Source organism: Pseudoclavibacter sp. 13-3 (genome assembly GCF_021168475.1).
Taxonomy (GTDB): domain Bacteria; phylum Actinomycetota; class Actinomycetes; order Actinomycetales; family Microbacteriaceae; genus Pseudoclavibacter_A.
Window position 1 is genome coordinate 1 of record NZ_JAJOZT010000004.1, and the last position, 115,343, is coordinate 115,343.

General features: G+C 66.4%; 104 protein-coding genes, 3 tRNA genes and 1 pseudogene (1 of these 108 running past the window's edge). 36 read left to right on the forward strand and 72 right to left on the reverse strand.

Annotated features, from left to right (window positions below; translation table 11 throughout):
* Positions 1–177 precede the first annotated feature (177 nt).
* The 3 genes and pseudogenes from LRX77_RS07505 to LRX77_RS10610 all read right to left on the reverse strand — a co-directional run.
* Complete coding sequence (locus LRX77_RS07505; RefSeq protein WP_231832296.1) at positions 178–363, reverse strand: hypothetical protein; 186 nt, start codon at positions 361–363, stop codon at positions 178–180.
* A gap of 180 nt (positions 364–543) precedes the next feature.
* Positions 544–647 (reverse strand) — tRNA-Ser (locus LRX77_RS07510).
* A 195-nt stretch (positions 648–842) separates the two neighbouring features.
* A pseudogene (locus tag LRX77_RS10610) lies at positions 843–1,436 on the reverse strand (DUF2971 domain-containing protein); the annotation flags it as partial.
* Positions 1,437–2,018: 582 nt separating this feature from the next.
* On the opposite strand from LRX77_RS10610, the gene LRX77_RS07515 reads away from it, so the two are divergent.
* The 3 genes from LRX77_RS07515 to LRX77_RS07525 are packed head-to-tail and all read left to right on the forward strand — an operon-like array spanning position 2,019 to position 5,247.
* On the forward strand, positions 2,019–3,038 hold the full coding sequence (locus LRX77_RS07515) for an FHA domain-containing protein (protein ID WP_231832297.1): 1,020 nt from the start codon (positions 2,019–2,021) through the stop codon (positions 3,036–3,038).
* Positions 3,035–4,528 carry a serine/threonine-protein kinase gene (locus LRX77_RS07520; RefSeq protein WP_231832298.1) on the forward strand — a complete coding sequence of 498 codons (1,494 nt, stop codon included), beginning with the start codon at positions 3,035–3,037 and terminating at the stop codon, positions 4,526–4,528. The genes LRX77_RS07515 and LRX77_RS07520 overlap by 4 nt, the downstream gene beginning before the upstream one ends.
* Positions 4,525–5,247 carry a hypothetical protein gene (locus LRX77_RS07525; protein ID WP_442961621.1) on the forward strand — a complete coding sequence of 241 codons (723 nt, stop codon included), beginning with the start codon at positions 4,525–4,527 and terminating at the stop codon, positions 5,245–5,247. Before LRX77_RS07520 ends, LRX77_RS07525 begins: the two co-directional genes overlap by 4 nt.
* Positions 5,248–5,463: 216 nt before the next feature.
* Here LRX77_RS07525 and LRX77_RS07530 read toward each other — a convergent pair whose 3' ends face one another.
* The 5 genes from LRX77_RS07530 to ctaE all read right to left on the reverse strand — a co-directional run bounded on the left by LRX77_RS07530 (position 5,464) and on the right by ctaE (position 11,250).
* Positions 5,464–6,861, reverse strand: a complete 1,398-nt coding sequence (locus LRX77_RS07530; RefSeq protein WP_231832300.1) for an MFS transporter — start codon at positions 6,859–6,861, stop codon at positions 5,464–5,466.
* A gap of 228 nt (positions 6,862–7,089) precedes the next feature.
* Entirely contained in the window at positions 7,090–8,688 is a 1,599-nt protein-coding gene (gene qcrB, locus LRX77_RS07535) for a cytochrome bc1 complex cytochrome b subunit (protein WP_231832301.1), read from the reverse strand.
* Positions 8,685–9,746: a cytochrome bc1 complex Rieske iron-sulfur subunit gene (gene qcrA / locus LRX77_RS07540; RefSeq protein WP_231832302.1), complete on the reverse strand. Its 1,062-nt coding sequence runs from the start codon at positions 9,744–9,746 to the stop codon at positions 8,685–8,687. The genes qcrB and qcrA overlap by 4 nt, the downstream gene beginning before the upstream one ends.
* A gap of 14 nt (positions 9,747–9,760) precedes the next feature.
* On the reverse strand, positions 9,761–10,594 hold the full coding sequence (qcrC, locus tag LRX77_RS07545; protein ID WP_231832303.1) for a cytochrome bc1 complex diheme cytochrome c subunit: 834 nt from the start codon (positions 10,592–10,594) through the stop codon (positions 9,761–9,763).
* Positions 10,595–10,611: 17 nt separating this feature from the next.
* Entirely contained in the window at positions 10,612–11,250 is a 639-nt protein-coding gene (gene ctaE / locus LRX77_RS07550) for an aa3-type cytochrome oxidase subunit III (RefSeq protein ID WP_231832304.1), read from the reverse strand.
* A gap of 159 nt (positions 11,251–11,409) precedes the next feature.
* On the opposite strand from ctaE, the gene trpD reads away from it, so the two are divergent.
* Positions 11,410–12,486, forward strand: coding sequence for an anthranilate phosphoribosyltransferase (trpD, locus tag LRX77_RS07555; protein WP_231832305.1), 1,077 nt, complete (start codon positions 11,410–11,412; stop codon positions 12,484–12,486).
* On the opposite strand, the gene LRX77_RS07560 is transcribed toward trpD, so the two are convergent.
* The gene (locus tag LRX77_RS07560; protein WP_231832306.1) at positions 12,471–12,764 is read right to left on the reverse strand and encodes a hypothetical protein; all 294 of its coding nucleotides are present in this window, start codon (positions 12,762–12,764) and stop codon (positions 12,471–12,473) included. The genes trpD and LRX77_RS07560 overlap by 16 nt on opposite strands.
* Before the next feature lie 242 nt (positions 12,765–13,006).
* Entirely contained in the window at positions 13,007–13,792 is a 786-nt protein-coding gene (locus LRX77_RS07565) for an SDR family oxidoreductase (RefSeq protein WP_231832307.1), read from the reverse strand.
* A gap of 156 nt (positions 13,793–13,948) precedes the next feature.
* Here LRX77_RS07565 and LRX77_RS07570 point away from each other — a divergent pair, with 156 nt between their 5' ends.
* A complete protein-coding gene (locus tag LRX77_RS07570; protein WP_331716153.1) occupies positions 13,949–14,254 on the forward strand; it encodes an RNA polymerase-binding protein RbpA in 306 nt (101 codons plus the stop codon).
* Here LRX77_RS07570 and lnt read toward each other — a convergent pair.
* The 13 genes from lnt to LRX77_RS07635 form a co-directional block, all read right to left on the reverse strand.
* A complete protein-coding gene (lnt, locus tag LRX77_RS07575) occupies positions 14,229–15,881 on the reverse strand; it encodes an apolipoprotein N-acyltransferase (protein WP_231832309.1) in 1,653 nt (550 codons plus the stop codon). The genes LRX77_RS07570 and lnt overlap by 26 nt on opposite strands.
* Entirely contained in the window at positions 15,881–18,313 is a 2,433-nt protein-coding gene (locus LRX77_RS07580; protein ID WP_231832310.1) for a DEAD/DEAH box helicase, read from the reverse strand. Before LRX77_RS07580 ends, lnt begins: the two co-directional genes overlap by 1 nt.
* A gap of 60 nt (positions 18,314–18,373) precedes the next feature.
* On the reverse strand, positions 18,374–19,216 hold the full coding sequence (gene tatC, locus LRX77_RS07585) for a twin-arginine translocase subunit TatC (RefSeq protein ID WP_231832311.1): 843 nt from the start codon (positions 19,214–19,216) through the stop codon (positions 18,374–18,376).
* A 12-nt stretch (positions 19,217–19,228) separates the two neighbouring features.
* A complete protein-coding gene (tatA, locus tag LRX77_RS07590) occupies positions 19,229–19,528 on the reverse strand; it encodes a Sec-independent protein translocase subunit TatA (protein WP_231832312.1) in 300 nt (99 codons plus the stop codon).
* 87 nt (positions 19,529–19,615) lie between these two features.
* A complete protein-coding gene (locus tag LRX77_RS07595; RefSeq protein ID WP_231832313.1) occupies positions 19,616–19,936 on the reverse strand; it encodes a hypothetical protein in 321 nt (106 codons plus the stop codon).
* A 10-nt stretch (positions 19,937–19,946) separates the two neighbouring features.
* Positions 19,947–20,957: a helix-turn-helix transcriptional regulator gene (locus tag LRX77_RS07600; RefSeq protein WP_231832314.1), complete on the reverse strand. Its 1,011-nt coding sequence runs from the start codon at positions 20,955–20,957 to the stop codon at positions 19,947–19,949.
* Positions 20,954–22,084 carry a helix-turn-helix transcriptional regulator gene (locus tag LRX77_RS07605; protein WP_231832315.1) on the reverse strand — a complete coding sequence of 377 codons (1,131 nt, stop codon included), beginning with the start codon at positions 22,082–22,084 and terminating at the stop codon, positions 20,954–20,956. The genes LRX77_RS07600 and LRX77_RS07605 overlap by 4 nt, the downstream gene beginning before the upstream one ends.
* 4 nt (positions 22,085–22,088) lie before the next feature.
* Positions 22,089–23,048: a hypothetical protein gene (locus LRX77_RS07610; protein ID WP_231832316.1), complete on the reverse strand. Its 960-nt coding sequence runs from the start codon at positions 23,046–23,048 to the stop codon at positions 22,089–22,091.
* 25 nt (positions 23,049–23,073) lie between these two features.
* Positions 23,074–24,126: a tRNA (adenine-N1)-methyltransferase gene (locus LRX77_RS07615; RefSeq protein ID WP_231832317.1), complete on the reverse strand. Its 1,053-nt coding sequence runs from the start codon at positions 24,124–24,126 to the stop codon at positions 23,074–23,076.
* Entirely contained in the window at positions 24,123–24,797 is a 675-nt protein-coding gene (locus LRX77_RS07620) for an HAD family hydrolase (RefSeq protein WP_231832318.1), read from the reverse strand. Before LRX77_RS07620 ends, LRX77_RS07615 begins: the two co-directional genes overlap by 4 nt.
* Entirely contained in the window at positions 24,794–26,077 is a 1,284-nt protein-coding gene (gene mshC, locus LRX77_RS07625; RefSeq protein WP_231832319.1) for a cysteine--1-D-myo-inosityl 2-amino-2-deoxy-alpha-D-glucopyranoside ligase, read from the reverse strand. Before mshC ends, LRX77_RS07620 begins: the two co-directional genes overlap by 4 nt.
* Before the next feature lie 18 nt (positions 26,078–26,095).
* Positions 26,096–26,926 carry an undecaprenyl-diphosphate phosphatase gene (locus LRX77_RS07630; RefSeq protein WP_231832320.1) on the reverse strand — a complete coding sequence of 277 codons (831 nt, stop codon included), beginning with the start codon at positions 26,924–26,926 and terminating at the stop codon, positions 26,096–26,098.
* A gap of 150 nt (positions 26,927–27,076) precedes the next feature.
* Positions 27,077–28,456, reverse strand: coding sequence for a M20/M25/M40 family metallo-hydrolase (locus LRX77_RS07635; RefSeq protein ID WP_231832321.1), 1,380 nt, complete (start codon positions 28,454–28,456; stop codon positions 27,077–27,079).
* A 208-nt stretch (positions 28,457–28,664) separates the two neighbouring features.
* Here LRX77_RS07635 and LRX77_RS07640 point away from each other — a divergent pair.
* Positions 28,665–28,752: transfer RNA gene (locus tag LRX77_RS07640), tRNA-Leu, on the forward strand.
* 100 nt (positions 28,753–28,852) lie between these two features.
* On the opposite strand, the gene LRX77_RS07645 is transcribed toward LRX77_RS07640, so the two are convergent.
* The 7 genes from LRX77_RS07645 to LRX77_RS07675 form a co-directional block, all read right to left on the reverse strand.
* Entirely contained in the window at positions 28,853–30,139 is a 1,287-nt protein-coding gene (locus LRX77_RS07645; protein ID WP_231832322.1) for an MFS transporter, read from the reverse strand.
* Positions 30,132–30,899 (reverse strand): sulfite exporter TauE/SafE family protein, encoded by a 768-nt coding sequence (locus tag LRX77_RS07650; protein ID WP_231832323.1) that lies wholly within the window; start codon positions 30,897–30,899, stop codon positions 30,132–30,134. The genes LRX77_RS07645 and LRX77_RS07650 overlap by 8 nt, the downstream gene beginning before the upstream one ends.
* A 56-nt stretch (positions 30,900–30,955) precedes the next feature.
* Positions 30,956–32,215 carry a Dyp-type peroxidase gene (locus LRX77_RS07655; protein WP_231832324.1) on the reverse strand — a complete coding sequence of 420 codons (1,260 nt, stop codon included), beginning with the start codon at positions 32,213–32,215 and terminating at the stop codon, positions 30,956–30,958.
* Positions 32,216–32,243: 28 nt separating this feature from the next.
* Entirely contained in the window at positions 32,244–32,978 is a 735-nt protein-coding gene (locus LRX77_RS07660) for a copper chaperone PCu(A)C (RefSeq protein WP_231832532.1), read from the reverse strand.
* 118 nt (positions 32,979–33,096) lie between these two features.
* Entirely contained in the window at positions 33,097–33,729 is a 633-nt protein-coding gene (locus tag LRX77_RS07665; RefSeq protein WP_231832325.1) for a copper resistance CopC family protein, read from the reverse strand.
* Positions 33,730–33,836: 107 nt separating this feature from the next.
* A complete protein-coding gene (locus LRX77_RS07670; RefSeq protein ID WP_231832326.1) occupies positions 33,837–34,493 on the reverse strand; it encodes a hypothetical protein in 657 nt (218 codons plus the stop codon).
* A gap of 110 nt (positions 34,494–34,603) precedes the next feature.
* Entirely contained in the window at positions 34,604–36,139 is a 1,536-nt protein-coding gene (locus LRX77_RS07675; RefSeq protein ID WP_231832327.1) for an acetyl-CoA hydrolase/transferase family protein, read from the reverse strand.
* A 152-nt stretch (positions 36,140–36,291) separates the two neighbouring features.
* Here LRX77_RS07675 and LRX77_RS07680 point away from each other — a divergent pair, with 152 nt between their 5' ends.
* Positions 36,292–36,891, forward strand: coding sequence for a histidine phosphatase family protein (locus LRX77_RS07680; RefSeq protein ID WP_231832328.1), 600 nt, complete (start codon positions 36,292–36,294; stop codon positions 36,889–36,891).
* Positions 36,892–36,967: 76 nt separating this feature from the next.
* On the opposite strand, the gene LRX77_RS07685 is transcribed toward LRX77_RS07680, so the two are convergent.
* Positions 36,968–37,855 carry an alpha/beta fold hydrolase gene (locus LRX77_RS07685; RefSeq protein WP_231832329.1) on the reverse strand — a complete coding sequence of 296 codons (888 nt, stop codon included), beginning with the start codon at positions 37,853–37,855 and terminating at the stop codon, positions 36,968–36,970.
* A 66-nt stretch (positions 37,856–37,921) separates the two neighbouring features.
* Here LRX77_RS07685 and LRX77_RS07690 point away from each other — a divergent pair, with 66 nt between their 5' ends.
* Positions 37,922–38,629, forward strand: a complete 708-nt coding sequence (locus LRX77_RS07690; RefSeq protein WP_231832330.1) for an exonuclease domain-containing protein — start codon at positions 37,922–37,924, stop codon at positions 38,627–38,629.
* A gap of 72 nt (positions 38,630–38,701) precedes the next feature.
* Here LRX77_RS07690 and LRX77_RS07695 read toward each other — a convergent pair whose 3' ends face one another.
* Positions 38,702–38,959: a type B 50S ribosomal protein L31 gene (locus LRX77_RS07695; protein ID WP_158031502.1), complete on the reverse strand. Its 258-nt coding sequence runs from the start codon at positions 38,957–38,959 to the stop codon at positions 38,702–38,704.
* A 63-nt stretch (positions 38,960–39,022) separates the two neighbouring features.
* Entirely contained in the window at positions 39,023–39,811 is a 789-nt protein-coding gene (locus LRX77_RS07700; protein ID WP_231832331.1) for an ABC transporter ATP-binding protein, read from the reverse strand.
* Positions 39,812–39,914: 103 nt separating this feature from the next.
* Between LRX77_RS07700 and serB the strand changes: the two genes are divergently transcribed.
* On the forward strand, positions 39,915–40,559 hold the full coding sequence (serB, locus tag LRX77_RS07705; protein WP_231832332.1) for a phosphoserine phosphatase SerB: 645 nt from the start codon (positions 39,915–39,917) through the stop codon (positions 40,557–40,559).
* A 33-nt stretch (positions 40,560–40,592) separates the two neighbouring features.
* On the opposite strand, the gene fabG is transcribed toward serB, so the two are convergent.
* Positions 40,593–41,309 (reverse strand): 3-oxoacyl-ACP reductase FabG, encoded by a 717-nt coding sequence (gene fabG / locus LRX77_RS07710; protein WP_231832333.1) that lies wholly within the window; start codon positions 41,307–41,309, stop codon positions 40,593–40,595.
* Between the two features lie 232 nt (positions 41,310–41,541).
* Between fabG and LRX77_RS07715 the strand changes: the two genes are divergently transcribed.
* Entirely contained in the window at positions 41,542–42,024 is a 483-nt protein-coding gene (locus tag LRX77_RS07715) for a DUF3099 domain-containing protein (RefSeq protein ID WP_231832334.1), read from the forward strand.
* The gene (locus LRX77_RS07720; protein WP_231832335.1) at positions 42,021–42,947 is read left to right on the forward strand and encodes an SURF1 family cytochrome oxidase biogenesis protein; all 927 of its coding nucleotides are present in this window, start codon (positions 42,021–42,023) and stop codon (positions 42,945–42,947) included. The genes LRX77_RS07715 and LRX77_RS07720 overlap by 4 nt, the downstream gene beginning before the upstream one ends.
* Before the next feature lie 24 nt (positions 42,948–42,971).
* On the opposite strand, the gene LRX77_RS07725 is transcribed toward LRX77_RS07720, so the two are convergent.
* From LRX77_RS07725 to sufB, 6 genes are all read right to left on the reverse strand, one after another.
* A complete protein-coding gene (locus LRX77_RS07725; RefSeq protein WP_231832336.1) occupies positions 42,972–44,567 on the reverse strand; it encodes an ABC-F family ATP-binding cassette domain-containing protein in 1,596 nt (531 codons plus the stop codon).
* A gap of 287 nt (positions 44,568–44,854) precedes the next feature.
* Complete coding sequence (locus LRX77_RS07730) at positions 44,855–45,178, reverse strand: metal-sulfur cluster assembly factor (RefSeq protein ID WP_442961622.1); 324 nt, start codon at positions 45,176–45,178, stop codon at positions 44,855–44,857.
* Positions 45,178–45,945 (reverse strand): Fe-S cluster assembly ATPase SufC, encoded by a 768-nt coding sequence (gene sufC / locus LRX77_RS07735; protein WP_231832337.1) that lies wholly within the window; start codon positions 45,943–45,945, stop codon positions 45,178–45,180. The genes LRX77_RS07730 and sufC overlap by 1 nt, the downstream gene beginning before the upstream one ends.
* Before the next feature lie 41 nt (positions 45,946–45,986).
* Entirely contained in the window at positions 45,987–46,334 is a 348-nt protein-coding gene (locus LRX77_RS07740) for a non-heme iron oxygenase ferredoxin subunit (protein WP_231832338.1), read from the reverse strand.
* Between the two features lie 2 nt (positions 46,335–46,336).
* On the reverse strand, positions 46,337–47,494 hold the full coding sequence (gene sufD / locus LRX77_RS07745; RefSeq protein ID WP_231832339.1) for a Fe-S cluster assembly protein SufD: 1,158 nt from the start codon (positions 47,492–47,494) through the stop codon (positions 46,337–46,339).
* A gap of 15 nt (positions 47,495–47,509) precedes the next feature.
* Positions 47,510–48,928: a Fe-S cluster assembly protein SufB gene (gene sufB / locus LRX77_RS07750; protein ID WP_231832340.1), complete on the reverse strand. Its 1,419-nt coding sequence runs from the start codon at positions 48,926–48,928 to the stop codon at positions 47,510–47,512.
* 162 nt (positions 48,929–49,090) lie between these two features.
* Here sufB and LRX77_RS07755 point away from each other — a divergent pair, with 162 nt between their 5' ends.
* On the forward strand, positions 49,091–50,116 hold the full coding sequence (locus LRX77_RS07755) for a COX15/CtaA family protein (RefSeq protein WP_231832341.1): 1,026 nt from the start codon (positions 49,091–49,093) through the stop codon (positions 50,114–50,116).
* A 69-nt stretch (positions 50,117–50,185) separates the two neighbouring features.
* On the opposite strand, the gene LRX77_RS07760 is transcribed toward LRX77_RS07755, so the two are convergent.
* Entirely contained in the window at positions 50,186–50,539 is a 354-nt protein-coding gene (locus tag LRX77_RS07760) for an MGMT family protein (protein WP_231832342.1), read from the reverse strand.
* 17 nt (positions 50,540–50,556) lie between these two features.
* The gene (locus LRX77_RS07765) at positions 50,557–51,594 is read right to left on the reverse strand and encodes a heme o synthase (RefSeq protein WP_231832343.1); all 1,038 of its coding nucleotides are present in this window, start codon (positions 51,592–51,594) and stop codon (positions 50,557–50,559) included.
* A 245-nt stretch (positions 51,595–51,839) separates the two neighbouring features.
* Here LRX77_RS07765 and tkt point away from each other — a divergent pair, with 245 nt between their 5' ends.
* From tkt to pgl, 6 genes are read left to right on the forward strand one after another with little or no spacing between them, the layout of a single operon-like run.
* Positions 51,840–53,984: a transketolase gene (tkt, locus tag LRX77_RS07770; protein ID WP_231832344.1), complete on the forward strand. Its 2,145-nt coding sequence runs from the start codon at positions 51,840–51,842 to the stop codon at positions 53,982–53,984.
* Position 53,985: 1 nt separating this feature from the next.
* Positions 53,986–55,128, forward strand: a complete 1,143-nt coding sequence (gene tal, locus LRX77_RS07775; protein WP_231832345.1) for a transaldolase — start codon at positions 53,986–53,988, stop codon at positions 55,126–55,128.
* Positions 55,125–56,924, forward strand: a complete 1,800-nt coding sequence (locus LRX77_RS07780) for a glucose-6-phosphate isomerase (protein WP_231832346.1) — start codon at positions 55,125–55,127, stop codon at positions 56,922–56,924. Before tal ends, LRX77_RS07780 begins: the two co-directional genes overlap by 4 nt.
* The gene (zwf, locus tag LRX77_RS07785; RefSeq protein ID WP_231832347.1) at positions 56,921–58,495 is read left to right on the forward strand and encodes a glucose-6-phosphate dehydrogenase; all 1,575 of its coding nucleotides are present in this window, start codon (positions 56,921–56,923) and stop codon (positions 58,493–58,495) included. The genes LRX77_RS07780 and zwf overlap by 4 nt, the downstream gene beginning before the upstream one ends.
* Complete coding sequence (locus LRX77_RS07790) at positions 58,492–59,433, forward strand: glucose-6-phosphate dehydrogenase assembly protein OpcA (protein WP_231832348.1); 942 nt, start codon at positions 58,492–58,494, stop codon at positions 59,431–59,433. Before zwf ends, LRX77_RS07790 begins: the two co-directional genes overlap by 4 nt.
* A gap of 4 nt (positions 59,434–59,437) precedes the next feature.
* On the forward strand, positions 59,438–60,247 hold the full coding sequence (pgl, locus tag LRX77_RS07795; protein WP_231832349.1) for a 6-phosphogluconolactonase: 810 nt from the start codon (positions 59,438–59,440) through the stop codon (positions 60,245–60,247).
* A 32-nt stretch (positions 60,248–60,279) separates the two neighbouring features.
* On the opposite strand, the gene LRX77_RS07800 is transcribed toward pgl, so the two are convergent.
* The 16 genes from LRX77_RS07800 to polA all read right to left on the reverse strand — a co-directional run bounded on the left by LRX77_RS07800 (position 60,280) and on the right by polA (position 81,933).
* A complete protein-coding gene (locus LRX77_RS07800) occupies positions 60,280–61,524 on the reverse strand; it encodes a multidrug effflux MFS transporter (RefSeq protein ID WP_231832350.1) in 1,245 nt (414 codons plus the stop codon).
* A 19-nt stretch (positions 61,525–61,543) separates the two neighbouring features.
* Complete coding sequence (secG, locus tag LRX77_RS07805) at positions 61,544–61,792, reverse strand: preprotein translocase subunit SecG (protein ID WP_158031523.1); 249 nt, start codon at positions 61,790–61,792, stop codon at positions 61,544–61,546.
* A gap of 102 nt (positions 61,793–61,894) precedes the next feature.
* Positions 61,895–62,791: a triose-phosphate isomerase gene (tpiA, locus tag LRX77_RS07810; RefSeq protein WP_269453784.1), complete on the reverse strand. Its 897-nt coding sequence runs from the start codon at positions 62,789–62,791 to the stop codon at positions 61,895–61,897.
* Positions 62,788–64,008: a phosphoglycerate kinase gene (locus LRX77_RS07815; RefSeq protein WP_231832351.1), complete on the reverse strand. Its 1,221-nt coding sequence runs from the start codon at positions 64,006–64,008 to the stop codon at positions 62,788–62,790. The genes tpiA and LRX77_RS07815 overlap by 4 nt, the downstream gene beginning before the upstream one ends.
* 8 nt (positions 64,009–64,016) lie before the next feature.
* Entirely contained in the window at positions 64,017–65,027 is a 1,011-nt protein-coding gene (gap, locus tag LRX77_RS07820; protein ID WP_231832352.1) for a type I glyceraldehyde-3-phosphate dehydrogenase, read from the reverse strand.
* Between the two features lie 247 nt (positions 65,028–65,274).
* Positions 65,275–65,895 carry a superoxide dismutase gene (locus LRX77_RS07825; protein WP_231832353.1) on the reverse strand — a complete coding sequence of 207 codons (621 nt, stop codon included), beginning with the start codon at positions 65,893–65,895 and terminating at the stop codon, positions 65,275–65,277.
* Between the two features lie 178 nt (positions 65,896–66,073).
* Positions 66,074–67,036, reverse strand: a complete 963-nt coding sequence (gene whiA / locus LRX77_RS07830) for a DNA-binding protein WhiA (protein WP_231832354.1) — start codon at positions 67,034–67,036, stop codon at positions 66,074–66,076.
* Positions 67,037–67,042: 6 nt separating this feature from the next.
* Positions 67,043–67,978, reverse strand: coding sequence for an RNase adapter RapZ (gene rapZ / locus LRX77_RS07835; protein ID WP_231832355.1), 936 nt, complete (start codon positions 67,976–67,978; stop codon positions 67,043–67,045).
* Positions 67,956–69,896, reverse strand: coding sequence for an excinuclease ABC subunit UvrC (uvrC, locus tag LRX77_RS07840; RefSeq protein WP_231832356.1), 1,941 nt, complete (start codon positions 69,894–69,896; stop codon positions 67,956–67,958). Before uvrC ends, rapZ begins: the two co-directional genes overlap by 23 nt.
* Before the next feature lie 2 nt (positions 69,897–69,898).
* Positions 69,899–72,964, reverse strand: coding sequence for an excinuclease ABC subunit UvrA (gene uvrA, locus LRX77_RS07845; RefSeq protein ID WP_231832357.1), 3,066 nt, complete (start codon positions 72,962–72,964; stop codon positions 69,899–69,901).
* A 130-nt stretch (positions 72,965–73,094) separates the two neighbouring features.
* Complete coding sequence (gene uvrB / locus LRX77_RS07850) at positions 73,095–75,230, reverse strand: excinuclease ABC subunit UvrB (RefSeq protein WP_231832358.1); 2,136 nt, start codon at positions 75,228–75,230, stop codon at positions 73,095–73,097.
* Positions 75,231–75,287: 57 nt separating this feature from the next.
* Positions 75,288–75,578 (reverse strand): GNAT family N-acetyltransferase, encoded by a 291-nt coding sequence (locus LRX77_RS07855; RefSeq protein ID WP_231832359.1) that lies wholly within the window; start codon positions 75,576–75,578, stop codon positions 75,288–75,290.
* Between the two features lie 136 nt (positions 75,579–75,714).
* Positions 75,715–76,314, reverse strand: coding sequence for a dephospho-CoA kinase (gene coaE / locus LRX77_RS07860; RefSeq protein WP_231832360.1), 600 nt, complete (start codon positions 76,312–76,314; stop codon positions 75,715–75,717).
* A 131-nt stretch (positions 76,315–76,445) separates the two neighbouring features.
* Entirely contained in the window at positions 76,446–77,903 is a 1,458-nt protein-coding gene (gene rpsA, locus LRX77_RS07865; RefSeq protein ID WP_158031534.1) for a 30S ribosomal protein S1, read from the reverse strand.
* Between the two features lie 194 nt (positions 77,904–78,097).
* The gene (locus LRX77_RS07870; protein WP_231832361.1) at positions 78,098–79,105 is read right to left on the reverse strand and encodes a thiamine-phosphate kinase; all 1,008 of its coding nucleotides are present in this window, start codon (positions 79,103–79,105) and stop codon (positions 78,098–78,100) included.
* The gene (polA, locus tag LRX77_RS07875) at positions 79,105–81,933 is read right to left on the reverse strand and encodes a DNA polymerase I (RefSeq protein ID WP_269453809.1); all 2,829 of its coding nucleotides are present in this window, start codon (positions 81,931–81,933) and stop codon (positions 79,105–79,107) included. Before polA ends, LRX77_RS07870 begins: the two co-directional genes overlap by 1 nt.
* Before the next feature lie 146 nt (positions 81,934–82,079).
* On the opposite strand from polA, the gene LRX77_RS07880 reads away from it, so the two are divergent.
* The gene (locus tag LRX77_RS07880; protein WP_231832363.1) at positions 82,080–82,511 is read left to right on the forward strand and encodes a PaaI family thioesterase; all 432 of its coding nucleotides are present in this window, start codon (positions 82,080–82,082) and stop codon (positions 82,509–82,511) included.
* A gap of 94 nt (positions 82,512–82,605) precedes the next feature.
* Here LRX77_RS07880 and LRX77_RS07885 read toward each other — a convergent pair whose 3' ends face one another.
* Entirely contained in the window at positions 82,606–83,274 is a 669-nt protein-coding gene (locus LRX77_RS07885) for an ANTAR domain-containing response regulator (RefSeq protein WP_231832535.1), read from the reverse strand.
* A gap of 103 nt (positions 83,275–83,377) precedes the next feature.
* On the opposite strand from LRX77_RS07885, the gene LRX77_RS07890 reads away from it, so the two are divergent.
* Positions 83,378–83,463 (forward strand) — tRNA-Leu (locus tag LRX77_RS07890).
* Positions 83,464–83,534: 71 nt separating this feature from the next.
* On the opposite strand, the gene LRX77_RS10535 is transcribed toward LRX77_RS07890, so the two are convergent.
* Positions 83,535–84,650 carry a tyrosine-type recombinase/integrase gene (locus tag LRX77_RS10535; RefSeq protein ID WP_231832364.1) on the reverse strand — a complete coding sequence of 372 codons (1,116 nt, stop codon included), beginning with the start codon at positions 84,648–84,650 and terminating at the stop codon, positions 83,535–83,537.
* A 9-nt stretch (positions 84,651–84,659) separates the two neighbouring features.
* Positions 84,660–85,265 carry a hypothetical protein gene (locus LRX77_RS07900; protein WP_231832365.1) on the reverse strand — a complete coding sequence of 202 codons (606 nt, stop codon included), beginning with the start codon at positions 85,263–85,265 and terminating at the stop codon, positions 84,660–84,662.
* A 136-nt stretch (positions 85,266–85,401) separates the two neighbouring features.
* Here LRX77_RS07900 and LRX77_RS07905 point away from each other — a divergent pair, with 136 nt between their 5' ends.
* The 8 genes from LRX77_RS07905 (at position 85,402) to LRX77_RS07940 (ending at position 90,840) form a co-directional block, all read left to right on the forward strand.
* Positions 85,402–85,659, forward strand: coding sequence for a helix-turn-helix transcriptional regulator (locus LRX77_RS07905; protein ID WP_231832366.1), 258 nt, complete (start codon positions 85,402–85,404; stop codon positions 85,657–85,659).
* Positions 85,656–86,279, forward strand: coding sequence for a hypothetical protein (locus tag LRX77_RS07910; protein ID WP_231832367.1), 624 nt, complete (start codon positions 85,656–85,658; stop codon positions 86,277–86,279). The genes LRX77_RS07905 and LRX77_RS07910 overlap by 4 nt, the downstream gene beginning before the upstream one ends.
* Entirely contained in the window at positions 86,269–86,619 is a 351-nt protein-coding gene (locus LRX77_RS07915; RefSeq protein ID WP_231832368.1) for a hypothetical protein, read from the forward strand. Before LRX77_RS07910 ends, LRX77_RS07915 begins: the two co-directional genes overlap by 11 nt.
* An 84-nt stretch (positions 86,620–86,703) precedes the next feature.
* Positions 86,704–87,264, forward strand: a complete 561-nt coding sequence (locus LRX77_RS07920) for a helix-turn-helix domain-containing protein (protein ID WP_231832369.1) — start codon at positions 86,704–86,706, stop codon at positions 87,262–87,264.
* 243 nt (positions 87,265–87,507) lie between these two features.
* Positions 87,508–87,969 carry a hypothetical protein gene (locus LRX77_RS07925; protein ID WP_231832370.1) on the forward strand — a complete coding sequence of 154 codons (462 nt, stop codon included), beginning with the start codon at positions 87,508–87,510 and terminating at the stop codon, positions 87,967–87,969.
* A 285-nt stretch (positions 87,970–88,254) separates the two neighbouring features.
* Positions 88,255–89,004, forward strand: coding sequence for a hypothetical protein (locus LRX77_RS07930; RefSeq protein WP_231832371.1), 750 nt, complete (start codon positions 88,255–88,257; stop codon positions 89,002–89,004).
* A gap of 148 nt (positions 89,005–89,152) precedes the next feature.
* Complete coding sequence (locus LRX77_RS07935; protein WP_231832372.1) at positions 89,153–89,986, forward strand: phage major capsid protein; 834 nt, start codon at positions 89,153–89,155, stop codon at positions 89,984–89,986.
* Positions 89,987–90,060: 74 nt separating this feature from the next.
* Complete coding sequence (locus LRX77_RS07940; RefSeq protein ID WP_231832373.1) at positions 90,061–90,840, forward strand: hypothetical protein; 780 nt, start codon at positions 90,061–90,063, stop codon at positions 90,838–90,840.
* A 179-nt stretch (positions 90,841–91,019) separates the two neighbouring features.
* On the opposite strand, the gene LRX77_RS07945 is transcribed toward LRX77_RS07940, so the two are convergent.
* Together LRX77_RS07945 and LRX77_RS07950 are read right to left on the reverse strand one after the other, a co-directional pair.
* Positions 91,020–91,487, reverse strand: a complete 468-nt coding sequence (locus LRX77_RS07945; RefSeq protein ID WP_231832374.1) for a DUF2510 domain-containing protein — start codon at positions 91,485–91,487, stop codon at positions 91,020–91,022.
* A gap of 53 nt (positions 91,488–91,540) precedes the next feature.
* Positions 91,541–91,747 carry a hypothetical protein gene (locus tag LRX77_RS07950; protein ID WP_231832375.1) on the reverse strand — a complete coding sequence of 69 codons (207 nt, stop codon included), beginning with the start codon at positions 91,745–91,747 and terminating at the stop codon, positions 91,541–91,543.
* Positions 91,748–92,209: 462 nt separating this feature from the next.
* On the opposite strand from LRX77_RS07950, the gene LRX77_RS07955 reads away from it, so the two are divergent.
* Together LRX77_RS07955 and LRX77_RS07960 are read left to right on the forward strand one after the other, a co-directional pair.
* Entirely contained in the window at positions 92,210–92,812 is a 603-nt protein-coding gene (locus tag LRX77_RS07955; protein ID WP_231832376.1) for a hypothetical protein, read from the forward strand.
* A gap of 264 nt (positions 92,813–93,076) precedes the next feature.
* Positions 93,077–94,768 (forward strand): alpha/beta-hydrolase family protein, encoded by a 1,692-nt coding sequence (locus LRX77_RS07960; RefSeq protein ID WP_231832377.1) that lies wholly within the window; start codon positions 93,077–93,079, stop codon positions 94,766–94,768.
* Between the two features lie 21 nt (positions 94,769–94,789).
* Here the strand turns inward: LRX77_RS07960 and LRX77_RS07965 are convergent, their stop codons facing one another.
* The 3 genes from LRX77_RS07965 to LRX77_RS07975 form a co-directional block, all read right to left on the reverse strand.
* Positions 94,790–96,073 carry an SLC13 family permease gene (locus LRX77_RS07965; RefSeq protein WP_231832378.1) on the reverse strand — a complete coding sequence of 428 codons (1,284 nt, stop codon included), beginning with the start codon at positions 96,071–96,073 and terminating at the stop codon, positions 94,790–94,792.
* Positions 96,074–96,245: 172 nt separating this feature from the next.
* Positions 96,246–96,899, reverse strand: a complete 654-nt coding sequence (locus LRX77_RS07970) for a histidine phosphatase family protein (RefSeq protein WP_231832379.1) — start codon at positions 96,897–96,899, stop codon at positions 96,246–96,248.
* A 10-nt stretch (positions 96,900–96,909) separates the two neighbouring features.
* The gene (locus tag LRX77_RS07975; protein WP_231832380.1) at positions 96,910–98,352 is read right to left on the reverse strand and encodes an FAD-binding oxidoreductase; all 1,443 of its coding nucleotides are present in this window, start codon (positions 98,350–98,352) and stop codon (positions 96,910–96,912) included.
* A 119-nt stretch (positions 98,353–98,471) separates the two neighbouring features.
* Here LRX77_RS07975 and LRX77_RS07980 point away from each other — a divergent pair, with 119 nt between their 5' ends.
* The 6 genes from LRX77_RS07980 to mnhG are packed head-to-tail and all read left to right on the forward strand — an operon-like array spanning position 98,472 to position 104,920.
* Entirely contained in the window at positions 98,472–101,492 is a 3,021-nt protein-coding gene (locus LRX77_RS07980; protein WP_231832381.1) for a Na+/H+ antiporter subunit A, read from the forward strand.
* Complete coding sequence (locus LRX77_RS07985) at positions 101,489–102,007, forward strand: Na(+)/H(+) antiporter subunit C (RefSeq protein WP_231832382.1); 519 nt, start codon at positions 101,489–101,491, stop codon at positions 102,005–102,007. The genes LRX77_RS07980 and LRX77_RS07985 overlap by 4 nt, the downstream gene beginning before the upstream one ends.
* Positions 102,004–103,581 (forward strand): Na+/H+ antiporter subunit D, encoded by a 1,578-nt coding sequence (locus LRX77_RS07990; protein ID WP_231832383.1) that lies wholly within the window; start codon positions 102,004–102,006, stop codon positions 103,579–103,581. The genes LRX77_RS07985 and LRX77_RS07990 overlap by 4 nt, the downstream gene beginning before the upstream one ends.
* Complete coding sequence (locus tag LRX77_RS07995; protein ID WP_231832384.1) at positions 103,578–104,237, forward strand: Na+/H+ antiporter subunit E; 660 nt, start codon at positions 103,578–103,580, stop codon at positions 104,235–104,237. Before LRX77_RS07990 ends, LRX77_RS07995 begins: the two co-directional genes overlap by 4 nt.
* A 4-nt stretch (positions 104,238–104,241) precedes the next feature.
* Positions 104,242–104,547, forward strand: coding sequence for a monovalent cation/H+ antiporter complex subunit F (locus tag LRX77_RS08000; protein ID WP_231832385.1), 306 nt, complete (start codon positions 104,242–104,244; stop codon positions 104,545–104,547).
* Positions 104,537–104,920, forward strand: coding sequence for a monovalent cation/H(+) antiporter subunit G (mnhG, locus tag LRX77_RS08005; RefSeq protein WP_231832386.1), 384 nt, complete (start codon positions 104,537–104,539; stop codon positions 104,918–104,920). Before LRX77_RS08000 ends, mnhG begins: the two co-directional genes overlap by 11 nt.
* A 31-nt stretch (positions 104,921–104,951) precedes the next feature.
* On the opposite strand, the gene pyk is transcribed toward mnhG, so the two are convergent.
* The 6 genes from pyk to trpB all read right to left on the reverse strand — a co-directional run.
* Positions 104,952–106,454 carry a pyruvate kinase gene (gene pyk / locus LRX77_RS08010; RefSeq protein WP_231832387.1) on the reverse strand — a complete coding sequence of 501 codons (1,503 nt, stop codon included), beginning with the start codon at positions 106,452–106,454 and terminating at the stop codon, positions 104,952–104,954.
* A gap of 97 nt (positions 106,455–106,551) precedes the next feature.
* Positions 106,552–108,027 carry a glutamate synthase subunit beta gene (locus tag LRX77_RS08015; protein WP_231832388.1) on the reverse strand — a complete coding sequence of 492 codons (1,476 nt, stop codon included), beginning with the start codon at positions 108,025–108,027 and terminating at the stop codon, positions 106,552–106,554.
* Entirely contained in the window at positions 108,020–112,636 is a 4,617-nt protein-coding gene (gene gltB, locus LRX77_RS08020) for a glutamate synthase large subunit (RefSeq protein ID WP_231832389.1), read from the reverse strand. Before gltB ends, LRX77_RS08015 begins: the two co-directional genes overlap by 8 nt.
* Before the next feature lie 201 nt (positions 112,637–112,837).
* The gene (gene lgt, locus LRX77_RS08025; protein ID WP_231832390.1) at positions 112,838–113,788 is read right to left on the reverse strand and encodes a prolipoprotein diacylglyceryl transferase; all 951 of its coding nucleotides are present in this window, start codon (positions 113,786–113,788) and stop codon (positions 112,838–112,840) included.
* A 36-nt stretch (positions 113,789–113,824) separates the two neighbouring features.
* Positions 113,825–114,628 carry a tryptophan synthase subunit alpha gene (gene trpA, locus LRX77_RS08030; RefSeq protein ID WP_231832391.1) on the reverse strand — a complete coding sequence of 268 codons (804 nt, stop codon included), beginning with the start codon at positions 114,626–114,628 and terminating at the stop codon, positions 113,825–113,827.
* A protein-coding gene (trpB, locus tag LRX77_RS08035; protein ID WP_231832392.1) for a tryptophan synthase subunit beta crosses the window boundary here: on the reverse strand, positions 114,628–115,343 show its 3' portion. The gene runs 556 nt beyond the window's last position; the window shows 716 of its 1,272 coding nt (coding positions 557–1,272); the start codon falls outside the window, past its right edge; its stop codon occupies positions 114,628–114,630. The genes trpA and trpB overlap by 1 nt, the downstream gene beginning before the upstream one ends.

Consider the following 115,343-nt stretch of genomic DNA (forward strand, 5'->3'; position numbering starts at 1 on the left):
CCGACTCCACCAGACCCACCGCATCGGCCTTGAACTCATCCGTGTACTTCTTCGGCATGATCAACATCCTTCCGTATGCCCCGAAAGACACACAACCTTGGAGTCAACCAAACCCACAGCAGACCCGACCGTCCGGATCGAAGGGGGAAGTCCACCCGGGCGGCCAGCTCACACAGGTTACTCCGACTCCACCTTCAGCGCAGCGACGCAGTCACGCCAATCTGCGAACGGAACCTGTTCCACACCTGCCCGCAGCAAGGAGTGGCACAGCGCACGGTATTCCTGCAGCCATTCCAGCCGCTGCTCCAGCTCCGCGATCTCTTCATCTGTGTGCGCCAGCTCGGCGACCGGATCAATCATCATGCTGCCAGCATGCGTCATCCGCGCTCGAGGGGTGCTCTTGTCTGCAAGGGGAATCGCGGTAAGCCAGAGTGTGCGGGAGCGAGAGAGCACCGGAGTCTGCTTCCCTTTTGCTTCCCATGCGGAGAGACGGAAACAGCCCCGGTGCCACGCGATCCGCGTGATTCCGGGGCTGTCGGCCTGTGGGCGATACTGGACTCGAACCAGCGACCTCTTCCGTGTGAAGGAAACAGCTACGGAATGTATGGAACTTCGGAAATCCTTAGGTCAACGTGAAACCACTCCCCACGTCCTCCATCGGCAAAGCGTGCTTTGAGAGCTGCAAGTGAACGGTCTGCGTATGGGCCAGGGCCCACCGTAATTGACTTCAGCGCCTCGAAAGGGAACTGCAATCGCACATAGGGAACGAGGTTGGTTGGTCCTCCTCTCAGTAACATCGAGGGCGAAAGATCACCGGTGGCTCGCGCTACGAGGCGTACTTCATGCTCGGACGCAAATGCTTGGTGTTTGACACTAGCCAAGAATGGAACCAAAAAGTCTCCGTCGAAGATCGAGTGTTCCTTATCAGACTCCTCAAGTAGGAGGCTGACAATCTCATCTGCCCCATAGGTGATATCGAGGAATTGCACCTCCAAGCCGACGTGTGCAAGGACAAGGTCCTTCGCTTCGCCACACGTCAATTGGAAAGACTCGAAGGCCTTTTCGCTGTCGTCAATAGCAAACGCAGACTCTAGGATCGTCCGGTCAAAACCCAAACTAAAACCGCCTCCAGGGCCGTATCCTCTCCACATATCTAGGCTGTCAGAAGTCGTCGTGAAAGATGTGACGTAGGCAGTTTCTTCGTGAAGATCGGTGACCTCACCTGATGACGGATATCTCGTATCGAGCGCTTGTCTAAGTAGCTGGCGTCGGCCAATCGGTATCGCGGCTAGTCGAGTGTTCGTCTCTGGCATCGGCTTTCCGTCGGCGCCGATGAGGGAGCGAATCAGCTCCGCAGCGAAGACCAATTCTTGTGCGTCATTCAGATACAGGGGGTTGGATGCCCACAAAGATCGGGATTCGATAATCCCAAGCATTCCCGCGGAGGATGTGTAGTGATAGAGCACCCGCCCAGTCTAGACCGTGAATCTTCACACGGATGCCCACGCTCTACTTCGACGACCAGGGGAGAGGCAACAGAGTTCAGTCCAAGGACGCTGTGGACGACCTTCTAGATGGTTTGCGCCTGCTGGCACAAACTGACACTGTCCGGATAGCAAACGGATAGCAGACCCGCGTATTTTCTTGTATTCTCTCGCTTTTCTACTGAGACTATTGATGCCCGGTATTGCAGGGCAAAGTGCCTCTGTGTTCGCTCTCACTCTGCCCCGATATGACGGCCTTGGATCCCTGACACGGAAGAGGTCAGCAGTTCAAGTCTGCTATCGCCCACCACGGGAATGGCCCGGAATCACGCGAAAGACGCGGGGGTCCGGGTCTTCTTCGTTTTTCGGGCCATCTGCAGTGTCACGCGGGCGGAATGACTTGCTCACGGCGCGCCTCAGCATGACGCGCAGATGCTGCATTCTGAGAGATAATCAGACAGAACGTCTGCGTGCAGTTCGCAGAGACCGACCGCAGGTCGATCGGCTGATGAGACTCGGGGGAGGGATGCGCACATGCTCCGCTATACGCCGGGTGGCAGTCTGCTGATCGCAGAGGCACGCGGTGCCGCGCTCGTTCCGATGTCAGTCTCGTCGCAGGTGGTCGCGCATCTGCTCACCATTCTGCGAGCGCCCAAGCACCTGGGTGCGTCTGACAGCCGTGGCCTCAGATCACCGTCGTTCGCCACCTGGTCGAAGGGGAGTGCTCTCAGCGCATGCGCACTGTTCCTGCTCGCACCCGATGAGCACCACGCCGAGGTCATCTCACGCGGAGGCTACCGCGTCGTCGTCGAGCCCCAGAGCCGCAGGCCGGTCTCAGCGCTGCACCAGCAACCGCATGACGACCGTCACCCGGACACCCCCGCAACCGTGCAGATCGACGACTCGACGCACCTCCGACTTCTGGCGCCGCCGAACACGCCCACAGCGCGTCCCCTTCATCTGCCGCTCAGCTCCGGTGTGGTCTTCGCCGACAGCGCCGAGTGGATGCCGGTCTCGCTGGCGACGCGGATGCCGGACTCAGGGTTCCGAACCACGTGCTCTGAGGCCACGCTCGTGCCGGAGGACTTCGACGATGACGACACGCGCGCGCCCGACAGCGACAACCGCTCAGCGCCGGCTGCCCTCGAGGGGCGCCAGGCTGACGCAGCCGCTGTCTCTCCATCTGCGCCTGACCGATCGGCCGTGCTCGACACCTGCATGCCGCTCGTGCGGCTGCCCGGGGGACGACGAGTGAGGATCGATCATCCAGTCGTCATCGGCCGCCAGCCGCAAGGAGCGCTGTACGGCGGGCAACAGGCGCGAGAGTTGGCCGTGCCGAGCGCGAACAACGACATCTCCCGCAGGCACGTCTGTCTGTACAGCGAAGGCCGGCATCTGCTCTCCGTCGATCTGCACACCACGAATGGCACCTACCTGCTGCGCACCGGCCAGGCACCGACCCGGCTCAGCCCGGGGGAGGCGACGCTGCTGGTCGGCGGTGACCGCCTCGACCTCGGCGACGGCATCGTCCTGGAGTTCGAGGGGCTGCTGTGAACCGCCGCCCGCCTTCGACGCCTCCGGCACTTCCCGGGTTCACGCCCCGTCGACTCATCGGCAGCGGCGGCTTCGCCGATGTGTTCCTCTATGAGCAGCATCTGCCCAGACGCCTGGTCGCGGTCAAGGTGCTGCTGCGCGAGCAGGTGACGCCGGCGTCGGTCGAGGCGTTCAACACCGAGGCCAACATCATGGCCCAGTTCTCTTCGCACCCCTCCATCGTCTCGGTCTATCAGGCCGGCACCTCGTCAGACGGACGCCCCTATCTCGTGATGCAGTACTGCCCGAAGCCGAATCTGCAGCAGCGTCGCAAACGCGGCGACCGCTTCTCTGAGTCAGAGACGCTGACCATCGGCATTCGCATCGCCTCTGCTCTCGAGATCGCGCACCGTTCCGACGTGCTGCATCGCGACGTCAAGCCTGCGAACATCCTCACGACAGAATACGGTCAGCCTGCTCTGACCGACTTCGGCATCGCCGCTGCGGTGGGCAGCGAGGTCGAGGGGCTCAGCGTACCGTGGTCGCCGCCTGAGGCCTTCGGCGATCATGCGCGAACCGGCCCAGCCGGAGACGTCTACTCGCTCGCCGCCACCCTCTACACGCTGCTCGCGAGTCGCACCCCGTACGAGATTCCCGGTGGGCAGAATCGCAACGCCGATCTGATCGACCGCATCAGGCACCGCCCGCTGCCACCGCTGGGCCGCCCGGATGTCTCACCTGCGCTGACGCACACACTCACCCGGGCTCTCGCGAAGAATCCGCAGAGTCGGCCCCGCACCGCCGTGGAGTTCGCCAGAGATCTGCAGCGCGTCCAGATCCATCTGAAGCTGCGAGTCACCGACACCGAGGTTCCCGGCGAAGCGATCGTCGTCGACGAGTCGTCGCAGGATGTCGAACGCACGCGATTCCGGAACGTCTCAGCACCAGCCGTCCCCGGCTCCATTGTTCCCATGCCCATTCAGACGGCGCATCCGGTCGCGCCGTCGGCGCGAAGGCAGACGCCACCCCAGAAGACGCTGCGGCCACAGGTCGGCACGATTCCCGTCGGAGCCGGCGTCCGCAGCCCGACGAAGCCGCGTGGGCCCCGACGCGCTGTCACGCTGGGCGTCTCGATTGTGGCGGGTGCGATCATCGGCGTCTCAGCCGTGGTCGGCATCCGCACGGTCATGCAGGGCACGACGCCGGCTGCCGCGCCCCAGCCGGCAGTGGCCACCGCCACCGCCGCCGGGGCAGCAGTCCCTGCCGTCACCGGGCTTCGCGCCTACGGTGCCGGGACCAGCCGCACGTTCACCTGGAGCAACCCTCAGCCGATGAGCGGAGACACATACCGGTACCGCATGGTCGGTTCCGGAGGAAACAGCCCGCTGACTGCGGTGAACGACCCCCGGGTGACTGTCGAGGCTGTTTCTGCAGGCCCGACCTGCATCGAGGTCACCCTCGTGCGTGACGACCATCAGACCAGCGATCCAGTCCAAGGATGCTCATCATGACCACTCAGTCCGTGCCTGTGCCCGTTCCCGAACTGCAGATCGAGTTCTGCGGAGAATGGCACCCCGTCTCACCGTACCGGCCCTTCACGATCGGCCGAGAGGGAGATCTCGCAGTCGACGACAACCCATTTCTGCACCGACGGCTGCTCGAGATCCATGCGTTCGAAGGCTTGTGGCTGCTGTCGAACATCGGATCGCGCCTGGCCGTCACGGTCTCGGACGCCGACGGTCACCTGCAGTCGTGGCTCGCGCCAGGCGGTCGGCTGCCCTTGGTCTTCGGCCTCACCACGATCGTCTTCAGTGCGGGTGCGACGACGTACGAGCTCTCGGTGCACGTCTCTGTGCCGCTCTTCGCTCAGACGCAGCCGGCGCTGCAGCAGAGCGACGGCACCACCACCATCGGGGCCGTCACGATGACCGACACCCAGCGCCTGCTCATCATCGCGCTGGCCGAGCCCATGCTGCGACGAGACGGTACCGGCATCAGTGAGATCCCGACGAATCATGACGCTGCCCAGCGACTGGGATGGGTCATCACTCGGTTCAATCGAAAGCTGGACAACGTCTGCGACAAATTGGACAGGATCGGAGTTCCAGGCCTCAGGGGCGGGCCACGTTCGTATGCCACGAACCGAAGGGTACGTCTCGTGGAATATGCGATCACCTCGCATCTGGTGTCAAAGGCAGATCTCATCCTGCTCGATCAGCCGCACGAATGACTGCCGTCAGGCAGAAAACGTGACCGCGACTGGCAAGGGGATCCCGCCGCCCCCTCCACGGCAGGAACCCCTCTGCGGACGTCGCATCACTGCTTCTGACCACGTTTATAGACTAGAGGACCCCACTGACATGCCTCAATGGGGATAGTTCACCATGACGTCGGTGAACCGGGACTCGCACGTTCCGATCGGCGCATGTGCCTCATTGCTGCCGTCTCAGTCGGTCAGGGCCTGGCCCATGCGCTCGTCGAGCAGCAGCGCTGAGAGGGCGGCCAGCACGAACGCCACGCCGAAGATGGTGAAGAGCACGCCGGTGCCTCCCCAGGCCGCCGCGAGCACGACCGGAACGACAAGCGGCGCGACGATGGACGCCACGCGGCCGAATCCCGCCGACCAACCAGTGCCGGTGCCGCGCAGCGCGGTCGGGAAGACCTCTGGCGAGATCGCGTAGAGCGCACCCCACGCACCCAGATTGAAGAAGCTCAGCAGACAGCCGCTGATCAGGATGGCGGTCACAGAGCCCGCCGTGCCGAAGAGCACAGCAGAGACGGCGGAACCCACCAAGAACGTCGCCAGCGTCCATCGACGCCCCCAGCGCTCGATCAGCCAGGCCGCAACCGCATACCCCGGCAGCTGGGCCAGCGTGATGATGAGGGTGTACCCGAAGCTCTTCACCAGGTCGTATCCCTGCGCCGCCAGAATCGACGGTATCCAGATGAAGGCCCCATAGTACGAGAAGTTCACGAGAAACCAGACCAGACTCAATGCGATGGTGCTGCGTGCCTGCCCGCCCCGCCAGAGACCGGCGAATCCCGTGGTCGAGGATGCACTCTCGCCTGTGGCGGGGTGCTGCGCGGAGGTCACCTCAGCGGTGGCCTGCCTGACCCGGAACAACACTGGCGAGACCTCGAATCGTCGCACGATTCGCTCGGCCTCGTCATCACGCCCGCGCGTCTCGAGAAACCGGATCGACTCGGGCAGCCCGAACCGGACGAACGCTGCGTAGAGTGCGGGTACCGCACCGATCAGCAGAGCAATGCGCCAGCCCCACTCACCGTGCGGCACGAGCAGGTAGCCGAGCAGTGCAGCCACGAGCCAGCCGATGGCCCAGAAGGCCTCCAGCACGACGATGATGCGGCCGCGGATGCTCGGGGGAGCGAACTCGCTGACGTATGTGCTGGCCACCGGGAGTTCGGCGCCGAGGCCCAAACCGACGAAGAAGCGCATGACCAGGAAGAACGCGAGGACCGGCGCGAACGCGCTGAGCCCAGCACCGAGACCGAAGAGGAGCAGCGTCAGCGAGAACACGGTGCGTCGGCCGAAGCGATCGGCAAGGCGCCCTCCGAGCACCGCCCCCAACGCCATCCCGATGAAGCCGAGCGAGACGATCCAGCTCTGCTCGGTCGGGGAGAGAGACCATTCGCTCTTCAGCACGACGATCACATACGAGATCAGCGCGACGTCGAGCGCATCGAGCGCCCAGCCGATTCCGGATGAGGTGACCAGGTGCGCGTGCGCCCGGGTAAACGAGAGTCGGTCAAGGCGCTGAGTAAGCGTCAGACCGCTGGCAGTAGCCGCAGAGGACGGCACGTCGGAATTGGTTGCGTCTGTCATAGATGACAGTATTGCACAGGTCTGAACAGGTATGTTCCAGTTTTCTCGAGATACCCCACAGGCCGGAGTCGAATCGTCCGCAGAAGCCGGAAGATGCGAGGGGAACCGTGGTCGCGCAGGCCGGCGATGGCTGGCTGAGCGGCGAAACACAACGAGGGCCTCGCCACCATGGCGAGACCCTCGTTACTGCTTCGGAAGGTCGTGGACGACCGCCTCAGACAGTGCACATCAATGATGCTCGTGCTGCGCTGCTGCCAGCTCGTCCGGGGTGACCGGCTTGACCCGGTTCTCGAAGAAGAAGCGGCTGAACCAGGAACGGCGACGATCCTTGTTGTAGATCTTGCCGTCGGAGCGCGGACGCACGGGCACGGGCACGTTCTCTTCGAACGAGACCAGACGCCAGCGCTCGTACTCGTCGAGCGGACGGTGCAGCTCCTGGAACTCCCCGTGGGGGTACCGCACGACGTGGCCGGTCTCGACACCGTGCAGAACCAGATCGCGGTCTTTGCGCTGCAGGGCGAATGCCACGCGACGAGTGATGATGAAGGCGATGATCGGCGAGACGATCAGCGATGCCTGCAGCACATGGGTCACCAGGAACACATTCCAGTGGAAGAACACGCTCATCACGTCTGACGAGGCCGCAGCCCACATGGTCGCGTAGAACGCGATGCCTGCCGCACCGATCGCGGTGCGCGTCGGTGCATTGCGCGGGCGATCGAGGACGTTGTGGTTGCGGTTGTCGCCGGTGATCCACTTCTCGATGAAGGGGTAGGCCACCAGTGCGGCGATGAAGCCGCCGAGCAGCACGACTGGAACCAGGATGTTCCACGAGAAGGTGAAGCCGAAGATCACTGACTCCCAGTGCGGCGGGACCAGTCGCAGTGCGCCGTCAGCCCAGCCGATGTACCAGTCAGGCTGCGTACCTGCAGAGACAGGGGAGGGATCGTAGGGGCCGTAGTTCCAGATCGGGTTGATCGTGAACGTCGCCGCGATGACCGTCAGCAGGCCATAGACGATGAAGAAGAAGCCGCCGGCCTTTGCCGCGTACACGGGGAGCACGGGGTAACCGACGACGTTCGTCTCACGGGCACCTGGATTCGGATAGTGCGTGTGCTTGTGCAGAACCACCATGAGCAGATGCACTGCGATCAGCAGGATGATCAGCGCCGGGATCAGCATGATGTGCAGCATGTACAGGCGATTGATCAGGTCAGTGCCGGGGAACTCGTTGCCGAAGAAGAGGAACGAGAGCCACGTGCCGATGAGAGGGAAGCCCTTCATCAGGCCGTCGATGATGCGCAGGCCGTTCCCTGACAGCAGATCGTCGGGAAGTGAATAGCCGGTGAAACCGGCGCCCATGCCGAGCACCCACAGCAGCACGCCGACGATCCAGTTCAGCTCGCGCGGTTTGCGGAACGCACCTGTGAAGAAGATGCGAGCCATGTGCAGCGTCGCGGCTGCGACGAACATCAGTGCAGACCAGTGGTGCAGCTGGCGCATGAGGAGACCACCGCGGATGTCGAACGAGAGATCCAGAGTGGAGGCGTACGCCGCCGACATGTGGATGCCCTTGAGCGGGACATACGAGCCGTCATAGGTGGTCTCGACCATCGACGCCTGGAAGAACAGGGTCAGGAACGTCCCGGAGATCAGCAGGGCGACGAAACTGTACAGCGCCACCTCACCGAGCATGAACGACCAGTGGTCGGGGAAGATCTTGCGACCGAACTCCTTGACGACCCCCGCGACGCCGAGGCGTTCGTCGAGGTAGTCAGCAGCACGACCCGCCTTGGTCGTGGGTTTTGTCGTCACTGTGGTGGTCACTTTTCAATCTCCCAGAAGCTCGGTCCGACTGGTGCTCGGAAGTCACCCTTCGACACCAGGTAGCCTTCGCTGTCCACCGTGATGGGCAGCTGTGGCAATGGGCGGTTCGCCGGGCCGAAGACGACCTTGGCGCCGTCGGCGATGTCGAACGTCGACTGGTGGCACGGGCAGAGCAGGTGATGCGTGTGCTGTTCGACCAGAGCGACCGGGCAGCCCACGTGCGTGCAGATCTTCGAGTAGGCGAGGATGCCGTGGTAGCCGTCTTCGGCACCCGACTTGATCTCGTTCTCGGGCAGACGGACGAGCAGGACTGCGGCCTTCGCCTTCTCGATGATGCGCTGTGAGTGGTCTTCGATCTCGAGCAGATTCTCGGGGATCACGTGGAACGCCGAGCCGAGCTGGACGTCGGATGCCTTGATGGGTCGGCCGTTCGGGTCGCGAACCAGCTTCAGGCTGTTCTGATCGCCCCAGATGGTGTGACGAAGCTTCTCGGCCGGATTGACCAGCCCCTGGCTGACCGGGGCGAGGTCGCGCAGCATGACGATGCCCGGCAGGGGAGCGACGACCGCAGCACCGATGAGCGAGCGCCGCAGCACCGTGCGACGGCTGATGCCGCTCTCTTTGTCTGCTGTCTGCAGAATCTCGATGGCCTCGGCGCGCGTCTCGTCAGAGGAGCGCAGCGTGTGCCGATCCTCTTCCATCTCGTGCGCGGGCATGAGCTGCTTCGCGAAGTGGACGGCGCCGATGCCGATGGCCAGAAACGCGAAGCCGATCGACAGACCGAGCCACAGGTTGTTCGGATGCACCGTCGACATGTCGTCGGCCTTGATCGGCACGGCGATGTAGACGATGATCGCGATGACGCTCGCAACCGCCGAGGCGATGAACCATGCGGTGACCTGACGCTCAGCGCGCTTGGCGGCCTTGGGATCACGGTCGGTGAGGCGCTCAGGCGAGTGGGGCTCGATGCCCGGGTTCTCGAACCCACGCTCGAGCACCACCGTCGTGCTCTGCGGCTCGTGTTCTGACACAGGAGTCTCTTCCTTGTTCTTTGCCATAGTGTTCTCTCCGCTCAGTCAGCTCGTGCACCAAGCCAGATGGTGAATGCGACGATCGCGCCGATGCCGAAGATCCAGATGAACAGACCTTCGGAGACCGGACCGAGCGATCCCAGGTCGACCCCACCGGGCGACTGGTTCTTCTCGACGTACTTCAGGTACGAGATGATGCCGGCCTTCTCTTCAGGGGAGAGATTGGTGTCGTTGAACACCGGCATGTTCTGCGGACCGGTGATCATCGCTTCGTAGATGTGCGTCTCGGAGACGCCCATCAGCGACGGCGCGTACTTGCCCTCGGTCAGCGCGCCGCCGGCACCGGCGACGTTGTGGCACATGGCGCAGTTGATGCGAAAGAGCTCGGCGCCCGAAGCGACCTTCTCGGAGTCGGTGGTGTCGACCTTCGTCGTAATGTCGCTCGGAATGGCGGGTCCGGAGCCAACCGAGGCGACGTAGGCCGCGAGGGCTTTGATCTGTTCATCGGTGAACTGCGGCGCCTTGACCTGTGCCTGCGGACCCTGCATCTGCATCGGCATGCGACCGGTGCCCACCTGAAAGTCGACCGAGGCGGCGCCGACGCCGACCAGCGACGGCCCGGCGTCTGAGCCCTGGAGATTGAGCCCGTGGCACGTGGCGCAGTTCGCCTGGAAGAGCTTCTGCCCCTCGTCGACCTGCTCCTGTGTGTTGGCCACCTTCTCGATGTCGCTCGAGGTCGAGCTGGCCTGTGCCACAGCAGCGTAGCCTCCACCGGTCACAGCGAGACCGACGGCCAGCAGACCGATCGTGGCGAGCGGTCCGCGGCGCTTGGAGCGGCGACCCACCTTGGACGTGTGGTTCTTGCGAATCTTCATTCCTGCTAACTCCAGTCTCAACCGATGAGCGGAAGGATGTAGACGGCCGTGAACAGAATCAGCCAGACGACATCGACGAAGTGCCAGTAGTACGACACGACGATGGCACTCTGCGCTTCGCGGTGACCGAACTTGCGAGCGGCGTACGTACGGCCGATGATCACCAGGAACGCGATCAGGCCGCCGATGACGTGCAGCGCGTGGAACCCGGTGCCGACGAAGAACGCCGACCAGAAGGTGTCGGTCGACATGGCCACACCCTCGTGATACAGCGTTGCGTACTCGAACACCTGGCCGGTCACGAAGACGGCGCCCAGAGCAAAGCTCAGGAAGAACCACTCGGCGACGCCCCAGTTCTTGATGCCCTTGCCGGTCTTTCGCGGCTGCAGACGCTCCGCTGCGAAGACGCCGAACTGGCAGGTGACTGACGAGAGCACCAGGATCACGGTGTTGACCGCAGCGAAGGGAATGTTCAGGATGGCGATGCCATCCTGCCATTGCCCCGTCGAGGTCGTCCACAAGGTGAAGTAGACGGCGAAGATGGCCGCAAAGAACATGACCTCGCTGGCAAGCCAGACGATGGTACCTACGGCTGTGGCGCTCGGCCTGTTGACACTCGCCTGCGCAGACTTATTCGTTAATGCTGTACTGGACACCTCTCCATTATGGCCTATGAATCACCCATGTCTTGACCAATCGGGGCGGTTCGAGCGAATTCACTCCCTATAGTGGGTGGTCGCACCCGGCGATCTGATGGGATTTCCGTCCGAATCGCTCTTCGTCCGCGGTGATCCTCCGGCGTACAATCTTGTGACATGTCATCTCAAATCTCATGGCCGCAACTGCTCACCAGGCTCATCGACGACGTCGATCTCGAGACGGTGCAGGCCAGATGGGCCATGGACCAGATCATGACTGGGTCGGCCGCCCCCGCTGCGATCGGCGGCTTTCTCATCGCACTGAAGAAGAAGGGGGAGTCTCTCGAAGAGGTCTCTGCCTTCGTCTCGTCGATTCTGGCGCACGCCGTTCCCCTGGACATCTCACGTGAGGCGCTCGACATCGTCGGCACCGGGGGAGACCGCTCCGGCACCGTGAACATCTCGTCCATGGCGGCAATCGTGGTCGCCGGCGCCGGGGTGCCGGTGATCAAACACGGCAACCGTGCGGTGAGCTCTCGCTCCGGTTCTTCCGACTTCTTCGAGGCGCTGGGCGTGAACATCGACGCAACGCCAGAGGCGACCGCAGCGGCCTTCGCGCAGGCGGGCATCGGCTTCGCCTTCGCGCAGCGCTACCATCAGGGCTTCCGTCACGCCGGCCCCGTGCGCAAGGCGCTGGGTGTTCCGACGGTGTTCAACTTCCTCGGTCCACTGTGCAATCCGGCACGTCCGCGCATCAACGCCCTGGGCGTGGCCGACCGCGGTCGGGTCGATCTGGTCGCCGCACTGCTGAGCTCCCGCGGCGACGTCGGTCTCGTCTTTCGTGGCGAAGACGGACTCGACGAGCTGACCACGACCGGCCCCAGCCGCATGTGCCAGGTCGACGGACAGGGCGGCATCACCGAGTTCGCGCTCGATCCCGCGCAGCTCGGCATTAAGCCGGCGCTGCTCGAAGATCTGGTCGGGGGAGACGCCGAGGAGAACGCCGCGATCGGACGCGCCCTGCTCGCGGGCGAAACCGGCTCGGTGCGAGACATCGTGCTGCTCAACGCTGCCGCCGGTCTGGTGGCCGCTGACCTGCTCTTCACCCCCGAGACGGCGAAGATGTCGATGCTCGATCGTTTCGCGGCGAAGCTCGAGGTCGCGACCGAGTCGATCGACTCGGGCGCGGCGGCGGGTGCGCTCGATCGCTGGATCGAGGCCCTGCCCGCAGCAGAGCCTCAGTCGAAGAACTGATCGGGGGCGAAGTACTCGTCAATCTGCGGCGGCCCGTCGGGTCGTGCCTGTTCCGCACTCGCCGTGGGCGTCGACGTGGTTCTTTCTCTGATGCGGATGCGCGGTGGCGGCCCGTCGTGTGACTGACGGAAGACGTCGGGGCCGACAGGGGGCGGCATCTGCACCCAGGGCGACGCCTTGGGTGCAGCGACCGGTGTGAACGTGTGATCGCCGGTCGGATTCATCCGCGGCGGAGGGCACTCGTGTTGGTTCGGAGATGGCGGTCTGGTCTGTCTCATGCGGACCAGTCTGGCGGCTGATCGATCCGCTGCCGCAACGGCTGATGACCACTGTGCACAATTCAGCACAGATCAGCGCACTGTGCAGAAACACATGCCGCCAAGGTTCGCGGCCGAGGAAAGAGCAGCGAGGAGAACAGCCTGGCTCCAGAGATCACTGATATATGACATAACATACATTATCAGATCACTGGAGCGGGGCCTCGAGACCACTGCTCAGCGCGCGAATCGAGCGCCGCGACTCACTCGCCTGTGAAGAACGAGATGTCGCCGACGTACTTGGTGTTGTCGGCCGGGATCGGCTCGAGCACGGCGTCGCGAATCTGCTCGGCGAACTCTTCGACGGTGTACAGCTTTCCGACCTGTTCGGTGCGCTCGTCGAGCACGCCCGGGTTGATCCGGTTCAGCAGCGTCGCGGTGATCGTTCCGACGATCATGTCTCCCGAGACGACGACGAAGCCGATGCCGCGCTTCGCGAGTTCCGGGATGCGCTCTCGCAGCGCATCCTCGCCGGCACGCTTCGACTCGGCGACCGGACGATACTCCGGCAGCGTCGGCGTGGTACGGATGAAATGCGCCTGATGGCTGGTGATGAAGACGACCCGTGAGCCTTCGTGCAGCAGCGGCTCCGCCAGCGTCAGCGCACGCACCTGCGCGTCACGATTCAGCTGCAACGCGTAGTCGTCGGCCATGTTCTTCTCCATGCCGCCCGAGGCGTTGAGAATCAGCACGTCGATGCGCCCCAGCGCCTCACCCACGCGGTCGAACAGCGCCGTGACCGAGGCCTCATCCGTGAGATCGCCCTGGACCACCAGGGCGTCGCCGCCGACGGCACGCACCTTGTCGGCCACCTGCTCGGCACGGCGCACCTTCGACCGGTAGTTGATCACCACGGTCGCACCGAGTGCGCCGAGCAGCTCGGCCGTCGCAGCGCCGATGCCGCGTGACGAACCGGTGATCAGCGCGACTTTGCCCGCCAGTGGCCTCTGCCGATCGCCCGTCGTCTGTTCCGTCGTCTGATCGCTCACGTGCTCACCTTTCGATCGAAGAGCACGTCGCCCGACGTGCTCACAACAGGCAAAACTGTACCAGCCCCCACGACCACGGCGATCACTGCCCCACCGGTGGGAACAAAACCCGCCTCACGACCGTTGTGCTGAACGGCTACAATAGACGGTCGGCGTATCTTCTGCCGGCAGACGAGACGAGGGCATCGAATGGCAACCAAGGCAGCTTCTTCCAAGACGACGGCGAAGACCGCATCGAAGTCGACCGCGAAATCCGCGTCGAAGTCGAAGTCGAAGGCCAAGACCGCCGGAAAGAAGAAGGGCGAGCCCGCCTCTCAGCGCACGCCGTGGGACATGCTCCTCGAGCGCCGCAGCGAGTCGGAGCTCAAAGAGATCCTCGACGAGCGACTCGACTACCTGCACGATCGACGCAAGCGTGCACTCGAGCTCTCGCGCATCAAATCCGACCCGAACGAGCAGTGATCTGCTGACCCAGCCGTCGATCGCGACGGCGCGTCACCACCTCGCCGACGATCATCAGCACGGTCGCGGCGACACTCCCCCATGTGATCACCGGCCCGGCGAAGAAGCCGGGTGCCAGCGAGCCCTGCAGCGGAACGTCCTGCACCATGGTGCCCGGCTCGAAGTCGGGCAGCCGGTCGATGAAAGCTCCATCAGGCGCGATCACGGCACTCGACGAGACCGTCGAGATGTTCACCAGCGAGCGGGCCGCTGCCACCGCGTTGGCTCGCGCGATCGCCATCTGCTGGGCCGACTCGGCGGTCTGCCCGAAGTCCGCGTTGTTCGTCGGCGCCAGGAGCAGCTGCGCTCCCCCGGCCACGGCCGCATGCACCAGGTCTGAGTCGCCGGTCTCGAAGCAGATCAGCACTCCGGCGTTGACTGCGTCATTCGCGGTGTCGCCAGACGGAATCTGGAAGTTGCCGGTTCGCTGCCCGAAGGTGTAGCCGCGCGGAACCAGATCGACCAGATCGGGCGCGATCGGGTGGAACAGCCAGCGGTCGGGCATGTACTCCGCGAACGGCACCGGATGCTTCTTGTCGTAGATCTGCACCGGGCCGCCTGATGTCGTAGTCGGATCGACGCCCGACACCGCGGGTTCTGCGGCTCCGTCGTCTCTCTCGTCAGTCAGACCGGCCGGTGCAGACATGCCCTTCGGCATCCAGAGCACGACGCTGTTGTAGAAGTCGTCGCCGCGCTTGGTGACGCTCCCCAAGACGAGGGGTCGTCCCATCTCGTCGACGAACGCCTCGATCTGCGCGTGCGCCTGACGGTTGCGCAGCACGTCCAGGTCAACGGCGTTCTCCGGCCACACCATCACGTCGAAGTCATCGTGCATGATCTGTCTGGCTGCTGCGAGATGGTTCGCCAGGATCTCGCCGGGCTGCGCATTCGAGAAGAGTCCGGCGTTCGCGTTGCCCTGGACGGCGGCGATGCGAACCGATCCCTGCGCCGGCACGATCGCACCCCACGCCGGCACCAGCATCCCCAGCACCAGCAGCACCACGCCGACGACCAGCGGCCGGCGCACCGGCCGACGCGACAGCATCCACGTCACCGGCAGCGCCGAGACGAAGACCAGCGCAAGGGTCAGCCCGGCCAGCCCGAGCCACGATGAGAGTCCGATCGTCGGAGCGTTCGACTGGCTGTGCGCCGCCTCTCCCCACGCGAACCCGCCGTACGGCATGCGTGAGAACACGGCCTCGCGAGCAGTCCAGACGATCGCCCAGACGAGGGCGATCAGCGCGGGATGCGTCTGCCGCATCAGCCGGCGTCGGGTCAGAAAGCCGCCGATCGCGCAGCCGAGCGCGCAGAACGCCGTCATGGCTGCGCTCAGCGCGATCCAGGGCACGGCGCCGAGGTATTCCGTCAGCCAGATGATGTGGCCCGTCCAGAAGCCGACGCCGAAGAGCGCTCCACTCAGGGCGCCGAACCAGAAGCCCCGGCCGAGCACTGCCCAGGCGATCATCGCCAGAGCCGGAACGGCCAGCGGCCAGATCAGATACGGTGCGAATGCATACTGGTAGACCACGCCGGCGGCCAGGGCGAAGACCAGCCGAACGATCACATCGCCGCGTCGCTGATGCCGCATCACCCGACGCTCGAGTACTCGACGATGCCGCGCAGCAGCAGATCCTTCGCGCTGCGGGCCACGGCCCCGACTCCCTCGGGCTGGGCGGCGCCGATCTGATCGAGCAGGTCGATGACCATCTTCATCAGCCGCACGAAGTCGCCCGCCGGCAGCTCGGCCTCTTCGAGCACGTGGTCGAGCGTCGCGCCGCGACTCCAGCGCAGCACGGCCGTGCAGACCAGAGCGTTCGGCTCGGGGAACCGCGGCAGGTCGTGCCGCTGCTCCTGATCGTCGATCTCGTGCCAGATCGAGACCGTGTCGCTGTAGGCCGTCTGCAGTGCGCCCCGAGGCAGCCACACCTCTTCGTCGCTGCGGTCGCGCCTCGGCTCATACACGAGCGCGGTGACGATGGCGGCGAGCTGATCGGGCTCGAGCCCCTGCCAGACCTCGCGGCGCAGGCACTCGGCGACGACCAGATCGCGTTCTCCGTAGATCTTGTCGAGCAGGCCGGCCTGACCGGTGACAGCGACCTCGGTGAGATCCGCGTCGGCGGTGAGGTAGCCGAAATGCACCAGCACGCGCACGACGCGTTCGAAGGTCAGCGCGATGTTGCTCACCCGGTGCTCGATCTCGCGCTGCAGGTCTTCGGTCTGCCGCTGCAGACGCCACCAGCGCTCGGCCCAGCGGGCCCGATCTTCGATGCCGTCGGTGCGTGCGGCCGGATGCTGGCGCAGCTGCGCCTTCAGATCGCGTGCCCGGGCGATCAGCTCTTCGCGCCGGCTGCCGCTGCGGCGCTCCTTCTTCGAGATGTGCTGGATGCTGCGATCGGTCTCTGAGAGTTCGTGTCGCAGATCGAAGAAGTCGCGCAGCAGCGGGTCGTCCAGCCCGGCGGCGTCTGCATAGCCGCCGAGCGACGAGCGCTGCTCTTTGAGCTTGCGCGCCAGCCCCACGACCGATCGGTCGGCCTGAAACTGTGCGAAGGACGACTCCAGGATCTCTCTCGTCGCGCTGAGCCCGAACTGACCGATCAGGTTCACGGCCATGTTGTACGTGGGGCGGAACGCCGACTTGAGCGGGTAGGTGCGCCGGCTGGCCAGCGAAGCCACCCGTTCGAGGTCGACCCCCGGCTGCCACACGACGACGGAATGCCCCTGGTCGTCGATGCCGCGACGTCCGGCGCGCCCGGTCAGCTGGGTGTACTCCCCCGCCGTGATCGGCACCCGAGCGACCCCGTTGTACTTCTCGAGACTCTCGATGACCACCGTGCGCGCCGGCATGTTGATGCCGAGCGCGAGCGTCTCGGTCGCGAAGACCACTCGCACCAGCCGGCGCTGATAGAGCTCTTCGACGGTCTCTTTGAACGCCGGCAGCAGCCCGGCATGGTGGGCGCCGACGCCGCGCAGCAGAGCGCCCTTCCAGTGCTTGTACCCCAGCACCTCGCGATCCTGGTACGGGATGTCGCGGCAGTGACGGTCGATGATCCGTTTGATCTGATCGCGCTCCTGCTTGGTGGTCAGCGAGATGCCGGCCAGCATGCACTGACGCACTGCGGCGTCGCAGCCGACGCGACTGAAGATGAAGCCGATCATCGGCAGCAGATCGGCCCGCTCCAGTGTCTTGACCAGAGCGGCCCGGTCGACGCGCTGCTGACGATGATGCCCGCCGCGCCGTCGTTCACGGTTCGACCGAGGCCCGTCCAGGCCGGAGAGCCGGTGCAGGTGCCGGTTGAGCTGGCCTGGCCGACCGGGTTCGAACAGGTCGTCGAGATCGCCGCGCACCAGCACGTGCTGGTTGAGCGGCACCGGGCGAAACTCCGAGACGATCACATCGGTGTGCCCGCGCACCTCCTGCAGCCACGCCCCGAACTCTTCGGCGTTCGACACCGTTGCACTCAGCGAGATGAGTCTGACGTGCTCGGGCAGCTGGATGATGACCTCTTCCCAGACCGGCCCGCGCATGCGGTCGGCGAGATAGTGCACTTCGTCCATCACCACGAAGGCGAGCGAGGCCAGCAGATCGCTGCGCTCGTAGATCATGTTGCGCAGCACCTCGGTGGTCATCACGACGATCGGAGCAGTTGCGTTGATGTTGTTATCGCCGGTGAGCAGCCCGACGTTCGCCTCGCCGTAGCGCTCCTGCAGCTCGTGGAACTTCTGGTTGCTCAGCGCTTTGATCGGTGTGGTGTAGAAGATCTTCTCATCAGCCGTCGACTGCATCGTGAGGTAGACGGCGAAGTCGGCCACGATCGTCTTTCCGGCGCCTGTCGGTGCGGCGACGAGCACTCCCCGACCGTGCACGATGCTGCGCGCGGCCTGCACCTGAAAGTCGTCGAGGGCGAATCCGACCGTGCGCTGAAACGCGACGACCTCGTCAGGCAGCGCGGCGTGCTCCGATGCATCTGGCTTCGGGGTGCGGCCAGAGGCATCATTCGGCAGCGGCTTCTCAGGCGTCATCGCTTCTCAATCGTCGTCGCTTCTCAATCGTCGTCATTCGTGCAGAACCTTCGCTCTGGGTCACTTCGTCGTGTCGCCGACCTCGGTCAGATCAGAGCCTCCGGGGATGTCCGGGTCGGGCAGTGCGTCGTCGTCGAGCAGGTCTCGTTCTCGTCTGGCTGCGCGTCGGTCGTGCAGCCAGGAGATGAGGCAGGCGATCAGATAGAGCCCGAGCATGGGGCTCGAGAGCAGGAACATGCTGAGGATGTCAGTGGGCGGAGTGATGAACGCCGCGAAGACGAGGGCGACGACGATCGCCACGCGCCAGCCCTTGATGATCGTCTTCGCGCTCATCACGCCGACGAAGTTCAGCAGCACGAGCAGCAGCGGCAGCACGAACCCGATGCCCATGAACAGCATCAGGTTCATCACGAACCGCAGGTAGGTGTCGGCGCTGATCAGCTGCACGTCGTCGGCCGACGCGAAGCTCGACATGAACGACACCAGGTTCGGAAACGCCCACCAGCCGAACAGACAGCCGGCCAGAAACAGCGGGATCGCCGATCCGACGAAGCCGACCGCGGTGAGCTTCTCTTTGCGCAGCATGCCCGGCGCGAGAAATCTCCACAGTTCGTAGAGCCAGATCGGAGCGGCGATGATGATGCCCAGCACCATCGTGATGTGCATGCGCACGTTCAGCGGACTCGACACGTCCGAGTAGTTGATCTGCGTCTGCCGACCGGTCTTCTGCATCACCAGCAGCAGCGGCTCACGCAGGGCATCGAGCACATACGGCGCCAGGAACCATGCACCGATCGCCGCGACGACGATCGCGATCGCACAGATGATGATGCGCTTCTGCAGCTCCACCAAATGCTGGGCGATCGACATCGTGCCGTCGCGACGCTTCTTCGTCTGAGACACCGCCGGCGCCGGCTAGGCGTTCTTGGGCGCGTCGCCCTCAGCAGGCCGCGCAGGCGCAGACGGCTGGGTGGCCTCCTGCTGAACAGGAGCCTGGACCGGCGGCTGTTCTGACGCCACTGGCGCTGGCTGCTGCGCCTGAACAGGCTGCTGGACCGGAGCGGAATCGGCAGCCTTGTCAGCTTCGAGCCCCTTGACCTCTTTGCGGAAGATGCGCATCGACTGGCCGAGGCTCTTCGCCAGACCGGGCAGCTTCGGCGCGCCGAAGAGCAGCAGGATGACGAGGACGATGATGATGATCTGCCATGGTTTCATTGCGGTCGCTCCAAGAGTGTGGGGAATCGTGAACAGTATAGCGGTGAGTCCGATATTACCGAGTCGTGTCTTGGGTGACTCGGCACGTCAGGAACGGGTGCGACGCAGCCGACGGTACTTCGCCCGGGCCGCACGGGCGGCCATGACGCGGCGTTGCTGCGCCTCTTCGATCTCACTCGTCGTGAGTGACGGCGCCTCGTCTCCGAGGTCGACCTCGGAGGTCTGCCGCAGCCGATGCTCGAGCAGACGAATCTCAGCGGCCAGCGGCTGCAGCGATCTCGAGACCTCGTCGACCGTCGCCATCAGTCGATGTGCCGACCGTCGATACCGGGGCAGGCTGACGGCGACCACGATGACCAGCACGAGCACCGCCAGCATGATCAGGCCCAGCGAGATCCAGAAGAACATGCTCATGATCCTACTCGTCAGTCGACTCCCCAGACCGCACCCGGTCGGCATCCGGCGAGACCGCCAGCCCGCGACGGGCGTGGTCGGCCACAGCCTCGCGCACCGACGACGGAGCCAGGATGCGCACGCGACCGGGCAGCGAACTCACATGTCTGACGAGTGCGGGCACCGACGCGACACTGACCAGGCGGCGCACCGGCCAGCGCACATCGTCTGTCAGACGCTCGCCGAAGGCCATCAGCACACCGGCCGCCTCGACCTGCACTTCGAGCGTGACCATGATCGGCTCGGTCGTTTCGTCGACGCTCGCATCGTGGGCGGAGGCCATGGTCGGCGTCGCGCTCTCGGCTGCTGTCTGAGGCTGGTCGCTGCGCTCGACTGCCGCCATGCGATCGAGGCGGAAGGTGCGTCGACGCGTCGCCCCCGCACTGTCGACGCCGTCCGTTCCCGAGAGGTACCAGGCACCCTGGGTCATGCGAACGCGCTCGACGGTGACCGTGCGGTGCGACCGGCGCCCGGATGCCGAGGTGTAGTCGAACTCGACCGCTCCTCGGTCGGCGCCGCAGGCCCGCAGCAGCGCGATCGTCTCGGCGAAGCGCCCCTCGCTGCGGGTGGTGACCACGCTTCCGCCCAGCCGTGCGGCGAGCCGGTTCGCCGCAGCCCGCCGCTCGTCTGGCAGCAGTGCGGCCAGATAGTTCAGCGCCGCTGAGAGCCCCGCGAGTTCGCGCGTCGAGAAGCGCTGCACGTGGTTCAGGCCGACGGAGTTCGTGATCGTCACCCGATCGTTGCGCTCGAAGTCGTCGTAGTCGATGTCGAACAGGTTGCCCGGGTCATAGGCCGCAGAGTCGCCGGGAACGCCGACCAGCGGCAGCATGCGCACGGTGTCTCGCACCTGGTCGGCGGGCACGCCGAACCAGTCGGCGATCGACTGGACGGTCGCGCCCGGGTTGGCGAGCAGCCAGGGCACCAGGACCAAGGCGAACCCGAGGCGTCGTGTGGCCGCACTCGACTGCTCGCTCATCGCTCGCCCGCCGTGCTGTGATCGGCCAGCAGACGACGCTGCTTCGCCTCGACGCGGGTGCGCAGGCTCTCGGGCGAGATCACGGTCACTTCGTCTCCGTAGCCGGTGATCTCGTCCGCGAGCAGGTCGTAGTCTGTGGTCTGCACGTCGAACGTGGTCTCTGCTGTGGTCGTGCCGCCGACGGGATGCAGACGATCGCCGAGGCGCACCGCAGCCTCACTGCCGGGGCGCACCCGCAGGCGGGCGCTCAGACGCCGCCTCAGCTGCTCGAGATCGTCGATGACCGCCTTTGCCCACTCTTCGCGACTGTGCACTGCGGCGATGACCCGGGCATCGTGCACGCGGGCCCGCTGCAGGTCGTGCTCGTCGACGGAACGGGCGACTCCGCGGATGCGCTGCAGCAGAAACGTGCGCCGCAGCTCGGGGTCGTCCAACCGTGCCGGGCGCTTCGGCAGGCGGTCGAGGTCGACTCCGTGCAGGTGCCACCGGCCGTCGACCAGCACGACCGCCAACGGCAGCACTGTGCGCCGCGTGGTGTCGTCGTGATCCTGCGTGTGGTAGTCGAAGCGCACGATGCCTCCCTCGAGCGCGGCTGCCTGCAACGGCCGCAGATTGGGCTCGTAGACCATGACGTCGAGCAGACCGCTGACCACGAGTTCGGGAGAGGACTCCTGGAGCGAATCGGGCGCCGCCGCGCCGTCGCCGGTGTCTGGGCCTCTCGGCGCGCTCAGGGCGCGAGCTCGCTCTGCGACCCGTCGGCCCTCCGACGCGTCGAGATGTGACAGCAGCAGCGCTGCTGCGGTGAGCAGGCCGAGATCGGCGCCGCTGAGCTCCAAGTCTTCTGGCAGCGCGTACTCCTGCTCGTCGATGTGGTAGCGGGTCAGCTGATTGTCACCGGGCGCCCAGAGGTCGTCAGCGGCGACGACGTCGATGCCGAGGGCGCGCAGTGCCGCCTTGTCGCGCTCGAACCGTCGTTCCAACGCTGACATCGAGACTCCGGCGGCCAGGTCGTCGCTGTAGCCCGAGACGTCGCTGAGAATCTGCCGCTTGGTGAGCCCGAAGCGGGTGTGCTGGAGAGCCAGCACGAGATTGAGCATCCGCTCTTCGGCGGTCACCCGATCGGCCATGGTGTCACTCGGCAGCCGGAGTGCGGGCCAGCACGTCGATCACCAGCAGATCGCCGACCTGCGACTGATAGCTGGTCGGCACGTGCACGATGATCTGAGAGCCGATGGGCACCGAGGTGAGGGCACGTTCCATGAGCCCCAAGAAGGCGTCGTCCGACTCCTCGAGTTTCAGCTGAGTGAGCTGGCCGTCGTCCCAGGTCGACTGCAGCACTTTGGCGCTGCGCGTCTTCGCCGAGGTGTCGAACATGGTCATCTGCAGCTGCACGGTGTCGCCCGTCTGCGCGGTCTCTCCCGAGTCGCCCTTGACCAGCACGGCCGACTCAGGAGCGTCGGCAGAAGAATACTCGTCGCCCAGCACCAGGCCGGGCCGGCCCGTGGTGTCTCGCACCACCTGCGGGAAGCCGCTGACGGGCGCCTGCTCCGCACCGTGGGCACGAGAGGGGAAGCTGTTGCGCACCGTGCCGATCACGACGACGTCGCCGGAGCCGCTGCCGTCTGTCGACGTGGGATCGGCTCCGTCGACGTCGGGCACCACCAGGGTGAAGACGTCGCCCACACGCTGGCCCTTGAGCGCATCGGCGATCGCCCCGTAGACCGGGGAGTTCAGCCCGCGCAGAAACGACACTGAGACGGCCGGAAGGTCAGCCGCCTGACCGAGCGCCTGGCCGGTCTTGAGATTGAACATGCTCACACCGAGCAGCACGGCATCGCCATCGACGTCGACGAAACGACCGTCGCCGGTGCTGCCGATGCTCAGCTGCGTACTGTCGACCTGCAGGTCGGGCTGCGGGTCGATGCTCGAACGCGAGAGGTCGAAGTCCGAGGTGACCACGGCATCCGAGGCATCGCCCGGAGCGACCGCACGATCAGGCTGCGACGAGCATCCCGCGAGCAGTGCACCGACCAGCGCCAGAACCCCCACACCCGCGCCGATGGTCGATCTCATGGCCTTCTGTGAACGCATGTGTATCTCCAATCCGTGTGACAGCCTACTCGGCTGCCCGTTGGTCGCGCTGACGCTGCGCGGTGCGCACCGACTTGCGCAGCTTCTTCTCAGACGTGTTGCGCGCTCCGACCGAGCCCGGCGTCCAGACGGCCAAGTCGTCGGGGTCGAAGGCGTCTTTGGCCGGTCGCCGCGAGATCTCGGGCAGATCGACCCCATCGGCCAGCCGGCGTGCCGACGTGAGAAAACCGGTGTGACCGATCATGCGGTGCTCGGGGCGCACCGCGAGCCCCTCGACATGCCAGTCGCGCTCCATCGTCTCGGTCGCCTGCGGCACCGTGAAGCAGCCGCGGTCGCGAATCGTCTCGGAGACCCGAGAGAGCTGCGTGACCGTCGCCACGTAGACCACGAGCACACCGCCCGGCCGCAGGGCCGTCGCTGCCGCATCGATCGTCTCCCACGGAGCGAGCATGTCGAGCACGACCGCATCGGCCGAGCCCTCGGCGACCACTGCCGGCAGCTCCTGCTGCAGATCGCCGACCGTCACCGTCCAGTTCTCGGGATGACGCCCGAAGTGCCCGCTGACGTTCGCATCCGCGATCTCGGCGAACTCCTCGCGCCGCTCGAATGAGAACAGCCGACCGGTCTCGCCGAGACTGCGCAGCAGCCACATGCTCAGTGCGCCCGACCCGACGCCGGCCTCGACCACACGCGCTCCGGGGTGCACATCGGCCAGCGCCAGAATCTGCACGGCGTCTTTCGGATAGATGATCGCGGCACCGCGCGGCATCGACAGCACCTCGTCACGCAGCAGCGGGCGCAGCGCCAGATACCGCACGCCCTGCGTCGACTCGACCACGCTGCCGTCGGGTGCCCCGATGAGATCGTCGTGGCGAATCGCGCCCTTGTTCGTATGAAATTCTGCGCCACGCTGCAGAATCAGCGTGTGCATGCGCGCCTTCGGGCCGGTCAGCTGCACCTTGTCGCCGATGCGAAGGGCGCCGTGCTGTATTTCGCCGCCCTCGCTCGAGGCGCCTCCAACGGCCGCCTCGGGCTGCGGTGCTGTGGTGTGGTCGGTCATCTGGCCTTTCTCGTTCATGCGGTGCGCACCTGTTCTGCGACCGTCTGGCGCAGCCGTGCGACATCGACGCCCTGAAGGGTCTCCCACAGCAGATAGTCGCTCGACTCGGGCAGCGGCAGCACGCAGGGCACGGCGATGGTCAATAGGCCTGCGGCGGATGCGCTGCTCACCCCGGTCGGGGAGTCTTCGAACGCGATGGTGCGGGCTGCCGATGTGCCCAGGTGTTCGAGCGCGCTGAGATACGGATCTGGGTGGGGCTTGCCGCGTGAGACCTGATCGCCGGTGATCACGTGCTGGAACACTCCGGCGGGGGCCGCTTCGGCGACCGTGGTCGCCGTGTCAGTGTGCGACATCGTGACGATCGACTGCGGAACGCCCGCGTCGCGGAGCTCTTGCAGCAGGTCGAGCACGCCCGGTCGCCAGGGGATTCCCATCGAGGCGTAGCGATCGGCGACGCCGGAGCTCACCGTGCGGATCACGCTCTCGACCGGCAGGTCGACGCCCGCCGCGATCACGAGCCGGGCCATGACGTCGAGGGCGGCTCCGACGCTCGCCTTCGAGTCCTGCTCGGTCCAGACTCCGCCGTGTTCGCCGACGAGTTCGACCTCCGACTCGATCCAGTAGCGTTCAGAGTCGATCAGGGTGCCGTCCATGTCCCAGCAGACGGCTTCGAGTTCACCGGCGCTCATGCGACATCGGCCTTTCTGGTCAGATCGATGCCCAGCAGCGCCTGCGCGGCGTCTGCGATGAGCTCTGGAGCCTCGGGGCTGTCGGCCCAGGCGTCGAGCACGCCGAGCGCGCGCGGCGCGTCGAGATCGTTTGAGAGTGCCTGACGCAGATTCGCCAGCACGGGGTTGTCGGCCTCGCGACGGTGGTCGCTGCCCTGCATGGCCACCTGATAGGCGCTGCGCCATTCGGCGAGGCGCTCCTGTGCCTTGGCGACGTCCACGTCGTGCCACTCCCAGTCAGACCGGTAGTGATGCGCGAAGATCGCGGTGCGCACGACATCCGGTTCGATGCCGGCGTCACGCAGCCGATGCACGAAGACCAGGTTGCCGAGCGACTTGCTCATCTTGCGGCCGCGGTAGGCGACCATGCCGACGTGATTGTAGATGCGCGCCAGAGGCAGTTCGTTGATGGCCGTGGCGTGCCCGGAAGACATCTCATGGTGCGGAAAGATCAAGTCTGACCCGCCGCCCTGCACATCGAAGTTCGGCCCGAGGCAGCGCTCGGCGATGACCGAGCACTCGATGTGCCAGCCGGGACGACCGACGGGCAGCCCGATCACCTGCCACGAGGGCTCTCCCTGCCGCTCGGCTCTCCAGAGCAGAGGGTCGAGACGGTCGCGTTTCCCGGGCCGTTTGGGGTCTCCCCCGCGCTCCGCGAAGAAGCGCAGCATCTGCTCGAGCGAGTAGCGCGACTCCTCTCCGAGTGTCCAGGCGGCCAGGGCCCCATCGGCGGCACGAACGTCGAAGTAGATGTCTTCTTCGGCGTCGGCGCTCTCGACGCGATAGGCGAACCCGCCTTCGATCAGTTCGAGAACGGCCTGTCCGATCTGGTCGATGACCTCGGTGACGCCCACCAAGTGCTCCGGCGGAATCGCCGACAGCCACTCCATGTCGGTGCGGTAGAGATCGATCTGCTGGGCGGCCAGCGTCTCCCAGTCGGCGCCGGTCTGCTCCGCGCGTTCCAGCAGCGGATCGTCGATGTCGGTGATGTTCTGTGCGTACTGCACCGCAATACCGCTGTCGATGAGGGCCCGGTTCAGCAGATCGTACGTGAGATACGTGGTGGCATGGCCGATGTGCGTGGCGTCGTAGGGCGTGATCCCGCAGACGTACAGACGGGCGGTGCGGCCGTCGTCGGTCGCCGGCAGCAGCGCATCGCTCGCATGATCATAGATGCGCACCGGGCGTGGGGCTGCCGCAGCGGGCAGATGGGGCGGTGCGGGTGTCGACCAACTCTTCACAGTAAGAGCCTAACGTTCTCAGGCGGCGATGACGCCGGTGCTCAGTAGGATGATCAGCGTGACTCCGAGCACCACTCGGTAGATCACGAAGGGTGCGAACGAACCGCGCTGCAGGTACTTCATCAGACGGTCGATGACGAACCAGCCCACAACGAACGACACGATGGTCGCCACCAGGGTCGGGAAGAGCTCAGGCACGTCATGAGTCTCGCCGCGAACCGATTCGATCAGCTGGAAGACGCCCGAGATGACCACGGCGGGAACCGCGAGATAGAACGAGTACTTCGCCGCCGTCGGACGATCGTAGGAGAGTCCGCGACCGACGGTCGTCGTGCCACCCGAGCGCGAGACACCGGGAATCAGGGCGAGCGCCTGCCCCAGCCCCATGAACAGGCCGTCACGCAGCGTCAGGTCGCCAAGGCTCTTGCGCTTCGGCGCCCAGCGATCGACCACGCCGAGTACGATGCCGAAGACGATCAGCATGACGGCCACGATCCAGAGGCTGCGCAGCGTGGTCTCGATCTGATCTTTGAAGAGCAGACCCAAGACGCCGATCGGGATGGTGCCGATGATGATGACCCAGCCCATGCGCGCATCAGGGTCGTTACGCGGGATGCGCCCGAACAGCGCCGCGAACCAGGCTCTGACGATTCGGACGAAGTCCTTCCAGAAGTAGACGATCACGGCTGCCTCGGTGCCCAGCTGGATGATGGCCGTGAACGCCGCGCCCGGATCGTTGGCTCCTGGCAGGAACTCGCCGACGATGCGCAGGTGCGCACTCGATGAGATGGGCAGAAACTCAGTGAGCCCCTGCACCAGTCCGAGGATGAGGGCGTCGAGGATGGACAACAGCACACCTTTCCGGTGATCAGCACTTGATGATGTCAGGAGCGGGCGCGAAGAGCGCACCGCGGCGGGCCCGTCGACTTCGCTCGGGCACCGCACACCAGACTAGACCACCGACACGCCCATTCGCCGAACCGTGCACTCTGGGGCCGGTCAGTATCGTTCGAGCAGGTCGCCCAGCACCTCTTCGCCGAAAAGCAGTGCCGAGAGGGGGATGCGCTCGTCGACCGCGTGATACGACCCCGGAAAGTCGAAGTCGTCTGGCACACGGGTCGGCACGAACCCGTATCCGGTGATGCCCAGGCGAGCGAGACTCACATTGTCGGTGCCGGCGTTCAACAGATACGGAAGCACGACCGCTTCGGGGTCGTGCCGGGCGATCGATTCCCGGATCGACTGCACGAACTCGCCCTCGAAGGGAGATTCATAGCCGACGCCCTGCTCGATGATCTCGATGGAGATGTCCGGGCCGACGGCCTCCCGAACACGTGCGAGCACGGGGTCTTCCTGGCCCGGCAGCGGACGCACGTCGACGAGTGCCTCAGCCGATGCCGGAATGACGTTCTGCATGTACCCGGCGTCGATGACAGTGGGAGTCGTGGTGTTGCGCAGTGTGGCGCTCAGAAACGGCTTCGCGAAGCCGGCGGCGGCGACCACGTCTTCGGGCGGCGTCGAGGCGGGCAGTCTGGCCAGATCGCGGATGCCATCGACCAGCGCTCGCGTCGTCTCGGTCAGCTCGATCGGCCATTCGAGTGCCCCGATCGCAGAGACCGCCCGCGCGATCGCGGTGACCGGATTGTCGTGGTTCACCGCCGAGGCGTGGCCGGCTGTGCCGCGTGCCCGCAGCCGCAGCCAGGTATGCCCCTTCTCGCCCGTCTGCAGCAGATAGGCCCGTCGGTCGCCGACGGTGATCGAATACCCGCCGACTTCGCTCAGGGCCACTCTGGCGTCGGCGAAGAATTCCGGATGCCGGCGCACCAGCCAGCCGGCGCCCGCCGAACCGCCGGCCTCCTCGTCGGCGAAGAAGGCCAGGATGACGTCGCGGCGCGGCCGTCTGCCCTGCTCGGTGAAGTGCTGCACGTTCGCCAGCATCAGACCGAGCATGTTCTTCATGTCAACGCTGCCCCGCCCCCACAGATACCCGTCCCGGATGACTCCGGCGAAGGGATCGACGCTCCAGTCGCTCGCGTCAGCCGGAACCACATCGGTGTGACCGTGCAGCATCAGCGGTGGAAGCGTGCGATCCTGACCCGGCCACCGTGCGATGACGCTGGGACGCGCGGGAGCATCCGGAGTCGCTGCGGGACCGACGATGACGGGATCGAGGCCCTGCCCCCGCAGGAAATCCGCGATGTACGCTGCAGCCGGGCCCTCTCCCCTGGCGTTGCCGCCTCCGTAGTTCGTCGTGTCGAAGCGCACCAGGTCACGGACGATGCGCACGACGGCGGGCAGGTCGACGTCATCCTCACCGAGACGAGCAGCACTGACGTGTGAGTTTGAGGGAACGCCCGCAGCGTCGTCATGAATGACCATGGCGAAATCGTATCCTGTCGCGGCCGAGCTCAGTGCCCGTGCTGACATGGAACGTCATCTGGTCGACGTGCGACATGCCCGGGATGCATCATCCTCGCCCGCCTCGGATCGCCGGTCTCTGGCCGATTCGGCGCGACGCCTCAGGCGGTTTTCCCACTTCGTGACAAACGTGCTAATCTCATCTGGTGCCCTGCGGGGCGCAGCACCAGCCCGGGTGGCGGAATAGGTAGACGCGCTAGCTTGAGGTGCTAGTCCACAAATTATCGTGGGTAGGGGTTCAAGTCCCCTCTCGGGCACAGAAAGAAGCCCTCGGAACCATCGGTTCCGGGGGCTTCTTCTCATTCTCTCGACACACTCGGCGCCACTCGACCTGCCCGAGCCCGCCCTGCCCGAGCGTCAGCGGCGCACCGCGTCGCCGACGTATCCGGGTCGAGTGCCGATGACGGCGAACGGCAGCGAGATCGCCACACAGACCAGCAGATAGGCAAGCGGCAGCATCCAGCCTCCCGAGAGTTCGTGCAGCAGGCCGAACAGGAATGGTCCGGCCGCGGCGATGAGGTACCCGACGCCTTGGACGAATGCAGAGAGCTGGGAGGCATGCATCTGCGTGCGGGCCCGCAACGGGATCAGCACCAGCACCATGCAGAACGTGAGCGGGCCGAGGCCGAGCGCCGCCACCCAGAGCATCGGCAGATGGCCCGGAGACACCATCAGTCCGATCAGGCCGACGGCGAAGCAGACCGTCGATACGGCGAGCAGCGGGCGAAGCGTGGCCTGACGTGAGGTCATCGGCGGGATCACCACGCCGAGCAGGATGCCCAGCGCGGTGAACAGCGACAGACCGAATGCCGCCGAGGCCGCGTCGACGCCGGCATCGCGAAGCAGCGCGGGCAGCCACGCGAACATCGCGTACACGACCGTCGACTGCGCAGCCATCATGACCGCGATGCCCCATCCCTGCCAGGTGCGCCACATCTGCACGCTCGCCTCGGGTATCCTCCCCGCAGGCGCCGGGTCTGGGCCATCGGTGATCGTGCCACCGGCGGCAGTCTCACGCATCGCGGGAGGAGCCTTCTCGACGCTCGTCTCAGGCCTGCGCACGTTTCGTCGACTGGTCAGGATCACGACGCCCCACAGCAGCGCGGCGAGCAGCGCGGGCACCGCCCATGAGGCGAGACCGACACGCCAGCCGGCGGCATGACTCAGTGCGACGATGTAGATCGGCGGCACGGCGGTGCTGAGCCCCAGCGTGATGCTGTACGCAGAGGTCATCATGCCCACGCGTCGGGGAAAGAACAGTTTGATCGTGGGCGGCGCCACGATGTTGCCGACGCCGATGGCGAGAAAGATCAGCCCGGTGCTCAGGCCGAACGCCAGGTCGCTGTGCACCGAAGCGCGCAGCATCTGTGCGCCGGCGGTCACGACCATGGCGGCGGCGGCGAGCACGGGCAGCGACATGCACCGCACGAGCAGCGGCGTGACCAGACCGGCACCGGCGAAGAGCAGCTGGGGCAGCGCGCCGATGACTCCCTGCATGACGGTGTCGAGTTCGACGTCCTGGTTCACCAGTTCGATGATCGGAGACAGAATCGTCGCCGCGCCGCGCAGATTCAGCGCGGTGAGCACGATCGCGCAGGCCGCGAGCAGAGGCCGCTGCCGTCGCGCGGGCGGAGTTTCAGCCACGCTTCAGCGCCTTTCGCACCATCTGCAGCGCACTCAGCACCAGCAGCACCGCGAAGAGCCCCATGGCCAGGCGCGTGTCGATCACGTGCACAAGCCATCCGCCGAAGATGGTGCTCAACGCCCCCGGAAGCCCGGTGGCTGCGGCCAGCCGCAGGCTGACGTTGTGATTGCGCAGGTTGCCATACGTGCCGCTGACGCCGCTGGGAAGCATCGCGATGAGCGAGGAGCTCTTCGCCAGGTTCGGTTCGAGTCCGAGCGTCAGCACGAGGACGGGAACGATGATCAGGCCGCCCCCGATGCCGAGCAGGCCGGCAAGAGCCCCCACGAGCAGACCGAAGCAGACCAGAAGCACCAGTGACAGGGGCTGCGGGTCGAATCCGCTGCCCTCGGACGGCAGATCGATGAAGAGCCGCACTGCCGTCAAGATCATCGCCAGCGCGAAGAAGAGCTGCAGCGCCTTCGGTTTGACGCGCTGCAGCAGCCAGGTGCCGAGGAACGCTCCGAAGAACGACCCGACGCCGATGGCGAGGCCGGGAATCAGATCGATCGTGCCGTGCGACGCGTATGTGATCACGCCGACGACGGCGATGGGAACGGTCGCCGCCAGCGACGTGCCGCTGGCCAGGCGCTGGTCCAGGCCGAGCATGACCAATACCGGCACCATGATGATGCCGCCGCCGACGCCGAAGAGTCCGGAGAGCACTCCGGCGAACACTCCGAGCACAGCGCCCTTGACCATCAGCGATCGCGTAATCTTCACCCGGCCAGCCTAGACCAGCCCCGCGTCGTTCCGAACCAGGCCACTCGGGAGCGCCGTCACCCGACCACAGTCTCGCCGACGTAGCCGCCCGCGTCGCAGCCCGGAGGGATCGCGAACGACGCAGAGCCGATCGGCACGGTCCACTGGTTGAGCAGGTCCATGTCGGCAAGCGACTGCTGCACCGGCACGAACTGCTGCATGACGTCGGCCTGCCACGCGCCGAACAGCAGACCGACATCGGCCACCCCATCGGCATCCACACCGTCGTCGTAGCTGTAGCCGCGACGCATGATGCGCACCCGGCCGTCGGCGTGACGGGCGCGCCGCATGTGGGCGGCGAGATCGATGATGGGAAAGCCGACGGCGTTCTTCGCGTCGAAGTCCGGCTCGTCGAACTCGTCGGTTCCGGTCAGCGGAGCACCCGAGCCGAGCCGGCGCCCGATGCTGTTCTCGCGTCCCACGGGGTCGACTTCGTCCCACGTCTCCAGATTCATCCGAACGCGACGCAGCACGAGCGTGGTGCCGTTCTCCGTCCACGGTGCGAATCCGCCCGATGCACCCCACACCTGCTGTTCGAAGGCGTCAGTACCCGGTCGCGGGTTCACCGTGCCGTCTTTCTGCCCGAAGAGGTTGCGCGGCGTGGTCGTCGGCGACTCACTGTGCCGGGCGCGCTGAAAGCCCTGCTGACGCCAGGCGACCGTAGCGAAGAAGCGCATGTTCTTGATCATCACGCGTTCGGTGTGCGAGAGAGTGATCGGATCGTCGCTGCCGATCATCAGCAGCAGGTCTCCCCCGCTGAACTCCGGCCGCAGCCGGTCGATCGAGAAGGCCGGCAGGCTGCCCACCCCGGGTGGCGGCGTGCGACCCGCGAGCTCGAACACACGAGCCCCGAAGCCGATCGTCACGGTGAGCCGCGCGGCCGGCGCGGCCAGATCCGGGTCGCTCATAGCCAGCGACGGCACACCCTGAGTCAGGCGCGAGGCATCGTCACTGATGATGCGCAGCGCACGACGCAGCTGGTCGACGCTCGCTTCCGGGCGCAGGGTGAACCCCAGATAGCCGACATGCGCCGGAGCCGGGGCCTCAACGGCCGCCTGCCGACGGCCGAAGAAGGCGACCGTCTCGTCGCCGCTGACCATCGCATCCGTCGAGAGCGGCTCAGCGCCCACCAGCCGCTCGCGCGCGACCCAGCCGCCGCCGACACCGACGGCCAGACCTGCCGCAGTCGACCCGACGGCGCCCAGCAGACTGCGCCTGCTCAGGCCGCCGGAGCGACCGACGGAGTGCGCCGCCGAGGCCGACGAATCGTCAGACATCGGCCGCGCACCCTCGATTTGGCCGTGGTCAGCCATGGTGCTGCTCCGACATGCCGTCGCCGCTCGTGCTCGTCGAGCCGCTGTCTTCCATCTGCATGTTCGGATCGTCCGTGTAGCTCTCTTTGGCCCCCGTGTACTGGCGCACCGGGGCCGCGAACTGCGCCGACGACCCGTCTTCGAAGTGCAGCGTGATCGAGACGCTGTCGCCCGGCTGCAGCGACTTCTGCAGCGACATCAGCATGATGTGGTTGCCGCCGGGCTGCAGATCGAGCGTGCCGTCGGCCGGAACCATGAAGCCGCCCTCTTTCTCGCGCATCGTGGTCGAGCCGCCGTCGGCGACGGTCTCGTGCAGCTGCGTCATTCCGGCCACCTCGGATTCGGCCGAGACCAGGTGCAGATCCTGCCCCGTCGTCGAGTGCAGCGAGCCGAATGCGGCCGTCATCGCATGTGAGTCGCTGCCGGCGTCGGCGGCTTTCACCCACGGGTCGCAGACCTGCACGTCGCCCGCGGTCTCGCACTGCTGATCGGCCGCAGAGCTCGACGCGCTGTCTGCGGCGTTCGAACTGTCGGAGTTCGACGAGCTCGCGCAGCCGGCGAGCATGCCGCCGGCCAGCACGAGACCGCTGAGGGCGACGCCCCACCGACTGTCGAGACCGCTGCTGACACTGCCACGCGGCGCCGCCTTCTCGATCGTCGGATGTGCTGCGGTCGCGCCGAGTGTCTGCGTCGGCTGATGAAGGTGGTCGTTGTGGTTGTCGTTCATGATGTTCACGATGAGTTCTTTCGGGTTCGCGAAACCGGCGAACCGCAGTTCGCTCGTTTCACTGTGTCTGATTCTGTTTCTGAGCAGGGCGGAGCCGAGCGTCACAGGGCTCGCACCGTCATTTCGAGGTGCGGCGGCTGCGCCGAAGGCACAGGACGATCGCCACGACGGCGATCACGACGAGCACGACGCCGGCGATCGTCCAGGCGATGGTCGCCCCGAGGTGATCGCTGTCGTCGCTCTGCCCGCCGGCCTGCTGGTCGCTCGGTGCTGCGGATGCGCTGCTCGCGCTCGGCTGCTCGCCCGGGGCGGTCGTCGCTTCGGGCGCCGTCGAGGCTCCGGCTGCCCCGACGGTGAAGGAGAACGTTCCCTCGACTGGGTGTCCGTCGCTGGAGACCACGTGCCAGGCGACGGAATAGGCGCCGTCGGCAGTGGCCGTCACGGGAACGGTCACAACCCGCCTGTCGACGCTGGCCAGGCCGTCGCCGGCGACCGAGGAGCCATCCGGGCCGTGCACCTGGATCTGATTGGCGACGCCGGTCAGCACCTCGTTGTTGAATGTCAGCGAGACCTGAGTCGGCGCCGTCGCCAGTGTCGCTCCAGCCGCTGGATCGGAAGAGGCGAGGACGTCGTGAGCATGTGCCCGGCCGGCCGCCCATGGCTGCAGGGCGAGCAGGAGGCCGACGAGCAGGGCGATGGCCACGGTGAACGTGGTTCGCGTGCGCGCCGGCATGACGGTGTGATTGTGCATGAATGAGGTCTTTCGTCTGAGTGTGCGATGCCGCCGCCGCGTTTCACGCACCGTGAGAGCTGACGCGCGGTGAGGCGTCAGCGTGCGGCGAGGCGATGTACTGTGGATCAGACCAAGACGGGTGGGCCGCGTAAGGTGCGCACGCTGCCGAAGCAGCGGCTGCGCGGTGCCCGTGCGGCGGCTGCGAACGACGCTCGCAGCCTCCGCGTCGTCGAACGGGCAGGCTGCAGCGCGAGGGTGAGCCAGGCCACGACACCGGTGAGGAGTCTGGCCACGAGCCGTTCGATGCAGGGGAGCAGGCCGAGCCACGCCAGACAGAGGACGATCGCGATTCCGTGGGCGACCAGCATCGCGGGCCCCGCCGCATGGACGGGCGCGGCCGTGATCGATTCTGCGACGCCCATGTTCGGCATGGATGCCGTCATGGTCGATGCAGCGGCGTGATGATGCGCGCCGGCGGCCGCGACAGTCGGCGAAAGCCCCCCGCCGGAGACGCTCGAGGCGCTCTGGTCGAGGCCGAGCAGCAGGTGCAGCATGCCTTGGCCGAGCCCCACGGCGAGCACGGCAGAAACCCATTGGCCGGTGCGTCGCAGCGCGAGCAGCAGAACAGGCGCAGTCACGACCACGGCGATCGCGAGAGGGAAGCCAGAGGGCACGTGCTGCTCGACCGCGGTGTGGGCGAGCCCGCCCACGGCGACTGAGAACACGGCACTGAGGTAGGCGTGAAGCACCCTGTGCGCCCCCGACTGCCTCTGCCTCTGCATGATGGACTCAGTCTATCGGTTCTGACGCACGACGTGGGCCGCCGAGACGCCGACAGGGGCGTGGGCCGAAGACGACCCACGCCCCTGTCGCGCAGCATGCTGGGCGCGGATCAGTCCTGCTTCATCGACCCGGTGTCGAGGAAGCGCTGATGCCAGCTCAGTGCCTCTGGCAGGATGTGCGGGGTCTGCCCGGCGTTCGGCTGCGCGTTGGCGCGGTCGAAGTAGTCTCGCAGCTGGTCGCGGTAGTCGGGATGTGCGATCGCGATCATGGCCTCGGCACGCTGACGAGGCGTCTTGCCGCGCAGGTCGGCGAAGCCGAACTCCGTGACGACCACCATCGTGTCGTGCTCGGTGTGGTCTATGTGCGACGCGAACGGAACGATCGCCGAGATCTTGCCGTCCTTCGCCGTCGAGGGGCTCAGGAAGATCGAGATGTAGCCGTTGCGGGCGAAGTCTCCGGAGCCGCCGATGCCGTTCATCATCTTCGTGCCCATGATGTGCGTCGAGTTCACGTTGCCGTAGATGTCGGCCTCGAGCATGCCGTTCATGGCCACCACTCCGATGCGACGGATGAGCTCTGGGTTGTTCGAGATCTCTTGTGGTCGCAAGAGGATGTGCTTGTTGTAGAAGTCGATGTTGTCACGGAACTCGCCGACCGCATCAGGACTCAGCGAGAGCGCCGTCGCAGAGGCGAGCTCGACGGTGCCTGACTTGATGAGGTCGAGCATGCCGTCCTGGATCACCTCGGAGTAGCATTCCAGCCCCTGGTAGCCCGCGCGTTCCAGGCCGGCCAGCACGGCGTTGGCGACGTTGCCGATGCCGGACTGCAGCGGCAGCAGCCGCCCCTCGGGCAGGCGGCCTGCGGCCTCTTCCTGCTTGAAGAACTCGACGACGTTGTCACCGATGGCCTTCGAGCACGAGTCCAGCGGGGTGAACTTCGTGTTGCGGTCGCCGCCCTCGGTCTCGATGACGCCGACGACTTTGTCGGGATCGACACGAAGACGGCCGATGCCGATACGGTCGTGCGCCGTGTTCAGCGGAATCGGCCTGCGGTTCGGGGGCGTGCCGATCGAGTAGTAGACGTCGTGCACGCCGTCGAGCTGCTCTGGCTGCCATTCGTTGACTTCGAGGATGACTTTGTCTGCCTGCTCGATGTAGGTCTTGTTGTTGCCGAGCGAAGTCGAGGGAATCAGGTCGCCGTTCTCGTCGATGCCTGAGATCTCGATGACCGCGAAATCGAGATGGTCGAAGAACCCCTCTTCGACCTGCTGGGCGAGATGAGAGAGGTGCGTGTCGATGTAGCCGACCTCACCCGAGTTGATCTGCTTGCGCAGAGCGCCGTCTGTCGAGAACGGGGTGCGAAACGAGATGGCCTCGGCTTCGGCGAGGATGCCGTCGAGCGCATGGTCGGTCGATGCGCCCGTGTACACCTTGATGCTGAAGTTCTGCCCGTTCGCATGAAGTGCATGCGCCCGCTTGGCAAGCGCTTCAGGGATCGCCTTCGGGTATCCTGCACCCACGAAGCCGCTGAATCCGACGGCCGCGCCGTCGTGGATCAGGGCCGCAGCATCGTCTGCCGTAACGATCTTGCTGCGGAAGATCTCGCTACGGATACGGTCTGTGTTCTTAACGTCATTGGTAGCCACGGTCCAATGCTAGCCCACGGCGAGAGCGGCCTCTGACCGCCCCGGGGAATCGTATACAGAGTCTGCGGTTACACTGTCTTCGGCCCGTTCTGGAACGTTCGGACGCAGCTGAGCAACGGACGATCGAGCAGCGGGAGGCGAGGAAGGTGCTCATGGATACGACTCTGTGCCTGGTCAGACACGGCGAGACCGACTGGAATGCGGAGCACCGCATTCAGGGCGGCACCGACATCCCGCTCAACGACACCGGTCGGGCGCAGGCGTTCTCCGCAGCGCAGGATCTGCGCCGCCATTCGTGGGCCGGCATCTATTCGAGCCCGCTGTGCAGAGCGTTCGAGACCGCCGAGATCATCGCAGCAGAACTGCATCTGCCGGCGCCGCGGTGCATCCCCGCGGTGCAGGAGCGCAGCTTCGGAGAGATCGAGGGACTCACCGTCGAAGAGCGCATCGCGCGCTTCGGCGACGAGGCCGACGTACCCGGGCTCGAGAGCCGTGCCGACGTCGTCGCTCGAGCGCAGCCCGCGCTCACGGCACTGGCCGACCAGCACGCCGGCGAGCACCTGCTGATCGTCTCGCATGGCGGTGTGATCGGTTCGCTGATGCGTTTCGTGACGGATCATCAGCGCCCGCGGCCTCAGGAGTACATCCATAACGGCAGCGCGAACGAGTTCTGTGTGTCTTCAGCCGGCCACTGGTCGCTGAGCCGCTACGACGCCCGCCCCGGCAGGCCGGACTACCGGCCGGTTCCCTGAGGCGAAAGACCACCTGCTCCGAGCTGCGCGAGAGCCCGCGTTCGGCGACCTGCCGGAAGCAGGCCCTCGAACCGGCTCACGCCGTTGCGCCTGTGAACGGTCGAATCCAGCTGTCGGCCTGACGCCAGGCCTCGTAGTGCACGAGATGACCGACGCCCTCGACGACCTCGAGGCGGGCATCTGGGAGGGCCTCGACGAATGAGCGCTGAGACGAGAGCGGCACGATGTCGTCACGATCCCCGGCGATGACGAGCACCGGCATCGTGAGGCTGCGGGCGTACTCCCCCGTGTCATGCGTGATCGAAGTGTGAAAGGCCTCGAGCAGACCCGCCGGCGAGTCGAAGACTGAGAAGTAGGCCTGATGCTGGGCGTGTATCCATGCACGCAGCTCAGGAGCACGCGTCTTCGCCATGATCTCGCTCATCACCCGCACGACGAGTCTCATCGAGAGCACGCGACGTGCGGCGCCCTCCGGCAGCATCGCGACGAGCCGGTAGTAGCCGAGCGCGGCCAGACTGCCGAAACGCTGCGGGCCGCGCAGCGCCGGCTGGCTGATCGGGTTGATCAGCACGACGCGGCTCGGGCGCAGACCTGCGGCGACAGCAGCGCAGACCACGATCGACCCGAAGGAGTGCCCCAGCACCGGCACCTCTGGCAGCCCGATCACTGCGGTGAAACGCCGCAGCCACGTCGCATACGCGTCGATGGTGTTGCCTGCGGCCAGGTTCTCGGACTGCCCGAAGCCGGGCAGATCCGGAGAGATGACCCGCAGACCGCGGCAGAGCCCCTTGGCGATGAGGTCGAGGCCCTCATGCGTGCCGCGGAATCCGTGTACGAGCACGATCGTCGGCACGACTCGATGCTCTGCGTCTGACGCACCGCCTGCCTGAGCTGCTGCCGTCTCGTCGTACACCCAGTAGGTCGTGGTCGTGCCGTCGATCACCGTCTGCTTGCGCTCAGCCATCCGCCCAGTCTACGTCGCGCCCGCCGGCATTCCTCCATGTCCGAGGCCGCCGCTAGACTTCAGCACATGGAAAACACCCCGAAACTGCCCGAGTGGGCGCGTGACCTCTATGTCTTCGACACCGAGACGACGGGGGTGAACACTGACACGGCACGCATCGTCAGCGCCTACGTCGGCCGGCTCGACGACACCGGAGCGGTCACGGCCGAACGCTCCTGGCTGATCGACCCGGGGGTCGAGATCCCCTGGCAGGCTCAGAAGGTGCACGGCATCAGCACCCAGCAGGCTCGCGCCGAGGGTCAGCAGGCCGCTGACGCCGTGGCCGAGATCGTGACGACGCTGCGCTCGGCGCTCGAGCAGGGGGTGCCCGTGGTCGCCTACAACGCCCCGTACGACTTCTCGATCGTGCAGAGCGAAGCGGTGCGATACGGCATTCCGCCGCTGGTCAACCCGAGCCCCATCATCGATCCGCTGGTCATCGACAGGGCGGTCGACACCTACCGTCGCGGAAAGCGCACGCTCGCCGTCACCACCGACCACTACGGTGTGCGACTCGACGATGCGCATCATGCCTCCGCCGACGCACTCGCCGCCGGCCGTCTCGCCCAGGCGATCGCACAGGCGTACCCCGAGCAGCTCGACGTGAGTGCGCAGCAGCTGCACACCGAGCAGATCGACTGGGCTCGCGAGCAGGCTGACAGCTTCATCGACTACATGCGTCATACGAGAGGCATGGCCGACTTCTGGACGAGCGGCAGCTGGCCGGTTCGCTGAGAACGGCCGACAGACACAGAAAGAGGGACGCCATCTCTGGCGTCCCTCTTTCTGCTATCGCGTGCGAGTGGCTCAGGAAAGCTTGCCGAAGCCCTTGTACCGCGAGTTGAACTTCTCGACGCGACCGGCCGAGTCCATGATGCGCTGCTTGCCCGTGTAGAACGGGTGCGAAACCGACGAGATCTCGACGTCATAGACCGGGTAGGTCTTGCCGTCGGTCCATTCGATGGTCTTGTCCGACTTCACCGTCGAGCGGGTGAGGAAGGTGTCGCCGCTCGCCAGGTCGCGGAACACGACCGGAGCGTAGTCGGGGTGAATGCCTTTTTTCATTGAGTGATCCTTTTGTTCGTACTCAGACGATTCTGCACGCGATGCGCGTAAGCCAAGCAGACACTATACCAGATTGGCACGTGCTGCGTAGCGTCCCTCGTTCTCGGTCACGGTCAGCGGCAGCCCGTAGAGCTCACTGAGCTTCTCGCTGATAATGACCTGGTTGATGGGCCCCTGCCGCATGACTCTGCCGTCTTTCAGCAGCAGGGCGTGGGTGAAGTTGCGCGGGATTTCTTCGACGTGATGCGTCACCGAAACCAGGGCCGGCGCGCCGGGGGCCACCGCGTACTCCCCCAGCAGCTGCAGCAGCTCTTCTCGCGCACCGAGGTCGAGGTTGGCGGTGGGCTCGTCGAGCAGCAGCACCTCGGGGTCGCTCATCACCGCGCGGGCGATCTGCACGCGCTTGCGTTCGCCATCGCTCAGCGAACCGAACCGGCGGTGGCTGAGCGGTTCGAGCTGCCAGTCGCGCAGCATCGCATGCGCGCGGTCGAGGTCGAGCTCATCGTACTTCTCATTCCAGCGACCGGTCACCCCGTAGACGGCCGTGAGCACGGCGTCGAGCACGGACTCATTCGCCGGAATGCGCGCTCCAGTGGCCGACGACGCGACGCCGATGCGGGGCCTGAGGTCGAAGACGTCGACGCGCCCGAGCTGCTCGCCGAGCACGCGCACCTCGCCGCTGCTGGGATGCAGCTGAGCGCTCGCCACGTTCAGCAGAGTGGTCTTGCCGGCGCCGTTCGGGCCGAGCACCACCCAGCGCTCGTCGCCTTCGACGCGCCATGAGACGTCGTCGAGCAGGGCGCGGCCAGAGCGCCGCACGCTGACATGCTGAAGATCGAGCACTGTAGTCATGGTCTCCAGCCTAGAACATGCCTTCGACTTCTTGGGACGCCGCACCGTGTGTTGAGCTCACCCGCTGCGCCTGCGCGAGACGCCCGGCCGGTAGACTGTGCTGGTGACCGTCTCAATGCTCGTCGTGACCGATGTCGACTCCACCCTCATTCAAGACGAGGTGATCGAACTGCTCGCCGATGCGGCAGGCGTGCGTGCCGACGTCGCGGCCGTGACCGAACGGGCGATGCGCGGCGAGATCGACTTTCGCGAGAGCCTCACCGAGCGTGTCGCCGCTCTGGGCGGGCTGCCCGAGTCGGTGATCGCGGATGTCATCGGCCGCGTGCGGGTCAGCCCCGGCGCCGAGCAGCTCATCTCGGCTGTGCATGCGCACGACGGCCGAATCGGTGCGGTCTCCGGAGGCTTCAGTCAGATTCTCGAGCCGCTGGCGGCCCGCCTCGGCCTCGATCTCTGGTCAGCCAACGTGCTCGAGATCGTCGATGGAAGACTGACCGGCCGAGTCACCGGCGAGATCGTCGACGGGCAGCGCAAGGCCGACCTGCTGACGCAGTGGGCGGCGCAGCTGCAGGTTCCGCTCGCGCGCACCGTCGCGATCGGCGACGGTGCCAACGATCTGCTCATGATGGGGGCGGCCGGCACCTCGATCGGCTACCGCCCGAAACCGGTTGTGGCCGCAGAGGCCGACCACGTCATCCTGCCGCCCGCAGGGCTTGACGCAGCGGTGCCGCACCTGCCGATCGACGCCTGAGCCGAGTCGCACCCACTGTCGATCCGGCTCGGGTCAGTGCCCCATTCCGAGGCCGCCGTCGACCGGGATGACCGCGCCGCTGATGTACCCGGCGTCCTCTGACGCCAGCCAGGCGATCGTGCGAGCCACATCGTCGACCGACCCGAAACGCCCTGCCGGAATCGCCTTCAGGTACTCGGCACGCTGCTTCTCAGTGAGTTCTGCCGTCATATCGGTCTCGATGAAGCCCGGGGCGACCACGTTCGCGGTGATGCCTCTGGCACCCAGCTCACGAGTCACCGAGCGGGCGATGCCGATGAGACCGCTCTTGGCCGCGGCATAGTTCGTCTGACCGGCCGAGCCGTAGAGTCCGACGACGCTTGACAGCAGGATGATGCGCCCCCAGCGCGCCTTGATCTGCCCTTTGACCACGCTCTTGATCGAGCGGAACACCCCGGTCAGGTTGGTGTCGATCACCGACGAGAAGTCGTCTTCGCTCATCCTCAGCAGCAGCGTGTCGTGGGTGATGCCCGCGTTGGCCACCAGAATCGCGACCGGGCCGAGCTGCTGCTCGACCTCGGCGACAGCCGTGTTCAGCGACTCCTGGTCGGTGACGTCGGCATGCACGGTCAGCGTGCCCTCGGGGCCGGATCCGTGCCGAGCGGTGACGGCGACGGGGTAGCCGAGCCGCACGAATTCCTCGGCGACGGCGCGACCGATGCCCCGATTGCCTCCGGTGATCAGAACGACGCGTGTTTCGGCTGCTGACATGAGGGCTCCTTGTGATGGTGGTTCAGGCGGTCAGAAGAGGTGCGTGGTCACCGCGCGTCGGCCGCGAGACGGATGCGACATGGCCGAGACGGATCAGCCCACGCTCGCTCCATCCGTCTTAGACTATAGTCACGGGCGTGTGCGCGCTCGCCCACCGGCCTGTCGGCCGGTGCAGCACCGTGGTGAGCAGTCTCGCCGCGGGCGACCGTCAAGATCGCAGGAGGTGATCGACATGCCGAACCGCGAAGTCGCCGTCGTCACCCACGCACCGAATTCCCCCAGAGACGACCGCGTGCGGCGCATGGTGCACTATTCGATCGCCATGGGCATCCGCATCGTCTGCGTACTCGCACTCTTCGTCGTGCCGGGCTGGTGGAAGCTCGTTCCGGCATTCGGGGCGGCGTTCCTGCCGTACTATGCCGTGGTCATCGCGAACCTGCCCAAGCGAGTCAACGACGACGGCTTTCAGTCGATCGTGCAGCAGGCCATCAGTCAGAAGGCGCACGAACACCCCGCTGATTCCGGCTTCCCCGAGACGATCACCGTCGACGAGGGCTCGTTCGCACACGACGGATCGCCCTTCGAAGCCGGCCCGGGCGCAACGGGTCAGCAGCCTGATTCGTCGGGCACGGGTGCCTCGACGACCCGCTCTGCACCGTCCGGGGGCTCTTCGGCAGCGAGTCAGCACGACCAGCTGACCCTGCGCCACGCATGAGCGCGGCCAAGACGCGGCCGCCTCTGCTGGCTGCGCTGAGCAGGCTGCGCCCGTGGGAGTGGATCGGCTACCTTGCCGGTGTCATCGTCTTCGCTGTCGTCTGCGTCATGCTGTCGCACTGGCAGTTCGATCGCCGAGATCAGGCGGTCGCCGAGATCGCAAAAGTCACCGGCAACTGGTCGGCCACTCCCGCCGCACTCGGCGACCTGGTGCCTGGCCTCGACGACTTCGACGATGCTGACGAATACCGCAGAGTGCTGCTGCACGGCACCTACCTGACCGACCAGCAGCTGCTGGTGCGCAACCGACCGCTCAACGGGCAGCCCGGATTCGAGGTGCTCGTTCCTCTTCTGCTCGACGACGATCCCGCCGCCGACCCCTCGACGAGTACTGCCGGCCGCGTCTTCTTCGTCAACCGCGGCTGGCTGCCCACAGGGTCAGACGGCAACGCTCCCGCCGACGTTCCGGCCCCGCCCGCCGGCGACGTCGAAGTCGTCGCACGACTGCGGGCGGCACAGCCCCTAGTCGACCGAACTGCTCCCGACGGGCAGATCGCCAGCTTCGCCCTGCAGCAGGTGGTCGACCGCTTCGACCTCTCCTCTGCCTACACTGGAGCCTACGGGCAGATGGAGACCGAGTCGCCGGCCCCGGCAGAGCGGCCGCAGATCATTCCGCAGCCCAGCCTCAGCGAGGGCAGCCACCTCTCGTATGCCCTGCAGTGGATCGCCTTCGCGGTGCTCGCCTTCATCGGATTCGGCTACTCGATCAGGCAGACGCTGCGTCGCATCGAAGAGACGGGCAACGACGAGGTCGTGGCCCAGCAGCGCCGTCGCCAGGGCAGCCGTCGGCGCGACGAGGACACCGACTACGAGGATGCACTCGTCGACGCCGCCGCAGGGCACCGGGGCGCTTCGGGCGAGTGAGACCGCCTCGAACGGCGGGCTGGTTCAGGCCAGCGAGATCAGATCGGCGTACTCTGCCGTCCAGATGTCTTCGGTCGCCTCAGGCATGATGACCACCCGCTCGGGGTCGAGCGCGAGCACCGCTCCCTCATCGTGGCTGACCATGATCACGGCGCCCTCGTAGTGCGAGAGCGCATCGAGAATCTGCTCTCTGCTGGCCGGGTCGAGGTTGTTGGTCGGCTCGTCGAGCAGAAGCACGTTGGCGCTCGAGACCACCAGGCGAGCCAACGCGAGTCGCGTCTTCTCGCCGCCGGAGAGCACCCCGGCGGGCTTCAGCACGTCATCGCCGGTGAACAGGAACGAGCCCAGAACGCTGCGTGCCTCGCGCTCGCTGAGATCGGCCCCGTCGAGCATGTTCTGCAGCAGCGTCCTGTCGCCGTTCAGCGTTTCATGCTCCTGCGCATAGTAGCCGAGCTTGGCGCCGTGGCCGAGTTCGACCACGCCGGAGTCCGGCTCGTCGACCCCCGCGAGGATGCGCAGCAGGGTCGTCTTGCCTGCGCCGTTGAAGCCCAGGATGACGACGCGCGATCCGCGGTCGATCGCGAGATCGACGGCAGTGAAGATCTCGAGCGAGCCGAAGCTCTTCGAGATGCCCTTCGCCATGAGCGGCGTCTTGCCGCAGGCGGCGGGCTTCGGAAAGCGGATGTTCGCGACCCGATCGGCCTGACGCGGGCCTTCGAGCCCTTCGACCAGCTTCTCGGCGCGTCGCTGCATCTGATGCGCCGCAGCGGCCTTGGTGGCTTTCGCCCCGAAGCGGGCCGCCTGCTGCTGCAGCTGGGTGGCCTTCTTCTCGGCATTGGCCCGTTCACGCTTGCGACGCTCCTCGTCGGCGATGCGCTGCCGCTGATAGAGCTTCCAGCCCATGTTGTAGATGTCGATCGTCAGGCGGATCGCATCGAGGTAGAACACGCGATTGACGGTCTCTTCGATGAGCCGCACGTCGTGACTGATCACGATCAGTGCACCCTGATACTTCTGCAGAAACCCGCGCAGCCACATCACCGAGTCGTGGTCGAGGTGGTTGGTCGGCTCGTCGAGCACCATGGTGTCGGCGTTGGCGAAGAGGATGCGCGCGAGATCGACGCGGCGTCGCTGACCGCCCGAGAGCGTGCCCAGCGGCTGGGCCAGCAGACGATCGTCAAGGCCCAGGTTGTTCGCGATCACCGAGGCGTCGGCCTCGGCGGAATAGCCGTCGAGCGCCTCGAAGCGGTCGGTGAGCCGACCGAAGCGGGCCATCGCCTTCTCGGCGACCTGCGGGTCGGACGAGCCCATGTCGTCCTGCGCCTGTTTCAGCTGGGCCGAGAGATGACCGAGATCGCGGGCGTCGAGGATGTGATCGAGCGCCTTCTGCTCGGGGTGCCCAGCTTTGGGATCCTGCGCCAGGTAGCCGAAGACGCCTCGTCGCTCGACGGCGCCGTGCGCTGGCAGCAGGTCGCCGGCGAGCACCTTGGTGAGCGTGGTCTTGCCGGCGCCGTTGCGACCGACCAGCCCCACTTTGTCTCCCTTGTCGACGCGGAAGTTCACTCCGCTCATCAGGGTGCGGGCACCCACTCTGATCTCAAGATCCTTCACGGCGAGCACTCGCGGTCCTTCTTCTACTGTGATTGTGCGCGTTGTCTGATGCGCGCTGATTCGTTCGCGGTTGTGTGCGGTGGCCGGCAGACGAAGCCTGCACGACTGAGGCGCACGGCGTGTCTGCGCCGACCCGATGAGTCAGTATACGGTACCGGTCGGGCGCTCTGTCGGCGGTGCAGCCGAGTCAGTCAGCGTTCGGCACTGCCGCCGCGAGACGCGAATGAGCGCGGTCGGCGCGAGATGCTCTGCGTCGACCGCGCTCAGACGGTCAGGTACGGTGGATGCTGTGGTCGTCAGATCGTGAAGCCGAGCGCCCGCATCATGTCGCGCCCCTCGGGCGTGATGCGCTCGGGGCCCCACGGCGGCATCCACACCCAGTTGATGCGGAAAGACGGCACGACGTCTTTCAGCGAGGCGGTGATCTGCTCTTCGAGCACGTCGGTCAGCGGGCAGCCGGCCGAGGTGAGCGTCATGCTGATCACCAGTTCGCCGTCCTCGTCGAACGAGAGGTCGTAGACGAGACCGAGATCGACGATGTTGACGTCGAGCTCGGGATCGACGACCTCGCGCAGCGCGTCTTCGATCTCGTCGTACTTCTCTGGCGAGGTCTCGGCCATCAGACCAGTGCCTCGTTGGGATCGAGGAAACGATCGTAGCCTTCGTCTTCAAGGCGGGTGGCGAGCTCTGGGCCGCCCTCTTCGGCGACCTTGCCCTTGACGATCACATGCACGAACTGCGGCTTGATGTAGCGCAGGATGCGAGTGTAGTGCGTGATCAGGATCAGGCCGGTGTCGTTGTTCTCGTGCACGCGGTTGACGCCCTCGGAGACGATGCGCAGGGCGTCGACGTCAAGGCCGGAGTCGGTCTCGTCGAGCACGGCGAACTTGGGTTTGAGCAGCTCCATCTGCAGAATCTCATGGCGCTTCTTCTCGCCGCCCGAGAAGTTCTCGTTGACGTTGCGCTCGAGGAAGTCGTCGCTCATGCGCAGTTCTTTCATCGAGCCCTTGACCTGCTTGATCCAGTCGCGCAGCTTCGGCGCCTCACCGTCGATGGCGGTCTTGGCGGTGCGCAGAAAGTTGCTCACCGTCACGCCGGGGATCTCGACCGGGTACTGCATGGCGAGGAAGAGACCGGCACGAGCGCGCTCGTCGGCGCTCTTGTCGAGCAGCTCTTCGCCGTCGAGCTTCACCGAGCCGCTCTTGATGATGTAGCCGGGATGACCCGCCAGCGAGTACGCCAGCGTCGACTTGCCCGAGCCGTTGGGGCCCATGATGGCGTGCACCTCACCGGTGTTGATGGTGAGGCTGATGCCCTTGAGAATCGGCTTCTCGCCTTGGTCGGTCTCGACACTGACGTGGAGATCGCGGATTTCCAGTGATGACATGGTGTTTCTTTCTGTGAGGTTCAGTGGTTTCGAACGCAGGCTCAGCCCTGGGCGAGCGTGCCCTTCGAGTTGATGTAGACGTCGCCGTCTCTGACTTCGACGTGGTAGACGGCGACCGGCTCATAGGCCGGCAGGGTGAGCGGCCTGCCGGTCTTCAGATCGAACTTCGACCCGTGAGCCCAGCATTCCAGTGTGCAGCCTTCGACGAAACCCTCTGAGAGCGAGATGTCGCCATGCGAGCACCGGTCGCCGATCGCATGCACCTCGCCCTCTGCGGTCTTGACCAGCGCAATCGGCTCGTCTCCGATGGTGACGCGCAGCGGACTCTCAGGGTCGAGCTCGTCGAGTGCACAGACTCTGACCAGATCACCGGTCTTGATGTCAGGCATGCTCACACCTCCGTCTGCAGCAGCTCTGCCTCGACAGCCTGCTCCAGACGCTCCTCCAGCGGGGCGTAGCCGATGCGCTGGATGACCTCGATCAGGAAGCCTCTCACGACCATGCGCTTCGCCTCGTCCTCGCTGATGCCACGCGACTCGAAGTAGAACAGCTGCTCGTCGTCGAACCGGCCGGTGGCCGAGGCGTGACCGGCGCCGATGATCTCGCCCGTCTCGATCTCGAGGTTCGGGACGGAATCGGCACGGGCGCCGTCGGTCAGCAGCAGGTTGCGGTTGAGCTCGTAGGTGTCGGTGTTCTCGGCGTCGGCGCGGATGAGCACGTCACCGATCCAGACCGTGCGTGCGCCTTCGCCCTGCAGCGCACCCTTGTACGTCACCCGTGAGACGCAGTTCGACTCATTGTGATCGACGTAGACCTGCTGCTCGAGGTGCTGGTGCGCGTCGGCGAAGTAGATGCCGTCGAGCTCGACGTTAGCGCCCGGCCCGTCGAAGCGAGCCGACGGGTTGACCCGCACCACTGCGCCACCGAGGTTGACCACGACGTGCCGCAGATGGCCTGAGCGGCCGATCGTGATGAAGTGCTCGGCATCGTGCACCGCCGTGTCGTTCCACTCCTGCAGCGTGATGACGGTGAGATCGGCCTCGGCTTCGACCACGATCTCGACGTTCTCGGCCAGGCTCGCATCGCCCTGGTTCTCGAGCACGACGATCGCCTTGCTGTGCGGCTTGGCGGTGATCACCGTGTGGGCCGCGCGAGGCGCGACTCCCAGCTGATCTCGGGTGACGAACACCGGGTCGGCCAGCTCTGCGCCGGCCGGAATCGTGATGCTCAGCGCCTGGCCGAACCCGCTCCAGGCTGCTGCCGAGACGTAATCTTCGGGCAGCGTCTGCGACGAGCCGACTGCTTTGTCTGTGCGAGCCACCCACGCTGCGGTGACGCCTTCAGGCGCGTTGAAGGTGTAGTCGTAGGTGCTGCCGTCGAGATCTCCGAACAGTGCGGCCAGGCGATCGAGCGGTGTGTTCTTCCACACCAGCTCTCGATTGCTCGGCTTGTCGAACTTCGAGACGTCGGTCGAGGCGAAGCGCTGTGAGCGAGTCTGTACGGGCACTTCGTACCCGTGGCTGTGCTCTTTCAGTCCTTGCTGTGTCACTGTGTCAGTCACTTCCTAGCCCACTGATCCTTCCATTTGCACTTCGATGAGCTTGTTGAGCTCGAGGGCGTACTCCATCGGCAGCTCACGGGCGATCGGCTCGATGAAGCCGCGGATGATCATGGCCATCGCCTCGTCTTCGGGCATGCCGCGGCTCATCAGGTAGAAGAGCTGCTCTTCGCTGACCTTGGAGACCGTCGCCTCGTGGCCCATGGTGACGTCATCCACGCGGATGTCGACGGCCGGGTAGGTGTCGGACCGCGAGATGTTGTCGACCAGGAGAGCATCGCAGCGCACCGTGTTGGCCGAGTGGTGAGCGTTCTCGCCGAAGCGCACCTCGCCGCGGTAACCGGCACGGCCGCCGCCTCGAGCGATCGACTTCGAGACGATCGACGACTGGGTGTACGGTGCGAGGTGGATCATCTTGGCGCCGGGATCTTGGTGCTGGCCCTCGCCGGCGAAGGCCACCGACAGCGTCTCGCCGCGGGCGTGCTCACCGACGAGGTAGATGCTCGGGTACTTCATCGTGACCTTCGAGCCGATGTTGCCGTCGATCCACTCCATCGTCGCGCCCTCTTCGGCGATGGCGCGTTTGGTGACGAGGTTGTAGACGTTGTTCGACCAGTTCTGAATCGTCGTGTAGCGCACACGGGCGTTCTTCTTCACAATGATCTCGACGACCGCGGAGTGCAGCGAGTCGGTCTTGTAGATCGGCGCGGTGCAGCCCTCGATGTAGTGCACGTAGCTGTCTTCGTCGGCGATGATCAGGGTGCGCTCGAACTGCCCCATGTTCTCGGTGTTGATGCGGAAGTATGCCTGCAACGGGATCTCCACATGCACGCCCTTGGGCACGTACACGAACGAACCGCCAGACCAGACGGCGGTGTTCAGCGCGGCGAACTTGTTGTCGCCGGCGGGGATGACCGTGCCGAAGTACTCTTCGAACAGGTCGGGGTGCTCGCGCAGCGCGGTGTCCGTGTCCAGGAAGATCACGCCCTGCTCTTCGAGATCCTGTCGAATCTGGTGGTAGACGACCTCGGACTCGTACTGCGCGGCCACACCGGCAACCAGGCGCTGACGCTCGGCCTCGGGGATGCCGAGCTTCTCGTACGTGTTGCGAATGTCTTCAGGCAGCTCTTCCCACGACTCGGCCTGTCGCTCTGTCGAGCGCACGAAGTACTTGATGTTGTCGAAGTCGACACCGCTCAGGTCTGCGCCCCACATCGGCATGGGTTTGCGATCGAACATCTGCAGGCCCTTGAGCCGGCGCTTCAGCATCCACTCAGGCTCGTTCTTGAGCTTGGAGATGTGCCGAACGACTTTCTCGCTCAGTCCGCGCTGTGCATGCTCGCCGGCGGCATCGGGGTCGGCCCAGCCGAACTCGTACTGGCCCAGCCCTTCGAGCTCGGGGTTCTTCTCGAGAATCTCGCTCACGGTAGTGTTTCCTCTCTTGCCCTCGTTCAGCGGTTGTTGCCGCCGGGCATGCTCGCCCCTCACAGCGAGCAGTCTCTACTCTAGTCAGTGGCTTCTTGTCTGCAACGGATATCTCGGGTGTCGCATTCCCGCGCGCCGACGCGGTGCGGGATAATGAGAAGCATGCATGCCCACGACCGCGCAGACGGAGTCTCAGACGCTGCTCAGACAGCCCTTTCCTCCGCTGAGAAGCGCCGCTCCCCCGCACCACGTCCGTTCATCGACCCCGTTCTTCGGGTTCCGGGCGTCGGTGTTCGCGCCGCCGCCATCGCCGCGCTGATCGCCAACGTCGTCATCGTCGCCACGGGGGGCCTCGTGCGTCTGACCGGCTCCGGTCTCGGTTGCGACACCTGGCCGAAGTGCACCCCGGGCGCGTTCACCACGACGCCGGAACAGGGCATCCACGGCCTCATCGAGTTCGGCAACCGCACGCTGTCGGGTGTGATGCTCGTCATCGCGCTCTGGGGCCTCATCGCCGTCTATTCCGGCGCGCGCCACCGTCGCGATCTGATCGCCCTGGCCTGGACGCAGGCGGCCGGCATCATCGTGCAGGCCGTCGTCGGCGGCATGGTCGTGCTGTTCCATCTCACGTGGAACCTCGTCGGCTTCCACTACATCCTCTCGATCGTGCTGGTCGCGTTCATGACGATCTTCGCGGTGCGCGCGCACGCTCCCGGCGGCCCTCGAGCCCGTGCCGTGCGACTGCCCACCCTGATCGTCACGCACGTGATGACCCTGGTGCTCGCGGTGACCGTGATCGTCGGCGTCTTCGCCACCGGCTCGGGCCCGCACTCAGGCGATCCGTCCGAGGTCGTGCGCACCGGGTTCGACGCCGAGCTCGTCTATCACGTGCACGCCTGGTCGGGCTATGTGCTCTTCGCACTGACGATCGTGGTCGTCGTGCTGTCGCTGCGCGAGCACGCCGGCTTCCGCAGGTGGGCGGTCGCTCTGATCTGCGTGCAGATCGTGCAGATCGTGGTCGGCATCGCACAGGCCCGACTGCACCTGCCGGGCACCCTCGTGCTCGTGCACATGGTGCTCGCCGCCGTGCTCACCGCAGCGGCCGTGGCCACGGTGCTCGCGCTGAAGCGACCGACCGCCGAGATCGACGAGACCGCGACTGGGAGGTCTGCACCAGTCACGGCCTAGAACATCGCGGGCTTCGCACTGGCCTGACCGACGCGATCTGGAAGACTCCCCGCACATCGGTCTGCACGATTACTCGCTCTCTGCCGCCAAGCCGATTCCGAAGGTCGAGGCCGAATGCCATCGTGCCGCGGCAAGGTCAACCGTGCCGTTCGCCCGCATCGGCGTCTGCTCGCGAGAATAATGGCGGCGGGCCTGGGCTGCGAGCGCTGCGGGCAGATCGCCGCGGGCTGACACCACGCGCCACCAGGGCAGCTCGGAGCCGCTGTCTCGCATGACCCGGCCGACAGCGCGTGCGGCGCGAGATCCGAGCAGCCCGGCGACGTCTCCGTACGAGAGCACGCAACCAGTGGGGATCATCGATACCAGCGCGAAGACCTCCTCCGAGAATGGCAGGGTCTCAAAGTCGCGAGCCGCTGCTGACATCGATGCGACGGCTCGGCTCAGAGCGGCAGGTACAGCAGCGGGTCGACAGCGACCGCGAGAAAGAGCAGACTCAGATACGCGATCGACCCGTGGAACACCGTCATCGACCGGCTGCCGTCGCCGCGCAGGCTCTCGGAGTACAGCGCGTGCGTCTGCCACATGAACCATCCGCCGCTGAGCACCGCGGTCACGGTGTAGAGCCACCCCATGCCGCCGACCGGTATCAGCAGCAGAGAGCAGGCCACCAGCGCCCAGGTGTAGAGCACGATCTGCAGGCCCACGACGCTGCGGCCGCGGACGACAGGCAGCATGGGAACGTCTGCGGTCGAATAGTCGTCTCGATACTTGACCGCCAGCGGCCAGTAGTGCGGCGGCGTCCACAGAAAGATCAGCCCGAACAGGATCAGCGACTCCCAGCTGAGCGACGCGGTCACGGCCGCCCAGCCGATGAAGACCGGCATGCAGCCGGCGATGCCGCCCCAGACGATGTTCTGCGAGGTGCGTCGCTTCAGCAGCATCGTGTAGACGACCACATAGAAGAAGATGGCGAAGGCCGAGAGGAACGCGGCGAACCAGTTGGTGGTCGCCCAGAGCCAGCCGATCGAGACGAGACCGGCGATCCACGAGAACGCGAGCGCCTGCCGATCGGTGAGCTCGCCGGTGACCAGCGGACGATGCTGCGTGCGCTTCATCAGCCGGTCGATGTCTCGGTCGAGGTAGCAGTTGAACGCGTTTGCGCTCGCAGCGCTCAGGGTGCCGCCGATCAGCGTGTTCAGCACGAGCCAGATGTTCGGGATGCCGTGGGCCGCCAGAATCATGGTGGGCACGGTGGTGACCAGCAGCAGCTCGATGATGCGCGGCTTGCTCAGAGCGAGATAGGCCTGGAATCGACCGGTGAGCCACTCTCGTCTGGTGCCGCCTGCAGCGAGCGCTGCCGTCAGACCGTGATCTGCGGCGGGATGCAGTGGCTGGGTCAGGCTCGGCGGGGTCGCCTCGCCGTTCGCACCGGTCTCGTCTTCGGTCACAACCGCAGACTTGGACTCCGCCTCGGACATACACCCTCATTCAGCACTTGTCGGAACGTGCACTCGGCCCCGCTGGGCAGGCTCAGACGCACAGGTTCTGTACAGTCTAAGGCAGGTGTCTGACAAGCGCCACGCTGCTTCCGCGCGCGTCGCGCGAGCCACGCTGTTCGCCGACGGCGGCTTCTCTATACTTGTTGCTGTCGTGCATGCACGGCCGGGTCTCTCTCGGCGCCTGCAGCAGCACGTCGCATCCCGAGATACCGAGGAGACCCCCAGTGGCGACTTTGCAGTGGAATGACACGGATCGAAAGGCAGTCGACACCGCGCGCGTGCTTGCTGCCGATGCCGTCGAGAAGATCGGGTCGGGGCATCCGGGCACGGCGATGAGCCTCGCCCCGGTCGCCTACCTGCTCTATCAGCAGTTTCTGCGGCATGATCCGTCTGACCCGAACTGGATCGGCCGTGACCGTTTCGTGCTGTCGCCGGGGCACACCTCGCTGACGCTGTACACCCAGCTCTTCTACTCCGGCTACGGTCTCGAGCTGAAAGACCTCGAGCAGCTGCGTGCTCCCGGGTCGCTGACCCCGGGTCACCCCGAGTACGGGCACACTCCGGGCGTCGAGATCACGACCGGCCCGTTGGGCCAGGGGCTCGCGAGCGCCGTCGGCTTCGCCTATGCGCAGCGCTACGAGCGCAGCCTGTTCGACCCTGAGACTCCTGCCGGGACGAGTCCGTTCGACCACACGATCTGGGTCATCGCCTCGGACGGCGACCTGCAGGAGGGCGTCACGAGCGAGGCCAGCTCTCTCGCAGGCAGCCAGGAGCTCGGCAACCTCGTCGTCATCTACGACGACAACCACATCTCGATCGAAGACGACACGAACATCGCGTTCAGCGAAGACGTTCTCGCGCGATACGAGTCGTACGGCTGGCACACACAGCGTGTGGACTGGACAGCCTCAGGCGAGTACCGCGAAGACATGCCGGCGCTCTTCGATGCGATGACGAGCGCGAAGGCAGAGACCAGGCGGCCTTCGATCATCGCCCTGCGCACCATCATCGGCTGGCCCAGCCCCAACAAGCAGAACACCGGCGGCATCCACGGCTCGAAGCTCGGCACTGACGAGCTTCGAGCCCTGAAAGTTCGCCTGGGCTTCGACCCCGAGCAGCACTTCGTCATCGACGACGACGTGCTCGCTCACGTCCGTGAGGTCCGAGACCGCGGTGCGGCGCTGCATCAGCGTTGGAACGCCGACTTCCAGGCCTGGCAGCAGCGCGAGCCCGAACGCGCTGCTCTGCTGCAGCGCCTGCAGCAGAGTCGGCTTCCCAGCGAGCTGCAGCAGGCGCTGCCAGAGTTCGAGGCCGGCACTGCGTTGGCCACTCGTGCCGCCAGCGGCAAGGTCATCAACGCGCTGGCGCCGCTGCTGCCAGAGCTCTGGGGCGGCTCGGCCGACCTCGCGGGGTCGAACAACACGACGATCGACGGCGCCGACTCCTTCGGCCCCGTCGACCGTGGCACCGACGCCTGGCACACGTCTCCCGGGGGGCGCGTGCTGCACTTCGGCATTCGCGAGCATGCCATGGCGTCGATTCTCAACGGCATCGTGCTGCATGGGCCGACCCGGCCGTTCGGCGGCACCTTCCTCATCTTCAGCGACTACCAGCGCCCCGCCCTGCGCCTGGCAGCGCTGATGGGGGTGCCCTCGATCTTCGTCTGGACGCACGACTCCATCGGCCTCGGCGAAGACGGCCCGACCCATCAGCCGGTCGAGCAGCTCGCCTCGCTGCGGGCGATCCCGGGGTTCACCGTGGTTCGCCCGGCCGACGCCAATGAGACGGCCTACGCCTGGCTCGGCATGCTCGGGCAGCGCAGTGGGCCGGCCGGCATCGTGCTCACCCGACAGGGGGTGCCGACGCTCGAACGGGCCGAGAGCCCCGTCGGCGACCAGCTGGCACCTGCCAGTGGCACGCTGCGCGGCGCATATGTGCTCGCCGAGGCACGCAGCGGCACTCCCGAGGTGATCCTCATCGCCACCGGCAGCGAGGTGCAGCTGGCACTGGAGGCCAGGCTGACCCTGGAGGACGAGGGCATCTCAACCCGCGTGGTCTCTGCGCCCAGCCTCGAATGGTTCGAGAACCAGGACGACGACTATCGCGAAAGCGTGCTGCCCCGCGGCATACACGCCCGAGTCTCGGTCGAGGCCGGAACCGCCCTCACCTGGCGTGGCATCGTCGGCGACTTCGGCCGCAGCGTGAGCCTGGAGCACTACGGTGCCTCGGCCGATGCCAAGACCCTCTTCACACAGTTCGGCATCACAGCCTCTGCGGTCGTCGAGGCCGCCCACAGCTCGATCAACGCCGCGCACGCCGCCAGACATCCCGCGGGGGCTGCCGCCGACGATCAGAATCAGGAGAACTGACATGACCACAGTCCCCGACATCCACGCGGCCGACGGGCCCCTCTCGGCACTCGGCGATCTCTCCGCTGCAGGGGTGAGCGTCTGGCTCGACGATCTCAGCCGATCTCGCATCCGCACCGGCGATCTGCAGCGCCTGATCGACACCCGTGACGTCGTCGGCGTCACGACCAATCCGAGCATCTTCGACGCCGCACTGACCGACGGGGCCGCATACGCCGAGCAGCTCGACGAACTGGCCGCAGCAGGCGCCTCCGCCGCCGATGCGGTGCGCCGGCTCACCTCGGTCGACGTCGCCGAGGCCGCCGAAGTGCTGCGTCCGATCTATGAGAGATCGAACGGTGTCGACGGCCGCGTCTCGATCGAAGTCGACCCGTTCCTCGCACATGACACCGAGGCAACCCTGTCGCAGGCGCGAGAGCTCTGGCACGACATCGCCCGTCCGAATCTGATGATCAAGATTCCCGGTACCGCTGAGGGGCTGCCCGCCATCGCCGATGCGACGGCTGCGGGCATCAGCGTCAACGTCACGCTGATCTTCGGCGTCGACCGGTATCGCGAGGTCATCAACGCCTACCTGGCAGGCCTGGAGCGCGCCCACGCCGATGGCATCGACATCTCGGGCATCCACTCGGTCGCCTCGTTCTTCGTCTCACGGGTCGACGTCGAGGTGAACAGGCGCCTCGACGCACTCGGCGTCAGCCACGACGAGGGCCTGCACAACACTGCTGCTCTCGCCAACGCGCGAGTCGCCTACCAGGCCTTCCTCGACTCGCTCGACACCGAACGCTGGCGCACGCTCGTCCGGCGCGGCGCCAACCTGCAGCGTCCGCTGTGGGCATCGACCGGGGTGAAGGATCCGACGCTGCCCGACACCACCTACGTGACCGGTCTGATCGCCGAGCACACGGTGAACACGATGCCCGAGAAGACCCTCGAGGCGACGTTCGACCACGGAATCGTGGGCGACGAGCGCATTCCCGACCAGGTCGAGGCGGCAGTCGCCCAGCTCGATCACCTCGCCGAAGTCGGTATCGACCTGCACGACGTGACCACCGTGCTCGAAGCCGAGGGCGTCACGAAGTTCACCGATGCCTGGACGCATCTGCTCACAACCGTCGAGACCGCTGTCAAGGAGCGCCGATGACCACCGCACGCAACATCCTCTCATCCGCACGTCCCCAGCATCCGCTGCACGTCGTCACGCCCGAGGCACTTGCCGATCGCGCCCGGCCGGCTCTGCAGCGATTGATCGACGAACGCTTCGCCACGCGTCTCGCCGCCGGCGACGCAGCGATCTGGGGCCCCGAGGCTCAACCCGAGGCCGCCAAACGGCTCGGCTGGGTGCACGCCGACGCCGTCAGCGCTCCCCTGGTCGACGAGATCCTGGCCCTGCGCGACCAGCTGCACGCCCAAGGCGTCGACCGCATCGTGCTCGCCGGCATGGGCGGGTCCTCTCTGGCGCCCGAGGTGATCACCATCGCCGCCGGTGTCACCCTGCACATTCTCGACACCACCGACCCGCAGCAGCTGCGTCGCGTGCTCGACCACGACATCGAACGCACGGCACTGGTCGTCTCGTCGAAGTCAGGCTCGACGCTCGAGACCGACTCGCAGCGTCGTGCCTTCGCCGCAGCCTTCACGGCTGCCGGGATCGATCCCGTCGAGCGCATCGTGATCGTGACCGATCCCGGTTCGCCGCTCGACGCACTCGCCCGCGAAGCCGGGCACCACGTCTTCAACGCCGACCCGAACGTCGGCGGCCGGTACTCTGCGCTGACCGCATTCGGCCTGGTTCCCTCCGGCCTCGCCGGTGCTGACATCGCCGGTCTGCTCACCGATGCACACGAGGCTCTCCCCGAGCTTCTCGCAGACGCCGAGTCGAACCCGGCGCTGCAGCTCGCCGCCGCGCTCGCGGCCGATCCCGCGCACGTCGACAAGTTCGCGGTGGCATGTGCAGACGCCGGCCGACTCGCCGACCTGCCGGCGTGGATCGAGCAGCTCGTCGCCGAGTCGACCGGCAAACTCGGTCGAGGCGTGCTGCCGATCGCCGTGAGCTCCGGCGAGTTCGAGGTCGCCGCCCCGGGCCGGCGCGGCTCGGCCGCCGCCGCACGACTCGCCGAGCTCACCGGAGCGCCCCAGGCGAACGGCGCCGCCGACGTGCTGCCCGTCGCGGTGGTGGACGCCCTGCCAGCGGCACCGGCCGACCACGCCGTCTGGGTGGCCGGCACACTGGGTGCGCAGTTCGTGACCTGGGAGATCGCCACGGCCGCCCTCGGCCTGCTGCTCGGCATCAATCCCTTCGATCAGCCTGACGTCGAGAGCGCGAAGGCCGCAGCACGCGACTTGCTCGAGCATCCCGTCGAGGGCGGCGCTCCGCTGCTGGTCGACGACACGCTCGCCCTCTTCGTTCCGGGCACCGACGAGGCGGCCGCCGCCGTGGCATCCGCGACCACGCTCGAGGGAGCGCTTCGTCGCCTGCTCGGCCAGGTCGATCCCGCGCTCGGCTACGTCGCCGTTCAGGTCTATGCCGACCGTGAGGGTCTGGCCGATCTCGGCGAGCGCCGCGGTCGCCTGGCGGCCGCTCTGCGTCGTCCGGTGACCTTCGGCTGGGGTCCGCGCTTTCTGCACTCCACCGGCCAGTATCACAAAGGCGGCCCCGCCGAGGGCGTCTTCCTGCAGCTCACCCGGGTGAGCGACGACGCGCTGCCCATTCCCGAGCGGCCGTTCGGCTTCGCCCAGCTCATTCGGGCGCAGGCCACCGGCGACGCCCAGGTGCTCGCGGCACACGGCCTGCCCGTCCTGCGCATCGAGGCCTCTGACGACGCAGGCCTGGCCCGCGCGCTGGACGCCGCGGTGCGGGTCGCCTCGCAGGTGACCGATGCTCGCGCCTCGCTCGGCACCGGCTCGTCGGTGCGTGACACGAACTCGCAGTCACGATGACCGTCGGCTCACGTGGTCCGTACGAACAGCTGGCGGCGCAATCGGCCGATCTGCAGCTGAACCCGCTGCGCACCAGCAACGACCGTCGTCTGCTGCGCATCGCGGGGCCGGCCGCGCTGGTGATCTTCGGCGTGACCGGCGACCTCGCCCAGCGCAAGCTGCTGCCGGCGATCTACGACCTCGCCAACCGCGGCCTGCTGTCGCCGGCGTTCAGCCTCGTCGGCTTCGGCCGTCGCGAGTGGAGCGATCAGCAGTTCGCCGAGTTCGTGCTCTCAGCGGTCAAGCACGGCGCACGCACTCCGTTTCGTCAGAAGGTCTGGGATCAGCTGGCCGCCGGCCTGCGCTTCGTGACCGGTGCCTTCGACGACCCAGACGCCTACATCGCGCTCGATGACACGCTCTCGGAGCTGAGCCACACCCGCGGCACCCGGGGCAACGCGGCGTTCTATCTGTCGATCCCGCCCCGCCACTTCTCAGCGGTCTGCGATCATCTGGCCCGGCAGGGGCTCGCCAACCATGACGACCAGACCTGGCGCCGTGTGGTCATCGAGAAGCCCTTCGGGCACGATCTGCGCAGCGCTCAGGCCCTGAACGCGGTCGTCGAGCGGGTGTTCGCGCCAGACGACATCTTCCGCATCGACCACTATCTCGGCAAAGAGACCGTGCAGAACATCCTGGCCTTCCGCTTCGCCAACTCGATCTTCGAGCCGCTCTGGAACGCCAACTACGTCGATCATGTGCAGATCACCATGGCCGAAGACATCGGCATCGGCGGCCGTGCCGGCTACTACGACGGCATTGGCGCAGCCCGCGACGTCATCCAGAACCACCTGCTGCAGCTGCTGGCGCTGACCGCGATGGAAGAGCCGACCTCGCTCACCCCTTCGGCCCTGCGCAGCGAGAAGATCAAAGTGCTGGGTGCACTCGGCCTGCCCGACGATCTGGCTGTGCACACGGCGCGAGGGCAGTACCTGGGCGGCTGGCAGGGAGGCCGTCAGGTGCGCGGCTATCTCGAAGAGGAGGGCATCGCGCCCGACTCCATCACCGAGACCTATGCCGCCTTCCGCGTCGACGTGCACACCCGCCGCTGGGCCGGCGTGCCCTTCTATCTGCGCGCGGGGAAACGCCTGGGACGACGGGTGACCGAGATCGCCCTCGTCTTCAAACAGATTCCGCAGCAGCTCTTCGGCACCCATCAGACCGCCGCGCTCGGCCCGAACGCGCTGGTCATCCGGGTGCAGCCCGAAGAGGGCATCACGCTGCGCTTCGGCTCGAAGGTGCCCGACACCAACATGACGGTGCGCGACGTGAGCATGGACTTCACCTACGGCCATTCGTTCGCCGAGGCCAGCCCAGAGGCGTACGAGCGGCTGATCCTCGACGTGCTGCTCGGCGACCCACCGCTCTTTCCCCGACACCGCGAAGTCGAGCTCGGCTGGCAGGTGCTCGACCCGATCGAGCAGTTCTGGGCGGCGAACGGCCGGCCTGAAGGCTACCGCGCCGGCACCTGGGGCCCGGCGAGCGCCGACCGCATGCTCACCGTCGACAGCAGGGAGTGGCGCCGCCCATGATCATCGATCTCACTGACACAGACACGACGTCGATCTCGAAGCGGCTGAGTCGAGAGCGCGAGGCGACCGGTTTCAGCGCGCTGGGACGCGTGCTCACGCTGGTCGTGATCGCACGGGCCGACGACGAGGCCCGAGCCATCGCAACCGCGGTCGCCGCATCGCAGGAGCATCCGATGCGGGTGCTCGTGCTGATTCCGCAGCCCGAGGCCGACACCGACCGGCTCGACGCCCAGCTGCGTCTGGGCAACGACACCGGGGCCAGCGAGGTCATCGTGATGCGAGCACGCGGGGCGGTGGCCTCGGCTCTCGACACGATCGTGATCGGTCTGCTGCTGCCCGATGCCCCGGTCGTGCTCTGGCTGGCCAACGGCGATGTGGATGCCCCGCTCGGGTCGCTCTCGGAGCTTGCCGCCCGCCGTGTCTCAGACGTGCGTCGCTGCAGCGATCCCGTCGGATCACTGCTCGACGCCGCCCGCACGTATCGACCGGGTGACACCGATTTGGCCTGGTCGCAGATCAGCGTGTTGCGGGCGCAGCTCGCCGCCACTCTCGATCAGCCGCCGCATCTGACCGTCACGGCCGCATCGCTCACCGGCAGCCCGAGTTCGCCGGAGTTCCTGCTGCTCGCCGCCTGGCTGGCGCTGCGACTCGGCGTGCCCGTGGCCATGCACGACTCGTCGTCTGCGCTGCCGGTGGCCGAGGTTCGGCTCTCTCGGACAGACGGAGACATCGTGCTCTGCGGCGATCCGGCCGCCGGCATGAGCAGGCTCACGCTGCCGGGGCTGCCCGAACAGCAGCTGCCGCTCACCCAGCGCACCGAAGCCGAGTGCCTCTCCGAAGAGCTGCGGCGACTCGATCAGGACCGCGTCTTCGGCGAAGTGCTGCGCGCCGGGCTGCCGCTCGTGCTCGAGACACGGGGTGACGATGACGACGCCTGAGCCCATGGCAGGCCCCGACGGCCGCCCGCCGCTCACGCACATTCAGGTGCCGAGCCTCGATGCCGGCGTGCTGGCTGCCACCGAGACGGTGCTGCGTCATGTCAGCGCGTTCACAGCCGGCCGCAGCACGGCCGATCGGTTCGACGGCTGGCCGAGCCTGTCGGCCGATGAGCCGGCGTCATCTCGCGCGTTCAATCTGGCGCTGACCGGTGGTACAGCCGGCTCTGCCGTGACGCAGTCGCTCGCCGAGCACGCCGAGGTCGACTGGTCGCAGGTGCATCTCTGGTACGGTGACGAACGCTGGGTGACCCGCGGCTCGGCCGAGCGCAACGACGTCGTGGCACTCGATGCACGGCACCGCCGTGCCGCCTTCGCCGAAGCCGAGCTGCATCGCATCGCCGCAGCCGACGACGGGCTCACCGTCGAGGGTGCCGCCTCGGCCTATGCCGTCGACCTGGCAGCCAACGTGCCCGTGCGCGACCCGCAGTCGGCGCTGCCCGCGCTCGACCTCGTACTCCTCGGCGTCGGTCCCGACGGACACGTCGCCTCGATCTTTCCCGATCACCAGAGCGCAGTCGCCGGCTCGGCCGACAGCCCCGCCAGCACCATCGCCGTACGCAGCAGTCCGAAGCCTCCCCCGACCCGGGTGTCGCTGACGCTCAGCACGATCCGCGCTGCCAGACACGTCGTGCTCATCGCCTGCGGAGACGAGAAGCGCGCGGCCGTGCGCGGCATCCTCGGCGACGCACCCCTGCCGGCTGCCCTGGCCCGAGGCCGGCGTTCGACGCTGCTCATCAGCACACCGCAGAGCTGACGCGACCGCACTGCGGGTGAGACACCGGCTGGTCAGTCGTGCGGCAGCGCGCGCGACTCTTTGGTGCAGAGGAGCGCCGAGGCGCCTGACACCAGCGCGCAGACGAGCATCACGGTCACCACGGTATCGAGCGAGACGCGACCCGTGATGGTCACCATCGGAGTGACGGCGGCCGCCAGAGCATACTGCGACGCGCCCATGAGTGCGGAGGCGATGCCGGCGCCGCGACGCTGACGGCCCAGTCCCAGCGCCGTGCTGTTGGCGATGATGACGGGAAACGGCGCCCCCGCGAGCGAGACCAGCACGAGCAGCGTCCAGAGCGCTGGCGCGCTGGACGCTGCAGCCGCATCTTTCATCGCGACTGGTGATGCCACGACGACGAACAGCGCGATGGCACAGATCGCTTCGAAGACGACAGCGGTCGTCAGCATGCGCCACATGCCCACACGTCGCACGAGGCGGGTGTTGAGCACGCCGGCGAGAAGCGTGCCGACCGCGAAGACCGCCATGCAGAACGAGAACTGGCGTTCGTCAAGCCCGTAGACCAGTTGCAGCACCACAGATGAGCTGGAGATCCAGGTGAAGAGCACGCCGAAGGCGAAGACCTGCATCAGGGTGAAACCGATGAAAGAGCGGTCGCGCGCGACGGTGCGGAGCGTGCTGCCGAGCTCGCGCACGCCGCCGCTCACCCGACCGGTGGCAGGCAGGGACTCCCCCAGGACGAAGGCGCTCGCGAACAGCATGAGAACAGCCACGCCGGTGAGCACCCAGAGCACGCCTCGCCAGCCGATGTGCGGAATGAGCAGACCGCCGGCGACCGGGGCGAGGACGGGTGCGAGACCGTTGACGATGCCGATGAAGCCGAAGAGTCGCGCCAGTTGCACTCCCCGGCTGACGTCACGGGCGATGGCACGACCGATGACGACGCCGGCGCACCCGCTGAATCCCTGGAGGAAACGCCAGATGCACAGCCAGACGATACTCGGCGACATCGTGGCGAACAGACTCGAGACGACGAAGAGCAGCCCGGCCACGAGCAGGGGACGACGCCGGCCGAGCATGTCGCTGGCCGGCCCCCAGAACAGCTGTCCGCCGCCCATGCCGAGCATGAAGAGCGAGAGGGTGAGCTGCACCGAGGCCTGAGAAGTCTGCAGGTCGCCAGAGACCAAGGGGAACCCCGGCAGGTACATGTCGGTCGCCAAGGGCGCGACCGTGCTGAGCAGCCCAAGCGCGCCGATCAGCGTCGGCCCGTATTTCGGGGCCGTGGAGTGCGTCACTGCGGAGCTGCGCGTGCGGTCAGATCTGACCGAAGCGGATCATGAGGCCGATGCCGACGATCGAGACGAACCAGAGCACCGAGACGACGACGGTGATGCGGTTCAGGTTGCGCTGGGCGACGCCAGACGCGCTGAGGCTGCTGGTGGTGCCGCCGCCGAACATGTCGCTCAGACCGCCGCCACGGCCCTTGTGCAGCAGGATGAGCAGCGTCAGCAGGATGCTGGTCACTGTCAGCAGCACATTGAGCACGATGATGAGAGCAGTCACGATGGCCTTTCGTCGTCAGGATGCCGAGCGCGGAGCCGGGCAACATCCGCCAGTATACCGGGGATGCCGCCCGAGGGCATCATCTTCGCGGGCGGCGGGTCGTCAGTCGGTGCGCACGTGGCGACGGAACTGAGCGATGCCCGCGAAGCTGGCGGCATCGAGGCTTGCGCCGCCCACCAGGGCACCGTCGATGTCGGGCTGCGCGAGGAAACCCGCGACGTTGTCGACGGCGACAGAACCGCCATAGAGGATGCGGGTGGCTGCCGCGAGGGCATCGGCGCGTTCGGCTCCCAGCGGCTCGCGCAGCGCCTCGCCCAAGGCCGTGCGCAGACGGCCGATGACCTCTTGGGCCTGTTGCGCCGTCGCCGCCTTGCCGCTGCCGATGGCCCACACCGGTTCATAGGCGATGACGATTTCGGGAATCTCACCGGCACCAGCGCGCCGCGCCAGCTCGGCGGCGAACTCTGAGACGGCGCCCTGCAGCTGGGCGACGGGCACTGCCGCCGGCCCCTTCGCCTCAAGATCTGCTGCTGTCTCACCGACGCAGATCAGCGGTATCAGCCCGTGGCGAATCGCCGCCAAGGCCTTGCGTCCGACCTGCGCGTCGTCTTCATGGTGGTACGAGCGCCGCTCGGAGTGGCCGACGATCGCGTACTTCGCATCGAGGCGCTGCAGGAAGGCACCGGAGATCTCGCCGGTGAATGCACCCTGGTCGTGCTCGGAGACATCCTGCGAGCCGAAGGTGATCGGCAGTCTGTCGGCCGCCACGAGAGACTGCACCGAGCGCAGGTCGGTGAACGGTGGAAAGACCGCAACCTCGACGTCGTCGAAGTCGTGATCGACGTCACGCAGCGTCCAGGCGACCTTCTGCACCAGCGCGATGGCGTGCAGATGGTCGATGTTCATCTTCCAGTTGCCCGCGATCAGCGGAGTGCGCTCATGGGTGGAGTGCGTCGGTGCTGAGCTGTCTTCGATTCGCTTGCTGTTGCGCAGACTCATTCAGCCGACCATCCCAGCACTTCGAGGCCGGGCAGCACCTTGCCCTCGAGCAGTTCGAGCCCAGCGCCGCCGCCGGTCGAGATGTGCCCGAAGTCACTCTCGGTGTAGCCGAAGGAGCGCGCGGCTGCGGCGGAGTCGCCGCCGCCGACGACGCTGTAGCCGTCGGTCTCGGTCAGGGCCTGGGCGACGATGCGGGTGCCGCTGGCGAAGGCCGCGAACTCGAACACCCCCATCGGACCGTTCCAGAACACGGTCTTCGACTGCCGGATGACCTCGGCGAACTGCTCGGCGGTCTCGGGGCCCAGGTCAAGCCCCATGACGTCGGCGCCGAGGTCGCTCGCCTCGATCGCGTCGACCGGAGTCACACGGTGTTCGGCGTCTTCGGCGAAATGATCGGCCACGACGATGTCGACCGGCAGCTCCAGGTGCACACCGAGGCGCTCGGCCTCGTCGAGATACCCGCGCACCGTATCGATCTGATCGGCCTCGACCAGGCTCTTGCCGATCTTCTCACCACGGGCCGCGAGAAACGTGTAGACCATTCCCCCACCGACCAGCAGATGATCTACTTTGGGCAGGAGGTTGTCGATGACGGCCAGCTTGTCTGAGACCTTCGCCCCGCCGAGCACGACGGTGTAGGGGTGCTCCGGTGAGCCGAGCAGATGCCCGAGCGCCTGCAGCTCGGTCTCGATGAGCAGCCCAGCGGCGTGCGGCAGCAGAGTGGCCAGCTCGTAGACGCTGGCCTGTTTGCGGTGAACGACGCCGAACCCGTCTGACACGAACGCGTCGCCGAATGCGGCGAGCTGTGCGGCGAATGCGAGACGCTCTTCAGCGTCTTTCGACGTCTCGGCAGCGTTGAAGCGCAGATTCTCGAGCAGGACGACGCCGCCCTCGCCCAGTTCGCCCACCTGCTGTCGGGCGGCGTCGCCGACGGTGTCGGTCGCGAACGCGACTTCGGTGCCGAGCAGCTCGGCCAGACGCACAGCCACCGGCTCGAGCGAGAGCTCGGGCACGATCTGCCCCTTCGGGCGGCCCAAGTGCGCCACGATGATCAGGCTGGCCCCGGCGTCGAGCAGCCGACGGTACGTCGGCAGCGACGCGCGGATGCGGCCGTCATCGGTGATGGCACCGTCTTTGAGCGGAACGTTGAGGTCGCTGCGCACGATGACGCGGCGGCCGGCGAGCGAGCCGAGCGATTCAATCGTCTTGAGAGACATGTGCGCGCTCAGCCCAGCTTCGATGCGACGAGCTTGGTCAGGTCGACGACGCGGCTGGAGTACCCGAACTCGTTGTCGTACCAGCCGACGAGCTTCACCGTGCTGCCCACGACCCGCACCAGGGGTGCGTCGAAGACGGTCGAGTAGCTGTTACCGACGATGTCGCTCGAGACGATGGGAGCCTCGCTGTACTGCAGATAGCCCTTGAGCGTCGTCTCGGCCGCCTCGCGGTACACGGCGAGGATGTCGTCGACCGTCACCGGCTTCGACGACTCGATCGTCACGTCGGTCAGTGAGCCGTCGGGCACCGGCACGCGCACGGCGTAGCCGTCGAGCTTGCCTTTGAGCTCTGGGATGACGAGGCCGATGGCCTTGGCGGCGCCGGTCGTGGTCGGCACGATGTTGATCGCGGCCGCACGAGCACGACGCAGGTCTTTGTGCTTGGAGTCGACGAGGCGCTGATCGCCGGTGTAGGCGTGCACGGTGGTCATGAGACCGCGTTCGATGCCGAAAGTGTCGAGGAACGGCTTCAGCAGCGGCGCGAGGCAGTTCGTCGTGCACGACGCGTTCGAGATGACGTCGTGGCGCTCGGGGTCGTAGAGATCGTCATTGACACCCATCACGAACGTGGCGTCTTCGTGCTTGGCCGGAGCCGTGATGATGACCTTCTTGGCCCCCGCCTCGATGTGGCCTCGGGCGTTGTCGGCGTCGTTGAACTTGCCGGTGCCCTCGATCACGATGTCGACGCCCTGATCGCCCCAGCCGAGCTCGCGAGGATCGCGCGAGCTGAGCGCGGTGATCTCACGGCCGTCGACGATGAGCCTGCCGGGAGCCGTCTCGACCTCGTGGTCCCAGATGCCGTGCACGGAATCGTATTTGAGCAGATGAGCCTGGGTCTCCAGGTCGCGGAGGTCGTTCGCGGCGACGATCTCGAAATTGGTGTCCTGCTGGTCGAGGGCCGCACGCAGGACAGTCCTGCCGATGCGACCGAATCCGTTGATCCCAACCCGAACTGTCACGAGCGTTCTCCTTCGATGCTTCGATGCGTCACGTATGCGACGGGAGATGCCCCGCCGCACCTATTCTACTGAACTCCGTCCGCATCCGCCGTCCGGACGCGCGACGAGGTCGACGACCGCAGCGGCGCCGATGCCCGAAACGCGAAGCACCCCACAGCATCCGTCGGATGCGTGGGGTGCTCGGTCGACCGGGAGTGTCTCTCGGCCTGTGGGCTCAGACGGTGGTTCGCCTCGAGCCTTCGAAAGGTCAGAGGGTGATGATGCCCTGGGTGCCGGTCTTGGCGGCCGCGAAGCGCTCGGCGACGTTCTGCCAGTTCGCGATGTTCCAGATGGCCTTGACGTAGTCGGCCTTCACGTTCAGGTAGTCGAGGTAGAAGGCGTGCTCCCACATGTCGACCAGGAACACCGGCACGGTCGCCGCAGCGTGGTTCGACTGGTGATCGTGCAGCTGCTCGATGATCAGGCGCTGACCGAGGCTGTCCCATGACAGGGCCGCCCAGCCCGAGCCCTGGATGCCCAGAGCCGCGGCCGCGAACTGCGCCTGGAAGTTCTCGAACGAGCCGAAGAACTCGGTGATGGCGGCGTCGAGCTCGCCCTCGGGACGCTGTGTGTCGGGGCCGAGATTGGTCCAGAAGATGGTGTGGTTGACGTGACCGGCCAGGTTGAAGGCGAGGTCTTTCTCCAGCTGGTTGATGTCGCCGTAGCTGCCGCCTGCGCGAGCGGCCTCAAGCTTCTCGAGTGCGCCGTTGGCGCCCTTGACGTAGTTCGCATGGTGCTTGTCGTGATGCAGCTCCATGATCTTTCCGCTGATCGACGGCTCCAGCGCCGAGTAATCGTAGGGAAGATCGGGAAGGGTGTAGACAGACATGACAACTCCTCACAGTTCACAGATGAGACGGTCGAGACCGACCGTCCTGTGTGCGAGTGTACTCAGCTGCGGCTGTGAAAACCGTCCGAGACGCGCAAAGTCGGGTGACGTTCACTGACCGCGAAACGCGTGTTCGGTCAATCGCTTTCAGACAGCGCTGACCCTGCACGAAGGCCGATCAGCGCACGCTGTCTGGCACGTTCGCCTCGGTGCCGGGCACGCCGAGATCCTTGGCCCGGCGATCTGCCATCGCGAGCAGTCGACGGATGCGACCGGCCACGGCATCCTTCGTCAGCACCGGGTCGGCGAGACGACCCAGCTCGTCGAGACTCGCCTGACGGTGCTGCAGGCGCAGGTCGCCCGCCTGCCGGAGGTGATCGGGGATGTCATCGCCGAGGATCTCGAGCGCCCGCTCGACACGTGCGCTCGCCGCGACCGCCGCCTGAGCAGAACGACGCAGGTTCGCGTCGTCGAAGTTCACCAGCCGGTTGACGTTGGCTCGCACCTCACGGCGATGGCGCACTTCTTCCCATTCTTCGAGCGTGTTCGTCGCGCCGAGCAGCCGCAGCATGGTCGAGATGGCCTCAGGCTCGCGCACTACGACTCGGTGCGAGCCGCGGATCTCACGCGCCTTCGAGACGACGCCGACACGACGCGCCGTGCCGACGAGGGCCATCGCGGCCTCGGCGACCGGGCAGACCACCTCAAGCGCAGAGCTGCGGCCGGGATCGCTCAACGAACCCGCTGCGAGGAAGGCTCCTCGCCACACGGCGCAGGAGATCTCGGGAGAGCCGTTGACCAAAGCGCTGGGCAGACCGCGCACCGGGCGGTTGCGAGCGTCGGTCATGCCGGTCTGTCGAGCGAGGATCTCTCCTCCGCGAGGAATGCGCAGCACGTATTCGCCGGGCGCCCCGACGCTCTCGACCAGCTGTGCCGGCGCACCGTAGAGTTCGGCCAGACCGCGCCGCACTCGTTCGGTGAGCTCAGCCGAGTCGAGCACGACCTCGATGACGATGTGACCGGAGATATGATGCAGACCGCCCGCGAAACGCAGCAGACTGGCGAGCTCAGCTGCGCGCAGTCGACCGGTCGGGTATCGGTGCCTCATGAGCTCCTGTTTGACTTGGGCTGTCAGTGGCACCGCGGGTCATTCCTTTCCAAGGTCTCTGTGTGTGACTTCGACGGTGAGATCTGGGTGTTTGCGCAGTCTGCGCGCCATCTCGTTCGCCGTGGCCACCGAGCGATGCTTTCCTCCTGTGCATCCGAAGGCGAACATCGCGTGACGTTTGTTCTCACGCAGGTACCCGTCTATCACCGTGCTCAGCACACGCTCGTAGTCACTCAGGAACTCCTGTGCTCCTGGCTGGCCGAGCACATATTCTCTCACATCGTCGTCGGTGCCGGTGTGCGCTCGAAGCTCTTCGACCCAGAACGGATTCGGCAGAAAGCGCATGTCGGCCACCATGTCTGCGTCGAGCGGAATGCCGTATTTAAAGCCGAAGCTGGTGATCGTGACGGTGACGGTATCGGCTTGGTCACCGCCGAAGAGGTCGAAGGCGCGATTGGTCAGCTGATGCACGTTGAGACCGGTGGTGTCGATGATCGTGTCGGCACGACCGCGCAGGCCGACGAGCAGCTGCCGCTCGGCACGGATGCGTTCGACGAGAGTGCCGCCGCTCTGCAGGGGGTGCGGGCGCCGCACCTTCTCGAAGCGGCGCACCAGCTCGGCCTCGCTCGCCTCGAGATAGACCACCCGGATCGGCACGGCGAGACCGTTGAGCGCGTCCAGCTGCGCGTCAAGATCGCTGAACACGGTGCCGCCGCGCACGTCGATGACCACCGCCAGACGTCGAATCTCGTGCTCTCCGTCTTCGACGAAGTGCGCCAGCGGCACCAGCATCTTGGGCGGGAGGTTGTCGATGACGTACCAGCCCATGTCTTCGAGGGCGTTGGCGACTGTCGACCGGCCGGCCCCGGAGAGCCCGGTCAGGATCAGGAACTCGTTGCGCTCTGAGCTCGGCTGTTCGCCTTCGGACGTCGCAGAGTCCGTCTGCACGGGGTCACTCTGCACTGTCTCGCTCACGCTCGCCTTCATGTTCATCAACCTTAGCCCGATTGCGGTGCTGCCATTCGGCAAGTCTCTGAGCCGTCGTCTCGCCGATGCCGGGCACGGCACAGAGCTCTTCGATGCCAGCCTCGGCCACACGGGCCGGTGAACCGAAGTGGCGCAGCAGGTCGCGTGCACGACGGTCGCCGATGCCCGGCACGGCGGCGAGGTCGGTCTCATACGCTTTGGTGCGAGAGCTGCGCTGATAGGTGATCGCGAATCGATGGGCCTCGTCGCGGATGCGCTGCACCATGAACATGGCCTCGCTGTTGCGCGGCAGGATCACCGGGTAGTCGTCATCCGGCGTCCAGAGTTCTTCGAGACGCTTGGCGATGCCGGCCAGGGCGATGCGGTCGGCGAAGCCGTGTTCTTCGAGCGCACGTTTCGCGGCCGCCACCTGGGGTGCACCACCGTCGACGATGATGAGACTCGGAAAGTACTGGAACGAATTCTGCCGGGGATCTCGCGGCGCGGCCGTTGGCGAGCCCGCGGGGCTTTCCTGCTCGCGCAGATGTGCGAGCCGGCGCGAGATGACCTGGTGGATCGATGCCGTGTCATCGTTGGTGCCCACGATCGAGAACTTGCGGTAGTCCCGCTTCTTGGGCAGGCCGTCTTCGAAGACGACCATGGAGGCCACGACATCGGTGCCGCCGAGATGGGAGATGTCGTAGCACTCCATGCGCAGCGGCGCCTCGCTCATGCCCAGCGCCTGTGCGATCTCGTTCAGTGCGCTGCTGCGCGCCACATAGTCGCTGGCACGCTTCATCTTGTACTGACGCAGCGCCTCAGCGGCGTTCGTGGTGACCGTCTGCTGCAGCGAGAGCTTCTCACCGCGCTGCGGCACCCGCAGATGGACCGGACCGCCCCGCCGACGTTCGAGCAGCTCGGTGACGGCCTCGGCATCAGCCGGCATCTCGGGCAGCAGGATCTGCACCGGCACCGTCAGGGGGCGATCCGCGTCATCGAGATAGACGTGCTGCAGCGCCTGCGCCAGAAACTCGTCGTCGGGCATCTCGAGCTCTTTGTCGATCAGCCACGTGCGCACCCCGCGGATGCGCCCGCCACGCACCATGAAGACGTGCACGGCGGCGTGCAGGTCGTCGTCGCTGATGCCGAGCACGTCGGCGTTCTCGTGGTCTGAGAGCACGACCGCTGTCGCCGCGAGCACCGAGTCGAGGGCCTGCAGCTGGTCGCGCAGCCTGGCCGCCTGTTCGAACTCGAGATCGTCGCTGGCCCGCTGCATGCGCTGACGCAGGTCGCGGATGTAGGTCTGGTCCTGGCCTGCCATGAAGCGGATCACGTGCTGCGCGGTCTCGCGGTGCTCGTCGATCGAGACGCGACCGACGCAGGGGGCCGAGCACTTGCCGATGTCGCCGAGCAGGCAGGGCTTGCCCATGCGCTGGGCGCGTTTGAGCGTCGACGTCTTGCAGCTGCGCATCGGGAACACTTTGAGCAGCGAGTCGATGGTCGAGCGCAGGTCGTAGACCTTCACGTACGGCCCGAAGTAGCGGTCGCCCTTCTTGTGCCGCCCGCGCGTGATCGTGACCCGAGGAATCTCTTCGGACATGGTGACCGCGAGGTAGGGGTACGACTTGTCGTCTTTGAACTGCACGTTGAACGGCGGGTCGAACTCTTTGATCCACGTGTATTCGAGCTGCAGCGCCTCGAACTCGCTGCCCACGATCGTCCACCGTAGCTCGCGGGCGGTGGTGACCATGCGCCGGGTGCGCTCGTGCAGGGTGTGCAGCGGCGCGAAGTAGCTGCTCAGCCGCGCGCGCAGGTTCTTCGCCTTGCCGACATAGATCACGCGGCCGTTGACGTCGAGCCATCGGTACACGCCCGGCTTCGACGGGATGTCGCCCGTGCGCGGCCGCCATGAGATGTCTTCGGCCAAGGTCAGTCGGTCTTTCCGGCAGAACTCGTCGCCCTGCTCTTCGTCACGGGCTTCGCGGCCGCGCGGTCGAAGATCTCGGCCAGGAACGCCCCGGTGTGACTCTCGGGCACCCGTGCGATCTCTTCCGGGGTGCCCTCGGCGACGACCGTGCCGCCTCCGGAACCGCCTTCGGGACCCATGTCGATGATCCAGTCGGCGCTCTTGATCACATCGAGGTTGTGCTCGATCACGATCACCGTGTTGCCCTTGTCGACGAGTTCGCGCAGCACGATGAGCAGCTTGCGCACGTCTTCGAAGTGCAGCCCGGTGGTGGGCTCGTCGAGCACGTAGACGCTGCGCCCGTTCGAGCGTCGCTGCAGCTCGGTGGCCAGCTTGACGCGCTGGGCCTCGCCACCCGAGAGCGTGGTGGCGCTCTGGCCGAGAGTCACGTAGCCGAGTCCGACGTCGACCAGCGTCTTCATGTAGCGGTGGATGCTGTTGATCGGTTTGAAGAACTCGGCGGCTTCGGCGACGGACATGTCGAGCACTTCGGCGATGTTCTTGCCCTTGTAGTGCACAGCCAGCGTGTCGCGGTTGTATCGGGCGCCGTGACAGACCTCGCAGTCGACGTAGACGTCGGGCAGAAAGTTCATCTCGATCTTGAGCGTGCCGTCACCGTTGCAGGCCTGGCAGCGGCCTCCTTTGACGTTGAACGAGAATCGGCCGGGCAGATATCCGCGGGCCTGCGCCTCAGGCGTCTGGGCGAAGAGCTTGCGAATCTGATCGAAAACGCCGGTGTAGGTGGCCGGGTTCGACCTGGGCGTGCGGCCGATCGGGCTCTGGTCGACGTGCACCACTTTGTCGAGCTGAGAGATACCGGTTATGCGGGTGTGCTTGCCGGCCACGTTGCGCGCGTGGTTGAGCTTCTGCGCGAGCACTCGATAGAGAATGTCGTTGACCAGCGTCGACTTGCCCGAACCGCTGACCCCGGTCACCACGGTCATCACGCCGATCGGAAAGCTCACGTCGACGTCGCGCAGATTGTTCTCGCGAGCGCCCACCACCGAGATCTGCCGCTGCTTCGAGGTGCGGTGCCGCTTCTCAGGCAGGGGGATGCTGCGACGCCCAGCCAGATAGTCTCCCGTGATCGAGTCGCGGTTCTGCAGCAGCGCCTCGTAGCTGCCCGAGTGGATCACCCGGCCGCCGTTGACCCCCGCCCCCGGGCCGATGTCGACGATCCAGTCGGCCGCCTGAATGGTCTCTTCGTCGTGCTCGACCACCAGCAGCGTGTTGCCGAGATCTCGCAGCTTGCGCAGTGTGGCGATCAGTCGTCGGTTGTCGCGCTGGTGCAGGCCGATCGAGGGTTCGTCAAGCACGTAGAGCACGCCGGTCAGGCCCGATCCGATCTGCGTCGCCAGGCGGATGCGCTGGGCCTCACCGCCAGAGAGCGTTCCGGCCGTGCGTGAGAGCGAGAGGTAGTCGAGGCCGACTTCGAGCAGAAAATCGAGTCGGGCACGCACCTCGCGCAGCACCGGCTCTGCAATCGCCGTCTCACGCTGGCCGAGACGCAGGCGGCCGAAGAACTCGGCGGTCTGGTCGAGCGGCATCTTGACGACGTCCCAGATGCTGCGGCCGCCGACCTTGACCGCGAGGACCTCGGGCTTGAGGCGGGCACCGTGGCACACGGCACAGGGCACCTCGCGCAGATACGGCTCGTAGCGGTCGCGCTGAGCATCGCTCTCGGCTTCGAGCCAGTGCCGGTGCACATAGGGCAGCACGCCCTCGAAGCCGCTCGTGTACTTGATCTCGCGTCCGAAGCGGTTGCGGTAACGCACCTTGACGTTGAAGTCTTTGCCGTTGAGCACCAGTGCCCGCGCCGTCGCACTGAGCTTGTGCCACGGCGTGTCGAGCGAGAAGCCGTTCTCATCTGCCAGGCCTTCGAGCACGTGCTCGAAGAAGTGCGAGAGACCTTTGCTCTGCGTGCTCCACGGCAAAATCGCTCCGTCGTGAATCGATGCCTCTGGGTCTCCGATGACCAGATCTTCGTCGACACTCATCGCAGTGCCGAGACCGGAGCACTCCGGGCAGGCGCCGAAGGGCGCGTTGAACGAGAAGGTGCGCGGCTCGAAGTCGGTGACGGTGATGGTGTGCCCGTTCGGGCATGAGAGATCCTCGCTGAAGACACGCTGGCCCTCCCCCGGCTCGTCGTCATCAGGACGATCGACGAAATCGGCGATCACCAGGCCATCCGCTGCTTTCAGCGCCGTCTCGACCGAATCGGTCAGTCGTGTGCTGATGCCGGGCCGCGCCACGAGGCGGTCGACGACCACTGAGATGTCGTGCTTGTACGTCTTCTTCAGCTTGGGCGCCTCAGAGAGCTGCACGGTCTCGCCGTCGACGACCGCCCGGGCGAAGCCCTGGGCCTGGAGATCGGCGAGCAGGTCGACGAACTCGCCCTTGCGCTGACGCACGACCGGCGCGAGCACCTGGAAGCGGGTGCCCTCGGGAAGCTTGAGCAGCTCGTCGACGATCTGCTGCACCGTCTGACGCTGCACCACCGCATCACAGACCGGGCAGTGCGGCGTGCCCGCGCGGCTGAAGAGCAGTCTCAGGTAGTCATAGATCTCGGTGATGGTGCCCACGGTCGATCGCGGGTTGCGATTCGTCGACTTCTGATCGATCGAGACCGCCGGGCTCAGCCCCTCGATGAAGTCGACGTCTGGGCGGTCGACCTGCCCGAGGAACTGACGCGCGTAGGCCGAGAGGCTCTCGACATAACGGCGCTGGCCCTCGGCGAAGATGGTGTCGAAGGCGAGCGACGATTTGCCCGAACCGCTGAGCCCGGTGAAGAGCACCAGCGAGTCGCGGGGAAAGCTCACGTCGATGTTGCGCAGGTTGTGCACCCGGGCGCCACGCACCTCGATGCGGTCGTTGGGTCGTCTGAGGGTATGACCCGAATGCGAGCTGTGTGCCTCATCGGCTGACTGCTCATGCGTGTCGGCCGGTCGCGCGGCGCGAGTCTGCGCTGTCGTGTCGCTGTGAGGGGATGCGCCGCCGTTCTGTGCGCTGGTGCTGACCTGATGCGTCATGGTGCTCTTCTTCGTATGGTCGTCGGTGCTGCAGGGTGGAGTTGCGGGAATGCCGTGGTCGAGCGGCTCGATCTATGTGTGCGCCGTCATGCCGCACCGTGTGATGCGGGTGCGTCCTGGGACGTCATGCTCATCGGAGGTCGGCCTTCTGCACGCTGCGCAGTTCGCTCTTCACGTCTTTGAGCTCGTCGCGCAAGCGCGCCGCCAGTTCGAACTGCAGCTCTTTGGCCGCCTGGAGCATCTGCTCGTTGAGCTCTGCCGCCAGCTTCGAGAGCTCCTCGATGCCGTGAGCGTCTTCGAACCGAGGTGCCGGACCGGTATCACCGGCGGAGCCGATCGAGGTCTCGACCCCGACTGCATCGGCCGTCCTCTGATGGCCGCGGCCGTGCTTGGCGGCGCCCCGAGCTCTGCGCCCGTGACCGGACATGAGCTCTTGGGTGTCTTGGTCTTCGCGGATGATCTGGTCGGTGATGTCGGCGATCTTCTTGCGCAGCGGCTGGGGGTCGATGCCGTGGTCGTCGTTGTACTGCTTCTGGATCTCGCGGCGCCGATTCGTCTCTTCGATGGCGCGACGCATCGAGTCGGTGACGGTGTCGGCGTACATGTGCACCTCGCCGCTGACGTTTCGCGCGGCTCGACCGATCGTCTGCACGAGCGAAGTGGTGGAACGCAGGAACCCCTCTTTGTCGGCATCGAGGATGGCGACCAGGCTGACCTCTGGAAGGTCGAGACCCTCTCTGAGCAGATTGATGCCGACGAGCACGTCGAAGGTGCCGCGTCGCAGCTCGGTGAGCAGCTCGACTCGGCGCAGCGTGTCGACGTCTGAGTGCAGGTATTCGACCCGCACGCCGTTGTCAGCGAGGAACTCGGTGAGGTCTTCGGCCATCTTCTTGGTGAGCGTCGTGACCAGCACCCGCTCGTCGCGGTCGACGCGCAGTCTGATCTGCTCGAGCAGGTCGTCGATCTGACCCTTGGACGGTTTGACCACGACGAGCGGGTCGAGCAGCCCGGTCGGGCGGATGATCTGCTCGACCACGCCGTCGGCATGCGACAGCTCGTACTGGCCGGGTGTCGCCGAGAGGTAGACGGTCTGACCGACCCGGTCTTCGAACTCGTTCCACCGCAGCGGGCGGTTGTCCATCGCACTGGGCAGACGGAAGCCGTGCTCGACGAGCGTGCGCTTGCGAGAGGCGTCGCCCTCGTACATGCCGCCGATCTGCGGCACCGTCACATGAGACTCGTCGATGACGGTCAGAAAGTCATCGGGAAAGTAGTCGAGCAGACAGTGCGGGGGCTCGCCGGGCGCACGCCCGTCGATGTAGCGCGAATAGTTCTCGATGCCGCTGCAGAAGCCGATCTGCTCGAGCATCTCGAGGTCGTAGCTGGTGCGCATCTTCAGTCGCTGGGCCTCGAGCAGCTTGTTCTGCTTCTCGAACTCGTGCAGCCGCACGTCGAGGTCGTCCTGGATCTCGCCGATGGCGCGCCGCATCGTCTGGTCGCTCGCGACGTAGTGCGATGCCGGAAAGATCGCGACGGCGTCTTCGGTCTTCAGAATCTCACCGGTCAGCGGGTGCAGCGATGAGAGCGACTCGACCTCGTCGCCGAAGAGCTCGATGCGAATCGCGTGCTCGTCATAGACCGGGATGATCTCGATGGTGTCTCCGCGGACCCGGAAGTTGCCGCGCACGAACTCGACGTCGTTGCGCTTGTACTGCATGTCGAGAAAACGGTGCACGAGCTCGTCTCGATCGATGCGGTCGCCCACGTGCAGCGGCAGCATCGCCTGCAGGTATTCGTCTGGTGTGGCCAGACCGTAGATGCACGACACGGTCGAGACCACGACCACATCTCGCCGGCTCAGCAGAGAGCGCGTCGCCGAGTGGCGCAGTCGTTCGACCTCGGCGTTGACCGAGGAGTCTTTCTCGATGAAGGTGTCAGTCTGTGGCACGTAGGCCTCGGGCTGATAGTAGTCGTAGTACGAGACGAAGTACTCGACGGCGTTGTGCGGCAGCAGCTCGCGAAACTCATTGGCGAGCTGGGCCGCCAGCGTCTTGTTGTGCGCGAGCACGAGCGCGGGTCGTTGCAGGCGTTCGATGAGCCACGCAGTCGTCGCGGACTTGCCGGTGCCGGTCGCACCGAGCAGCACGACGTCACGCTCGCCGTCGCGAAGACGACGCACGAGTTGGTCGATCGCCTGAGGCTGATCGCCGGAGGGCTGGTACGGGCTGACGACCTCGAACGGTCGCACTTCACGGGTCGGCTGCACGCTGACAGTCTAGTCGCAGAAACGCCAGAGATCGAACCTATGTTCGAATGCGATGTCTCAGTCGGCGAGAATGGAGTTCCACTCAGGATGCCGTTCGAACCATCTCGCCGCATACCAGCAGGTCGGACGAATGCGGAGCCCGCCCTGTTCGCTGATCAGCGTGACGGCCTGCTCGACAGCCTGCCCGGCGTAGCCGTGACCGCGCAGCGCCGGCGGCGTGAAGACGTGGGTCAGCGCGATGACCGACTGCCGATTGATGGAGTAGTCGACTGCGCTGAGCAGCGCACCGGCTTCATCGCGCAGAACGAAACGCTCGGCCTCGATGTCTTGGGCGAATGTGGTGCTCATGGCCCCAATGGTAGCGGAGCCCCTCGGCTTTGTCAGTGAGGATTCAGACCGTCTGCGCCCGTCGAAGGGCTGAGCCTGCCACGATGCCAGCCGGGCGTTTCGGCTCCCGCCGCTGAACATCCGCCGTCATCGTCGGTCACAGGTATGCCGAGGCCATCTGGTGCCAGACCTGCAGGGCGTTGCGCTCGGTGTCGGCGATCGTTCCAGAGGCGTCGACCACGAAGTCGGCGATCGCCTCGCGATCTTCGTCGCTGACCTGTGCGGCCACCCTCTGGGCTGCTTCGATGACGGTGTACGCGCGGTCTGACATCAGGCGATCGATGCGCTCCTCTTCGGGGGCGCTGACGGTCACGACGGCGTCGAACGACTGGGGCACGCCTGCCTCGACGAGCAGGGGCACGTCATAGATCACGATCGACTCCTCCGGCGCCTTCGCGATCTTCTCGGCCACGCGGTCGCGCACGTGCGGGTGCACGATGGCATTCAGCTGCGCCAGCTTCGCCGGATCGTTGAAGACCCGTTCGGCCAGAGCCTTGCGATCGAGGGTGCCATCGGCATTGATCACCTCGTCGCCGAAGGTATCGCGGATCTGCTGCAGCGCGGGCTGCCCGGGTTCGACGACTTCACGGGACACCTGGTCGGCGTCGATCACACGGGCGCCCTGTCGGGCGAAGATGCCGGCCACAGTCGATTTGCCTGCAGCGATTCCACCAGTGAGTGCGATGACGGTCGGCATGTCTCAACTCTACCGCTCACACGCAAGACCGCCCCGCACACCGAAGATCGGCGTGCGGGGCGGCCTCTGTCAGAATTCCCGGAACGTCTCAGCTCAGCAGGTCTCCCTGTGCCTCAGACGCTCCGACGAACTCAGTGCTGCTCGAGCTGCTCCTTGAGCGCGGCGAGCGACGCATCGTCGGCCAGCGTGCCCTCGTGCTCGTTCGAGCTGTACGAGGTCGCCGAAGTCGACTCGCTTGCACCGAAGCCGGCCTCTGACTCCTTGGCGTTCTGCTCGGCGACCTGCTTCTTGTGGGCCTCCCACAGAGCCTGGGCCTTGGCGTACTCCTGCTCCCACTTCTCGCGGGCCTCTTCGAAGCCGGGCTTCCACTCGTTGGTCTCGGGGTCGAAGCCTTCGGGGTACTTGTAGTTGCCCTGCTCGTCGTACTCGGTCACCATGCCGTACAGCGCGGGATCGAAGTCGGTCGACTCGGGATCGATGCCCTCGTTGGCCTGCTTGAGCGACAGCGAGATGCGACGACGGTCGAGGTCGATGTCGATGATGCGCACGAAGACCTCCTGGCCGACCTGCACGACCTGCTCGGCGAGGTCGATGTGGCGGTTCGAGAGCTCTGAGATGTGCACCAGCCCCTCGATGCCGTCGGCGACACGCACGAACGCGCCGAACGGAACGAGCTTGGTGACCTTGCCGGGGGCCAGCTGGCCGATGGCGTGGGTGCGGGCGAAGACCTGCCACGGATCTTCCTGCGTCGCCTTGAGCGACAGCGAGACGCGCTCGCGGTCACGCTCGACCGAGAGCACCTCGACGGTGACCTCCTGGCCGACCTTGACCACGTCTGACGCGTGCTCGATGTGCTTCCAGCTGAGCTCCGAGACGTGCACGAGGCCGTCGACGCCGCCGAGGTCGACGAACGCGCCGAAGTTGACGATCGACGAGACGACGCCCTTGCGGATCTGGCCGGGGCGCAGCTCGTTGAGGAACGAGGTGCGGGTGGCCGACTGGGTCTCTTCGAGCAGCGCACGACGCGACAGCACCACATTGTTGCGGTTCTTGTCGAGCTCCAGAATCTTGGCCTCGAGCTCCTGGCCCAGGTACGGGGTCAGGTCGCGCACGCGACGCAGCTCGATCAGCGATGCGGGCAGGAAGCCGCGCAGGCCGATGTCGACGATCAGGCCGCCCTTGACGACCTCGATGACCGTGCCCTTGACGACACCGTCGGCTTCCTTGATCTTCTCGACGTCGCCCCAGGCGCGCTCGTACTGCGCACGCTTCTTCGACAGGATGAGGCGGCCTTCTTTGTCTTCTTTCTGAAGAACCAGCGCTTCGACCTCGTCGCCGACCTTGACGACCTCGTCGGGGTCGACGTCATGCTTGATCGAGAGTTCGCGTGAGGGGATGACACCCTCGGTCTTGTAGCCGACATCGAGGAGTACCTCGTCGCGGTCGATCTTGACGACGGTGCCTGTGATCAGGTCGCCGTCATTGAAGAATTTCAGCGTCTTTTCGACCGCTGCCAGGAAGTCCTCTGATGAGCCGATGTCGTTGACGGCGATCTGCTCGGGGGCCTTCTGGTCGATTTCAGTTGACATTGAGTGGGTACTCCAGTGCGTGTGCTGCTCAGGTCGGGCGAGCCCGGCATTGGCCGCACTCTACTGCTCCCGACGATGGATGTAGGTGTGGATCTCACTCGGTTCGAGCATGACCCATTGTGCAACACTACCGGGTCTGATAAGCCCAGGGCAAACACATCGCCCGCGACACGCCGCGGTTTCCGGGGCGTCGCTCAGCTGTGCCTGAAGTGGTCGAACCCCAGGTACTCCGTGGGCCGCCCGCTGAGCAGCACGCCGTGGTCGCCGCGCTCGATCACGGTGCCCACCGCCTCGAACCCCTCGGGCAGTTCGGCATCGGCCGCAAACGTGCCGAGCAGGCCGAAGTCCTCTCCCCCGGCCATGACCAGCTCCCACGGGTCGACGCCGAGCGTGTGACGAGTCCAGCCGAGATCGGCGCAGCGGGCGGCGAGCGCACCTGAGACGAAGTCGAGAGTGACGTCGGATGCTGCGGCGATTCTGGCGGCGTCGCGCGCGAGCCCGTCTGACACGTCGATGAGCGAGTGCGCGCCGAACGCGGCCGCACGAGCACCCAGCGCGACCGGCGGATGCGGGCGCAGCTGGGCATCCACCGCATGCTGGATCGTGCCCGTGCGCTCGAGACCGCGCAGGTCGGGGTCGTCGGTGCGCTCGCCCATCAGAATGCGCAGGCCGGCGGCCGCGAACCCGAGCAGGCCAGCATAGGCGATCACGTCGCCGAGCAGCGCCCCGCCCCGGGTGACCGGCTCGGCCACCTCGCCGTAGCTGGTCGCCTGCGAGGTGAACAGTCGTGCGTGCGAGAGGTCGCCGCCCCAGATCGACACCTGTGGGGCGAGCTCGCCGACCGCGTCGCGCACCCCGCGCGCGTACCCGATGAGGTCGGCGACAGTCGCGTCGTGCCCGAGCCCCAGGGCCATCACCAGACCGGTCGGCCGTGCACCCATCGCACCGATGTCTGAGAGGTTGACCGCAGCCGTCTTCCAGCCGACGTCGTAGGCGCTGAACTCGGGAAAGACGAAGTCTTCGTGCTCGATCAGGATGTCGCTCGAGGTCACCAGGCGCAGGCCGGGGGTCACCGTGATGACCGCGGCGTCGTCGTTCTCGACCTCGGTCGGGTGCCTCCCGACCGGGTACGCCTGCCGCAGGATGGCGACGATCTGCTCTTCGGCGAGATCGCCGACACGGGTGGTGAGTGAGACTTTCATCAGTGCGCGGCTCGGTTCCAGCTGGTGCCGACGCCGATGTGCACGTCGAGCGGCACATCGAGGCTGGCCGCGTTGCCCATCGCGTCGGTGACGAGGCCGCGCACGGCGTCGAGCTCGCCGTCGGCCACTTCGAGGATGAGCTCGTCGTGCACCTGCAGCAGCAGCCGCGAGCGCAGCCCCTGCGTCGCGAGACGCCGATCGACGGCGAGCATCGCGAGCTTGATGATGTCTGCGGCGCTGCCCTGGATGGGCGCGTTGAGCGCGGCACGCTCGGCGTTGTCGCGCACGCGACGGTCGCGGGAGTGCAGATCGCCGAAGGGGCGCCGTCTGCCGTAGATCGTCTCGGTGTAGCCGTCGACGCGAGCCTGCTCGACCACGTTGCGCAGATAGTCGCGCACACCGCCGAATCGACGGAAGTAGCCGGACATCAGGTCTTTGGCCTCGTCTCGTGAGATGCGCAGCTGGTTGGCCAGCCCGAAGGCGCTGAGCCCGTAGACGAGCCCGTAGCTCATCGCCTTGACTTTCGAGCGCATCTCGGGCGTCACCTCGTCGGGCGTCACCCCGAACACCTTCGACCCGACGTAGCGGTGCAGGTCCTCGCCCGAGTTGAACGCCTCGATGAGCCCCTCGTCGCGCGAGACATGGGCCATGATGCGCATCTCGATCTGCGAGTAGTCGGCACTGATCAGGGTCTCGTATTCAGAGCCCGAGACGAACTGGTCGCGAATGCGCCGCCCCTCTTCACTGCGCACCGGGATGTTCTGCAGGTTGGGGTCGGTCGAGCTCAGGCGACCGGTCGCGGTGCCCGTCTGCTGGTACGTGGTGTGGATGCGGCCGTCGTCGGCGACGGTGCGGCGCAGGCTGACCACCATCTGGGCGAGCTTGGTCGCGTCGCGGTGTGCGGCGAGCAGGTCGAGAAACGGATGCTGAGTCTGCTCGTAGAGGGCGGTGAGGGCGGCCTGGTTGGTCGAGTAGCCGGTCTTCGTCTTGCGCGTCTTCGGCATGCCCAGCTCGTCGAAGAGCACCTGCTGCAGCTGTTTCGGACTCGCCAGGTTCGTCTCGTGGCCGATGACTTTGTACGCCTCTGATGCGATGTCACGGGCCTTGTCGGCGAAGCTGTCTCCGAGCTCCTCGAGCCCGTCGACGTTGACCGCGATGCCGGTCGCCTCCATCTTGGCCAGCACGGGCGAGAGGGGCAGCTCGATGTCGCGCAGCACCTGACCGCCGCGCGTGGTGTCGAGCGAGCGCACGAGCTCGCGGCCGAGCACGAGGGTCTGCCACGCCGCGAGCGCCGTGTCGCGATCGGCCCCCGATGCGATCGCAGAGCCTCCGGCGGCTGACGAGGCAGCGTCATCGACCTCGCCGGCCACGTCGAAGAGCGTCTCGTCGGCGGCCTCGTGCTCGAACTGCGAGGTGAAGAAGAGGTCTTCGCTCGCCCGCAGCGAATAGTCGCTGCGCGTCGAGTCGAAGAGATACCAGGCCAGCTCGGAGTCGAGCACGACCCCGCCGACGGCCTCGCCCACGCTGCGCTCCTCGGGGTCACGCGCAGCGGTGATGCCCGCACGGTCGAGCTCGTGCAGCGCCTGCTTGAGCCCGTGCACCGCTTTGGGGTGCTCGCCGGCGAGCCACTGGTGCAGCGCGGCGCGGCTCGTCGTGTCCGAGCTGTCGGGCAGCGCGGCCACGCGCGACTCGTCTGCCGTGGCGAGCGCCATCGCGATCGGGCTGCCGTCGGCGACCTCGAAGGCCAGACCGACTGTGGCATCCGCGCCCAGCGACGCGGCCCAGGCGAGCAGCGCCGGCACCGAGGCGGCCACGACCGCAGCCGGCGGCTCGGCCGTGATCACCGGCACCGGCAGACCGCCGTTGTGCGTCTGCCTGACCGGGGATGCCGTGGTCCCCTCGACCGCGCCGCTCGCGTCGACATCGATGCCGCTGACCGGCACCGCACGCTGCCTGACTTTGTGCAGCTGCCCGTCGAGCCCCTGAACGCGCGCCTTCATGGTGCGCAGCTCGAGCTCGGTGAAGACCTGTTCGACGCGCTCGTGGTCGACGCCGCGCACCAACAGATCGTCGAGGGCCACGGGCAGCTCGAGATCGCGGCGCAGTCGGTTCAGTCGGCGGTTGCGCTCGACGTCGCCGATATGCGCCCGCAGACTCTCGCCCACCTTGCCGGTGATCGTCTCGGCGCTGGCGATGATGTCATTGACGTCGCCGTACTTGTTGATCCATTTGGCGGCCGTCTTGGGCCCGACTCCGGGCACGCCCGGCAGATTGTCGCTGGTCTCGCCGACCAGCGCGGCGATGTCTGGGTAGTGCTCGGGCGGCACACCGTATTTCTCTTGCACGGCGTCGGGCGTGAACCGGGCCAGCTGGCTGACGCCCTTGACCGGGTAGAGCAGCGTCACGTTCTCGTCGACGAGCTGGAAGGTGTCGCGATCGCCGCTGACCACCAGCACGCGTTCGCCGGCCTGCTCGGCCACCAGGCTCAGCGTGGCGAGGATGTCATCGGCCTCGAAGTTCTCTTTGGTGATGACCGTGATGTTCATCGCCTCGAGCACCTGCTGCAGGTGCTCGACCTGACCTTTGAACTCCTCGGGCGTCTCACCGCGCGTGCCCTTGTACTCGGGGTACTCCTCGGTGCGGAACGAGTGGCGTGACAGGTCGAAGGCGACCGCGATGCGGGTCGGACGCTCCTTGTCCAGCAGGTTCAGCAGCATCCCCAGAAAGCCGTGGATGGCGTTGGTGTGCAGCCCCGACTCGAGCTGGAAGCTCTCGGGGGGCAGAGCGTAGAAGGCCCGAAAGGCGAGCGAGTGCCCGTCGATGACCATCAGAGTGTCTCGGGAGGTGTCAGTCACGCCCACCACCTTACCCGGCGAATGATCGCGCAGCCGTGCTCGCCTCATGCGGGCCGCGACGGCGGGGTATCCTCTGCTGCACGACCAGTTCTGCACATCACCGACCTGAAGGAGGACACATGTCGATCATCGATGCAGCCCGAACGGATGCCGCCCGGCGCCTGCTGGAGCAGCGCGGAACGCTCGGCGAGCTCGCCGAGAAGCTGGGCATCGCGTTGGTGAGCCTCTCGGCCGACGAGGCCGTGGCGACGATGCCCGCCGAGGGCAACCGCCAGCCCTACGGCGTCGTCAACGGCGGAGCCTATGTGACGCTCGGCGAGACCCTCGGGTCATTCGCCGCGAACGTGCACGCCATCGATCGCGACAAGGTCGCCGTGGGCATCGAGATCAATGCGACCCACACTCGCTCGGTGCGCACCGGCACCGTGACCGGCACCTGCCGGGCGCTGCACCTCGGCGGCACGCTGACCACGCATGAGATCACGATCACCGACGAGCAGGATCGCCTCGTCTCGACGGTGCGGATCACCAACTTTCTGCGCAACGCCTGACCCCGCTGACAGACGACAGACGCCGCACCGGTTCGTCTCGGTGCGGCGTCTGTCTGCGTGTCAGCGCTCGGTGACGGTCTGAACCCGTCAGTGATTATTCGGCATCGTCGTGATGCGGCTTGGGATGCTCGGCCTTCGACGCGTGGTGATCGCCCTTGCCGTGGTGGTCGCCTCTGCTGTGCTCTTTGCCGTGGTCTGGGTCGAGCTGCTGAATGACCGCCTGTGCGACCTCGCGCATGGTGGCGCGGCGATCCATGCTGGCCTTCTGAATCCAGCGGAAGGCCTCGGGCTCGGTCATGCCCATGCGCTGGTTGAGCAGGCCCTTGGCACGGTCGAGCAGTTTACGAGTCTCGAAGCGCTCGACGATGTCGGCGACTTCGTCTTCGAGGGCTTTGAACTGCGCGTGACGCGACAGCGCGATCTCGATCGCCGGAATCAGCTCTGCCGGGGTGAAGGGCTTGACCACATAGGCCATGGCGCCCGCCTCGGAGGCTCGTTCGACGAGTTCTTTCTGGCTGAATGCCGTCAGCAGCACGACAGGGGCGATGCCCTCGTCGGTGATGTGCTGAGCGGCGGTGATGCCGTCCATCTCAGGCATCTTGACGTCGAACACGACGAGATCGGGCTTCAGCTCACGAGCGAGCTCGAGGCCCTTCGCACCGTCACCTGCCTCGCCCACGACGTCGAACCCGGCGTCTTGCAGAGTGTCGACGATGTCCATGCGGATGAGCGACTCGTCTTCGGCGACGACGACGCGTCGCATCGGTTTGGGGGCTGCGGTTTCATCACTCACGCATCTAGCTTACGGTATGATGACGTCGGCCGTGTGTCAGCGGCCGGTCAGCGGCCGGCCGACGACGACGCAGGCCCAAGTGGCGGAATGGCAGACGCGGGGCACTCAAAATGCTCTGCCCGAAAGGGCGTGTGGGTTCGACTCCCACCTTGGGCACCACCCTTCTCCCCTAGTAATCACTGGGGAGAAGCAGTGCTTTCACCGGCTGCCTGGCACAATATAGGCACACATCACACGATCAGACGCCCGTCAAGAGCTTCGGCGACGGCGTCGAGATCGTCGGTGAACAGGTCAGCGTAGGTGTCCAGCGTCATCTGCGCGGACTCGTGGCCGAGGCACCGTTGCACGACGAGCACGTTCGCCCCGGAGGAGATCATCAGCGACGCTGCGGTGTGCCTGAGATCGTGCGGTGTGAGCCCCAGCGGGAACCCCTCGTCATCGTCGTGTGACTTCTTCACGGCCAGGGCGAACCACCCATCGCGCGGGTACGGCTGTCGTATGGGCTTCTCGGGATCATCGCCGAACACGCGGCCGTCCGAGCGCCTACCTGCGGTGAGGGCTTTGAGCAGCGGGGTGAGCTTCTTCGGGAAGGGCACGACGCGGGTCTTGCCGCTCTTCGTCGTGGTCTCGTCAGTGCCGGCCCCGCCGAGCTGCACGCTGTTCTTCGAGATCCGTAGGTGACGCTTCCCGTAGTCGACGTCGCGCATCCGCAGAGCGGCCGCCTCGCCCCACCGCAGGCCCGTGTAAGCGAGTGTGTAAACGAGTACCCGCCGCCACCCTGCGCGAGCCTTGGAGGCCAGCAGCGCCACTTGGGCATGGGTGAGGTAGCGGCGTTCTTTCTGGCCCTTGGGAACGAGCTGCAGCTTGTCCACGTAGCCGCGATCGGAGGCGACGTTCTTGACCATGCGCCGGTCAGCGACGGCGACACCGAGGATGCCCGACAGGATGCCGCGGCAGCGGCGCACGACAGTACCGGATCGAGTGGCGCCGATCTCGGTGAGCCATGCCTGCACGTCTGACCGGGTGATCGTCGCAACGGGGGTGCTCCCCCAGCGTGGCTTTACCCTGAGCCGCCAGTCGATCTCAAGCGGCCGGTACGCTGACGCCTTGATCCCGCCCTTCTTCGCAGCCATCCAAGACTCGCCGAGCTCTGCAACCGTGATCTTGCCTTTGCGCGGATCGACGTAGGTGCCATACAACTTCTCGGCTTCGACCTGGTGAAGGAACTTCTGTGCGTCCGACTTACGAGCGAACCCAGACTTGCGCGCGAGCGAATGGTCAGGCTTGCGGTATCTGACTGTGTACCGCTTCTCCCCCGACTTGGTCGTGTACTCGTATACAGGCACGATCAGCCTCTACACGTCCTGATCTTCGAACACATCGCGCTGAACGAACTCGAAGGTATGCAGAGGCAAGGGCTCAACCTTGCGCCCTGCTGGCTCGAGTATCCCCCGGTCACGCGCGCGACGGATCCAAACAGTAGCCGTAGCCTCTGTCAGCCGGAAACGCTCTCTGACAGCTTTCGCAGGCCTCATACTCAAGAGAGTGGCCATCCGGTATGTCATCGCGACCGCCTGCAACGTCGCGGCACCACCCGGCTCAGCACGGTAGCCAGATAGAACGTCTTCATCCAACGGAGCGAGCGGGCTAAAGGGGTTGCCGTTTGCATCGTGGGCGATATCCGACAAGCCCCTCTGAACAAATTCATGCACACGCACAGACCGCAACGCAACTAGGTTCACGTCGTCACCTGGGGCGGTGCGACGAATCTTCATGAGATCGACGCGGTAAGTGTCTCCGTCGAGAACCACGCTCAGATTGATCGTGAGCGGAATGCCCGGCTCGTCAGCGACGTCAATGTACGCGAATCTGGGCACAGTGACCCCGGGTGCAATCTCGACTCGCATGTGCTCGGGGGCGACACCTCGCTGTTGGCCGATCCAGGCGGCTGTGACGCTCATGCGATCACTCTAGAGCATCCTGAAACGCGCCATCCAATCATGGGCTTCAGTTCATTAGAGTTCGTGTGTTGTTACACAACTCCCTAAAGTGGTGTAGGGTGTGATTACACAGCCACTGAATTACGGAGGAGGAACAATGACGAAGACATCGGAACGACCGGCGGCAGAGACCGGCGAGGCCGTCTCGTACGGGCAGCGCTGGCGGGAGATCAAAGAGGTGTGTGAGAGATACGGCTTCACGCGCGACCACCTCGCTCAGCTGCGCTTCACGGGAACCGGGCCGCGCTACTACGCGCCCACGCCTCGGACGATCCGCTACAAGTTTGACGACGTTGACGAGTGGATCGAGTCGAGCGCCCGTTATGGCACAGCACCAGAGGCGGTCGCGCGATGACCAGAGAAGACGAAAACGGCCCCGCCGTGGTGACACACGACGAGGCCAAGAACATCACCGACATCAACAAGCAAGAGGACATCGAAATGACTGACACTAATTCTACCAACACTGCTGCCCCGCGCCCGACCTGGGCCGCTACCGTCGAACGCACGCACGACGGTGACGGGCTCGAGGTGAGCGTCGCCACGAGCGCTGTGATCACGCTCGAACACGACTCCGCCGTGACCGTGCGCGCCGAGCAGTGGGCTGCTCATACCGGCGCCCGCGCGAAGGTCGAGCCCGCTGCGATCGTGGTCACCGACCGAGGCGATGGCGTCGATCAGGACATCATCGTTCGCTCGGCCGCTGTGGCACGCGATCTGGCCACGGCGCTGGTGCAGCTCGCCGAATCGTTGTGGCTGACAGGCGAAGCCAGGTTTCTCGCACCAGATGAGAGCGCCCCGTATGCCGTGCACGCGCTGGATGGTTCCGAGGTGTTCGTGAGCAGTGTGCTGGGCAGAGTGAAGGTGGTCATCGGCGACCAGATCGTGGAGCTGACGCCCGAGGCTGCCCGGCAGCACGCAGCCCATCTCACTGCGGCGGCGAATCGTGCGGGCGGAGACACCGATGAGCGTTGAGTCGATCGCAGGCACCGAGCCGCCGACGTGGGCTGTAGCTGCTGACTTGTCGCCGCGTCATGCGGGCGGGCGCTACGTCGGCGCCTGGGCGGGCACCAAGCCGGTGCGGGCGCGATACGAGGCAGAGGTTCTGAGCACAGGGGTGGTGCTCGACGCGGAAGTCGTGCTCGAGGCGAGCGATGGGTCGGACCTCGATGGCACCGAGGTCGACCCAGCGCTCGTGCCGGCTGTGATCGCTGCACTGCAAGCCGTGGCTATCACCGAGGAACAGCGTGAGGTTCGCCGGCCGGTCTCTCGTTGTGTTGAGCCGCAGCAGGACGGTCGAGGGGGTGGTCTCTGATGGTCGACACCGTCGGCGGGTTCGCGATGTTCGTGCTGGCTGCGGCGAGCATCGTGCACACCGCGCTCACGGAGGGAGGTGCATATGGGTTCAGCGAACGTGAAGGGAGCCGTGATGCGGTGGGCATTCCGGCAGCCACGTCTTCATCCGAGGCTCAGCCCCAACGCCGCTCACGTCTTGCTCGCGCTCGCTGATCGATGGAACGTCGACGAAGGTGCCGCCTGGCCCTCGGTGCAGGACCTGCACGAGCGCACGAACGTGCCGGTGCGAACGGTGAAGTTGGCCACGCAGGAACTTGAGCTGCGAGGCATCATCGGGAAGCGCGCGCGAGTCAGCGCAGCGGGGCGCAAGTTCGGCATCGTCTACGAGCTCGCGTTCGACTCCGAGGTCGAAAGCGATCTCGAGAGTGCGTTCTACTACGCGAAGACGCAGGCATCCGACGAGGCTGAGGCGTTCGAAGAGGCGTTCGGTGAGCAGCGGGATCTTGGGGCTCGTGACTTGGCCGACCGGCTTCGTGAGATGACGCCCGAGCAGCTAAAGAAGGTGCGGCCCGCTCTCGCTGAGGCACGCGATCAGACTTACGTCGCGTCGCTGAAGGTGCTGGCAGCGGCTTTCGGGCCGTTCGGTGAGGGCCCGGGGCGGTGACGGAAGTGCAGACGGAAGTGCAGATGATGCAGAACCGGGGCAGCTGCTGCACTTCCGTTTATGCATCATCTGCACTTCCGTCGGGGCAGCTGCTGCACTTCAGCGGTGCAGTAACTGCACTTCGTTAGAACACGCATTTAACACGCAAAAGAACACTCAATGATGAACACGCAATCTGAAGTGCATTCGCAAGCGAACGCACGCGAGTGACCTGTGGACAACTCAAGTGGAAGGACTGCGGCTATGGCCGAAGACAACAAAGCAACTGAGAGAAAAGCAGAAGCCGACAAGAAGAAGCGCGCCACCGCCGACGACTTGCGCCGGGCGATCGGGCTGCAGAGCATGATCGTCGACGAGCTGAAGCGGTTGGTCGTCGAGTGGTCACCGGAGGGTGCGAATCGGGTGCGGTTGCTCGAGTCGATGCTTGCCGACGCGCACCGCCGGTTCGGCGTGCTGGATGCGCCGTGGGAGGTCGAAGCTGCGGGTCTGCCGCGTCGGCCGGCCGCGAGCATCCGTGAGCTGGCCGAGGAGGTCGGCCGCTACCCCGGAGGCGTGACACCGCGAGAACTGCACCGCGCTCATCCGGGATCTCGGTTGGGCACGGTGCAGTCGAGACTGTCGCGCGCCGCAAGGGCAGGGCTGGTGCGTCGGATCGCGGTCGGTGTCTACGCGCCCGTGGAAGGGGCGGCTGATGCCCAGCCGTAAGTCCCCGTGGACTGTGCATCGCGTCGAGCGTGACGGGCATCCGCGATTCGAGTTGCGCCGTGACGGTATCGAGGTTGCGAGGTTCGGCCCGCGAGGTGCGATGAAGGTGGGCCTGGCGTTGATTGACGAGGCCGAGAAGGCGGAGCTCGAATATCGGCGGGCACGACGCCATGACTGAGAACACGCCGGGTTGGTCGCCGGCGAAAGAAGTGGCTTTCGAGCGCTACGTGCGTTCGGTGAACACGCCGCAAACCAGTATTCAGACGATTCATGAAGGAGGCCACAGTGGCCGTGAACAACGAGAACAACGAGAACAACGAAGACAAGCAGAACGAGAGCAACGACATCGCATCCCCCGACCTCCCCGAGACGGGCGACCGTGCCGACCGCACCTCGCCACAGGAGGGCGCCGCTGAACAGCACGAGGAAGGCCGCACACGTGGCCGGGGCAACGCTGAGGCCGCCCGGTACAGGAAAGAGCTGCGCGAGGCGGAGGCGGCACGTGACAGCCTGCAGAGTGACCTCGATGCGCTGCGCTCTGAGATCGCGCGGGGCAAGATTGAGGCGGCCGCTACCGGGCTGACCGATCCGGCACTGCTGTTCGAGCTGGGCGGCGTCGATGTCGCTGATCTGCTCGACGCCCGGGGCGAAGTTGATGGCGACGCCGTGGAAGCTGCTGTTGCCGACCTAGTGGCCGAGCGACCGTACTTGGCTGCGGCGAAGGTGGAGCCGCCGTCGACGTTCGACGCATTCGCCGCAGCGGTGCAGGCGGAGATGGAGGCCGCCCCTGACGAGCGGCGCGCCCTCGACCCGCGCTCGACTGGCGGCAAGGAGGTCACGTACGATCTGCCGCGCGATCGGGTCGAGCGCAGGGCTGGCCGCAAGATCGTAGAGCGGCTGATCGAGCACTTCGATCTCAAGCTGACGCTGCGTGATCCGGCCGCGTGGGCTGCAGAGCACAGCTCTCAGCCGGTGAGACCACAGCCGTCGCGCCCGCAGTCGTGGGCGGAAGCGATCCGGGACAGTCGACGCTGAGAAGGTCTACGCTGGGTGTGAGGGTGTCGTGCCAGGCGCGCGGCCCTCGCGCCCCAGCGGGGCACCGGCTTGAGCAGAGCTCGCCGACATTCACACACCTCATCGCCGTGGCACACGTGTCTCGGCACACCCGAAAGGAAATTGGCCTATGGCCCTCCCAAATTCTGATCTGACGAGCGTCTTCGGGCGCACAGAGATCGGCCCGATGCTCCTCGACCCGCTCGCCTCCACTTCGGTCGCGACCGAAGTGTCGACCGTCGTCCGGACGAACACCCGAAACTACCGGTTCCCGATCGTCGCGAGCGATCCCACTTCTTCGTGGGTCGCCGAGGGCGACGAGATTCCGTCATCCGAGGGCAGCGCGCGCGACGTGCCGGTCGACATCTTCAAGATCGCGGCGCTGACGTGGCTGACCAACGAAGCTGCTGACGACACCGACCCGGCCGCCGCTGACGTGCTCTCTGACGGCCTCGTGCGCGACCTCGCGAACCAGCTGGATGAAGCGTTCTTCACCAGTCGCGGCGCGTCGACCGTGCGTTCCGCTGGTCTGCCCGACCTCCCCGGCGTGCAGACCGTCGAAGCTGATCCGACGACCGGTTTCGATCCCTTCATCGACGCGCTGGCGGCCGCAGAGGCCAAGGGTGCCGCGGTCAACACCTTCGTGACGACCCCCGAGGTCGCCCGCGCTCTCGCCAAGGTGCGTACCGGTGCAGGGTCGAATGCTCTGCTCCTCGGTGGCGACGCGCAGAACGGCGTGAGTCGCAGTGTTCTCGGTGTGCCACTCCTGGTGAGCGCGCACGTCGAGCCCGGCGTCGTCTGGGCGATCCCGTCAGCAGCATCGTACGTCGTCATCCGCGAGGATGCGCGCGTGGACGTTGACACCTCGGCACGCTTCACGTCGGACAGCATCGGCATCCGTGCAGTCAGCCGCGTCGGGTTCGCTTTCCCCCAGCCCAACAGAATCGTCAAGATCGGCGCGTAGCGCACACCTGCAGTACCAGTGGCCCCGTCACATACACGTGGCGGGGCCGCACCTGTACGGAGAGAGGAAACACCATGATTGAACTGTTCGCTGAGCGCCCGCTCGAGGAAGCCCTCGCCGCGGCCCGCACCGCCCTTGATCGTCGCATCGTCGCGGGCTCATACGACCGCCGCCTGCCCGAGGTTGAGCCGGCCGTGCTCGCCGCTGAGATCATGCCAGACCCGAAGCCTGTAACCGTGCTGTGGCTCGCACGTACGGCCTGGGCGTGGCTCTCGAACCAGACCGGGCTTGAGGTCGACGAAGTCGTGACCGCAGCAATCGCCGCGGAGCACCTGCACGCCGCGTGGCCGACCGAGCGGGTTACCGAGGCACAGACCACGTCCGAGCTCGCCGCACTCGTGGGAGACAAAGCAACGGTCGCCCGCATGGGCCGCGCGATCGAGCAGCTGGGTGCGTTCGCAAACGTGTTCGGTCGCCTCGACGTCAGACCGACACCCGGTGCCGTCGACCGGATCACCGCCGAGCTGCGGCTGCCGACGGCCGGGGCGAACACGGCTTACGTTCGGGAAATCTTGGGATCTCGCCCGAACCCGCACGCGCTGGGCCGTCCTGCGGCGAACGTGTCGCTGCTGGGCCCGTTCCCGACGATCACCGTCGAAGGCCGGGCGAATGACGTGGAGCTGGGTCAGAAGCTGGCTGCCGCGCAGCTGGAACTTGCAAGATGGGGCGCACCGCAACTGGCCTCAGCGAACGCCGAGGCCGCGGCGTGGGCGACTGAGCAGCGCCCGCAGATCGAGGCGATGTTGACCGCGAGGCGTGACATGCTCGCAGCGGTCGACCGGCTTTCGCGGTAGACTTGTCATCGGATCGAGAGCTCTTCGGGGCTTTCCAAGCGGCGTCGGTACCTTGTTGGCCGGCGCCGCTCTTCATGTCTCGCTACACTTGCCTCGTCGGGCGAACTACTCAACGAGAGACGCGCCGTTCGAAGACACCCCGGCACACGCCCCTCGCACCCCCTCCGCGAGGGGCGATCTCATGCGGCTGGCTGCATCGCTGTGCCGCGCTGCCCGCGACTGTATGCGTCGAACGCCTGGGCGATGTCGTTGCCGTCGTACGGGGTCGCCTCGTCACCGTCCTCGGGCGCATCCTCGAACGCCTCGGATGCCGAGCGCACGATGCCTGTCCAGTCGTGGCCGTCGAACCACTGCAGCATGGTCGAGTCGTCCTTGTCGCGGTACCAGCCCGCCGGCGGCAGCACCGGGGGAGCGTACCGGCGGCGTGCACCATTCGGGGTGACCAACGCCGTCCACGCCTGCCCCGTCCACCAGCGCAGCAGCCCGTCGTCGAGCGTGTCCACGTACCAGCCAGCGGGCGGCAGCACCGGGCGTGCAGCTTCTGCCCGTGCTGCTTCGAGCACACGCCGTTCCTGCACCGTCTCGGCCACAGCCATCGTGCCCGTCGCAGCCAGGGTCACAGCCCCGGCGGTTGCTTTCCCGACCATGCCGAACATTGCGCACGGCAGATCCACCATCAGCCCCTTCAACAGCCCCATGGTCAGATTCCCTTCTTCGCAGCCCATGTGCGCACCCGGCTCGACCCGGCCCGCAGCTCACTCATCCGTTCAACACTTGCCCGCGTCCAGCCCTCGACCGAGCCGATCACCGCGTCGGCCGGCACAACCCATGCCGCACCGTCACGCAGCGCCGCAGCAAGCGTGCTCTTCGAGACACCCAGGGCGGCCGCGACCTCAGCTCTCGACATGAACCGTCGCGTCGCCATCACGCAGCCACCCGCTCGTCGCGCAGCGCAACCATCATCGCGCCCCAGTCGGCCTGCTCCTCGATCGTCTGTTCGTTCATCATGTCTCCCTCGCTCGCGTCAACTCGATGACACGAACACTACACACACTCGAATGGGAAACACAAACCCAACCAGACAAACGCATTCCCTTGATGCAGGAACAGGCCAGCTAAATGCGACCCAGAACAGCCCACAGGGCACCCCAGGCCCCGCCCACGCACACACGCACACACACGACACACGCCCACAAGCCCGTGAACGAGCCGCAGGCGAAGCCCTTGCAACCACTGGGATGCAGACCCCCGGCAGGGAGGCCCCCACCCCAGAAAAACCAAACGACCGCCCCGCGTCTGCTGCTCGCTGTGCGCGCGGGTTTCAGAAAGTTTTTTTCGGCCCTTATTGTGTACACTTTTGGTAGGGCATTTGGCGGTTCTGGGTGTACAGGTTGGAGTGGTCGTGATCGGTTTCTGGGAGCAGGAGCGTGAGACGTTCGAGGGCTGGGTGCATGCCCGGTTCGAGCAGTTCCAGCGTGAGACGAACGGTGAGGTGTTGTCTGCGCGTCGGGTTGCTCGGGCTCGTCTCGACGGCAAGGCCCTGCCGAAGTGGCTGACCGGGCCGGATTGGCTCGTGGGCTGGCAGGGTCCGTGGGAGACGCTCAAGGCTGGCGGGTGGTATTCGGAGGAGTTCGTGTGCTGGGTCGAGAAGGATCGGCAGGCGCGGCGGATCACGTGGCGTCAGTGGCAGATCTCGGCCAAGCAGCACATTGAGAAGCCGACGTACGAGGATTGGGCGGAGTCAGTCGATGCGGTCGCTGACCTGGCGGAGTATCGGCGGCTGGCGGACTCGTTCGACACGCTCGTCGCCCAGGCTCGTGAGGCTGGTGCGCCGTGGCCGGTGATCGTGGAGGCTACGGGCATGGGGCGTGCGACGTTGTGGAATCGGCGGCGCGTCCACGGGGCTCCACGGCTGCTGCTGCAACGCCCGCACACGGCGCCGGTCGAGCGAGACGCCTCAGAACCGTTCTAAAGGCTGGTCACTGTGGCGTCGTGCTGAGGGCAACGTCAGCCGGGCGAACGTGGTGCGCAAGCTCAAGCAGGCACGATTCAGGCACAAAGGGTCTCAATTGGAGCCTATTGTCGCTGACCGCGCACATCCTCTCCCCCGGTATTGTGCGGATCTCCGCCTACTGATCGGGGTGCATGGTGGCAATAGCGAATTCGACTCCCACCTTGGGCACCGATCTCGCACCGTCGTTTCTCAGCCGTGCGACGCCGCGTCTACACTCATGAGGTGACTCCCACCCCGCGCGCACCGCTCGTCCGCGTCTCACAGTGGACCTTTCGCGTGCTGAGCCGGCACTTCGATCTGGTCGGACTCGTCGTCGGCCTGAACCTCTTCTGGGCGTCGCTCACCCCTTCGCTCATGCCCCGCAGCTGGTACTGGCAGGGCCTGATCAGCGGCATCCTCGTGATCATCGGCTACGGTCTCGGCACACTCTCGGGGCATATCGTTCGAGCGCTGATCGGCTGGCGCCCGTCGAAGCTCGTCGGGCAGCGCATCGCACTGGCGTGTCTCGCACTCGTGATGGTCGTGAACCTCTACTGGTTGTCGGTCTATGTCTCGTGGCAGGACAGCGTGTACCCGCTGAGCGGTTTCACGCGTCCGCAGCTGAACCTCTGGCAGATCATCGGGCAGACCGCGCTGATCGTGCTCATGACCAGCGCCGTCGCCTGGAGCATCCTGCTGCTGATCAGGATCGCTCGACGCACGATCCGCACATTCTGGCGGTTTCTGCTGCGTCGCAACGGCATTCGCCGCATGCCGCAGTTCTTCGGCCGCACCGTGGCGTTCGTGGTGGTCATCGTCGTGCTGGCACTCGTGTTCGACACCAGTGTGCGACCCACGCTCCTCGGTGTCATGGACAGCTTCTACACCACCAAGAACGACCGTGACGCGGGGCTCGAGCAGCCGACCGATCCGCTGAGGTCCGGCAGCGACGCATCCCTCGTCTCGTGGAACTCTCTGGGCTGGCCGGGCAAGACCTTCGTCCAGAGCGGCCCGACCACCGACGAGATCCAGTCGTTCAACCCCGGGCAGCCGACGGTCGACCCCATTCGCGTGTACGTCGGCAAAGAGTTCTCGAACAACATCTCGGAACAGGCGCGCATCGCCGTCAAGGAGCTCCAGCGCACCGACGCCTTCGACCGCCAGGCACTGCAGATCGTGATCGTCACCGGCACCGGCTGGGTCGACACGCAGTCGACGAGACCGCTCGAGTATCTCTACAACGGCGACGTGGCGACCGTGTCGATGCAGTACTCGTTTCTGCCCAGCGCGCTGTCGTTCCTCTTCGACCGCGATCGTGTGGAGCAGACCGCTCGCTCGCTGATCACCGGCGTTCGCGACGCGATCGACCAGCATCAGGAGCAGACCGGTCACCGCCCCAAGCTCTTCGTCTATGCGCAGAGTCTCGGCGCCTACGGCACGCAGAACGCCTTTCCCGACCTGAGCGATCTCGTCTCGGGCACAGACGGCGTCGTCTTCGCCGGCACTCCCGGCATCACCGAGACGCATCAGCGCATGACCGCCATGCGCGACGGCTCTCCCTGCGTCGAGACAGAGGGAGAGTCGGTGCTCTTCGTCGAGCGCCGCGAAGAGATCGACGCGGGCTGCGCCGGTCGCCCACGGCTGATGTACATGCAGAACGTCTCAGACCCGGTGGTGAAATGGCAGAGCAGTCTGATCTGGCGTGAGCCCGACTGGGTGGCCGTCGAGAAGGCGAAGGGCCAGCTCACCCCGTATTTCACGTGGATGCCTGGGGTCACCTACCTGCAGATGACCCTCGACATGCTCATCTCGGGTTGGGCGCCGGCGCTCTACGGCCACAACTACGGGTCGAGTGCCGTTCCGGCCTGGCAGCGGCTGTCAGGGGTGCAGTGGGACGACGCCCGGGCCGACCGGCTGATGAAGACCATCGAGTGATCGGCGTGCGGCGTCGGCGCCTCAGCGCATTCCCGCCCACGTCGGCACCGCCGCGACGACCCAGCCGACCGCCGGCCCGACGAGGCACATCAGGCCTGCATAGATCAGCATGCGCCGGTAGTACCAGTCGCGGATGCTCTCGCCCACGTTGGCCAGCAGCATCGCCCCGTTCGTCGAGAACGGACTGATGTCGACGATCGTGGCAGAGAAGGCCAGTGCAGCGACGAATCCGGCGACGCTCACCTGGCCCTGCTGCAGGAAGGGAACGGCCAGGGCGATCACGACGCCGATGATGCCGAGCGACGAGGCGAGCGCCGAGACGAAGCCGGCGAGGTAGAAGAGCAGCAGCGCCGCGACCAGCGGTATCGCAATCGCCTGGATCCCGCCTGAGACCCACTCCACGGTGCCGGCCGACTCGAGCACCGCGATGTAGGTCAGCACCCCGGTGATCAGCACGAGAACTGACCAAGAGACGCGTTTCAGCGCCTGGGCGCCCTCGTCGGGACTGATGCAGGCCAAGACGATTCCGATCCCGAGGCAGACCACGCCGATGTTCAGGTTGACGATCAAGACGAGCACGACCATGACCGCGAGGCCCACCAGGGTGAGCGTTTGGGAGCGATTGGGGCGCCCGACGCGAGTCACCGTTCCGATTGCGCCGGACGAGGTGCCGGTGACGACCGTCGGAGCGGCCTGCCCGGCCATCTCGGGATCGTCTCGCCCGCGCAGCACGAACCAGGTGACCAGGGCGAAGAGCACGTTCAGCACGAACGGAATGACGAAGAGCACGACCGGGGCGGTCGGCAGCCCCTGCTTCGCGAGATAGCCGTTGATGAACACCCCGTACACGCTGATCGGCGAGAAGGCGCCCGCCAGAGCACCGTGCACGACCAAGAGGCCCATCATCAGCTGATTGATGCGATTGCGACGGGCGAAGCTCAGTGCCAGCGGAGTGATGATCGCAACCGCGAACAGGGCGCCGCTGGCGATCAGCGCGGCGGTGAGCAGAAAGAAGATCCACGGAGCGAACTGGTGACGTCTGCCGATCACCTTCATGCAGGCGCCGACGAGCACCTCAATCGCTCCGTTGTTCTGCGCGAACCCGAAGAGAAACGTCAGCCCCAGCAGTGAGACGAACAGATCGACGGGGAACCCCGCCCAGATCTCTTTGACGTCCATGCCGAGCATGGACGACCCCAGCGCGAACGCGGCGACGAAGCCGAGAATGCCCATGTTGACGCCTCGCCAGGTGGCGAACGCGAACATGACGGCGAGCAGCAGGATGGAGACGATTTCTGGACTCATGGACGAGAGACTTTCGACGTGTTGCACATCTGGCGGGCGGTATCGCCGGCATCATTGTGCGGAGGCTGGGCTGCGGCGGCTCGTGGCCACGGGCCCGCAGACCGGCGGTATCGGTCACAGGGCCGAGTCGATGATACCGTGCGCGACGGCGAGCATCGCTCAGATCGGCGGCTCAGCGCTCGCTGGAGCCGCCGATCTGAGAGACGACCCGCCAGCCGCCGGTGACGGTGCGGTCGAGGAGGATTCCCCCGCCGTTCTCCAGATGCAGCGGCTCGTCGTACTCGATGGCCTCAAGCGTGCACCGGATCAGCGTGCCGTGGGCGACAGCGACCACGGCGTCTGCGGGTGCACGCGTCTCAGCGATGAGGGCGAGCGCACGCAGTCCCCTCGAGCGCACCGATTCGATGGGCTCGGCTCCATCGATGCGCTCGTGCGAGATCAGCCAGTCGAGGGCGAACCCCTGCCGACGCCGCTGCTCGGGCACCTGATACCGGTCGAAGAGCTCGCCGAAGGTGAGCCCCTCAGCCGCACCGTAGCGTCGTTCGCACAGGTCGTCGATCCATGCCGACGGCACGACGCCGAGGCTCGCGGCGATCTCGCGCGCCGTCTCACGCGCACGCCGCTGCGGCGAGCTGACCACGGCATCCCACTCGCGGCCCGTCTGCGACCGTAACTGGCCGGCATCAGGCTGGCCGGCGAGCAGTGCACCGGTGCGTCGAGCCTGCGCACGGCCGCGGTCGTTGAGCCCGTGATCGCTCTCGCCCTGGATTCGGCCGACCGTGTTGAGATCGGTCTCTCCATGTCGGATCAGCGCGATGCGGGTCATGCTGCCCCGATCAGAGCTTCTTGCCGGGGTTCAGGATGCCGCGCGGGTCGAACGCGGCCTTCACCCGAACCTGCAGGGCGAGCAGGCCAGATGAGAACTCGGTGCCGAGCGCACTGCGTTTGAGCGTGCCCACGCCGTGCTCGCCGGTGATCGTGCCGCCAAGCTCGATGGTGCGCGTGAGAATCTGCGCATAGGCGCGGTGTGCGCGAGCCAGGCTGTCCGCGTCGCCGGCGACGTAGCCGACGACCGGGTGCAGGTTGCCGTCGCCGACGTGGCCGCCGGTCGCGATGGGCGCCCCGGTGTCGGCCGCGGCCTGCTCGATCACCCGCAGCAGTTTGAGCAGCCGACCGCGCGGCACCGCGATGTCTTCGGTGAGCAGCGTGCCGAAGTCGGCGTAGAGGGCCGGGTGCAGCTGCCGACGGATCTCGAGCAGCGCGTCGACTTCGGCGGCGTTCTGCGCCAGGTCGATGCGCACCGCATGGTGGTTCTCGAAGATGCGCCGGTACTCGGCGACGTCATCGGTGGCCCGCCCGATCTCGTCGGATTCGACGATCAGCATGGCCGCGGCGTCATCTGGCAGCTGCGCTTTCGGGTTGAAGCGGTTGATGGCCTGGATGGTGCGCTGATCGAGCATCTCGAGCGCGCTGGGGCGGCGAGCGCTCGACGCCGTCTCGGCCGCCGCGGCGAGCGCGTCTTCCAGCGTGGCGAAGAGAGCCGCTGCACCGGCGGCCTCGCCGGGCAGCGGACGCAGCGCCAGGGTGGCCTGGGTCACGACGCCCAGGGTGCCTTCGGAACCGACGATCAGGCTGGTGAGGTCGAGGCCGGCGACGCCCTTGACCGAGTCATGACCGGTGCGCACGACGGTGCCGTCGGCCAGCACCACCGTCAGGCTGCGCACGGAGTCGCCGGTGACGCCGTACTTCACGCAGCGCATTCCGCCGGCGTTGGTGACGATGTTGCCGCCGATCGAGCTGATGTGCACCGATCCGGGATCGACCGGGTAGAAGAGCCCCTGTTCTCTGACCGCTGCGGCGAGATCGCCCGTGATCACACCGGGCTGCACGGTGACCAGCTGGTCGTCGACGTCGATGTGCAGAATGCGGTTCATCAGCGTGAGGTCGAGCAGGATCGCACCGGGAACGGCGTCGGCGCCGCCGACGACGCCGGTGCGAGAGCCCTGCGGCACCACCGGGAGCACCAGATCGTTGGCGATGGCGAGAACGGCGGCGACCTCTTCAGTGGTCGTGGGGCGCACGAGGGCGAGTGCCAACGCCGGGGCGTCGTCGACGCCGGTGTCATGGCCGTGATCGAGCAGCTGGGCGTGATCGGTGATGACATGCTCGGTGCCGAGCGCCTCGATCAGGCGCGCGACTGCGCTGCGCTGCGCGTCGCTGAGCAGAACGTCGGAAGGTGTCGCGATTGGGTCTTTGGAGGCATCGGCTGCAGTGTTCATGATGAGGCTCAGCTTACCCTTGCAGCGAAGTCGACGTCCTGACCCGGTACTATTGGGAATATTCTTCTTGTTGCATACGTTTGACCCCCTGAGTACCCCCGATCTCGTGAGGTGAGCCCGTGCCCGTAGCCTTCGTCGCAGTGCTGATCGCCATGCTCATCGCCTGGCCGTCTGTGCGACGTTGGGGGTCACGCGGCTTCATGCCGATCGGCGGCATCGTCGCAGTGGCCTTCGTCGCACTGATCTGCGAGGCGCCGAACGTCTTCGCCGGCTCGGTTCCGGCCTTCGACCTGCCGTGGATTCCGCAGCTCGGTGTGAGTCTCTCGTTCCAGCTCGACGCACTGAGCTGGGCCATGTCGCTGGTCGTCACCGGCGTCGGGGCACTGGTTCTCTTTTACTGCAGTGCCTACTTCACCGATTCGGAGCCCTCGCTCAGCCGGTTCGCCACGCTGCTGACCAGCTTCGCCGCAGTCATGCTCGGTCTGGTGACCAGTGACGACATCGTCGTGATGTTCGTCTTCTGGGAAGTCACGAGCGTGCTCTCCTATCTGCTGATCGGGCATACCTCCGACCGACGCGAGTCCCGAGGCGCCGCACTGCAGGCCCTGCTCGTGACGACCTTCGGCGGGCTGATCATGCTGGTGGGCGTGGCCATGCTCGTCGTCGACAACGGCACCACCTCGCTGACCCAGATCATCGCCGATCCCGTGATGAGCGCCGGCACACCATGGGCTGTGCTCATGATCGTCATCGGTGCGCTGAGCAAATCGGCGATCGTGCCCTTCCACTTCTGGCTGCCCTCAGCGATGGCCGGCCCCACACCGGTGAGCGCCTACCTGCACTCGGCGGCGATGGTCAAGGCGGGCATCTACCTGGTGCTGCGCTTCGCTCCCGGCTATGCAGAGGTGCCCGGGTGGCACGAGGTGCTGATCCCTCTCGGCCTCGCCACGCTGCTGATCGGCGGCTGGCGAGCTCTGCGGCAGTACGATCTGAAGCTGCTGCTGGCCTATGGCACCGTCAGCCAGCTCGGCCTGCTCATCACCGTCGCCGCCCTCGGCACACGTGACGCCGCGGTGGCCGCCCTGGCACTGCTGGTCGCGCACTCGCTGTTCAAAGCCAGCCTGTTCATGGTCGTCGGCGTCATCGACCACAACTTCGGCACCCGAGACCTGCGTGCACTGCACGGACTCGGGCGCAGCCATCCACTGCTCGCCGTCGTCACTGCACTGAGCGCGGCATCGATGGCCGGTCTCCCGCCGATGCTGGGCTTCCTGGCCAAGGAGAGCGCACTGACGGCCATGCTCGAATGGCAGCACGGATGGTCTGTCTGGGTGACGGCAGTCGCCGCCCTGGGCTCGGTGCTCACGGTCGCCTATGCAGCCCGCTTCGCCTTCGGCGCGCTCAGCAGCCGTCCCCGCAAGACGGGGCCGTCGAACGTCGACACCAGCACCCTGCACGTGCTCGTCGACTGCAGCCGGCCACAGGCGCACGGCAACGTCGGTCTCGTCGGCCCGAGCATCCTCTTGACGATCTCGCTCGCGCTGACGATCTGGCCGACCGGCCTCGACCGTCTGGCCGGTGCTGCGGCCGCGGGTCTGCCCAGCGGCGAGCACCCGATGCATCTCGCGCTGTGGCACGGGCTCACCCCGGCGTTGGGCATCAGCGCCGTGGTCATCGCGCTCGGTGCCCTGCTCTACGTGCTGCGTCGGCCAGTGGCGAGGCTTCAGGCGAGGGTGCCCGACTGGATCGAATTCTCGCGGTGGTACTCGGTGATCCTGGCCGCCACCGACTGGATCTCGGCCCGGGTGACGCTCTTCGCACAGCGCGGCGGCCTGCCCGGCTATCTCGGCACCATTTTCGTCGCCTTCGTCGCAGCGCTCGGGCTGGCCCTGCTCCGCGTACAGCTCTGGCCGGCTGAAGTCGTGCCCTACCATTCCATCGCACAGCTGGGCATCGCCGCGCTGATGGCCGTCGCCGCATTCGCCGCTGTTCGCGCCCGACGGCGTCTGCTGGCCATGCTCTTGGTGGGAGCCACCGGGTATGGCATGGTCGCGCTCTTCGCTCTGCACGGCGCCCCTGACCTCGCACTCACCCAGCTGCTGGTCGAGACCGTGACTCTGGTGATCTTCGTGCTCGTCGCGCGTCGCCTGCCGCGGCACTTCGAGCGCGCCGAGGGAATCAGACGGGTCTGGCCGAAGGCCGTGATCGGCATCGCCTTCGGAGCGGTCATGGCCGGCGTCACGCTTGCCGTCGTGGGCGCACGCAGCCAGACCTCGATCTCAGCGCAGATGCCCGACCTGGCATATCTCGAGGCCCACGGCCGCAACGTGGTCAACGTGCTGCTCGTCGACCTGCGCGGCTGGGACACCTTCGGCGAGATCTCGGTGCTCGTCGCAGTCGCCACCGGTGTGGCCAGTCTCGTCTTCGTCACGCACCGCACCGGTCGAGTTCCCTCGATCAGCACCCGAGGCGAGCGCAGACGGCGCGCGCAGCGCCTCGCACCGGTCGTCGAACCGGTCACCGGCGCGCTGCCCGTGGTCGACCCGAACACCGGGCGCCCGGTCAGTCAGACGGCGCTGCAGCGCACCATCGACGCCCACGACGACGTCGACGACGAGAGCACCCGTCGCAGCTGGCTGATGGCCGGTCGCACACTGGCGCCCGAGCACCGGTCGCTGATGGTCGAGGTCATCGTTCGTCTGCTCTTCCTGCCGCTCATGCTGATCTCGGTGATGCTGCTGATCGCCGGCCACAACCAGCCGGGCGGCGGCTTCGCCGGCGGCCTCGTCGCCGGCCTCGCCCTCGTGCTGCGCTATCTCGCGGCGGGCCGCTACGAGCTCGGCGAGGCCCTGCCGATGCCGCCCGGCGTGCTGCTCGGCACCGGGCTGGCCACAGCAGTCGGCACCGGGGCGCTCTCCCTGATCTTCGGCGAGCCGTTCCTCACGTCGCTGTGGTGGCAGGCGACGCTGCCGATCGTCGGCGCGGTGAAGCTCGGCACGCCGACGCTCTTCGACATCGGCGTCTACCTCGTCGTGCTCGGACTGGTCTTCGACGTGCTGCGCTCGCTCGGTGCCGGCATCGACGAGCAGTCCGTCTCAGACGAATCGATCGTCGACGACTGGGCGGAGGGTGTGCGATGAGCGTCTCCCTCACTCTGATCGTGCTGATGGCCGTCATGTACGCCTGCGGCGTCTATGCCATGCTCGAGCGCAGTCTCAGCCGCATCCTGATCGGCTTTCTGCTCATCGGCAACGCGACGAACCTGCTGCTCATCATCGTGGCCGGCGCGCCCGGCGAGGCACCGATCGTCGAAGACGGCGTCACCAGCGACGAGATGGCCGACCCGCTGCCACAGGCGCTGACTCTCACCGCCATCGTGATCACCTTCGGCATCACCGCCCTGCTGCTGGCGCTGATCTACCGCAACTGGCGGCTGTCACGACAGGAGCACACCGAGGAGCACACTGCGGTGCCCGGCTCCGATCTGCACGCCGACGACGAAGCCGAGATGCTCGCCCGACAGGCTGCAGGCGACGACGCCGCCCTGCACGAGGCCATCGACGCCAGCGATGCGAACGACACCGGCGACGACCCCGACGGCCCAGGCACCGCATCCGCCCGAAACCGCCGTGACCGACAGAGAGGCAACCGATGAGCATCGCACAGCTGCTGCCGATCATCGTCGCGCTGCCGCTCGCCGCGGCCGCGACCTCGCTGCTGCTCGGGCGACGCCCCAAGACGCAGATCGTGGTCACCCTCGGCACCCTGCTGGTCGTGCTCGGCATCGGCATCGCGACCCTGATCGCGACCGACCGCGACAACATCGTGAGCGTCGTGCTGGGCGGCTGGCAGGCACCGTGGGGCATCTCGCTGGTCGCCGACCGGCTCAGCGCTCTCTTAGTCGTCGTCGCCACGACCATGCTGCTCGGCGTCTTGGTCTACGCCATCGGCCAGGGCATCACCGATGGTGACGCCGAGACGCCGGTGACCATCTTCCAGCCGACCTATCTGGTGCTCGCCGCCGGTCTCTTCGACGCCTTCCTGGCCGGCGACCTCTTCAACATGTTCGTCGGCTTCGAGATCATGCTGGCTGCCAGCTACGTGCTGATCACCCTCGGCGGAACCGGCCCGCGCATCCGCTCCGGGGTCATCTACATCATCGTCTCGCTGGTGTCGTCGGTCTTCTTCCTCGTCGCCATCGCCCTGCTCTACGGCGCCACCGGCACCGTGAACATGGCCCAGCTCGCCGAGCGCATTCCCGAGCTGCCCGCCGAGACGCAGACCATCGTGCATCTGTCGCTGCTGCTCGGCTTCTGCATCAAAGCGGCGGTCTTCCCGCTGTCGTTCTGGCTGCCCGACTCGTACCCGACCGCACCGGCACCCGTCACAGCGGTGTTCGCGGGTCTGCTCACCAAGGTCGGCGTCTACGCCATCATCCGCACCGAGACGCTGCTCTTCGCGCATCACGACGTGAGCACGCCGCTGATGGTGCTCGCCTTCTTCACCCTGCTGATCGGCATCATGGGTGCGATCGCGCAGGCCGACATCAGACGGCTGCTCTCGTTCACCCTGGTCAGCCACATCGGCTACATGCTCTTCGGCATCGCCTTGGGCACGCAGGCGGGCATCGCCGCCACGATCTACTACATGGTGCATCACATCACCGTGCAGACCACGCTGTTCCTGGCCGTCGGCCTCGTCGAACGCGTCGGGGGCACCACGTCGCTCACGCGACTCAGCGGAGTGCTCAACGCCTCGCCGCTGATCTCTGCACTGTTCCTCGTGCCCGCGCTCAACCTCGGCGGCATCCCGCCGTTCAGCGGGTTCATCGGCAAGCTTGCGCTGATCCTCGCGGGCGTGCAGACGGCGAACTGGCTGACCTGGGTCGTCATCGGCGCGATGATCCTCACCTCGCTGCTGACCCTGTACCCACTGGCCCGGGTCTGGAACCTCGGATTCTGGCGGCCCGCGATCGACCCCGACCGCCGGCACAGCCGCCTGCTGCGCTCGCTGCAGGAGAACCCGCTGGTCCCGCCCCGCCGAGTCGCGCAGCGTGACGTGTCGAAGCTGATGATCTCGGCAACGGCAGGCATGGTCGTGCTCACCCTCGCGCTCACCGTCTTCGCCGGCCCGCTGCTGGGCTTCGCCGACCGAGCCGCAACCACCGTGGCCGACCCGCTCTGGATGATCGCCACGCTGCTCGGCCCGCTGAGCGGAGGTGCGTCGTGAGACTCCGGCAGAGACTCCGGGCCGGATGGCAGGAGCTGCTCACCATCATCGTGCTCACGGTGGTCTGGTGCCTGCTCTGGGGCAAGGCCGATGCGTTCACCGTGATCGGCGGGCTGCTGATCAGCTGGATGCTGGTCGCGCTGTTCTACCTCCCGCCGCTCGAGATCACCGGCCGCCTGCATCCGCTCTCGGCCGCGTACGCCTTCGTGCGGCTGACGCTCGACATCATCCGCGCGTCGATGATCGTCGCGACGCAGGCGCTCTGGCCCTGGTGGCGGCCGAGCGGCGCCGTGGTCAGGTTCGACCTGCACACCACCGACGATCTCATCATCACGCTGACCGCCGAGGCCATCTCACTGGTGCCCGGGTCGCTGGTCGTCGAGATCGATCGCAACAACGGCGTGTTGTACGTGCATGCGTTCGGTGTGCGAACCGCGGCCGACATCGAGCGCGCCCGCTGTCAGGCGCTCGATCAAGAGGCCCGCATCATCATGGCGCTGGGCAGCTCGTCCGAGCGACAGGCCGTGCGTGCGCTGGCCGCTCAGCGGCGTGCGGATGCGCGACGGGGCCCGCATCATGACGGCGGCCCCGTCTCGTCGCAGCCGCACACGGCATCCGTCGATCGGTCGAAGACGACGTCACGAGAGGAGCGCTGACATCATGCCCACCTGGCTCACGATCCTGCTGGTGGTCGTCTACGGGGTGACCGCGGCGCTGTGCATTCTGCGCATCGTGCGCGGGCCGAGCGTGCTCGACCGCATCGTCGCCTCAGATGTGCTGCTGGTGACCCTGATGTGCGCACTGGGCACCGAGATGGCGGTCACCGGGCACACGCACACCATGCCGATCCTGATCGTGCTCGCCATGTTCGGGGTCATCGGGTCGTTCGCAGTCTCGCGCTTTCTGATCACGGCGAAGGATCCCCTGCGCGACGAGCCGTCGAAGGAGGCCGCAGATGGACGGTGACACGATTCGATTCACGATCGCCGGCGTGCTGCTCGGCACGGGCGCGCTGCTCTCGCTCTCGGCCGCCGTCGGTCTGCTGCGCTTTCCCGATCTGCTCTCGCGCATGCACGCGGCCACCAAGCCGCAGATCCTCGGTCTCATCTGTGTGACCGCGGCGATCGCCGTGCTGAACCCCACGGCGCTGGTGATCGGCACCGCGATCGTGGTCATCACCCTGCAGATGCTCACCGCGCCCATCGCCGCCCACATGGTCGGGCGAGCCCATTACCGCAGCGACGATCTGCGCAGCGACCTGCTCGTGGTCGACGAGCTCGCCGAGAGCATCGCCGAGGCCGACGACGAAGAGCACCGCGACACGGCGAACCCAAGCTGAGCCGCGAGGCGAGTCGGGGTCGAGGAGCAGGTCAGCGGATGATCGTCTCGCGGCTCTCGGTGACCGCGTTGTGCATCATCTGCGCCGTGGTCTGCCGGTAGCCCGGCGCCGCCTGACCGACCGCCTCGCCGACGGTCAGCACCCGCAGGTCGTTGGTCGATCCGGGGATGCCGGGCGGGCTCCCGGCGGCGACGATGACCCGCTCCCCCGGTTTCGCCCGGCCCGAGTCGATCAGATAGGTGTCGACGCTCAGGACGATCTCGTCGGTGGTCTGCAGGAACGGCACCAGCACCGATTCCACGCCCCAGATCGGCGTCATGGCACGACGAGTCGAGTCGTCATAGGTGAAGACCAGCAGCGGCAGCTCGTCCCGCAGGCGCGACACTCGACGAGCGGTGTTGCCGCTCGCGGTGAAGACGCACAGGTACTTGGCATCGACATGGTGCGCGACCTCGACGGCGGCGCGGGTGATCGCCCCGGCGAGCGTGTGCGGCTGCGTGCCGAGCGGCGGGATGCGGTCGAGACCGTGCTGCTCGGTCGACTCGATGATGTTCGACATCGTCTGCACCGTCGCGACCGGATGAGCGCCCACCGAGGTCTCGCCGCTGAGCATCAGCGAGTCGGCGCCGTCGAGCACCGCATTCGCGCAGTCGGACGCCTCGGCGCGGGTCGGGCGCGAACTCGTGATCATCGACTCGAGCATCTGCGTCGCCACGATCACGGGACGCGCTCGCTGACGAGCCAGCTCGATGGCGCGCTTCTGCACCACCGGCACCTGTTCGAGCGGCAGCTCGACGCCCAAGTCGCCACGGGCCACCATCACCATGTCGAACGCCTCGGTGATCGCGTCGAGCACCTCGACGGCCTGAGGCTTCTCGATTTTAGCGATGACGGGCAGTCGCACGCCGTGAGCGGCCATCACCTCGCGCACGGCCGTGACGTCGTCGGGGCTGCGCACGAACGAGAGCGCGATCAGATCGACGCCGAGATCGAGCGCCCAGTGCAGGTTCTCTTCGTCGCGGTCGCTCAGTGCGGGCACATCCACCGCCACACCGGGCAGATTGATGCCCTTGTGATCCGAGACGCGGCCGCCGACGACCACCTCGCAGATCACGTCTGTGGCATCGACCGCGGTGGCCCGCAGCGAGATGTTGCCGTCGTCGATGAGCAGCTGGTCGCCGACGCTCACGTTCTTCGGCAGCTCGGCGAAGGTGGTGCCCACGATCTCGGCATCGCCGGGCACGTCGCGCGTGGTGATCGTGAAGGTGTCGCCGACCGAGAGGGTCTGCCGGCCCGCGGCGAACTTCGCCAGGCGAATCTTCGGCCCCTGCAGGTCGACCAGCACGCCCACCGGCTTGTGCAGTCGAGCGGCGACCTCGCGCACCGTCTCGATGTAGCGACGGTGCTGCTCGTGGTCGCCATGGCTCATGTTGATGCGGGCGACGTCCATGCCCGCACGGATCATGCCTTCGATGACCTCGGCGTCGTCAGTCGACGGCCCCAGTGTCGCGATGATCTTCGCTCTGCGTCGCATGCCACTCCAATCGATTCGGCAGTTCGTTCTGCCGAGTCAATTCTAGGCGGCTCACATGAGCGTGAGATGAACGCCGCTAGTCACCTGGGCGCTCGGATCACCGCACGCTCATCGCCCGGTCGTCGGCTGCGACCGGCCGCGGCAGCACGGTCTCTCCTTCGAGGTACTGGTCGACCTGCGCGGCGGCCGCGCGGCCCTCTGCGATCGCCCACACGATCAGCGACTGCCCTCGCCCGGCGTCGCCGGCGACGAACACGCCCGCGACATCGGTCGAGTAGTCGTTCTCGCGCTCCAGCTCACCACGACTGGTCGTCGACAGCCCGATCTGCTCGTCTGCACCGTTGACCTCGGGCCCGGTGAACCCCATGGCGATGAAGACCAAGTCGGCCCGCAGCTCGCTCTCGGTGCCGTCTTTCGGGCCTCGCGACCCATCGGCCCGGTACTCGGTCTCGGCGATGCGCAGCGCTCGCACGTGGCCCTCGTCGTCACCGACGAACGCCTCGGTGCAGGCGAGGAACCGGCGTTCGCCGCCGTGCCCGTCGGCCTCTTCGTGCGAGGTCGAGACCTCGAAGAGCTTCGGCATGGTCGGCCAGGGCTCACGCTGCGACCGGGTGATGCCCGGCTGACGGCCGATGGCCAGGTTGGTCACCGACGCCGCACCCTGTCGGATCGCGGTGCCGATGCAGTCCGAACCGGTGTCGCCGCCGCCGATGACGATGACGTGCTTGCCTCGGGCATCGATTCGGTCGGCCACCTCGTCGCCGGCGACTGTGCGGTTGGCCTGGGTGAGGTAGTCCATCGCATAGTGGATGCCGTGGAGGTCTCGCCCCGGCATCGGCAGGTCTCGCGGTGTGGTCGCTCCCGTGGTCACCACGACGGCGTCGAAGCGATCGCGCAGCTGCTGCCACGAGATGTCGATGCCGACGTTCACGCCGCTGCGGAAGCGGGTGCCCTCGGCCATCATCTGGTTCAGCCGGGCGTCGAGCACCTTCTTCTCGAGCTTGAAGTCGGGAATGCCGTAGCGGAGCAGCCCGCCGATGCGATCGTCGCGCTCGTACACCACAACGGTATGCCCGGCGCGAGTGAGCTGCTGCGCCGCAGCCAGCCCTGCCGGCCCGGAGCCGACGACGGCCACGCTCTTGCCGCTCAGGCGCTCGGGCTGGTGAGGTTCGACCCAGCCGCGATCATAGGCCTGGTTGATGATCGAGACCTCGATCTGCTTGATCGTGACCGCCGGCTGGTTGATGCCGAGCACACAGGCCGACTCACAGGGCGCCGGGCAGAGCCGCCCGGTGAACTCCGGAAAGTTGTTGGTCGCGTGCAGCCGTTCGATGGCGTCCTGAGGATGCTGACGCCAGACGAGGTCGTTCCACTCCGGAATCAGATTGCCGAGCGGGCAGCCGCTGTGGCAGAAGGGCACGCCGCAGTCCATGCAGCGCGACGACTGTTCCTGCAGCTGCAGCGGGTCTTGGCGTTCATAGACCTCTTTCCAGTCCATGATGCGCACGTCGACCGGCCGCCGCTTGGGCAGAGCACGGTTGCGAACAGTGAGAAAACCATGTGGATCAGCCACGAGTGACCTCCAGGATCGTGTTCCAGACCTCGGCTCCGTCGGGGTCGAGCCCCTGCGCCTCGGCGTCCGACCGGGCCCGCAGCACGCGCGCGTAGTTGGTCGGCAGCAGTTTGGTGAAGTGCGCGACCGTCTCGTCGAAGTCGGCGAGCATGCGCTCGGCGACCGTCGACCCGGTCTCGATGCGGTGACGTTCGAGCAGATCGTGCAGCAGCGCGATGTCATCGGCGTCCAGTTCGAGCAGCTGCAGCTCGTTGCCGGCCAAGGCCTCGACGTTGATGCGCTCCCGGTCGAGATCGTGCACCAAGGCGATGCCGCCCGACATGCCGGCGCCGATATTGCGGCCCGTGGGGCCCAGGATGACGGCCACACCGCCGGTCATGTACTCGAGTGCATGATCGCCGACGCCCTCGACGACCGCGGTCGCTCCCGAGTTTCGCACCAGGAAGCGCTCGCCGACGAGGCCGCGCAGCAGCATCGTGCCGCTGGTGGCGCCGTAGCCGATCACGTTGCCGGCGATCACGTTGTGCTCGGCGACGAAGCGAGTTCCTGCGGGCGGGTACAGCACCAGCTGCCCGCCGCTGAGTCCCTTGCCGACGTAGTCATTGCTGTCGCCCTCGAGGCGCAGCGTGATGCCGTGCGGCAGAAAGGCGCCCAGCGACTGCCCGGCCGAGCCGTGCAGCGTGATGTCGATGGTGCCGTCGGGCAGCCCCTCTGCGCCGTGCGCCATCGTCACGTGGTAGCCGAGCATGGTGCCGACTGCACGCTCGGTGTTGCGGATGCCCAGATCGATGTGCGCCGGCTCTCCGGTCTCGATAGCGGCTTGGGAGAGGGCGATGAGCTGGTTGTCGAAGTGCTGCTCGAGCTCGTGGTCCTGCTCGACCAGGTGCCGTCTGGGCGCGTCGGCAGGCATCTGAGGCCCGTGCAGAACCGGGTCGAGGTCGAGTCCTTGCGCCTTGAGTTCGGTCGAGGCCGGCGCCACGTCGAGCAGATCGGTGCGTCCGATCAGCTCGTCCATCGTGCGCACGCCGAGCTCGGCCATGTACTCGCGCACCTGCTGGGCGATGAACTCGAAGAAGGTCACCACATGCTCGGCCTGACCGGTGAATCTCGAGCGCAGCTCCGGGTTCTGCGTGGCGACGCCCACGGGGCAGGTGTCTTTGTGGCAGACGCGCATCATGATGCACCCCTCGACGACCAGCGCCGTCGTGGCGAAGCCGAACTCCTCGGCGCCGAGCAGCGCGGCGATGATCACGTCGCGGCCCGTCTTGAGCTGGCCGTCGGCCTGCACCACGACCCGGTCGCGCAGACCGTTGAGCTGCAGCGTCTGCTGCGTCTCGGCGAGGCCGATCTCCCACGGGGTGCCCGCGTGCTTCAGCGAGTTCAGCGGGCTGGCGCCGGTGCCGCCGTCGTGGCCCGAGACCAGCACCACGTCGGCCTTGGCCTTGGCGACGCCTGCGGCGACCGCGCCGATGCCGTTCTCGCTCACCAGCTTCACATGGATGCGAGCCTTGGGATTGGCCCGTTTCAGGTCGAAGATGAGCTGCTTCAGATCTTCGATCGAGTAGATGTCATGGTGCGGCGGGGGCGAGATCAGACCGACGCCCGCCGTCGAATGACGCGTGCGTGCGATCCACGGGTACATCTTCGCCCCTGGCAGCTGGCCGCCTTCACCGGGCTTCGCCCCCTGCGCGAGCTTGATCTGCAGGTCATCGGCGTGCGCCAGGTACATGCTGGTCACGCCGAAGCGGCCTGAGGCCACCTGCTTGATCGAGCTGCGCCGGTCGGGGTCGAGCAGCCGGTCGAGGTCTTCGCCGCCCTCGCCGGTGTTCGACTTGCCGCCGATGCGGTTCATCGCGATCGCGAGGGTCTGGTGCGCCTCCTGCGAGATCGAGCCGTAGCTCATCGCACCGGTCGAGAACCGTTTGAACAGCTCGCTGGCCGGTTCGACCTCGTCGATGGGGATGCTCTGGCCCGGCTGGGTGCGCAGGCGGAAGAGGCCGCGAATGGTCTTGAGCTCGCGGGCCTGGTCATCGACCAGATCGGTGTACTCCTTGAAAATGTCGTAGCGACGGGTCTTGGTGGAGTGCTGCAGCCGGAAGATCGTCTCGGGGTTGAAGAGGTGGGCCGAGCCGTCACGACGCCACTTGTACTCGCCGCCGACCGGCAGCTGCTGATGCACGGTCGCCGCTGGCTCGAGCGGGTACGCCAGTGCATGGCGTCGGGCATTGTCGTGCTCGATCTCGAGCAGGCCGATGCCGCCGAGTTTCGAGACGGTTCCGGTGAAGAACTCGTCGATCACCTCCTGCGAGATGCCGACGGCTTCGAAGGTCTGCGCCCCGACGTATGAGGCCACCGTCGAGATGCCCATCTTCGACATGATCTTGAGCACGCCCTTGCCGAGCGCCTTGATCAGATTGTGCACCGCGGTCTCGGCCGAGACGCCCTGCACCAGCCCGGAGCGCACCAAATCCTCTGCGGTCTCCATAGCCAGGTACGGGTTGACTGCGCTCGCGCCGTAGCCGAGCAGGGTCGCGACATGATGCACCTCGCGCACGTCGCCGGCTTCGGCGATCAGGCCGACCCGGCGACGGCACTCCTGCCGCACCAGGTGATGGTTGATGGCCCCGATCGCCAGCAGCGAGGGAATGGGCGCCTGCTCGGCGGTTGAGTCACGGTCGCTGATCACGATGAACTCGACGCCGCGCTGCACGGCGGCGAGCGCTTCGTCGCACATCTCGTCAAGACGCCGACGCAGGCCCGTGACGCCGTCGTGCACCGGGTAGGTCGAGCGCAGCGTGACCGTGCCGGTGAAGCCGCTGCGGCGACCGACGTGTTGGATCTTCGCGAGTTGATCGTTGGTGATCACCGGAAAGTCGATCTTCACCTGGCGCGCCGAGGCCGGCTCGAGACTGAGCAGATTCTGCTCCGGGCCGATGCCCGCCGAGAGCGCCGTGACCATCTGCTCGCGAATCGAGTCGAGCGGCGGGTTGGTGACCTGTGCGAAGGCCTGGGTGAAGTAGTCGAAGAGCAGTCTCGGCTTCTCGCTGAGTGCCGCGATCGGGGTGTCGGTGCCCATCGCGCCGAGCGGCTCGGCACCGGTCTTGGCCATCGGCCCCACCAGCATGGTCAGATCTTCTTCGGTGTAGCCGAAGGTGCGCTGGCGACGTGACACCGAAGCGCGGGTGTGCAGGATGTGCTCGCGCTCGGGCAGATCCTTCAGCGAGACCTGCACGTCGTCGAGCCACTTCTTCCACGGCTTCTGCTCGGCGAGCGAGTGCTTGATCTCGCTGTCGGGCACGATGCGGCCGGCCTTGGTGTCGACCAGAAACATGTGGCCGGGCTGGAGGCGTCCGCGGCGCAGCACGTTCTCAGGCGCGACGTCGATGACGCCGGTCTCGCTGCCCACCACGACGAGGCCGTCACGGGTGATCACGTAGCGTCCGGGGCGCAGGCCGTTGCGGTCGAGCGTGGCGCCGACGAGCGTGCCGTCGGTGAACGAGATCGCGGCCGGCCCGTCCCAGGGCTCGATCATTGTGGCGTGGTAGGCGTAGAACGCCTTCAGCTCGGGGTCCATGTGCTCGTTGTGCTCCCAGGCCTCGGGCACCATCATCAGCACGGCGTGCGGCAGCGAACGGCCGCCGAGATGCAGCAGCTCGAGGGTCTCGTCGAACGACGCGGAGTCACTGCCGCCGTCTGAGACCAGCGGGGTGAGACCGCTCAGATCGCCGAGCAGCGGGCTGGCGATGTCAGCCTGGCGGGCTCGCATCGAGTTGCGGTTGCCCTTCACCGTGTTGATTTCGCCGTTGTGCGCGATCATGCGGAACGGCTGCGCGAGCGGCCAGGAGGGGAAGGTGTTGGTCGAATAGCGCGAGTGCACCAGCGCCAGCTCGGTCTCGAAGCGTTCGTCAGACAGGTCTGGGAAGAAGGGCTCCAGCTGCAGGGTCGTGACCATGCCTTTGTAGACGATGGTTCGGCTCGACAGCGACGGGATGAACACGTCGGTGGCCTTGCTCGCGCGGCGGCGCAGCCGGTAGACGATGCGATCGAGCTCGATGCCGCGGGCGGTCGGGCCGTCGACGCCCAGTCGTGCCACGAAGATCTGTTCGAAGGCGGGCATCGTCGCCCGCGCCTGTGTGCCGATGGCGCGGTCATCGGTGGGCACTTCGCGCCAGCCGAGCACGGTCAGCCCCTCTTCGCGGGCGATCAGATCGATGGTGCGCTTCGCGCGTTCGCGCTGTACACCATCGAGCGGCAGGTAGATCATGCCCGCGGCGTACTCGCCTCGGTCGGGCAGGGCGAAGTCGACGACCTCACTGAAGAAGCGGTGCGGAATCTGCAGCAGGATGCCGGCGCCGTCGCCGGTGCCGGCATCGGACCCGACGGCACCGCGGTGTTCGAGGTTGCGCAACGCGTTGAGCGCGTGGTCGACGATGTCGTGGCCTGGTGCTCCGCGCAGGGTGGCGACCATGGCCAGCCCGCAGGCGTCTTTCTCTGCTTCGCGACGGTAGAGGCCGCCATCGTCGGGAATCCGGCTGAATCGGGCGAACTCGGAGACGGGCGCTGCGCCGGCGTGGCGATGCTCTGCTGTCGATGCGGAGTGACTCTGCATTGTGGGACTCCTTCATGCGCGCCGGCTCAGAAGCGTCTGCTCGTATGCGCTCATGGTCACGAGAGCTCGTGTTCATGACGACCGTGTTACGGCGCCATGACATCGCATGCTGATCCAGCGAGGAAATTCCACGTTATCCGACGATTGTTACCGGAATCTCACATTGTGTTACAAGCACGTTACAGAATCTGCGGCTCACAGTCAGCTGCGCTCGCTGACTTTCGGGTCTGAGGCTGAGGCGACCGCGGCATCCGCCGAGTCTGTGTCGACGGGGGCACCTGAAACGGCGACCTGCTCGAGCGCCTCGAGGCGGGCCAGATGCTCCGGACGATACGGGCTCGGCTCGGCACCGGGGTGCCGACGGGCCTGAACGAACATGATGATCAGGCCGATGATGACGACGACGACGGCGCCCCACTGGTTCAGGCGCGCGCCGAGGAAGACGGCGATCGGGTCGAGGCGCATGCCCTCGATGAAGAAACGGCCGATGCCGTACCAGACCAGGTAGAGGCCGAAGAGACGCCCCCACTGCAGTGCGAAGCGACGACCGGCCCAGAGCAGCACGAGCACGCCGATGAGGTTCCAGATCGATTCGTAGAGAAAGGCCGGGTGGAAGAGTGTGCCCTCGGGCAGCCCCACGGGGAAGGCGCTGTTGTTCGCCGGAATCTGGATGCCCCACGGCAGACTGGTCGGTGTGCCGAAGAGCTCGTTGTTGAAGTAGTTGCCCCAGCGGCCGAGTGCCTGCGCGAGCAGGATGCCCGGGGCCGCCGCGTCGAGCAGCGTGGTCAGTCGCAGACCGGCGAGATGCGTGCCGATGACGGCTCCCACCACGCCGAGCAGCAGTGCGCCGAAGATAGCCAGGCCGCCTTCCCAGATGTAGAGGAACCGCAGCGGGTCGCCGGTGCCGGAGAAGTAGTCGGCCGGATGCGTGAAGACATGATAGAGGCGCCCGCCGATGATGCCGAACGGCACCGCCCAGAGTGCCACGTCGAGCACCGCCCAGCCGTCGGCACCACGGTGTTTGAGACGCACACCCGTGATCCAGCAGGCCAAGACGATGCCGATCGCGATGATCACACCGTAGTAGTGGATGGTGAGCGACCCGATGGAGAACGCTCCGGTGCCGGGGGTGGGAAAGCTGGCGAGATTCACGACTCGTATCCTAGTCTCTTCTGCTCGGGCGGCGGTCTAGGCCGTCGCTCCTGGTGTCTTGCCGGCGGCGAGCTGCTCGGCCAGCGTCGCGACCGCGGCCGCTCCCCCGTCGCGCAGGGCGCGCACGAAAGCGGACCCCACGATGGCGCCGTCGGCATAGCCGAGCACATCGGCGACCTGGTCGGGGCGCGAGATGCCGAGCCCGACCGCAAGGGGGCGGTCGGTGCACGCACGCAGTCGCGCGGTGAGCCCGCCGGCTCGCTCGTCGACTTCGGTGCGGGTGCCGGTGACGCCCATGGTCGACACCACGTAGACGAAGCCGCGCGAGGTGTCGGAGATCAGCCTCAACCGCTCGTCGGACGACGTCGGGGCGGCCAGGAAGACGTGGTCGAGGTCATGGGCCTCTGCGGCCGTGATCCAGTCGGCACCCTCATCGGGTACGAGATCGGGGGTGATGAGCCCGGCGCCGCCCGCCTGCTGCAGGTCGCGGGCGTACTCCTCGATGCCGTGCTGCAGCACCAGGTTCCAGTACGACATGACCAGCACGGGCACGTCGACACGGCTGCGGATCGCCTCGATCGCGCGGAAGACGTCCGAGACGCGGAAGCCGCGCTCGAGTGCCGCACCGGTCGCCGCCTGGATGACGGGGCCGTCCATCACGGGATCGGAATACGGCACGCCCAGCTCGATCACGTCGACGCCGTGCTCGGCCATCGCGACGACGGCGTCCACGCTCGCGTCGAAATCGGGAAAGCCGACCGGAAGATAGCCGATCAGCGAGCCATGAGCACCGTCAGCACCGGCCTCGGCACGCGTGCGCAGCAGGGGTTCGACGCTCATCAGTGGTTCTCCTTCGTCGCGGACTCGTTCGGGGCGGCGCGCTTCGGCTCACCGGGGCCGGCCATCTGCTCGGGGTCGGTGATGTAGCCGAAGTAGCGCGCCGCGGTCTCCATGTCTTTGTCGCCGCGCCCGGAGAGCGAGACCAGCAGCACTGCCTCCGAGCCCAGCCGGCGGCCCTCGCGGATCGCGCCCGCGACGGCGTGAGCCGACTCGATGGCCGGGATGATGCCCTCGGTGCGCGACAGGTCTCGAAAGGCGCTCATGGCCTCGTCGTCGGTGACCGCCTCGTAGCGGGCACGGCCGATGTCTGAGAGCCAGGAGTGCTCGGGGCCGACACCCGGGTAGTCGAGGCCGGCCGAGATCGAATGGCTCTCAATGGTCTGACCGTCGTCGTCCTGCAGCAGATAGCTCTTGGCGCCGTGCAGCGTGCCGGGGCGGCCGCGTTCGATCGTCGCCGCATGGTGAGGCGTGTCCACACCCTCGCCACCGGCTTCGATGCCGAGCAGCGCCACATCGGGGTCGTCGAGGAACGCGTTGAAGATGCCCATGGCGTTCGACCCGCCGCCGACGCAGGCGATGACCTCGTCGGGCAGCCGGCCGATCTGCGTGAGCAGCTGCTCACGCGCCTCTTCGCCGATGACCTTCTGCAGATCACGCACGATCTCGGGAAAGGGATGCGGCCCGGCGACGGTGCCCATCAGGTAGTGCGTCGTGT

Coding starts and splice junctions, on each gene's coding strand:
- LRX77_RS07505 (WP_231832296.1), bottom strand. CDS start 363: ATGATGATTGATCCGGTCGCCGAGCTGGCGCACACAGATGAAGAGATC.
- LRX77_RS07515 (WP_231832297.1), top strand. CDS start 2,019: ATGCTCCGCTATACGCCGGGTGGCAGTCTGCTGATCGCAGAGGCACGC.
- LRX77_RS07525 (WP_442961621.1), top strand. CDS start 4,525: ATGACCACTCAGTCCGTGCCTGTGCCCGTTCCCGAACTGCAGATCGAG.
- LRX77_RS07530 (WP_231832300.1), bottom strand. CDS start 6,861: ATGACAGACGCAACCAATTCCGACGTGCCGTCCTCTGCGGCTACTGCC.
- qcrA (WP_231832302.1), bottom strand. CDS start 9,746: ATGGCAAAGAACAAGGAAGAGACTCCTGTGTCAGAACACGAGCCGCAG.
- qcrC (WP_231832303.1), bottom strand. CDS start 10,594: ATGAAGATTCGCAAGAACCACACGTCCAAGGTGGGTCGCCGCTCCAAG.
- trpD (WP_231832305.1), top strand. CDS start 11,410: ATGTCATCTCAAATCTCATGGCCGCAACTGCTCACCAGGCTCATCGAC.
- LRX77_RS07560 (WP_231832306.1), bottom strand. CDS start 12,764: ATGAGACAGACCAGACCGCCATCTCCGAACCAACACGAGTGCCCTCCG.
- lnt (WP_231832309.1), bottom strand. CDS start 15,881: ATGCGGCATCAGCGACGCGGCGATGTGATCGTTCGGCTGGTCTTCGCC.
- LRX77_RS07580 (WP_231832310.1), bottom strand. CDS start 18,313: ATGACGCCTGAGAAGCCGCTGCCGAATGATGCCTCTGGCCGCACCCCG.
- tatA (WP_231832312.1), bottom strand. CDS start 19,528: ATGAAACCATGGCAGATCATCATCATCGTCCTCGTCATCCTGCTGCTC.
- LRX77_RS07595 (WP_231832313.1), bottom strand. CDS start 19,936: ATGTTCTTCTGGATCTCGCTGGGCCTGATCATGCTGGCGGTGCTCGTG.
- LRX77_RS07600 (WP_231832314.1), bottom strand. CDS start 20,957: ATGAGCGAGCAGTCGAGTGCGGCCACACGACGCCTCGGGTTCGCCTTG.
- LRX77_RS07605 (WP_231832315.1), bottom strand. CDS start 22,084: ATGGCCGATCGGGTGACCGCCGAAGAGCGGATGCTCAATCTCGTGCTG.
- LRX77_RS07610 (WP_231832316.1), bottom strand. CDS start 23,048: ATGCGTTCACAGAAGGCCATGAGATCGACCATCGGCGCGGGTGTGGGG.
- LRX77_RS07615 (WP_231832317.1), bottom strand. CDS start 24,126: ATGAACGAGAAAGGCCAGATGACCGACCACACCACAGCACCGCAGCCC.
- LRX77_RS07620 (WP_231832318.1), bottom strand. CDS start 24,797: ATGAGCGCCGGTGAACTCGAAGCCGTCTGCTGGGACATGGACGGCACC.
- LRX77_RS07635 (WP_231832321.1), bottom strand. CDS start 28,456: ATGGTCATTCATGACGACGCTGCGGGCGTTCCCTCAAACTCACACGTC.
- LRX77_RS07655 (WP_231832324.1), bottom strand. CDS start 32,215: ATGTCTGACGATTCGTCGGCCTCGGCGGCGCACTCCGTCGGTCGCTCC.
- LRX77_RS07660 (WP_231832532.1), bottom strand. CDS start 32,978: ATGAACGACAACCACAACGACCACCTTCATCAGCCGACGCAGACACTC.
- LRX77_RS07665 (WP_231832325.1), bottom strand. CDS start 33,729: ATGCACAATCACACCGTCATGCCGGCGCGCACGCGAACCACGTTCACC.
- LRX77_RS07670 (WP_231832326.1), bottom strand. CDS start 34,493: ATGCAGAGGCAGAGGCAGTCGGGGGCGCACAGGGTGCTTCACGCCTAC.
- LRX77_RS07680 (WP_231832328.1), top strand. CDS start 36,292: ATGGATACGACTCTGTGCCTGGTCAGACACGGCGAGACCGACTGGAAT.
- LRX77_RS07685 (WP_231832329.1), bottom strand. CDS start 37,855: ATGGCTGAGCGCAAGCAGACGGTGATCGACGGCACGACCACGACCTAC.
- LRX77_RS07690 (WP_231832330.1), top strand. CDS start 37,922: ATGGAAAACACCCCGAAACTGCCCGAGTGGGCGCGTGACCTCTATGTC.
- LRX77_RS07695 (WP_158031502.1), bottom strand. CDS start 38,959: ATGAAAAAAGGCATTCACCCCGACTACGCTCCGGTCGTGTTCCGCGAC.
- LRX77_RS07700 (WP_231832331.1), bottom strand. CDS start 39,811: ATGACTACAGTGCTCGATCTTCAGCATGTCAGCGTGCGGCGCTCTGGC.
- fabG (WP_231832333.1), bottom strand. CDS start 41,309: ATGTCAGCAGCCGAAACACGCGTCGTTCTGATCACCGGAGGCAATCGG.
- LRX77_RS07715 (WP_231832334.1), top strand. CDS start 41,542: ATGCCGAACCGCGAAGTCGCCGTCGTCACCCACGCACCGAATTCCCCC.
- LRX77_RS07720 (WP_231832335.1), top strand. CDS start 42,021: ATGAGCGCGGCCAAGACGCGGCCGCCTCTGCTGGCTGCGCTGAGCAGG.
- LRX77_RS07730 (WP_442961622.1), bottom strand. CDS start 45,178: ATGGCCGAGACCTCGCCAGAGAAGTACGACGAGATCGAAGACGCGCTG.
- sufC (WP_231832337.1), bottom strand. CDS start 45,945: ATGTCATCACTGGAAATCCGCGATCTCCACGTCAGTGTCGAGACCGAC.
- LRX77_RS07740 (WP_231832338.1), bottom strand. CDS start 46,334: ATGCCTGACATCAAGACCGGTGATCTGGTCAGAGTCTGTGCACTCGAC.
- LRX77_RS07755 (WP_231832341.1), top strand. CDS start 49,091: ATGCATGCCCACGACCGCGCAGACGGAGTCTCAGACGCTGCTCAGACA.
- LRX77_RS07760 (WP_231832342.1), bottom strand. CDS start 50,539: ATGTCAGCAGCGGCTCGCGACTTTGAGACCCTGCCATTCTCGGAGGAG.
- LRX77_RS07765 (WP_231832343.1), bottom strand. CDS start 51,594: ATGTCCGAGGCGGAGTCCAAGTCTGCGGTTGTGACCGAAGACGAGACC.
- tal (WP_231832345.1), top strand. CDS start 53,986: ATGACCACAGTCCCCGACATCCACGCGGCCGACGGGCCCCTCTCGGCA.
- LRX77_RS07780 (WP_231832346.1), top strand. CDS start 55,125: ATGACCACCGCACGCAACATCCTCTCATCCGCACGTCCCCAGCATCCG.
- zwf (WP_231832347.1), top strand. CDS start 56,921: ATGACCGTCGGCTCACGTGGTCCGTACGAACAGCTGGCGGCGCAATCG.
- LRX77_RS07790 (WP_231832348.1), top strand. CDS start 58,492: ATGATCATCGATCTCACTGACACAGACACGACGTCGATCTCGAAGCGG.
- pgl (WP_231832349.1), top strand. CDS start 59,438: ATGGCAGGCCCCGACGGCCGCCCGCCGCTCACGCACATTCAGGTGCCG.
- tpiA (WP_269453784.1), bottom strand. CDS start 62,791: ATGAGTCTGCGCAACAGCAAGCGAATCGAAGACAGCTCAGCACCGACG.
- LRX77_RS07815 (WP_231832351.1), bottom strand. CDS start 64,008: ATGTCTCTCAAGACGATTGAATCGCTCGGCTCGCTCGCCGGCCGCCGC.
- LRX77_RS07825 (WP_231832353.1), bottom strand. CDS start 65,895: ATGTCTGTCTACACCCTTCCCGATCTTCCCTACGATTACTCGGCGCTG.
- uvrA (WP_231832357.1), bottom strand. CDS start 72,964: ATGACGCATCAGGTCAGCACCAGCGCACAGAACGGCGGCGCATCCCCT.
- LRX77_RS07855 (WP_231832359.1), bottom strand. CDS start 75,578: ATGAGCACCACATTCGCCCAAGACATCGAGGCCGAGCGTTTCGTTCTG.
- coaE (WP_231832360.1), bottom strand. CDS start 76,314: ATGCCGACCGTCATCGCACTCACTGGTGGAATCGCTGCAGGCAAATCG.
- rpsA (WP_158031534.1), bottom strand. CDS start 77,903: ATGTCAACTGAAATCGACCAGAAGGCCCCCGAGCAGATCGCCGTCAAC.
- LRX77_RS07870 (WP_231832361.1), bottom strand. CDS start 79,105: ATGAAAGTCTCACTCACCACCCGTGTCGGCGATCTCGCCGAAGAGCAG.
- polA (WP_269453809.1), bottom strand. CDS start 81,933: ATGGTCATCGACGGGCACTCGCTCGCCTTTCGGGCCTTCTACGCTCTG.
- LRX77_RS07880 (WP_231832363.1), top strand. CDS start 82,080: ATGTCGATCATCGATGCAGCCCGAACGGATGCCGCCCGGCGCCTGCTG.
- LRX77_RS07885 (WP_231832535.1), bottom strand. CDS start 83,274: ATGCGACGCGTCGTCGTCGCCGAAGACGAGTCGCTCATCCGCATGGAC.
- LRX77_RS07900 (WP_231832365.1), bottom strand. CDS start 85,265: ATGAGCGTCACAGCCGCCTGGATCGGCCAACAGCGAGGTGTCGCCCCC.
- LRX77_RS07905 (WP_231832366.1), top strand. CDS start 85,402: ATGACGAAGACATCGGAACGACCGGCGGCAGAGACCGGCGAGGCCGTC.
- LRX77_RS07910 (WP_231832367.1), top strand. CDS start 85,656: ATGACCAGAGAAGACGAAAACGGCCCCGCCGTGGTGACACACGACGAG.
- LRX77_RS07915 (WP_231832368.1), top strand. CDS start 86,269: ATGAGCGTTGAGTCGATCGCAGGCACCGAGCCGCCGACGTGGGCTGTA.
- LRX77_RS07920 (WP_231832369.1), top strand. CDS start 86,704: ATGGGTTCAGCGAACGTGAAGGGAGCCGTGATGCGGTGGGCATTCCGG.
- LRX77_RS07925 (WP_231832370.1), top strand. CDS start 87,508: ATGGCCGAAGACAACAAAGCAACTGAGAGAAAAGCAGAAGCCGACAAG.
- LRX77_RS07935 (WP_231832372.1), top strand. CDS start 89,153: ATGGCCCTCCCAAATTCTGATCTGACGAGCGTCTTCGGGCGCACAGAG.
- LRX77_RS07940 (WP_231832373.1), top strand. CDS start 90,061: ATGATTGAACTGTTCGCTGAGCGCCCGCTCGAGGAAGCCCTCGCCGCG.
- LRX77_RS07945 (WP_231832374.1), bottom strand. CDS start 91,487: ATGGTCGGGAAAGCAACCGCCGGGGCTGTGACCCTGGCTGCGACGGGC.
- LRX77_RS07950 (WP_231832375.1), bottom strand. CDS start 91,747: ATGTCGAGAGCTGAGGTCGCGGCCGCCCTGGGTGTCTCGAAGAGCACG.
- LRX77_RS07965 (WP_231832378.1), bottom strand. CDS start 96,073: ATGAGTCCAGAAATCGTCTCCATCCTGCTGCTCGCCGTCATGTTCGCG.
- LRX77_RS07970 (WP_231832379.1), bottom strand. CDS start 96,899: ATGACCCGCATCGCGCTGATCCGACATGGAGAGACCGATCTCAACACG.
- LRX77_RS07975 (WP_231832380.1), bottom strand. CDS start 98,352: ATGAACACTGCAGCCGATGCCTCCAAAGACCCAATCGCGACACCTTCC.
- LRX77_RS07985 (WP_231832382.1), top strand. CDS start 101,489: ATGAGCGTCTCCCTCACTCTGATCGTGCTGATGGCCGTCATGTACGCC.
- LRX77_RS07990 (WP_231832383.1), top strand. CDS start 102,004: ATGAGCATCGCACAGCTGCTGCCGATCATCGTCGCGCTGCCGCTCGCC.
- LRX77_RS08000 (WP_231832385.1), top strand. CDS start 104,242: ATGCCCACCTGGCTCACGATCCTGCTGGTGGTCGTCTACGGGGTGACC.
- mnhG (WP_231832386.1), top strand. CDS start 104,537: ATGGACGGTGACACGATTCGATTCACGATCGCCGGCGTGCTGCTCGGC.
- pyk (WP_231832387.1), bottom strand. CDS start 106,454: ATGCGACGCAGAGCGAAGATCATCGCGACACTGGGGCCGTCGACTGAC.
- gltB (WP_231832389.1), bottom strand. CDS start 112,636: ATGCAGAGTCACTCCGCATCGACAGCAGAGCATCGCCACGCCGGCGCA.
- trpA (WP_231832391.1), bottom strand. CDS start 114,628: ATGAGCGTCGAACCCCTGCTGCGCACGCGTGCCGAGGCCGGTGCTGAC.